The organism is Streptomyces sp. NPDC048270 (assembly GCF_040652335.1).
Lineage (GTDB): Bacteria > Actinomycetota > Actinomycetes > Streptomycetales > Streptomycetaceae > Streptomyces.
The window spans coordinates 1-111,229 of sequence record NZ_JBEZLV010000006.1; the positions used below are offsets into that span (position 1 = coordinate 1).

Sequence of the window (111,229 nt, forward strand, 5' to 3'; positions counted from 1 at the left end):
GGGGGGGGGCGGGCGCCCCCCGGGGGGCCCCTGGGGGGTGGGGGGGGGGGGGGGGGGGGGGGGGGGGGGGGGGGGGGGGCCCGGGGGGCCGGGGGGGGGGGGGGGGGGGAGCGCGGCAGGGTGTCGGCGACGGCGTCGAGGAAGGCGCGCAGCAGTGGCTCGGGGGCCGGCAGCCGGGGCGGGCCGTCCGCGTTCAGGGGGAGGCAGTGGGCCTCGGGGGGCATGGCGGCGGCCAGCTCCCGGACCTCTTCGAGGTCGGCGGCGTCGAGGGGGCCGGTCCGCCAGGCGTCGTGGCCGGCGGGGCTCAGCCCGGGCAGGAGCTGCCCGCGGGCCAGGAACCGCAGGGCGAGGAGGGCTGCGGCGCCCCAGAAGGCGGCGCTCGCGGAGGGGGCACTCGGGGAGTTGGCACCCGGGAAGGGTGCACGTGCTGAGGAGGCACTCGGGGAGTTGGCACCCGGGAAGGGTGCACGTGCTGAGGGGGCACTCGCGGAGGCGGCACCCGGGAAGGGTGCGTTCGCCGCGGCGGCGGCCGCGGCCGGGGCGGCCGCCTGGCCGGCCGCGGCGGTACGGGCGCGGGTGAGCAGCGGCAGGGCCTCGCCGACGGGCAGCACGAGGGCGGTGACGGCGGTCCGCCGCAGGTCGGCGGTGACGACGTGCAGCTGCTCGGAGGAGCCGCCGCCCGGATCGCGGCCGCCCGGATCCCGGCCGTCCGGGTGCCAGAGCGCGATCCGCCCGCTGCGGGCCGGATCGGCGGGAAGGAAGACGGCCGAGCAGTGGATGAGGCCGGAGATCTCGGGGAGCACGCATTCCTCAAACTTGACTACCGGGGGATTCTGGCGGCCGAGGCTACCCCACCGGCAGGGCGGGAAAGCTCCGGCCGGGCCGTGACCCGGGTCACTTTGCGGGCCGACCGGCCGGTGGAGGCAGCCGGGAACGCGGGGTCGCGGTGGCGCGTTGAGGGGGTAGTGGCCGACGACGGCCGACGACGGGTGGAGGTGTCCGCAGATGTCCACGAGCGGAAAGGTGGCGGTTGCCGGGGTCGCGGCAGCCATCGTGTTGTTCTGGGCGGTCGGGTTCTGGGCCGGGCTGCTGGTCCTGATCGGTGTGCCCGCGGCCGCCTATCTCCTGCTGGACCCCTCTCAGCGCCGCCGCCTGCGGGGCGTGTCCAGGAAACAGATCGGCCGCTGACGGCCATCGGGGTGGGCGGCGCTGCCCCGCCGGGCCCGGCCGCCCCGCCGGCAGAGCCCCTGGGCGCACCTCGGTGTGCTCAGGCCACGCCGAGGTCCAAGCCCGGGGTGGGGGCCGGTCCCGGTTCCACCCCCGGGTCGGACGGGAGCGGCATCCGCGCCGCGTGGTCCACGAGCTGCCGGAGTACCGGCAGATGGGCCTCGTCTCCCCCCAGTACGCCCAGGATGCGGTGCGCCTCGGCGCGGTAGCCGTCGATGTCCGCGCGGTACCGGGCCAGGAGGCCGGGCGCCCGCAGCAGGCGCGCGAGTTCCGCTCGCGCGTGCGCGGAACGCCGCCCGGCGGCGCACAGGTCCAGCAGGTGGCGGCGGGATCCGGTCGCCGCGTCCTCGAGGGCGCAGGCGAGCAGGTAGGTCACCGTGCCGTTGCGCAGGTCCTCGTCGCGCCCGGAGAAGATGTCCTCCTGGTCGTTGAACAGCTGCCAGAGGATGCCGAAGACGTAGCCGAACTCCCGCCACAGCCCCACCCTCGCGCGTTCCGTGCCCGAGAGGATCGCGGCCATCGCGGTGATCATGCCGAACGGTGCGCCGGACTTGCCGCGGTAGGTCTCGATCACCGAACCGCGCGTGGCGTCGGCCGCGGCTGCGCGGATGTCCTCGAGCTGGCCGTCGGCGGCCACGACCCAGCTGTTCACGATCTCGGTGAGCAGTTCGTCGCGCACGGACTCCGGAATCCGCTGCGACCCGGATGATCTGGACGGGACGCACGTTCCCCGCGATGACCGACGCGACGAGCGCCGCGCTCTCGGTCAGCCCGGCCGCGGTCGCCGCCCCGTCCGCGTCGGCCAGATCGTCGACGTAGCAGGCGGAGGTCCACCAGAGCACGTGCACGGCGGAAATCGGCACGGCCGGGCCGGGTAAGCCCGTCTCGACGGCGTGCACGAGCAGAGGCAGCACCGAGAGAGGATGTTTCAGTCCGCGCTGCTCCAGCAGCGTGGCGACGGCGGTCCGGGCCGTGGCCGACGGCGGGCCGAGCCGCTCCAGCGAAGCCGCCACCGCCGCGTCGATCTCCGGGGAGAGCTCCCGGTGCAAGTCCAGGAACGCCAGGGAATTCACGGATGCCCTCCATCGCGAGAACGAGTCGAAGGGCGACGTGTGCGCCCCATGTGTCGCGTTACGTCACTGATTCGACCATTCTGTGCGGAGGGGATCCAGAGCCAATTCCCGCCTCGGCCCTACGCCTTTCGGCCATCGGGGCGCTCGGCGCCCGGTGGGCCGCTCAGTAGTAGTCGCGCATCAGGGCCGTCGCCCACTGCGGCTGCCGCAGCTCGCCGCGCGGGCCGAACTCGGCCATGTACGGCTTCAGATCGAGCACGGGGGTGCCGTCCACCGCGTCGAGGCCCGCCACGTGGACATCGAGGCCGTCCACCTTCAGCACCCGGCACCGTGAGACACCGAGCCGGTTCGGCCGGTTCTTGCCGCGCTGGGCGAAGATGCCGACCAGCGGCCAGTCCGGGTTCCCCCGGGGGCGGCGCGCGCCCGACTCGACCTCCTCCGCCGGCACCCGGTCGAAGTGGTAGACGACCTCGACGTGCGAGAAGTCCTCCAGCCCGTACAGCGCTTCCGGGCCGAACCGGCCGCCGTCCAGGCGGATCACCGCCGTCTCGCGCCCCCAGTCGTCGTCGGCCACCTCCGCGCGGCCCCCCACGACCACGCCCACCGGCTCGCATTCCACCGTCACCGCCGCCCCGCTCCCCTCCGCCGTCCCGTACGTGTTCACGCCGGGCGCACGGCGACGCGGTCCAGCGCCGCCAGCAGCTCCGGCAGCTCGCCCTCCCCGTCGCGCGGAACCGCGAGCACCCCGCCGGCCTCCTCGTCGAGCAGGACGAAGGCGGCGTCGCCGGTGCGGGCCACCAGCGACCAGCCGGGACCGTCCGCCCGCAGGGTCCGGGCCTCCTCCCCTGCGAAGGAGGAGCGCACCCGCCCCGGCGGCGGCGGTGCCAGCGTGTAGGCCCGGGCCTCCTCCAGAGCCCGCGCGAGCCCCGGATGCGCGGCGGCCGCGGCCCCGCCGTCCAGCGCCTCGCGCCCGCTCCAGTCGTCCCACTGCCGGGCGATCTGGTCCGCGGCCATCCGTCGCTGCACGGGCCCCCAGGTCTGCGCCGAGGGCGGCGCCAGCGGCACCCGGCCCGTGCCGTCCGCACCTTGTTCCGGATCGTGCGGCTCCGGGATCCCGGAGGCCGCCACCGACAGCTCCAGCGGCCAGCCCGCGAGGGAGACCACGATCGACCGCTCGTCGGGGGACAGGTCGTAGTCCATCCCGCAGTCCCAGGAGGCGATGGCCGCGGCCACGAGCGAGACGTCGTCCACCACCACCGTCCAGCGCGCGCCCTCCTCGTCCTGGCCGAGCACCAGCCCGTACCCCTCCCGGTTCGGCGCCACGCCCAGCAGGGAGCAGGCCTCGGGGAAGTCGTCGCCCAGGATGCTGGGGAACTGCGCGGGGGTCAGCAGCACGGCGGTCAGCACGTACAGCGAGCCGCCACCCTCGTCGTCGGACACCTGGCCTCCCGGTAGCTCTCTCGTCGGCGCACCTTAACCAGCGGGTAACCCGCCCGTCGAGGGCCTGCGGCCGATGATTTCCAAGGCCGCTACCTGCACGTAGAGTTGGCGGCCCGCCACAGAAAGGGACATCCGGTGCAGCGTTACGACCGGCTGAGGGAGATCCTCCGTCTCGATCCCGACAAGGACTTCCTCGCCATCTACCGGCTCACCGCCACCTACGAGTTCCCCTGGGACCTCGGCCGGGCCCTGGAGCTCGCCCTGTTCCGCACCTTCGCCGTCCCCTCCATCGGCGGCCTGCTGGCCGAGACCGCCGAGTTCACGGACCGCACCCAGAGGCGCTACGACGACACCGCGCTGCTCCTCGACGCCATCGTGGAGCACGGTTTCGAGAGCGACGCCGGGCGCACCGCGATCCGCCGCGTCAACCAGATGCACCGCAGCTACGACATCTCCAACGAGGACATGCGCTACGTCCTGTGCACGTTCGTGGTGGTTCCTGCGCGCTGGCTGGACGCGTACGGCTGGCGTCCGCTGACCCACCACGAGCGCCGGGCCTCCGCGCACTACTACGCCGCCCTGGGCGGCCGTCTGGGCATCACGGACATTCCCGGCTCCTTCGAGGAGTTCGAGTCCACCCTCGACGCCTACGAGGAGGCCCGGTTCGGCTGGGACGAGGGGGCCCGCAAGGTCGCGGACTCCACGCTCGACCTGATGGCCTCCTGGTACCCGGCCCCGCTCGCCCCCGCGGTCCGCGGGGCGAGCCTCGCCCTCATGGACGAGCCGCTGCTGGACGCCTTCCGCTTCCCCCGCCCGCACCCCCAGGTGCGGCGGCTGGTCCGGGGCGCCCTGCGGCTGCGCGGCCGCGCGGTACGGCTGCTGCCCCCGCGCAAGGGCCCGCACTACGGCCGGCAGAACCCGGAGATCAAGAGCTACCCCGGCGGCTATGACGTGGGCGGGCTCGGCACGTTTCCCGTGCCCGGTTCGGGCGGCTGCCCCGTTCCGCATCCCCGCCGGCCCGCCGGAGCCGAGGCTCAGCCTCCGGCGTGATCCGGGCACGTCCGCGGATCCCGGGCGAGGGGCCGACGTACGGGGAACGTGTCAGCCGTGGCGCACGGCGAGCGCCAGGAAGCGGGCGTCCTCGTCGGCGTACGAGGTCATCTCCCAGCCCGAACGGGCCAGCAGCGGGCCGAGGTTGTGCTCGGCCCGCAGGTCCTGCGGGGTCAGTTCGCGGCCCTGGCGCGCGGCGAGGGCCGCCCGCCCGATCGGGTGGAACAGCGCGAGCCGGCCGCCGGGGCGGACCACCCGGGCGAGTTCGCGCAGGTTCGCGTCCGGGTCGGGCAGGTGCGCGACCAGTCCGGCGGCGAAGACCGCGTCCAGCGCCCCGTCGCGCAGCGGCAGCCGGGCCACGTCCGCGAGCAGCAGCGCGCCCTGTGCCCCGCGCCCCGCCCGCTGCGCGGCGGCCAGCATCTGCGGGGTGAGGTCGGCCCCGAGGACGGTTCCGGAGGTTCCGACGGCGGCGCGCAGCGGGGTCATGGCCCGCCCGGTGCCGCAGCCCGCGTCGAGCACGCGGTCCCCGGGCCGCAGTCCGAACTCGGCGACGGCGGTCGCGAAGGCGGGCGCGTCATCTGGGAATTTGCGGTCCCAGTCGGCGGCGCGCGCTCCGAAGAACTCCTGCACGTGTGTGTGGTCTTCGCTCATACGCCCATGATCCCCCAACGGCGGGCGCGCAGGGGCCTGCGGACCGTGTGCAAGGTGGTACGCGGTGTGATCGGAGATGAACGTATCTCTGTCATATTCCAGCAGTTACAGCGGCTTTCGAAATGCGCCCCCTGTTCGCGCCCTCACCCGGACTAGCGTCCGGTGGCCATGGGACACCTGGGACATCTGGACCACGCCGCCTACGGCTGGCTGACACCCGTGCTGTCATACGTGATGGCATCCATCGGCGCCGCCCTCGGGCTGCGCTGCACCGTCCGCGCGCTCGCCGCGACGGGCGCCTCCCGGCGCAACTGGCTGCTCACCGCCGCCTCCGCGATCGGCACCGGCATCTGGACGATGCACTTCGTCGCGATGCTCGGCTTCGACGTCATCGGCACCGAGATCCACTACAACGTGCCGCTCACCATCCTCAGCCTGGTCGTCGCCATGCTGGTGGTCGGCGCCGGGGTGTTCGCCGTCGGCTACGGCAAGGAGCGCGGCCGGGCCCTGATCCTGGGCGGCCTCACCACCGGGCTCGGCGTCGCCAGCATGCACTACCTGGGCATGGCGGCCCTGCGCCTGCACGGCCGCGTCAGCTACGACCCGCTCACCGTCGGGCTCTCCGTCGCCATCGCCGTCGCCGCGGCCACGGCGGCCCTGTGGGCCGCGCTCAACATCAAGTCGCCGGTGGCCGTGGCCGTCGCCTCGCTCGTCATGGGCGCCGCCGTCAGCAGCATGCACTACACCGGCATGACGGCCGTGGCCGTCAGCGTCACCCCGTCGGACGCCGCCCTGCCCGGCGCCACGGCCATGCAGTTCATCTTCCCGCTCGCCGTCGGGCTGGGCTCGTACCTGTTCATCACCGCAGCCTTCGTCGCGCTGTCGCCGACCGCCGACGAGCGAGCCGCCTCCGACTCCGTGCGGCGCCTGGGGGAGCGGGCGGCGGCCGCCCACTGAACGCACTCCGCCGACGGACGCCCGTACGCACCAGCACTCCGCCGCACCAGCACCCGCCGCACCAGCACCCGCCGCACCAGCACCCGCCGCACCAGCACCCGCCGCACCAGCACCCGCCGCACCAGCACCCACCGCACCGCCACCCGCCGCACCAGCACCGCACGCACGCCGGACGACCCGCACCCGCACCAGCACCCGCACCACACCGCCCCGCCCCGCTCGCCGAACCACCCGCACCTGTCGGTACCGCCCCGGAACGAGGAGCCCATGCGCACATCCCGCAGACAACCGGAAGCAGCGGCGCCGCGGCTCCCCGCGCCGGCGGGCGGCCACGGCCACGGCGCGGGAACGGGCCGCCGCGCCCACGCCGGGCCGCCGGCCGACGAACACCCCGACCAGGTGCCCCACCAGCCCGCCCCGGCAGCCCCGCCACCGCACGACCGGGGCCCGCGGCTGCGGCTGCGCCCCGCCACCGTCCGCGCGAAGATCGTCTCGCTGCTGATGGTCCCCGTCGTCTCGCTGCTCGCCCTCTGGGCCTTCGCCACCGTCAGCACCGCCCAGGACATCGCCAGGCTCACCCGCGTCCATCAGGTCGACGCCGAGATACGCACCCCCGTCGCCGCCGCCGTCACCGAGCTCCAGGCCGAACGGCGGGCCGCCGTCCGGCTCCTCGCCGACCCCGCCGCCGACCCGGCCGCCCTGGACCAGCAGGCCCGGCGCACCGACGACGCCGTCCGGCGGCTGCGCCTCGGAGACCGCAACACCGCGGCCGACTCCGGTGACTACGGCTCGGACATCGTGGTCCGCCTCGGGGCCTTCGTCACCGAGGCCGAAGCGCTGGAATCCGCCCGCAAGGACGTCACCGGGCGGCGCGCCACACCCGAAGCCGCCTACGAGATCTACACCCGCGTGGTCGACTCGGCCCTCGCCGTGGGCGGCGCCCTGACCGGAGGGGAGGACGCCGAACTCGGCCCCGCCTCCCGGGTCCTGCTGGAATTCGCCCGGGCCGGAGAGCTCCTCTCCCGGGAGGACGCGCTGCTCGCCGTACCGGGCCCGCGCAGCGCGGAAACGCTTCGGCAGCTGACCGGCACCGTCGAGACCCGCCGCGCCCTCACCGCCGCCACGGCCCGCGACCTGCCACCCGCACAGCAGGCCGCCTGGCAGTCCGTCGCCAAGAGCGCCGCCTACGCCGACCTCACCGCGGCCGAGGACCGGGCGCTGGCCGCCGGCGCGGCCAAGGAGGTGCGGGGGGTGCCCGCCGGATGGGAGGCGGCCCACACCGGCATCGCCGCCTCGATGCGCGAGATCGAGGGAGCCGCGCACGCCGCGGCCGCCGACCGGAGCGACCCGTTCGCCGAAGGCGCGCTCAGCCCGGCCGGAGCCGCCGTGCTGCTGGGCCTGGCCGCCGTCGCCGCCTCGCTGGTGATCTCCGTCCGCATCGGCCGGGTCCTCGTGGTGGAGCTGGTCTCGCTGCGCAACACGGCGCTGGAGATCGCCCACCGCAAACTCCCCTACGCCATGGAGCGGCTCAGAGCGGGCCGGGCCGACGAGATCGACGTCGCCGCCGAGACCCCGGCCGGGCCGCCCGCCGACGACGAGATCGCGCAGGTCGGCGAGGCGCTCGGCACCGTGCACCGGGCCGCGCTCAGCGCCGCGGTCGAACGGGCGGAGCTGGCCAGCGGGGTCTCCGGGGTGTTCGTCAACCTCGCCCGCCGCAGCCAGGTCCTCGTGCACAAACAGCTCACCCTGCTCGACTCGATGGAACGCCGCGCGGACGACCCGAACGAGCTCGGCGACCTCTTCCGCCTCGACCACCTCACCACCCGGATGCGCCGGCACGCGGAGAGCCTGATCATCCTTTCGGGTGCCGCCCCCGGCCGCGCCTGGCGGATGCCGGTCCCGCTCACCAACGTCGTGCGCGCCGCCGTCTCCGAGATCGAGGACTACCCCCGCGTGGAGGTGCGCCAGCTCGCCGAGGCCGCCGTGGTCGGGGGAGCCGTCGCCGACCTCACCCACCTGCTGGCCGAACTCATCGAGAACGCCGCCCAGTTCTCCCCGCCGCACACCAAGGTCCGCGTCAGCGGCGAGCCGGTCGGCGCAGGGTACGTCCTGGAGGTCGAGGACCGCGGCCTCGGCATGGGCCGCGAGACCCTCAGCGACGCCAACCGCCGCATCGAGCAGTCCGAGGCGCTCGACCTCTTCGACAGCGACCGGCTCGGGCTCTTCGTCGTCAGCCGCCTCTCGTCCCGGCACGGGGTGAAGGTCCACCTGCGGACCTCGCCCTACGGGGGCACCACCGCCGTGGTGCTGCTGCCGAACTCCATGCTCCAGAGCGCGCTCCCGGCCGGCTCCCCGGAGCAGCAGCCCCGGGCCGGGGCCGCCGCCGAAGCACGGGCCGCCGCATCGGCGCCCGTACCGCCGGCCGCAGCGGTCCCGGCGCAGGCACCGCAGGCGGCCGAGAGGGCGCAGCAGCCGCCCGCGATGAGCGTCGTACGCGAGGACGCGCGCGGGCTCGGCGACCCGGGCCCGACCGCCGGCCTGCCGGACGCCCCCGGCCGGCCGGAGCCCCGGCCCGCCCCGGTGGCCGCACTGCGGCCGCGCACCGCGGGCGGGGCGCTCACGGGCGCGCCGCAGCCCGCCGCACCCCCCTCCGCCTCGGTGACGGAACTGCCGCGCCGGGTCCGCCAGGCCAGCCTGGTGCCGCAGCTGCGCGAGACCCCCGCCCCCAAGGCCCCGGCGGGCGCGCCCCTCGCCGCGGATCCGCCGGGGCGCAGCCCGGAGCAGGCCCGGGACCGGATGGCCGCCTACCGGGACGGCTGGGTCCGCGGCGCCCAGGAGAACTCCCCGCACGCGGGCCGCGGGGGCCGTGAAGGTCGCGAGGGCCGTGAACGCCGTGAACGCCGTGAAGGCAGCGCAGGCAGCAAAGGAGAAGTGTGATGATCGAACACCAGAGAATCGGACTCGACGGGGGCGTCCGCAGGTCGGGCGAACTGGACTGGCTGCTGGACGACATGGTGGTCCGGGTCCGGGAGGTGCGGCACACCGTGGTCCTCTCCAACGACGGCCTGCCGGTGGGCGCCTCCAGCGGGCTCAGCCGGGAGGACGCCGAGCACCTGGCCGCCGTGGCCTCCGGCTTCCACAGCCTGGCCAAGGGCGCGGGCCGGCATTTCCACGCCGGGGGCGTGCGCCAGACGATGGTCGAGATGGACGAGGGCTTCCTCTTCGTCGCGGCCGCCGGGGACGGATCATGCCTGGCCGTGCTCAGCGGCGCCGGGGCCGACATCGGGCTGATCGCCTATGAGATGGCCCGCCTGGTGAAGCGGGTCGGCGAGCACCTGTACACCCCGCCCCGGTTCGCGGCGCGGCCGCCGGCCGCCGGCTGAGGGCGGCGGTCCGGCACATGAACGGCCAGTGGTACGACGCCGACGCGGGCCCGCTCGTCCGTCCGTACGCGATGACCGGCGGGCGTACGAAGCCGGGGCCCCACGGGGTCCGCTTCGACCTGATCGCCCTGGTCGTCGTGGATCCGGAGGGCACCGACGCGGCTGCCGAGTCGCTGCTCGGCCCGGAACACCGGGCCCTGCTCGGTCTTTGCCGGTCCGAGACCCAGTCGGTGGCGGAGCTCGCTGCCGACGCCGACCTGCCCGTGGGGGTGGTCCGGGTGCTGCTCGGCGACCTGCTGGAGGGCGGGCACGTCAAGGTCAGCAGGCCGGTACCGCCCGCACAACTGCCGGACGAGCGGATTCTGCGGGAAGTCATCGAGGGATTGCGAGCGCTGTGATGGGACTGCATGACGACGGACCGGCGGATCCCGGTCCCGGGGACGACACCGAACTGGCGGCGCTCGCGCTGAAGATCCTGGTGGCCGGCGGCTTCGGGGTCGGCAAGACCACGCTGGTCGGCGCGGTGAGCGAGATCAGGCCGTTGCGGACCGAGGAGCTGCTGAGCGAGGCGGGCGAACTCGTCGACGACACGGGCGGGGTGGACCAGAAGAGGACCACGACCGTGGCCATGGACTTCGGCCGGATCACGATCCGCTCCGGGCTGTCGCTCTACCTGTTCGGCACACCGGGCCAGGACCGGTTCTGGTTCCTGTGGGACGAGCTGTCCCAGGGGGCGCTGGGCGCGGTGGTGCTCGCGGACACGCGGCGGCTGGAGGACTGCTTCCCGGCGGTGGACTACTTCGAGCACCGCCGTATTCCGTTCGTGGTGGCCGTCAACTGCTTCACCGACGCCCGGCGTTACGGCGCGCACGACGTGTCGCGGGCACTGGACCTGGACCAGGGGACGCCGGTGGTGCTGTGCGACGCGCGGGACAAGGACTCGGGGAAGGAAGTGCTGATCAGGCTCGTCGAGTACGCCGGGCGGGTGCACACCGCCCGGCTGCTCGACTCGGTGGAGCCGCAAGCCGATTCGGTGTGAACCGGCCGCTGCCCGGGCGGGAGGGCCGGCGAGGGTCAGTCCGCGATCCCGGCGAGGGCGATCACCTTGTCGACGGGGACGCGGACCAGGAGTTCGCTCGGGACGGCATTGCGGCGGCCGAAGGCCTCCGCACGCTCCTCGCCCATGTACCGGGCGCCGATCCGGGTCGCCCAGTGGAGGATCTCGTCCGGGTCGTCGGCGTGCTCGCTGATCTCGGCGCGGCCCTGGAGCACGACGTAGGAGAACGGCGGACGGTCGTCGTCGACGCACAGCGCGACCCGGCCGTCGCGGGCCAGGTTGCGTCCCTTCACCGTGTCCTTGCCGGTGTTGAACACGAAGGAGTCGCCGTCGAGTACGAACCAGATCGGGGCGATGTGGGGACTGCCGTCCTCGCGGACGGTGGAGAGCTTTCCGGTGCGGGTGGAGTGGGAGACGAACGCCCGCCATTCCTCTTGAGTCATCTTCTTCGCCATGAGGACATCCTCCTTGCCGGAAAGGCACTGGTGGGGAAGGCTTGCGGGACGACTAGGCGGGGCGCGGCGCGGCCGGTGGGCGCGTCGACGGGGAGGGGCTCGGTATGGCACTGGACAAGCAGCTCGACTGGCTGCTGGACGATCTGACGCGCAGGGTCCAGCAGGTGCGGCATGCGGTGGTGCTGTCCAACGACGGCCTGGTCACGGGCGCGAGCGCCGGGCTGGCGCGGGAGGACGCGGAGCACCTGGCGGCCGTCGCGGCCGGCCTGCAGAGCCTGGCCAAGGGGTCGGGGCGGCACTTCCGGGCCGGGGAGGTCCGCCAGACGATGGTCGAGTACGACGAGGGGGTGCTCTTCGTCATGGCCGCGGGCGCGGGCAGCTCCCTGTGCGTGCTGAGCGCGGCGGAGTCGGACATCGGGCAGGTCGCGTACGAGATGACGCTGCTGGTCAACCGGGTGGGTGAGCACCTGGGGGTGGCGGAGCGGCGGGTCACCGGCGGGTGAGTGCGGCGGGGCCGGAGGTTGTCCACAGGGCTCTCGCGATGTCGTCGCTCTGAGTTACGGTCTTCACACAGAGTAATCGACGCTCGTGGGGAGACCGTGATGATGACGACAATGACGAAGACGACGGCGCCGGCAACGGCGGCTGCGACTGCAATGGCGATGGCGATGGCGATGGCGACGCAGCTGGGGGCCGCGCTCCGGGAGGACGTCCCGGCCGCCGGCCGAGGCGGTCCGCGTGCCGATGCCCGTGCCGATGCCCCGGGTGAAGTGCGCGCGGGCCTGCCGGGCGAGGTGCTGGTGGGCGGGGCGCAGGCCGCCGGGGAACTGGGGCTGACCCGGGGGGAGTTCGCCCGGGCCGTCCAGCTGGGGATCGTACGGGCCGGGCCGTCGGCGCCCGGCCGGGCCGCCCGCTACCCGCGGGCCGAGCTGGACCGGGTCCGGGCCGCCGAAGCCCGGCCGGGCGAGGACGGGCCGCAGGCGCTGCGCGAACGGGTGGCGACCGTGGCCGGCGCGGAGGCGGCGGCCGGGGTGCTGGGGGTCGGACCGAGCCGGTTCACCCGGCTCGCCCGCTGCGGGCACCTGACCCCCGTCGGCTACCGGATCAACCGGTACCGGGCGGTGGTGTGGCTCTACCTGGCCGCGGAGCTGCGGGAGTTCGCGGCGCGGGAGCCGGCGCGGCTGCGCGGGGCCGCGCCGCCGGCCGACCGGAAACTGCTGGAGGCCAGGGGGGACCTGCGTCCCAGGAAGTGGCGCGGCCGGCATGTCGGGCTGCTGCTGAGACGGACCGCCGACCCCTGGGAGCGGGCCGCGGTCCTGGCATCCGTACTCCCGGAGGAAGAGCTGCTGCGGGCCGTGCCCGAGCCGGCGGAGCGGATCGTGCTGGCCGCCCTCGCCCCGCCCCCGCCGTACGGGCACCCGCAGGCGCCGGCGGCCGCGGCCGTGGCGCTGCGGCTGCTGAAGGCCGAGCCGCCGGAGGAGATCCACTGGTACCGCACCAGCCTGGACTTCGCCCTGACCGGAGCGCGCGGTCAGTCGAAGTCGACGGGGGACAGCGGGCCCACGTAGACCCAGGCCCCGCCCTCGCGGGAGAAGGCGCTGTGCTCGTGCAGCGAGCCCGAGTGCCCGCCCTCGCGGTAGTGCGCCCGGAACTCCACCGCGCCCTCCGTCTCGAACATCCCGCCGCGCTCGGTGGCGAGGATCTCCAGGCGCTCCCAGCGCTGCCCGGGATCCAGGTCGAGCCGGGCCGGGCGGGTCGTGGAGTGCCAGGAGCGCAGCAGGTAGGCGGTGTCGCCGACGGCGAAGGCGCTGAACCGGGAGCGCATCAGGCGCTCGGCGGTGGGTGCCTGCTGGGCGCCGGAGTGGAAGCGGCCGCAGCACTCCGGGTAGGCGGCGGGCAGCCCGCAGGGACAGGGGAGGGCCGGGGTGGGCATGGGCGGGTTCGGTTCCTCGTTCGTGGAGGGCGGGGAGGCGGGGACTTGGCCGGCTAGCGCGCCGGCCGGGGCGGCTGGGCGGGGTACGGGCGGAAGAGGCCCTCCTGGACCACGGAGACCAGCAGCCTGCCCTCCAGGTCGTAGATGCGGCCCCGGGCCAGGCCCCGGCCGCCGTGCGCGATGGGGGACTCCTGGTCGTACAGGAACCACTCGTCCGCCCGGAACGGCCGGTGGAACCACATGGCGTGGTCGAGGCTGGCCATGTCGAACCCGCGCATCCCCCACAGGGGCTCCACCGGGATGCGCACGGCATCGAGGAGGGTCATGTCACTGGCGTAGGTGAGGGCGCAGGTGTGCACGAGCGGGTCGTCGCCCAGCGGGCCGACCGCCCGCATCCACACCGCGCTGCGGGGATCGGCGTCCTTGAGCTCCTCGGGAGTCCAGCGGAGCCGGTTCACATAGCGGATGTCGAAGGGCTGGCGGCGGGCCATCCGCTCCAGCGACTCCGGCAGGGCGCCGAGGTGCTCGCGGATCTCGTCCGCGACCTTGGGGAGCGTGTCCGGATGGGGGACGTGGTGAGGGGGCAGCTGGTGCTCGATGCTGCCCTCCTCCGGATGGTGGAAGGAGGCGGTGAGATTGAAGATCGTCTTGCCTTGCTGGACCGCGGTGACGCGGCGCGTGGTGAAGGACCGCCCGTCGCGCACCCGTTCCACCTGGTACACGATCGGCACCCCGGGGATGCCGGGGCGCAGGAAGTACGCGTGCAGCGAGTGGACGGGGCGGTCGCTCTCCACGGTGCGGCCCGCGGCGACCAGGGCCTGGCCGGCGACCTGGCCGCCGAAGACGCGCTGGAGGGACTCCTGCGGGCTGGCGCCGCGGAAGATGTTGACCTCGATCTGCTCCAGATCGAGCAGGTCGACGAGTCTCTCGGCGGGGTTCGTCATCAGAGGTTCTCCACTGTCAGGTCCGGGCGGAGCCGGCGGGAAGCGGGAGCCGGCGGGTCGCCGGGGGTGGGCGGTGTGCTCAGAGCGCCCCGAGCTCGCCGACCGAGGTGACCCGGATGACGGCCCGGCCCTCCTCGTCGGAGGCAGCGAGGTCGACCTCGGCGCTGATGCCCCAGCCATGGTCCCCGTTCGGGTCGGCGAAGGTCTGGCGGACGCGCCACAGGCCGTGCACCGGGTCCTCCTCGATCTGGAGCAGCTTCGGGCCGCGGGCGTCAGGGCCGGTGCCGAGGTCGTCGTACTCGTCCCAGTAGCCGTCCAGGGCCTCGCCCCAGGCGTCCGCGTCCCAGCCGGACTCGGCGTCCAGCTCGCCCAGCACGTTGACGTGGTCGAGGGCGGCCAGCTCCACCCGGCGGAACATCGCGTTGCGGACCAGGACGCGGAAGGCGCGCGCGTTCGCCGTGACCGGCTTGACCTGGTCGGCCTTCTCCTGGGCCTGCTCCGCCGTCTCCACCTCCGGGTTCGCCAGCTGCTCCCATTCGTCGAGCAGGCTGGAGTCGACCTGGCGGACCAGCTCGCCGAGCCATTCGATCAGGTCCTGGAGGTCCTCGGACTTGAGGTCGTCGGGGATGGTGTGGTCGAGGGCCTTGAACGCGCTCGCCAGGTAGCGCAGCACGATGCCCTCGGTGCGGGCCAGCTCGTAGAAGGAGGTGAACTCGGTGAAGGTCATCGCGCGTTCGTACATGTCGCGGATGATCGACTTGGGGGAGACCGGGTGGTCGCGCACCCAGGGGTGGCTCTTGGCGTACACGTCGTAGGCGTGGAACAGGAGCTCTTCGAGCGGCTTGGGATAGGTGACGTCCTGGAGCCGCTCCATCCGCTCCTCGTACTCGATCCCGTCGGCCTTCATCTGGCCGACCTGGATGCCGCGCTCCTTGTTCTGCTGGGCGGCCAGGATCTGGCGCGGGTCGTCCAGCGTGGACTCCACGACGGAGACCATGTCCAGCGCGTAGGAAGGGGACTCCGGGTCCAGCAGGTCGAAGGAGGCCAGCGCGAAGGTGGACAGCGGCTGGTTGAGCGCGAAGTCCTGCTGGAGGTCGACGGTGAGCCGGATGGTGCGGCCCTCGGCGTCCGGGGTGTCGAGCTTCTCGACCACGCCGCCGTCCAGCAGCGAACGGTAGATCGCGATGGCCCGGCGGATGTGCCGCAGCTGCGCCTTGCGCGGTTCGTGGTTGTCCTCGAGGAGGTGGCGCATCGCCTGGAAGGCATCGCCCGGCCGGGCGATGACCGACAGCAGCATGATGTTGGTGACCTTGAAGCGCGAGGTCAGCGCCTCCGGGTCGGCGGCGATGAGCTTCTCGAAGGTGGTGTCCGACCAGGCTACGAAGCCCTCGGGAGCCTTCTTGCGCACCACCTTGCGGCGCTTCTTCGGGTCGTCGCCCGCCTTGGCGAGCGCCTTCTCGTTCTCGATGACGTGCTCGGGCGCCTGGGCGACGACATAGCCCGCCGTGTCGAAGCCGGCCCGGCCGGCGCGGCCGGCGATCTGGTGGAACTCGCGGGCGCGCAGCGTGCGCACCCGGTTGCCGTCGTACTTGGTGAGAGCGGTGAACAGCACCGTGCGGATCGGGACGTTGACCCCGACGCCGAGGGTGTCGGTTCCGCAGATCACCTTCAGCAGGCCGGCCTGGGCCAGCTTTTCGACCAGGCGCCGGTATTTGGGCAGCATGCCCGCGTGGTGCACGCCGATGCCGTGGCGGACGTAGCGGGAGAGGTTCTGGCCGAACTTGGTGGTGAAGCGGAAGTTGCCGATCAGGTCCTGGATCTTGTCCTTCTCCTCGCGGGTGCACATGTTGATGCTCATGAGCGACTGCGCCCGCTCGACCGCCTGGGCCTGCGTGAAGTGCACGATGTACACCGGGGCCTGCCGGGTCTCCAGCAGCTCGGTGATCGTGTCGGTGATCGGGGTGGTCACGTACTCGTACGACAGCGGGACGGGCCGCGTCGCGGAGCGGACCACGGAGGTGGGCCGGCCGGTGCGGCGGGTCAGGTCCTCCTCGAACCGCTTCATGTCGCCGAGGGTCGCCGACATCAGGATGAACTGGGCCTGCGGCAGCTCCAGCAGCGGGATCTGCCAGGCCCAGCCGCGGTCCGGCTCGGCATAGAAGTGGAACTCGTCCATCACGACCTGGCCGATGTCGGCGTGCTTGCCGTCGCGCAGGGCGATGGAGGCCAGTACCTCGGCGGTGCAGCAGATCACCGGTGCGTCGGCGTTCACGGAGGCGTCGCCGGTCAGCATGCCGACGTTCTCGGTGCCGAAGAGCTTGCACAGGTCGAAGAACTTCTCCGACACCAGGGCCTTGATCGGGGCGGTGTAGAAGGTGACCTTGTCCTGTGCCAGGGCGGTGAAGTGCGCGCCCGCCGCGACCAGGCTCTTGCCGGAGCCGGTCGGGGTGGACAGGATCACGTTCGCCCCGGAGACGACCTCGATCAGCGCCTCCTCCTGAGCCGGGTACAGGGTGATGCCCTGGCCCTCCGCCCACGAGGAGAAAGCCTCGAAGAGGGCATCGGGGTCGGCGTTCGGCGGGAGCTGATCAATGAGGGTCACGCCCCCCATCTTGCCTGGCTTCCCCCCGGATGAGGGAACCGGCGGACGGGAGGAAGATCATCGACGGTACGCTGTGCCGTCGAAACGGCCCGAGCGAAACCGTCGACGGGGCCCGAGTACGAGATCACACACCACACCACCGGGGCGGGGAACGACCATGATGGGTCCGGCGCATTCACTCTCGGGGGCAGCGGCCTGGCTGGGGGTGGGCGCGGCGACCGCGGCGGCCGGGCATCCCATGCCGTGGCCGGTGCTCGTGGTCGGCGCCCTGATCTGCGCCGGGGCGGCCCTCGCCCCCGACCTCGACCACAAGTCGGCGACGATCTCGCGCGCCTTCGGGCCCCTGTCCCGAGGGCTGTGCGAGGTGGTCGACAAGATCTCCTACGCCGTCTACAAGGCCACCCGCTCGCCCAGGGACGCCCGCCGGACCGGGGGCCACCGCACCCTCACCCACACCTGGCTCTGGGCCGTCCTGATCGGCGCCGGCGCCTCCGCGCTCGCCGTGACCGCCGACCGCTGGGGCGTGCTCGCGCTGCTCTTCGTCCATCTGGTGCTCGCGGTGGAAGGCCTGCTCTGGCGGGCCGCCCGGATGTCCAGCGACGTCCTGGTCTGGCTGCTCGGCGCCACCAGCGCGTGGATCCTGGCCGGCGTGCTCGACCAGCCCGGCAACGGCGCGGGCTGGCTGTTCACCGGGCCGGGCCAGGAGTACCTGTGGCTCGGCCTGCCGATCGTGCTCGGGGCGCTCGTCCACGACATCGGCGACGCCCTGACCGTCTCCGGCTGCCCGGTCCTGTGGCCCCTGCCGATCGCGGGCAAGCGCTGGTACCCGATCGGCCCGCCGAAGATGATGCGCTTCAGGGCCGGCAGCTGGGTGGAGCTCAAGGTCCTCATGCCGGTGTTCATCCTGCTGGGCGGCTACGGCGGAGCCTCGGCCCTCGGGTTCCTCTAGGCCGTCTCTTTCGGATCTTGCCTGACCCGCGCCGCCCGGCACCGCACCTCGCCGCGTTGGCGGAGCACCCGAGTACGTCCAGTACGAGGGAGCCCCGCCAACGCGGCGATGCACGGCACCGGACGACGCGGGCTTAACCGGCAAGATCCGAAAGAGACGGCCTAGTCCTGCGGTCCTGCGGTCCACCCCGGCGGCCGGACCAGCAGGTCCGGCCGCCCCGCACGGCGCGGGTCACCCGTGCCAAGAGCGCCACAGCGCCGCGTACGCCCCGTCGGCCGCGACCAGTTCGTCGTGCGAGCCGAGCTCGCTGATCCGGCCGCCCTCGACCACCGCGATCACGTCCGCGTCGTGCGCGGTGTGCAGCCGGTGGGCGATCGCGATGACCGTGCGGCCGTCCAGCACCCGGGCCAGCGACCGCTCCAGGTGCCGTGCGGCCCGCGGGTCCAGCAGCGAGGTCGCCTCGTCCAGCACCAGCGTGTGCGGGTCCGCCAGCACCAGCCGGGCCAGCGCGATCTGCTGCGCCTGCGCCGGGGTCAGCGCCGTCCCGCCGGAACCGACCTCGGTGTCCAGGCCGGCCTCCAGGGCACGCGCCCAGCCGTCCGCGTCCACCGCGCCCAGCGCCGCCCACAGCTCCGCGTCCCCGGCTCCCGCCCTGGCCAGCCGCAGGTTGTCCCGCAGCGAGCCCACGAACACGTGGTGCTCCTGGTTGACCAGCGCCACGTGCTCGCGCACCCGCTCCGCCGGCATCTGCGACAGGCGGGCCCCGCCGAGGGTGATCTCACCGGCCCGCGGCGCGTAGATGCCCGCGAGCAGCCGGCCCAGCGTGGACTTGCCGGCGCCCGAGGGGCCGACGAGCGCCATCCGGGTGCCCGGCGGCACGGACATGGACACCCGGTGCAGTACGTCCACGCCCTCCCGGTAGCCGAAGTGGACCTCGTCCGCCCGGACGTCCCGGCCCTCGGGGCCCACCTCCGGGTCCCCGGCGTCCGGCTCGATCTCCCGCACGCCCACCAGCCGGGCCAGCGACACCTGGGCGATCTGCAGCTCGTCGTACCAGCGCAGGATCAGGCCGATCGGATCGACCATCATCTGGGCCAGCAGCGCACCGGTGGTCAGCTGCCCCACCGACATCCAGCCCCGCAGCACGCAGTAGCCGCCGATCATCAGCACGGAGCCGAGGATCGTCACGTAGGTGACGTTGACGACCGGGAACAGCACCGTCCGCAGGAACAGCGTGTACCGCTCCCACGCCGTCCACTCCTTGATCCGCCGCTCCGACAGCGCGATCCGGCCCGGCCCGAGGCGGTGCGCCTCGACCGTGCGGCCCGCGTCCACCGTCTCGGTCAGGGCGGCCGCGACCGCCGCGTAGCCGGCCGCCTCCGAGCGGTACGCCGACGGCGCCCGCCGGAAGTACCAGCGGCAGCCGATCACCAGCACCGGGAGCGCCACCAGCGCGGCCAGCGCCAGCGGCGGCGCGGTCACGGCCAGCGCTCCGTAGAGCAGCCCCGCCCACACCACGCCGATCGCCAGCTGGGGCACGGCCTCGCGCATCGCGTTGGCCAGCCGGTCGATGTCGGTGGTGATCCGTGACAGCAGGTCGCCGGTACCGGCGCGCTCCAGCACGCCCGGCGGCAGCCCCACCGACCGCACCAGGAAGTCCTCGCGCAGGTCGGCGAGCATCTCCTCGCCGAGCATCGCCCCGCGCAGCCGGACCAGCCGGACGAAGAAGGTCTGGACGGCCAGCGCCAGCGCGAACAGCAGCGCCACCTGCCCCAGATGGAGCTCGCGCACGCCCGACGCGAGGTCGTCCACGACCCGGCCCAGCAGGTACGGGCCGACCATGGAGGCGATCACCGCGACCGCGTTGACCGTCACGAGCACCACGAAGGCCCGCCGGTGGCGCCGGAACAGGCCGCGCACATAGCCCCGTACGGTCACCGACGTGCCCACGGGCAGCGTCGCGGCCGATTCGGGGGCCGCCGGATCGTAATCCGGCGGCGCCACGCCGATCATGCGGACTCCTCGATTTCCGTGAGTGCTTCCAGCTGTGCCAGTTCCACGCGGTCGAGCCGCTGCTCGTCCTCCGTCTCACGGGTGACCACCGCCCGGTAGAGCGGTTCGCGGTGCAGCAGTTCGCGGTGCGTACCGGCCGCCGCCACCGTGCCCTCGTGGACGAGGACGACCCGGTCGGCGCGGTCCAGCAGCAGCGGCGACGACGCCAGGACCACCGTGGTGCGCCCGGCGCGCAGCGCCGCGATCCCGTCCGCGATCCGCGCCTCGGTGTGCGAGTCGACCGCCGAGGTCGGCTCGTCCAGGACCAGCACCTCCGGGTCCGTGACCAGGGACCGCGCCAGGGCGAGCCGCTGGCGCTGCCCGCCGGACAGCGAGCGGCCGCGCTCGGTGATCCGCGCGTCCATCGGGTCCTCCACCCCGTCCGGCGCCGACTGCAGCAGTGCGTCCAGGACGTCCGCGCACTGGGCCGCGGCCAGTGCGGCACCGGCCCCGACCGCCCCGGAGGCCGGGACGGCGAACAGCTCGCGCAGGGTTCCGGAGAGCAGCACCGGGTCCTTGTCCTGTACGAGGACCAGCGTGCGCGAGGTGTCCAGTGCGAGCTCGTCCAGCGCGACCCCGCCGAGGAGCACCGAGGGCCCGTCGGCGGCCGTGTCCGTGGGATGGCCGCCGAGCCGCTCCGCGAGCCGTCCCGCCAGGTCCGGGTCCCCGCACACGACGGCGGTGAACCGGCCCGCGGCGGCCAGCAGCCCGGTCTCCGGGTCGTACAGGTCCCCGCCGGGGGCCGGAGCCTCGGCCGCGGCGGCCGGCGGACGCTCGGCGGCGTCCGTACGGGTCAGCGACAGCACCCGGGCGGCCCGCTTGGCGGAGGGCCGGGAGAAGGAGTACGCCATGGCGATCTCCTCGAAGTGCCGCAGCGGGTAGAGCAGCGTCGCCACCGCGCTGAACGCCGCGACGAGTTCACCCACCGCGATGCGCCCGTCGGCCACGAGCCCGGCGCCGTACCAGACCACCGTGATCATCAGCGCGCCCGGCAGCAGCACCTGGATCGCGGAGATCAGCGCCCACATCCGGGCGCTGCGCACGGCCGCCTCGCGGACCTCCTGCGAGGCCTCGCGGTAGCGGCCGAGGAACAGTTCCTCGCCGCCGATGCCCCGCAGCACCCGCAGGCCCGCGACCGTGTCGGAGGCCAGCTCGGTCGCCTTGCCCGCCTTCTCCCGCTGGATGTCGGCACGCTGGGTGGCGCGGGGCAGCAGCGGCAGCGCCGCCAGGGCGACCAGCGGCACGCCGATCCCCACGACCACGCCCAGCTCGGGTGCGTAGAACAGCAGGCCGACGCAGACGAGGACGACGGAGAAGAGCGCGGCCAGGAAGCGCGAGACGGCCTCGACGAACCAGCCGATCTTCTCCACGTCCCCGGTGGAGACCGCGACGACCTCGCCCGCGGCCACGCGGCGGGTCAGCGCGGAGCCCAACTCGGCGGTCTTGCGCGCCAGCAGCTGCTGCACGCGCGCCGCGGCGGTGATCCAGTTGGTGACGGCGGTGCGGTGCAGCATGGCGTCGCCGACCGAGATGGCGACGCCGAGCAGCGCGAGCAGCCCGCCGACGAGCAGCAGCCGCGTGGAGTCGCGGTCGACCACCGCGTCGATGCCCATGCCCACCGTGTACGGGAGCCCGGCGACTCCGGAGAAGTGCAGCAGTCCCCAGCACAGGCTCTTGAACTGTCCGCCCAGCTGGCCCCGGCCCAGCCACACCAGGAAGCGGGGGCCGGAACGGGCGTCGGGTACCCCGGGATCCCGATACGGAAGATCGCTGATCTGCATGACGCCCCATGACTGGTCGAGTGGTCCAAACCGTGCAAGGTTCGCCTTCCGGGCCGGGGCCGGGCAATCGGTTTTCCGTCGGCGCAGCCCCGCCGCAGGGCGGACCGCGTCCGGAGCGGATGACGTAGCGCCTGGTCAGGAGGGTCGCGCACACCGGCGCTCACGGGCGGGTGGCGCGCTCCAGTTCGAGCAGGACCGAGGCGTAGGAGCGGCCGGTCGCCCGGTCCATGCCCACCTCGCACATCCGGTTCGCCGAGAGGTGGGCGTCGAAGTGCCGGGCCGTCACCTCGGCGGCCTCGCGCGCCGTCGCCGAGGCCGTCAGCTCGGGGTGCAGCATGCCCCGGTCGCCCGCGAAGGCGCAGCACCCCAGGTCGTCCGGGACCACCACCTCGTCGGCGCACGCCTCGGCGACGGCGCGCAGCTGCGCCTCGTCGCCCAAGTGCCGCATCGAGCAGGTGGGGTGCAGGACGGCGGAGCCCACCGTGCGGCGGATCTCCAGGTGCGGCAGCAGCTCCTCGGCAGCCCAGACGACCGAGTCGACGATGCGCAGCTCCCTGTGCAGGGCGAGGTTCTGCTCGGTCAGGTAGGGGACCACCTCCTGCGCGATGCCCAGGGTGCACGAGGAGGCGTCGACGACCAGCGGCAGCCGCCCGCCCGCGGTCCAGCCCCAGGCCGACTCGACGATGCGGTTGGCCATCACCCGGTTCCCGGCCTCGTAGCCCTTGGAGTGCCAGATCGTCGCGCAGCAGGTGCCGGTCACGTCCCGGGGGATCCACACGGGCTGTCCGGCCCGCTGCGAAACGGCCACCACGGCCTCCGGCAGGGAGGGGCCGGACCGGGCCCCCGGACCGCCGAAGATCCGGTTGACGCAGGCCGGGTAGTACACGGCCGCCGCGCCCGTCCGCCGGGTCATGGGCGGTTTGCGCGCGGCGGCGCCCGGGATCTGCGGCAGCCAGCGCGGCACCAGCTCCGGGCTCAGGGCCTTGCGCGCGGCTCCGGTGGCCGCCGCGAGCAGCGCGTCCCCGACCCGGTCCGGCAGCCGGTCGGCGGCGGCCACGGCCAGCCGGGCGGCGGACTCCACCGTCCTGAAGCGCTCCGCGGCCAGCGCGGCGGCCCGTTCCTCGCGGGCGCTGTGCCGGCGGTGGCGGAAGTCCTTCATCAGCGCGCCGGTGTCGATGCCGACGGGGCAGGCGAGCCTGCAGGTGGAGTCGCCCGCGCAGGTGTCGACGGCGTCGTAGCCGTACGAGCCGAGCAGGCCGTCCAGCACCCGGGAGCCGGGCTGCTGGCGCATCATCTCGCGGCGCAGCACGATCCGCTGGCGCGGAGTGGTCGTCAGGTCCTCGCTGGGACAGGTCGGTTCGCAGAACCCGCACTCGATGCACGGGTCGGCCACCGCCTCCACCCGGGGAATGGTCTTCAGGCCCCGCAGGTGGGCCCGCGGGTCGCGGTCGAGGAGGATGCGCGGGGCGAGCACCCCGTCGGGGTCGATGACGCGTTTGGTGCGCCACATCAGCTCGGTGGCCCGGGGGCCCCACTCCAGTTCCAGGAACGGCGCCATGTTGCGGCCGGTGGAGTGCTCGGCCTTCAGGGAGCCGTCGAAGCGCTCGACGGTGAGCCGGCAGAACGCCTCCATGAACGCCGCGTACCGCTCGACGTCGGCCGGGTTCGCGGCGTCGAAGGCGAGCAGGAAGTGCAGGTTGCCGTGGGCGGCGTGCCCGGCGACGGCTGCGTCGAAGCCGTGCCGGGCCTGGAGGGCGAGGAGCGCCTCGCAGGCTTCGGCCAGGCGCGAGGGCGGGACCGCGAAGTCCTCGGTGATCAGGGTGGTGCCGGGGGCGCGGGCGCCGCCCACGGCGGTGACGAAGGCCTTGCGGGCCTTCCAGTAGCCGTTGACGGTGCGCGCGTCCCGGGTGAAGGCGTTGCTGACCGAGGCCACCGGCGCCACCAGGTCGAGCCCGCTCAGCAGCTGGGCCGCGCGGCTCTCGTACGCCGCGCGGCCGGCCTCGTCGGGCGCGCGGAACTCCACGAGCAGGGCGGTGGTGTCCTTGGGCAGGTCCGCCCAGTCGGCGGGCACTCCCGCGACGCTGACCGAGGCGCGCAGGGTGTTGCCGTCCATCAGCTCCACGGCGAGGGCGCCCGCCTCGTTGAAGAGGGGCACGGCGGCGGCCGCCGCGGGCAGGGAGGGGAAGAACAGCAGGGCGGAGCAGAGCTCCCGGTCCAGCGGCAGGGTGTCGAAGACGACCTCGGAGATGAACCCGAGGGTGCCCTCCGAGCCGACCATCAGCCCGCGCAGGATCTCCACGGGGGTGGCGCCGTCCAGGTAGGCGTCCAGCCGGTAGCCGGTGGTGTTCTTGATCTCGTACTTGGCGCGGATGCGGGACACCAGGGCCGGGTCGGCCTCGATCTCCCGTTTGATCTCCATCAGCCCGCGGCACAGGGCGGGTTCGGCGCGGGCCAGCTCCTCGTCGGCCAGCGGGTCGGCGGTGTCGACGACCGTGCCGCCCGGCAGGACGAGGGTGAGCGAGGAGAGCGTGCGGTAGGAGTTCCTCGTGGTGCCCGCGGTCATCCCCGAGGCGTTGTTGGCGACGACGCCGCCGAGGGTGCAGGCGAGGGCGCTGGCCGGGTCGGGGCCGAGGACGCGGCCGTGCCGGGCGAGGGCGGCGTTGGCCCGCAGGACGGTGGTGCCGGGCCGGATCCGGGCGCGCCGCCCGCCGTCCAGCACCTCGACGCCGGCCCAGTGGCGGCGTACGTCGACCAGGATGTCCTCGCCCTGGGCCTGGCCGTTGAGCGAGGTCCCGGCGGCGCGGAAGACGACCTCGCGCTGCCGGCCGTGGGCGTAGGAGAGGACGGCCGAGACGTCGTCGATGTCCTCGGCGACCACCACGACCTGGGGGACGAAGCGGTAGGGCGAGGCGTCGGAGGCGTAGCGGACCAGGTCGGAGACCTTCCACAGCACCTTCTCGGCGCCCAGCAGCTCGGTCAGCTCGGTGCGCAGCGGCTCCGGGGTGCCGGCGGCCCGGTGGTCCGGGAGCCGGTCGTGGGCGGGGCCGCCGGCGCCGCGCGGGCGCAGGGCCCCCGGTTTCGGTTCCAGCAGCGGCATGCGCGACCCCTCGCCTCGGGGCGGCCCGCGCGCGGCCCCGTCAGCAGCGGCGTTCCACCGGGGCGTCCGCCGGGGCGTCCGACAGGGCGTTGAGCAGGCCGCCGAGGACCTCGCGCTGGTCGCCGGTCAATGGAGCCAGGATCTCCTCTGCCGCGTCGGTTCGCGCGTTGCGCAGCCGGCGCAGCGTGGCGCGGCCGGTGTCGGTGAGCTCGATCCTGATGACCCGGCGGTTGGCGGGGTCGGGCGCGCGGCGCACGCACCCGGCCGCCTCCAGGCCGTCCACCAGGGTGGTCACGGCGCGGGGGACGACCTCCAGCCGGGCGGCGAGATCCGCCATTCGGGGTGCCTGGTCGCCCTCGTAGTGCGAGACGAGGCGCAGCAGCCGACTCTGGGCGGGAGTGATCCCGAGCGGTTCCATGTGGCGCTTCTGGATCCGGTGGAGCCTGCGCGTCAGGCGGAGCAGCTGTTCGGCGAGGAGGCGATCGGTGTCGGAGGCGGAGCTCATGCCGGGAACAATAACAGGATGCCGTTCATTGTGAGTATGGGTAACAATGACCTATGCTCCAATGGACCTGACTTCCGACCCCGAGAGGGTGCCCATGCGCGACGACGAACCGAAGTGGACCCCATCGAAGGAGTCGCTCGACCCGAGCCGCCCCGCCCCGGCCGACCAGCCGCGCGAGCTCGGCCGGATCGTGAGCCTCTTCCGGCCCTACCGCGGCCGTCTCGCCGTCGTCGGCCTGCTGGTCGGCGCGTCCTCGCTGGTGGGAGTCGCCTCGCCGTTCCTGCTCAAGGAGATCCTCGACGTCGCGATCCCGCAGGGCCGCACCGGGCTGCTCAGCCTGCTCGCGCTCGGCATGATCCTGACCGCCGTCGTCACCAGCGTCTTCGGCGTGCTCCAGACCCTGATCTCCACCACGGTGGGCCAGCGCGTCATGCACGACCTGCGCACCGCCGTGTACGCGCAGCTCCAGCGGATGCCGCTGGCCTTCTTCACCCGGACCCGCACCGGCGAGGTGCAGTCCCGCATAGCCAACGACATCGGCGGCATGCAGGCCACCGTCACCTCGACGGCGACCTCCCTCGTCTCCAACCTGACGGCGGTCATCGCCTCCGTGGTCGCCATGCTCGCGCTCGACTGGCGGCTCACCGTGGTCTCCCTGCTCCTGCTCCCGCTGTTCGTGTGGATCAGCCGGCGGGTCGGCCGCGAGCGCAAGAGGATCACCACCCAGCGGCAGAAGCAGATGGCGGCCATGGCCGCGACGGTCACCGAGTCGCTGTCGGTCAGCGGGATCCTGCTGGGCCGCACCATGGGCCGTTCCGAGTCCCTCACCGCCGCGTTCTCCGCGGAGTCGGAGAAGCTGGTCGGCCTCGAAGTGCGCTCCAGCATGGCCGGGCGCTGGCGGATGTCCACCATCGGCATCGTCATGGCCGCCATGCCCGCGCTCATCTACTGGGCCGCCGGCATCGCCCTCCAGACGGGCTCCCCCTCGCTCTCCGTCGGCACCCTCGTCGCCTTCGTGACCCTCCAGCAGGGCCTGTTCCGGCCCACCGTCAGCCTGCTGTCGACCGGCGTGCAGATCCAGACCTCGCTCGCTCTGTTCGCCCGCATCTTCGAGTACCTCGACCTGCCGGTGGACATCACCGAGCGCAGGGACCCGGTCCGCCTGGAGCGGGCCGGCGGCGAGGTCCGGCTGGAGGACGTGCACTTCGCGTACGACGCCAAGAGCGGCCCGACCCTCACCGGAATCGACATCACCGTCCCGGCCGGCGGCTCGCTCGCCGTGGTCGGTCCGACCGGCTCCGGCAAGAGCACGCTCAGCTACCTCGTGCCCCGGCTCTACGACGTCACCGGCGGCCGGGTCGCCCTCGACGGGGTGGACGTGCGGGACCTCGACTTCGACTCGCTGGCCCGCTCCATCGGCGTGGTCTCCCAGGAGACCTACCTCTTCCACGCCTCGGTCGCGGACAACCTGCGCTTCGCCAAGCCGGACGCGACGTACGAGGAGATCACCGAGGCGGCCCGGGCCGCACAGATACACGAGCACATCGAGTCCCTGCCCGACGGGTACGAGACCCTGGTGGGCGAGCGCGGCTACCGGTTCTCCGGCGGTGAGAAGCAGCGCCTCGCCATCGCCCGCACCATCCTGCGCGACCCGCCGGTGCTGATCCTGGACGAGGCCACCAGCGCCCTCGACACCCGGACCGAGCACGCCGTCCAGCGGGCCATCGACAACCTCTCCCAGGGCCGTACCACCATCACCATCGCCCACCGGCTGTCCACCGTCCGCGATGCCGACCAGATCGTGGTCCTGGACGCGGGGCGGATAGCCGAGCGCGGCACCCACGAGGAACTGCTGGAGGCGGACGGCCGGTACGCCGCCCTGGTCCGCCGGGACCGCGATGCGGCGCTGCCCGTGGAACCGGCTCCGGAAGCCGCGCTGGCTCCGGTGAATGTGTGATCGTATGACCGCCGCACGGGCTGGATGCCGGACTTAGGGCGATATGCGGGTTAGCGTTCCCCCATGCGTCATGAGTACCGGCCGCCACAGCGCCGTTCCCGGCTCACCCGCCGGGGCCGGCTGGCGCTCCTCCTCGGCACGCTGCTCGCGATCGGGGCGGTCGTCCTGATCCCGCTGCTGAGGGGTGGCGAAGCCCCCGAGATACCACGCCAGTTGCTGATCCCGGAAGGCTGGCGCGCCTCCCAGGTGTACGCCGCGATCGACCGCGAGCTGAAGCTCCCGGCCGGTTCGGCCAAGGCGGCCGTGGCCACCGCGGACCTGGCACTGCCCGCCGAGGCGAAGGGCAATCCGGAGGGCTACCTCTTCCCGGCCACCTACCCGGTGACCTCGCGGACCACGCCGGGCCCGCTGCTCGCCTACATGGTGCGGACGGCGAACGAGAAGCTCGCCACCCGGGCCGTCGCGGACGGCGGCAAGGCCCACGGGATGACCCCGTACCAGACCGCCACCCTGGCCAGCATCATCGAGGCGGAGGCCGACAGCCGCGCCGACATGGGCAAGGTCGCGCGGGTGGTGCACAACCGGCTGGCGAAGTCGATGCCGCTCCAGATGGACTCCACCATCAACTACGCGCTGAACCGCAGCACCGTGGACACCACACTGAGCGACACGCGGATCGACAGCCCCTTCAACAGTTACGAACGCCAGGGACTGCCGCCGACGCCGATCGACAGCCCCGGACTGGCGGCCATGACGGCCGCGGTCGCGCCGACTCCCGGCGACTGGCTGTTCTTCGTCACCGTGAAGCCGGGGGACACCCGCTTCTCGGCGACCTACGACGAGCACCGCAAGCACGTCGCGGAGTTCAACCGGCTCCGCCGGCACGCCGGTTCCGGACCGGGTCAGGGGGCTTCCCCCGGGAAATGAGGGGCGCCGGCCCCGGGGACGGCTCTACGATCGGCGGCCTGCCGGACGCGAGGACCCAGGGGGGCGGGCGAACCGTGAAGTGGCCGTGGAGAGCGAAGACGAGGGCCGGGGCGCAGGACGGGACCGCGTTCGACACGGAGGCGATGGCAGAGCGCATCCGGCAGCGCCGGGACGCGGCCGACGAGGCCGCCGCGGCCGCCGAGCGGGCAGCGCCCGGCAAGGTGGCCGCACGATGGGGCTCCGGCACGGCCGAGTGGCACGGCTGGCTGGCCCGGTCCCCTGCCGGCGTGGACCTGATCCACTGGTGGTTCGACGAAGCCGACCTGCTGGCCCTGGTCGGCGAGGACCGGTACGTGGAGCGGCTGGGAGAACTGCTCTCGCGGGCCGCGCCGCGCGACATCGCGGCGATGGGGCTGGGGTGCACCCGGCGCGTCGACCGGGCCTGCCGCTTCGCCGAGGTCTGCGGTCAGGATCCCGTCGTACCGCCGGGGGGAAGGATCGCGAGCCATCGGCACGGGGAGGCGCCCGGGGCGTGCAGCAGTTTTATCGACTGCTGGTCCCGGCACCAGATCGACGTGACGTTCACCGCCGGCGACAGCCACCGGTCGGTGCTCCTGTTCCGCGACAGCCCTGCCGAGGCCCGGCTCTGGGTGGACGGCGTGCGCCTCGGGGAGGGCCAGTTGCTGGACAAGGGCGGTTTCTGGGAGGACGAGCGCTTCTTCACCATCCGGGTCGGCGGCCCGGAGGACCACCCGCGGCAGGGGCTCGGTGACATCGGCGACCAGCTCTACAGGATCGTCTCGCTGCTGATCCACGACGCGGAGCGGGGCACCACGCGCATCCTCGTCCCCGAGGACACCGAGAACTGGACCGACCCCGTCCTGGACGTGCGGGACGGGATGGGCCGCGTGTACCCGACTCACGAGGCCCTCGCGGGCGGCGGAGCCCCGGACCGGACCTTCCCGATCGGCGAACCGGAGGCGGGCTGAGGGCTCAGGCCGCGAGAGCTCCGACCGGATCCCCGGCCGGCGCCCCGACCCCCTCGCCGGCCCGGTCGCGGGCCAGCAGCCGGCGGATCTCGCGGACCGCTGCGCCGCCCGCGCGGTTGGCGCCGACGGTCGATGCCGACGGGCCGTAGCCGATGAGGTGGACCCGCTCGTCGCGTGCGGCCCTGGTCCCCTCCACCCGGATGCCGCCGCCCGGCTCGCGCAGGCGCAGCGGGGCCAGGTGGTCGACGGCCGCGCGGAACCCGGTGGCCCACAGGACGACGTCCGCCTCCACCCGGCTGCCGTCCGCCCAGACGGCGCCGAAGGGGGTGATCCGGTCGAACACGGGCCGGCGGTCCAGCACCCCCGAGGCGAGTCCGGCCCGCACGGCCTCGTTCAGCGGGAGGCCCGTCACGCTGACCACGCTCTGCGGCGGCAGCCCCCGGCGGACGCGCTCGTCCACCAGGGCGACCGCCGCCCGGCCCTCGGCCTCGCCGAAGCTCCCGTCGCGGAAGACCGGGGGCCGCCGGGTCACCCAGGTGGTCTCCGCGGCCACTTCCGCAACCTCCAGCAGGTGCTGCACCGCCGAGGTGCCGCCGCCGACGACGATCACCCGCGCCCCGGCGAACTCCCCGGGCCCCGGGTAGTTCGCGGTGTGCAGCTGCCTGCCGCGGAAGGTCTCCTGGCCCGGATAGCGCGGCCAGAACGGCCGGTCCCAGGTCCCGGTGGCGTTGACCAGGGCCCGGGCGGACCAGGTGCCGGCCGAGGATTCCACCAGCAGCCGCCCGTCGGCGCCCGCGCGGACCGCCGAGACGTCCACGGGCCGCCGTACGCGCAGGCCGAAGCGCTCCTCGTAGGCGGCGAAGTACTCCCCGATCACCTCGGAGGAGGGGCGCAGCGGGTCGGCGCCGGTCAGTTCCATGCCGGGCAGGGCGTGCATGCCGTGGACCCGGCCGTAGGTCAGCGAAGGCCAGCGGAACTGCCAGGCCCCGCCGGGGCGTGGCGCGTGGTCCAGGACCACGTGGTCGATCCCCGCCCGGGCCAGGTGGTAGGCGCCGGACAGGCCCGCCTGCCCGGCGCCTACCACCACCACGTCCACGTCCACGGCCGCGTCGAGGCCCGAACCCGCGCCCGTGCCGGCATCCCGCATCAGATCGTTCACGGTTCTACCAACCGCGCGGCGCGGCCGGATCTTCCCCGCCTGCCGGGCGCAGCGTCGCCCGGACCGGTCCGGCCGGCTGCAAGGTGAGCCCCGGGAAGGTCCCGGCCCGCTCGGCCCCGCTGTCCAGGTGGAACCGCTGCCCCAGTACGGCCAGCACGAGCGCCGCCTCCACCAGCGCGAACCGCGCGCCCAGGCACGCCCGCGGGCCGCCGCCGAAGGGTATCCAGGCGTGTTCGGGCACCGGATGCGGGGCGTCCGCGTCCCACCGCTCCGGTCGGAAGGCCTCCGGATCCGGGAACCAGCGCGCGTCCCGGTGCATCGACCAGGGGCTGATCCACACCCCCGTCCCCGCGGGCACCCGGCGCCCGCCGATGCTCGCGCCCTCCCCGGCCACCGCCGAGATCAGCCAGATCGGCGGATAGATCCGCAGCGACTCCTTGATCACCTGCTGGGTCCAGGGCAGCCGCGCGTAGTCGTCGTAGGTCGGCAGCCGCCCGCCGAGCACCCGGTCCAGCTCCTCGGTCAGCCGGGCCCGCGCCCCGGGCGACCCCGACAGCAGCTGCCAAGCCCAGGTCAGGGTGGTCGAGGTGGTCTCGTGGCCGCCGATGTAGAGGGTGATCGACTCGTCCCGCAGCTCCTTGCGGGAGAGCGGCGCGCCGTGCTCGTCGCGGGCCGCGAGCAGCCGGCTCAGCAGGTCGTCCCGCTCGGCCCCGGCCGCCGAGGCCGCCTCGTGCTCCCGTATGACGTGGGCGATCTCCCGGTCCAGGACGGCCACCGCCTCCCGCATCCGACGCCGACCCGGCGTGCGCACCCACGGCGGCAGGAACAGCGTGACGCCCCGGAACTCGGCCCCCAGCTCCCGCTGCGCCGTGGCCATGGCCGCACTGATGGGCGCCTCCCGACCGGCGGCGTCGCTCCCGAACAGCGTGCGCACCGCGATCCGCTGGGTGAGCCCGGCCATCTCCCGGTGCACGTCGATCCGTTCGCCCGCGCGCCAGCTCCGGGCCAGCGCGTCCGCGCACTCCACCATCGTGGCGGCGTACGCGCGCACTTGGCGCGGCCGCACCGCGGGCTGGACCAGGGCCCGTTTGCGCCGCCAGTCGTCCCCGGTGGCCACGACCACCCCGTCGCCCAGCAACTGGTGGAAGGCCCAGCCCAGTTCCATCGGCCTGAAGGTGCCCTCGACGGCCCCGAGGAGCTCGCCGGCGTGCTCGGGCCGCGAGAGGAGGACATTGCGCTGCGGTCCGAGCGCCCACGGCACCCAGTCCCCGTAGTCGTCGCGCAGCGACTCGAAGAAGGCCAGCGGATCACGGGCGAAGGCGGGCAGATTGCCGAGCAGGGGCCACTGGCGCGGCCCGCTCCCGGCGCCCCGGGGCAGCGTGGTGGCGGTCACGCAGGCATCGTGGCACCCGCCGTGCGAGGGCACCAGAGGGCCGCCGGGCCGACGCCGGCCCGGCGGGCGAGACGCGCCCGCCAGGCCCGCGGCCCCCGGCCGCCCGGCCGGGGTCAGGCGGCGGCGCGGGCCGCCAGCCAGTCGTAGGCCGCGTCCGCGGTGAACTCCCGCTGCCCGCCCGGGAAGAGCAGCCCGGCCCGGGTGAAGGCCTCGTCGTGCGCGGTCTGCGCCACGTACGGGATCGCCACGCAGTCCATGCCGGCCGCGCGGGCGGCCAGCGCTCCCGGCGCCGCGTCCTCGACGACCACGCAGTCGGCGGGCTCGGCGCCCAGCCGGCGGGCCGCCTCCAGGAAGACGTCCGGGGCCGGCTTGCCGTGGGCGACCTCCTCGGCGGAGACCACCGTCGTCAGCAGGGCGTCCAGACCGGTCCCGGACAGCACCGCGTCGATCGCCTCGCGCGAGGAACCGGAGGCCACCGCCATCGGCACGCCCTCGGCGCGCAGCCGCTCCACGAACTTGCGCATCTCCGGGAAGACTTCCGTCCCCGTGCGGGCCAGTTCCAGGTAGACGGCGTTCTGTTCGGCGAGCAGCTGCTCCACCGGCGCCCGGAGCGCGTACCGGTCCTTGAGGATCTCCAGCGTCTCCAAGGTGCCGATGCCGATGAACCGGGAGTGCTGCTCCCAGGTGAACTCGGGGACCCCGTGCCGCTCCAGGGTGCGGCGCCCCGACTCGTAGTAGTTCGGCTCGCTGTCCACGAGGGTGCCGTCGAGATCGAATATGACGGAAATCATCCGTTGTGCCCGTCCTGCCGGTCGTGTCCTGTCCATACCATCCTGTCAGGTTTTGCGGGCGGCCCGGCCCACGGCCTCGACCAACGGCAGCAACCGGTGGGCGACCCGCTCGCGCAGGGCGACCTCGGTGCGGGTGCGGACCACCCCCGGCAGCTGGATCAGCCGCTGGATCACGTCCTCCAGGTGCGCGTTGTCCCGGGCTGCCACGCGGGTGAGCAGGTCCCCGCCACCGGTGATCGAGAAGGCCTCGATGATCTCGGGGACGGCCGCCAGCGCCTCGCCCACGTCGTCCAGATGCCCCTGGGTCACCTCGATGTGCACGAAGGCCAGTACGGGATGGCCCAGCGCGGCGGGGGAGAGCGAGGGCCCCGTGCCGGTGATCACCCCGGTGCGCTCGAGCCGGTCCAGCCGTGCCTGGAGCGTGCCGCGGGCGACGCCGAGGATGCGGGCGTACTCGCGGACGCTGGTGCGCGGCTGCTCGATCAGCAGGCGCAGGATCCTCGTGTCCAGCTCGTCCACCGCCATGCCGCGACTGTACCAATGGCCCAGTTCATCCGGTGTGCGGCCGCGGCAGCGTCCGGTGCACGGCGGTCACCGCCACCACCACGGCCGCGGCGGGCAGCAGCAGCTCGCCCACCGTCCAGCCGGCCCGGATCAGGAGCGCCCCGGTCAGCCCGCCGGTGAACATCGCCAGCACCGCCAGGGCCCGGCGCCGCCAGGCCCCCGTCCCGTAGCCGAAGGCAATGTCGTGTCCCAGCGCCGAGCTGCCGATCAGCGCGGTCATGGACCGGGTGACCAGGGTCGTCGGCACGCCGGGCACGTTCAGCCGCATGCTCGTGACCGTGCGGATGCCCATCGCCGTCGCCAGCAGCGCGGTCACCAGCAGATGGGCGGCGGCCGGATGCCCGTACCGCGGGGCCACGCCCCATCCGGCGGCCGCGCCCGCCAGGATCAGTGCGGCCTCGGCGGACAGCCCGAGCTGGACCCAGCGCCACCCCCGGGCCTCCGCGGCCGACTCCAGGCGCGCCCCGCACAGCACCCCGGTGGCGAACGCCGCCAGCGACAGCGCGGACGACAGCGCGGGCAGGTCCCCCGCCCCCGCGACCCCGAACGCCAGGAAGAGCACGTTCCCCGTCTGCATCGCCGTGAACACCGGCCCGAGGGCGAGCAGGCTCACGGCCTCCACCAGCCCCGTGACCGCGGTCAGGACGAGCAGCAGCCCGGTCAGGGACGGACGCACCGCACGCGCACCCACCTTCATGAGGCCCGACAGTGACACGCCCGGCCCGGCCCTCGGCGCCGACATGCCGGTCAGGGCCTAGGGTCCGGAGGATGAGCGACCTGCTGCTGGTGAGGCACGGCGAGACGGCGTGGAGCGCCGACGGGCGGCACACCGGGCGCACCGACGTCCCGCTGACCGCGCGCGGGGTCGAGGAGGCCATCTCCCTGGCCCCCTACTTCCGGGACCGCCGTCCCGCGCTGGTCCTGACCAGCCCGCTGCGCCGGGCCGTCGCCACCGCCCGGCTGGCGGGACTCGCCGACGGGATCACCGACCCCGACCTGTACGAGTGGGACTACGGCGGCTACGAGGGGATCACCACCGCGGAGATCCAGCGGACCACCCCCGACTGGTCCCTGTGGACCCACGGGGTGCCGCCCGGCGACGCGGAGCACCCCGGCGAGAGCGCCGCCCAGGTGGGCGCCCGCGCGGACCGGGCCCTGGCCCGGATCGCCCCCGTGCTGCGCGCCGACGCGGGCGACGCGGTCGTCGTCGCCCACGGCCACTTCCTGCGCGTCCTCACCGCCCGCTACCTGCGCCTGGACCCCGAGGAGGGCCGGCTGTTCCTGCTGCGCACCGGCACGGTCAGCATGCTCTCCACCGAGCACGGGCTGCCCGTGATCGCCGGCTGGAACACCCGCCCGTGATCGCCGGCTGGAACACCCGGCCGTGACCGCCGGCCGGAACCCCGGCCCTGGTATACCCGCCCCTCCCGCCCCTCCCGCCTCGCGCGGCGGCCGCGGTCGGGCGACGATGCGTACATGGCCGAAGACAGCGCGGACCGCGGCGGCCCGCAGGCCGCAGCCCCGGAGCCGGGCCTGAAGGCCAACGCGATCGGGTTCCTCGACGCGCTGGTCATCGGCCTGAACTCCACCTCGCCCGCCTACTCCCTGGCCGCCGTGCTCGGCCCGATCGTGGCGCTCGTCGGGATCTACGCGCCGGGCGTGATGCTGGCCTCGTTCGTCCCGATGCTGCTGATCGCCGCCGCCTTCTACTACCTCAACAAGGTCGACCAGGACTGCGGGACCACCTTCTCGTGGGTCACCCGGGCCATGGGCCCCTGGGCGGGCTGGCTCGGCGGCTGGGCCATCGCCATGACCGGCGTGCTCGTCATCGGCTCACTGGCGGACGTGGCGGTCACCTTCGGCCTGCTCGCCGCCGGACTCGACGACTGGGCGGCCAACGACGTGATCCGCCAGAGCCTCACCGTCGCCGTGATCCTGGCCATGACCGCCGTCTGCGTCATCGGCACCGAGCTGTCGGCCCACCTCCAGGACATCCTCATCCTCGCCCAGGTCTTCTTCCTCCTGGCCTTCGCGGTGGTCGCCATCTACCGGATCTACGCCGGCACCAGCACCCTCGACGCGATCGAGCCGTCGATCACCTGGCTCAACCCCTTCGGGGCCGGCGGCGCCGCGCTGACCGGCGGTCTGCTGCTCGGCGTGTTCATCTACTGGGGCTGGGAGTCCGCGGTCAACCTCACCGAGGAGGTCCAGGACTCCGCCACCGCACCCGGCAAGGCCGGCATCTGGTCGACGGTGGTCCTGCTGGTGACCTACCTGTCCGTGGGATTCGCCGTCGTCGGCTACGCGGGCCCCGCCTTCCTCGCCGAGAACGCCGCCGAGGAGGAGGCCGTGTTCGCCGTACTGGCCCAGGAGGTCATGGGCGGCTGGGACTGGGTGGTCCTCCTCGCGGTCTGCACCTCGGCCCTCGCCTCCACCCAGACCACGATCATCCCCGCCTCCCGCACCGCCCTGTCCATGGCCCGCCGCCACGCGCTGCCGCCCGGCCTCGCCCACATCCACCCGCGGTTCAGGACCCCGGACGTCAGCACGTGGTGGGTGGCGGGCATCGCGATCGGCTGGTACCTCGTCGTCAACCAGATCAGCGAGAACGCGCTCCTCGACTCACTGACCGCGCTCTCCCTGCTCATCGCCTTCTACTACGCGCTCACCGGCCTGGCCTGCGCCGTCTACTACCGGCGCCACCTCCTGGAGAACGCGCACAACTTCCTGCTCATCGGCCTCGGCCCGGTTCTCGGTGCGATCCTGCTCGGCTGGCTGCTGGTGGAATCGGTCGGCGACATGTCCAACCCGGAGAACTCGGCGAGCGGCGTCTCCTGGTTCGGGCTCGGCCCGCCCCTGGTCATCGGCATCGCCATCGCCGTCGTCGGCGTGCTGGTCATGTGCTACTGGCGGCTGCGCGACGGCAGGTTCTGGCAGGAGCGCCGCGGCGTGGCCGATCCGGACCTCGTCCACGGCCACAAGAGCTGAGGAGTCCCCGATGTCCGTGGTCCTCGGATACGACGAGTCGCCCGGCGCGGAACGGGCGCTGCGCGTGGCGCTGGAGGTGGCCACCGCCTTCGGCGAGCCCCTCGTCCTCGTCTACGGGGCGGCCGCACCGGGCGCCGCCGGCGAGGAGTACCGGGCGCACCGGGAGGCCGTCCGCCAGGCGGGCCGCAGCGCCCTGGCGCACGCCGTGGAGGCCGCGGACGAGGCGGGGGTGCCCTCGACGGTCGAGGTGGTCGACGACAGGCCCGCGCAGGCCCTGCTCGACGCCGCACGGCGGTACGGCGCCCGGGTCATCATCGTCGGCACGTGGGGCGACAGCCCGATCCGCGGCGCCCTGCTGGGCTCCACCCCGCACAAGCTCCTGCACCTCTCTCCGGTCCCGGTGCTGTGCGTACCGACGGAGCACGGCGGCCAAGTGATCTGAACTGCCGTTCCAGTCAACCAACTTGGCCGGAAAACGCGCCATTTGGTGTGTGACTATGCTCAATGCCTGAGTGATCAAAGCGTTTTGTCGATCACAGATGGGCAGAGTGGGGCGGCCGATCAACACCCCCACGTGACCGCAAGACCGGAGAACCGATGGACAGCAACCTCGTCATCCAGCCCCACGCTGGTGGCCAGGCGTTCGACGAGAGCCAAGTGCCGCTCTACTACAGCCGGAAGACGGCTGACATCCTCCACAAATACGGTCCCGGACCGCGGGTCCACTTCCACATGGGCCTCTTCGGTCCCGGCGAGACGCCGAACACCACGGTCTCCCAGCGCGTTCTCAAGCGCCGCATCATCGAGGCCCAGGAGGCGATCGTCGACCACGCCGCCCGGACCTGGGGCGCCTACGCCACCCCGCCCGCCAGCCTCCTCGACATAGGCTGCGGCGTCGGCGGCGGCTCGCTCTACTGGGCGCAGGAGCACGGGGCCAGCGTCACCGGCCTCACCGTCGCCGCGGAACACGTGCCCCTCATCCGGCAGCTGGCACGGCAGGCCGGGGTGGGCGACCGGGTGACCCCCCTGCTCGCGGACGTCCACGAGTACAGCGCGCCGCGAGGTTTCGACGCCGCCTACGCCTGCGAGAGCTCCGGCTACCTGGACCGCGAACGGCTCTTCGAGGTGGTCGCCAAGTCCCTGAAGCCGGGCGGCTGGTTCGGGATCCAGGAGCACTTCATCCGTCGTCCCGAGTGGACCGGTTTCATCGACGGCTACTACAAGACCCGCTTAGGCACCCTCACCGAGTACATCACCGCCGCCGGGGCCGCCGGGTTCGAGCTGGAGCAGGACGAGGACCTCACCGACCGGGTCGCCGAGTTCTGGGTCCAGTCCATGGCCTGGAACACCGCAGAATTGGACCGGATCGAGCACACCGGCGCCCCCTCCGCCTGGTCCCGCGAGCGACTCAGGGAGTCCACCATCACGCACGGCAAACTGTTCCGCATCTGGCGCGACCACGCGCTGGAAACCCGACTGCTGCTCTTCCGGCTGGGCGGGGGGAGCTGACGATGCCGCCCGTGTACGCCGCAGGCTCCCACGCCTCCCGCATCGGCTGGCAACTGCCGCCCTTCTACTGCCCGTTCGAAACAGGCCTCATCCATCCCGCCGCGGCGGAGATCGAGAAGCGGGCCATCGCCTGGATCGACACGTACGGGTTCTACCCGGACGCCGTCGAGCGCGCCTGGGGGCTGGCCACCCGCGCCGCCGACTTCACCAGCCGGATCATCCCGTACGGCGACGTCGAAGCGATGCTGCTCTTCACCCAGTGGAACTACTGGGCCTTCGCCACCGACGACTGGCAGGACTCCAACACCGGCGCGTCCAGCACCGCGTCCGTCGCGGACCACGGCGCCCGGCTGGTGCGCACCGTCGAGGCCCCCGGCTCCGGCCTCCTGCCCCCCGGGCCGCACACGGCCGCTCTGGAGGACCTCGCGGCCCGCACCCGGGAGATGCTCGCCCCCGTCCAGCTGCGCCGCTTCACCGAGGGTGTCAGGGACTGGGTGGCCGGCGCCTCCTGGCAGACCGCCAACGCCGAGCGGGGCATCATGCCGAGCCTGAACGACTTCGTGGCGGCCCGGATCTCGAGCAACGGCACCCGCTTCACCCTGACGTGGTGCGACGTGGCGAACGGGATCGCCGTACCGGGTGACGAGCTGTACTCCGCGCCCGTCCAGGCCCTGACCGACGCCGCCGGGTTCATCGTCAGCTGCGACAACGACCTGTTCTCGTACAACAAGGACGACCACCACGTCCCGTGGGAGCAGAACCTGGTCAACGTGCTGGCCGCGCGGAACGGGTGCATCCCGGCCGAGGCGCTGCCCGCCGCGTACGCCCTGCGGGACCGCGCGGTGACCCTGTTCGTCCGGCTGCGCGAGCAGCTGGGCCGCGACGCGGGCGAGCAGCTGGGCCGCTACCTCGGCTCGCTGGAGCACTGGATCGCGGGCGACCTGGAGTACCACTGCCGGGCGCCGCGCTACGCCAGCCCGCGCAACCGCAACGAACTGCCCGTGGACGGGGCCCGGTTCGATGTCACGTGGAGCGACACCCCGAGCGACCCGGCGGCCGAGCCGCCGCCGGTACCGGCCCTCGCCTGGTGGTGGCAGCAGCTCGACGCCTGACGCGTCGGTCAGCGGCGGCGGCCCAGCAGCCGGGCCCACCACCGCACCCGCACCGCCGGCCGCTCCCCGGGCAGGGGAGCGGCCGGCGCGGCGGCGGCCGCCGCGGCCGGTGCCCGCGTGGTGCCCGTGACGGAGGTACCGCGCGGGGTGAACCGCACCGGGAGGGCGACCAGGTGGCGGGACATGAGGGACGCGGTCCAGCGCAGGCCGTCCTCGGGGACGGCCAGTTCCACATCGGGCAGCCGGGTCAGCAGGGAGTCGATCCCGGTGTCCGCGATGGCGCGGCCGATGTCCTGGCCGGGGCACTCGTGCGGGCCGCTGCTGAAGGACAGGTGGGAGCGGTTGCCGTGGACGGGCGCCGTCAGGTCGGGACGGATCTCCGGATCGACGTTCCCGGGCGCGAGCCCCAGCAGCAGCATGTCGCCGGCCTTGATCTGCGCCCCGCCCAGCTCGGTGTCGCCGGTGGCCCAGCGCCCCAGGATCGTGGTGAACGGGGGCTCGTCCCACAGGACCTGCTCCAGCGCGTCGGGCAGGGTCATGTGGCCGCCCGAGAGGTTCGCGCGGAACCGCCGGTCGGTGAGCACGACGCGCAGGGTGTTCGCGATCAGGTTGGCGGTCGACTCGAACGCGGCGATCATCACCAGGCGCAGGTGCTCCACGATCTCCTCGTCGGTCAGCGAGGTCGGGTGCTCCGCCATCCACGTGGTGAAGTCCCGGCCGGGCACCGCCCGCTTGCGCATCACGAGTTCGCGCAGGGTGGCCGTCACGTACGCGTTGCTGGCGACGGCCGTCTCGGTGCCCTGGAGCATGTCGCGGGCGGCCTCGACGAGGCGCGGACCGTACGAGTCCGGCGCCCCGACCAGCTGGGTCATCACCAGCATCGGCAGCGGCTCGGCGAAGTCCGCCACGAGGTCGCCCTGTCCGGCCTCGACGAACTGGTCGATCAGCTGATCGGCGAAGCGCTTGACGTACCGCCTGACGCCGCGCCGGTCGAAGCGCTCCAGCGACTCGGTGACCGCACCGCGCAGCCGCTCGTGCTCCGGCCCCTCGACCAGGTGGCACACGGGCTGCCAGGCGGTCATCGGCGTGAGCGGGTGGTCGGCCGGAACCCGGCCCTCCTGCTGGTCCCGCCAGCGTCGCGGGTCCCGGGAGAACCGCGACGGAGTGCGGGCCACGTCCAGGTTCTCGCGGTGGCCTAGCACCAGCCAGGCCGGCAGGTCGCCCTGGACGAGCACGGGGGCCACCGCGCCGTGCTCGGCGCGGAGCTTCTCGTACAGGCCCATCGGGTCCGCCTCGGCCTCGGGGCCGTAGAGCCGGTGCGCGGGGCAGCCGGGCGGCGGAGTCGAAGCGGCGGGGGAGGGGGAAGTGCTCACGATGCCTCCGGGGTCACGGCGAGGGAGTGCAGATAGCGCATCAGCGTCATCAGGACGTCACGGCTGGAGTCGCGCCGCCGGGCGTCGCAGAGCACCAGCGGGACGGCCGCGGGCAGGTCGAGGGCGCTGCGCAGCTCCTCGACGGGGTACTGGGGGGCGTCGGGGAAGGAGTTGACGGCGACCACGAAGGGCACCCCGCGCTCCTCCAGCCGGCCGATCACGTCGAAGCTGACCTCCAGCCGGCGGGTGTCGACCAGGACCACCGCGCCCAGCGCGCCCTCGAACAGGCCGCGCCAGAGGAACCAGAACCGCTGCTGGCCGGGGGTGCCGAAGAGGTACAGCACCAGTTCCTCGTTGATGCTGATGCGGCCGAAGTCCATGGCGACGGTGGTGGAGGTCTTGCGCTCCACGCCGGCCGTGTCGTCGACGCCGACCCCTGCCTGGGTCATCGTCTCCTCGGTGGTCAGCGGCCGGATCTCGCTCACCGCGCCGACCAGGGTCGTCTTGCCGACCCCGAAGCCGCCCACGATCACCACCTTGACCGCGGCGGCGGCCGTGGCCGGCAGTACGTCCTCGCGCCGCGGCCCGGCGGGCGACGCCTCAGAGCTTTCGAAGTCCATCGATCACTGCCTCAATCAATGCCAGGTCGGGGAGTTGGGCGCGGGCGACGGGTGCGCGGGAGAGCACCTGGCCCGACGTGAGGAGATCGTCGATCAGGACGGTGACCACGCTCACCGGCAGACCGAGGTACGCGGAGATCTCGGCGACGGACAGGGGCGCCTGGCATAACCGCACGATCGCCGCGTGCTCCGGCTGCATGCCGGGCCGGGGCCCCGACGTGGCGACGATCAGGGTGACCAGGTCGAGGCCGCTGGGGACCGACGACCCGCTGCGACCGCCCGTGATGACGTAGAGCCGCTCGGGGCTGCCGTCCTCCCAGGTGGTGCCCGGCTCCCTCACGCGGTCTGCCTGTCGCTGCGCGGCGGGCTGCTGAGGTGCTCTCCGATCCGCGCCACGAGATCGCGCATCCGCTGGCCCATCAGGCCCGCGTCGACGCCCTCGTCGGCCAGGACCGCGAGGTAGGCCCCGGCTCCCGCCGCCATCAGGTAGAAGAACCCGCCGTCCATCTCGATCACGACCAGCCTCATCCGGCCGTTGCTGTTCGGGAGTTCGGAGGCGACCGCGCCGGCCAGGCTCTGCAGTCCGGCGCAGGCGGCGGCGAGCCGGTCGGCCGTGTCGGTCTCCGCGCCGTACTGGGCCATGCGCAGGCCGTCGGCCGAGAGCACGATGACGTGCCGGGTCTGCGGAACGCTCTCGGCCAGGTCCTTGAGCATCCAGTCCATGTTGGTCTGCTGCTGACTCATGGCTGTTCCCCCTTGCTCGCCGAGGCCGGCGAGGCGTCTGTGGTCTGGCTTTCCGCGGTGTGGCTCCCCGCGGTCCGGCTGTCCCCGGACAGACCGCTCTGGAAGGCGGCCAGCCACATCCCGGGCTGTGCCTCGGTCCGGTCCGGGACCTCGGCGGTGGTCCGCTCGGCGGCGGCGGTGGTGGCCTCCTCGGAGGCCGTGGCACGCTCCTTGCGGCGGCGCTGCGGCAGCCCGTTCAGGGTCCGTTCGGTCACCAGGGGCACCTCGTCCGCCTCCGCAGGGCCCTGCGGGCCGGTGGCCGGCCGGGGCGGCTGGGCGGGCGCGGCCGCCGGTTCGAGGGCCGCACGGGGCCCCGAGGAGGTGCCGATGCCGTGGGCGACGCCGGTCGCGGTCGAGACGGTGGTGATCAGCCCCTGCGGGACGACGAGGACGGCCCGTACGCCGCCGTACGCGGAGGAGCGCAGCGAGACGCGGAAGTCGTACGCCTGGGAGAGCCGGCCGACCACGGCGAGGCCCAGTCGCGGAGTCTCTCCCAGGTCCGTCAGGTCGATGCCCTCCTGCGCCTGGCGCAGCATGCGCTCGGCCCGCTTGCGGGCCTCCTCGCTCATGCTCAGGCCGCCGTCCTCGATCTCGATCGCGATGCCCGAGTTCACGTCGACCGCGGTCAGGTGGACCTTGGTCTGCGGCGGGGAGTAGCGGGTGGCGTTGTCCAGCAGCTCCGCCAGCGCGTGGATGAGAGGCTCGACGGCCGGGCCCACGACGGCGACCTGCGAGACGGAGTGCAGCTCCACGCGCTGGTAGTCGATGATCCTGGACATGGCCCCGCGCAGCACGCTGTACAGCGGCACGGCCTTGTTCCACTGGCGGCCGGGCCGGGCCCCGCCGAGCACGGCGATGGAGTCGGCGAGCCGGCCGATCAGCGCGGTGCCGTGGTCCAGCCGGAGCAGATCGCCGAAGACGGCCGGGTCCTGGCCGTGCCGGTCCTCCATCTCCCGCAGCTCCTGGGCCTGTTGGTGCACGATGGCCTGGACGCGGCGGGCGATGTTCACGAAGGCGCGCTGCGCCGAGTCGCGCAGGTCCTCCTCCGCGACCACGGCGTCGAGCACCGAGCGCAGCACCGCGTGGTGGGCGGCGCGGAAGGCGGGGGTCAGACCGGGCTGGTAGGTGCTGGCATCCTCCAGGGAGGCGAGGACGTCCTCCGGGAACTCGCCCTTGCGCAGGCGCGTCACCACATCGGGCAGCAGTGCCTCGGCCAGCCGTACGGTCTCGGTCTGCTGCCGGGACAGGGCCGCCTCCTGCACGGCCACCGTGGCCCGGAGCGCCGCCAGCGCCTTGCCGCGCCGGGCCGCCTCGCCGCACGCGAGGGCGACGGCCACGAAGGCCGCCGCCCCGACCCACGCCACGGGGGTGCGGGCGGGCGCCGAGACCAGGGTCACGGTGACCGCCGCCAGCGCGGCGGTCAGCAGCGCGGGCAGTGCCCAGACGACGGGTGAGGTGGGCCCTGGACTGCCGGGCGACGATCCCTCTCGAACCATCAGAACCCTCAAACGATCGGATGCGAAAGATCATTGGACAACAGCCCGGGATCTTATCCGTTCAGCGCACGACACTTGACAACAGGTCATGATGTGGGCCCCGCAGTTGAGTTGGGGTCGAGAGCCCTGTCCTGAAATGGTTCCAGGCCCGACCGGCCGCTCCCGGGCGGCCGCACCGCCGTCCGCGCCGCCAGGCCCCGTGCGATGCCTGCCCGCCGCCCGTGCGCGACCCCGTGCGGGGGCGGTTCACCCTTCCCGCGATTCGGCTGGATTCCATCGGGTGGCCGGACGGCGGCGGGGGCTCATCCGCCGGCACGCGGCGACGGCCGAGGACGCAGGCGCGCGGCCAGGACGGCGACGTCGTCCTCGGCGTGCTGCGCGTCGAGCCCCTCGCAGACCGCCGTCACGATGTCCCCGACCGGCGCCCCCGGCGCCATGCGCAGGCCCGCGAGCCGGGCCAGTGAGGTGTCGATGTCCTCTCCCCGCCGTTCCACCAGGCCGTCCGTGTACAGCAGCAGGGTCTGCTCGGCGGTGACCGGCCGGGCGAGGGACTCGTAGCCGCCGATGCCCGTACCCAGCGGCGGGCCCACGGGCACGTCGAGCAGCTCGCCCGCGCCGTCGCCGCCGAACACGGCGGGCGGCAGGTGCCCCGCACTCGCGTACAGCGCGATGCCGCGCGCCGGGTCGATCCGTACCAGCAGGCAGGTCGCCGGCCGCCGCGTGTCGTCGGAGGCGGACAGGGTGTCCAGCCGGCGCAGCACCCGGTGCGGGGCGAGTTCGGTGGAGGCCACCTCGCGCAGGACGGAGCGGTAGGCGTTCATGTCGACGGCGGCGTCCAGACCGTGCCCCATGACGTCACCGACCACCAGCAGGGTGCGCCCGAAGTGCAGCCGGACCGTCTCGAACCAGTCGCCGCCGACCAGCGCGCGCGGACCGACCGGAAGGTAGCGGCTGGCGATCTCCAGGTTCGGGTGCGGCCGCCCCGGCTCGGAGACGAGGGCCCGCTGGAGGTCGAGCGCCGTCTTCTCGGTGGCCGCCAGGCGCCGGGCGTAGCCGATGTGGACACTCGCGAGCCGCGCCGCGAAGCGCAGCGTGGCGATCTCGTGGTCGCCGAACCCCGCGCCGGCCCGTGCCACCAGCAGCCTGCCGTAGGCCTCGCCCCCGCCCGGCCCGGCCAGCGCTACCGAGGCGAGGTGCAGGGGCCGGCTCCCCGCCCGCCCGGTCCAGGTCTCCACCCGATGGCCGTGGCCCGGTGCCAGGGCCGCGGGCGGGGCCCCGGGGGAGGGGGCGTCCAGCAGGTCCGTCGCACCGGCCTGCGCCACCCGGCTCCGCGCGGCGCCCCGGCCGGCCAGGTCCACGGCGGCGGCATCGCACAGCGTCCGGAACAGGAATCCGGCGAGCTCCCGGCAGGTCCCCCGCTCGTCACCGGACGCCCCGATCCGTTCCAGAGCCTCTTCCGCGGCGCGCAGCCGCGCCGCCAGGCCGTCGTGCTCCGACACCATGCCAGCGTCACCCGTTCCCGTCCGCGCCGCCCGTCGAGGGAGGCGTTCCCGCACCGTTCGGCCCCGGAGGTCCTGCCGCCGGGAGGCACCGCCCCCACGGAGCGGACGCGGCCCCGCCCGCCGGGCCGGTCCGTTGGCACCCCCATGGCCGAAGATCGCGACCCGATACTGGGCCAATGGCCCACTCCAGGGGGGCCCTGTTGAGCCAGTGTGCCCCCAGGTGCTTATCTGTGTCGTATCCATGTACTTACGGCGCCGCGCAGCGCCGGGCGGCAACGAGGCCGGATCCGGAGCGCGGCGCCTTCGCCGTGCCCGTGTGCCGCCCACCACCCCCGGGCGGCGGCCGGGCCGGCGCGCACCACTGCAAGGGGGGCGGCACACCGCCGTGAAGAGGATGTTCGTGGCTCCGGACCCGGGGCGCCTGAGACTGCGCAACTCGGCCCGTGCGGTGATCGGCGTCGGCGCCGCCGTGGCTCTCGCGGAGCTCTGCGGCCTCTCCCTGACCGCCTCCATCACCGGGGGACTGGCCGCCCTGCTCGCGCTGTTCACCGTGGTCGACGCGAGCGTGCGCGCCCAGCGCGTCACCACCGCCCTGCTGCCCGTCGCCGGCTTCCCCGTCCTCGCGCTGGCCACCACCCTGCACGGGGTGCCACTCGCCCGGGACGCCGCCTTCCTCGCCGTCGTCTTCGCCGGGGTCTACGCCCGCCGCTGGGGCCCGCGCGGCCACGCCCTCGGGATCTTCGGCTTCATGATGTTCTTCGTCACCCAGTTCCTGCACGCCGTCCCCGGACAGCTGCCCGAGCTGTACGCCGCCGTCGGACTGGCCCTGTTCGCCGCCGGAGCGGTGCGCTTCGTGCTGTGGCCCATCGAGCGCCGCACCCCGCCCGCGCCCGCCCCGCCCGGGCTTCCGGGCACGGGCCTCGCCAGGCCCACCACCCGCCAGGCATTCCAGGCCACCGCCGCCTGCGCCTTCGCCCTCGCCATCGGCCAGGCGCTCTCCGAGGACCGCTGGTACTGGGCCGTCGGCACCGCCTGGTGGATCTTCGTGAACACCGCCTCCCGCGGCGAGACCCTCGTACGGGGCTTCCGCCGGGTCCTCGGCACCGTGCTCGGCATCGCAGCCGGGCTGCTCATCGCCGTCCCGCTGCACGGCGCGCCCGCGCCGACCGCCGCACTCGTCGCCGTGTGCGTCTTCGGGATCTTCTACACCGCGGCCCCCTCCTACTCCTGGATGATGTTCTTCGTCACCGTCATGGCCGGGCTGCTCTACGGGCTCCTCGGGGTCCTGCACCCCGGACTGCTGCTCCTGCGCTTCCAGGAGACGGCGATCGGCGCCCTCGGCGCGGCCCTCGCCGTCGTGATCATCCTCCCGGTGACCACCCACGCCGCCAACGACGCCTGGATCCAGCGCGCTCTGCACTGCGTCCGCGCCTCCACCGCGGCCGCCCTGGACCGGCTCGCGGGCAGCCCCGCCGCCGACCCCGCCCCGCACGCCGCCGAGCTGGAACTGCTGCTGGGCCGGGTACGGATGGCCCTCGCGCCCCTCGTCCACCCGCTGAGCCCGCTGCGCGCCCGCAAGGCCCGGGCCCGCCAGGTCCTGGCGCTGCTCGACGAATGCGCCCGGGAGGTGCGCGGGCTGGTCGCCGTCGCCGCCGACCCGCAGGCCTCGCACGACGCCCGGCTTGCCGCCGCCTGCTGGCGGGTGGAGGCCGCCGTCGAGGCGCTCACCGCGCCCGACAGCACCCCGGAGCTCGCCGCACCGGCCCGGCCCCGGCCCGCCGCGCCCCCGGAACCGGCCCTCGCCCATCTGCACGGCCTCGAGCACGCCCTCGTCGCGCTCGCCGCCCCGCTGCGCACCGACCCGCGGGCCCCCCTGGTCATCAGCGCCTGAGCAGCCCCTCCCCGGCCGCCTCCAGCCCCGCCGGCAGCCGGCCGGGGGTGTGCACCACCCCCAGGGCCTGCGTGGCCCGGGTCAGCGCCACGTACAGGTCGCTCGGCTGGAGATCGGCCGGCTCCACCACGACCACCGTGTCGAACTCCAGCCCCTTGGCCTGGCGCGGGTCCAGCAGGACCACCTCCCGGGTCAGGTCCGGCTGCGCCCCGGCCCGTACCCCCGGCAGCCCCGCGGCCAGCGGGACGTGCAGCTCCCGGGGCGCGATCACCGCGAGCCGCCCCTGCGCGGGCAGCTCCCGGCGCACCGCCTGCGCCACGGCCCCGGCCAGGTCCTGAGCGGCCAGGGCCCACGGGCGGACCCCGGTGGCCCGTACCGAGCTCGGCGGGGCGAAGCCGGGGTCGCGCTCCCTCAGCACGGCGGCCGCCACCTCCATGATCTCGGCGGGCGTGCGGTAGTTGACCCCCAGCCGGACCAGCTCCCAGCGCTCGCCCACGTACGGGCGCAGGATGCGCTCCCACGATCCGCAGCCCGCCTCCTCGGCGGTCTGGGCCGGATCGCCGACCAGCGTCATCGAGCGGGTCGGGCAGCGCCGCATCAGCAGCCGCCACGCCATCTCCGACAGCTCCTGCGCCTCGTCCACGATGACGTGCCCGAAGGCCCAGGTCCGGTCCGCGGCGGCCCGCTCGGCCGCGCTGCGGTGGTCGGCCTCCTCGTGGCGCTCGGCCATCCGCTCGGCGTCGATGATGTCGTGCGCCGCGAGGTACTCGTTCTCCTCGTCCTCGAACTCGTAGGACCGGGAGCCCTCCGAGAGGTCCAGCACCCCCTGCGCGTACGCGATGCGCCGCTGCCGCTCGCGCTCCTCGGCGGCGCGCCGCGCGCTGTCGTCCTCCCCGAGCAGCTCCGCCGCCTCGTCCAGCAGCGGCACGTCGGCCGGGGTCCAGTCCGGCCGCGCCGACGGCTCGCGCCGGATCAGCTCCGCCTCGCGGGCCGGCAGGTGCGTGGGCTCCGCGAGGAAGTCGCGGACCAGCCGCTCGGGGGTCAGGGAGGGCCACAGGGAGTCGATCGCCGCGTGCACCGCCGGGCTCATCGCGATCTCCTTGCCCAGCTGGGCCACGTCGTCCGGGCCCAGCAGGTTCGGGCCGCCGTACGGATCCGCTCCCAGCCGGTCGGCGAGCTGCGCGGTGAGCGCGTCGATGATCCGGAAGGCGAAGGAGGGCCGTGCCTCGTTGTGCGGCAGCCCGGTGGCCCGGGCCCGGTCCCGCGCCTCGTAGGCCATCGTGCGGTCCAGCAGCAGCGTGCCGTAGTCGTCGTGGTCGATCTCCAGCGCGGGCTCGGGCACGGTGTCGTAGTCCTCGCCGGTGCCCGCCGGCACGCTCTCCGGGAGGCACTGCCGGTCCTCGACCACCCGCGCCAGGACCCGTGCCATCGAGGCCCGGCCCTTCACCGCTGCCGCGCCGGGCCGGTCGGTCCCCGTCGCGTGGACACCCGGATAGAGCTCGCCCGGCGTGGCGAGCAGGACGCCCGTTTCGCCGAGCGCCGGCAGCACCCCGCCGATGTAGCCCAGGAACGCCGGGCCGGGCCCGACGATCAGCACCCCGCGCTTGGCGAGCAGCTCGCGGTGCGCGTACAGCAGGTAGGCGGCCCGGTGCAGGGCGACCGCCGTCTTGCCGGTGCCGGGCCCGCCCTCGACGACCAGCACCCCGCGGTGCGTGGAGCGGATGACCCGGTCCTGCTCGGCCTGGATGGTGCGCACGATGTCGTGCATCCGGCCCGTCCGGGCGGCGTCCAGGGCGGCGAGCAGCACGGCGTCCGCGTCGGCGCCCTCGTACCCGGTGCGCTCCGCGTCGGCCAGGTCGAGGATCTCGTCGTGCAGGGCGGTCACCACCCGGCCGCGGCTGCTGATGTGCCGGCGGCGGCGCAGGCCCATGGGGGTGTGGCCGGTGGCGAGGTAGAAGGGCCGGGCCACCTCGGCCCGCCAGTCCAGGACCAGCGGCGTGCGCTCCGCGTCGTCCGCGCGGATTCCGATGCGGCCGATGTGGTGGTCACGGCCGTCGGAGAACTCCAGACGGCCGAAACACAGGCCGTTCTCCCCCGCATTCAGCGCGGAAAGCAGGCCGGACTGCTCGGCGACCAGGACATCGCGCTCCAGACGTGCCTGGGCACCGTTCCCGACCTCGCGCAATGCTCCCTCGACAGCGCGTTCGGCCTGGTCACGCAGGTGGTCGAGGCGCACATAGAGGTCCGTGACGAATTGCTGCTCTTTACGGAATTCCTCGGTTGACAATTGCACTCCTGCCGCGATACAGTGCCCTCGAAAGCTTCCTCATGTCGTCGTTCCCGACGAAGTCATGAACCATTGAATATACGCTCTCTCCTCCCTCGGCAGCGAATTCCGCCGGGGGATTTTTTGCGTACCGTGGATCTCATGACCACCGCACCCGGCTCCGCCGCCGGCATCGTCTACCGCCTGGCCCGTCCCGAGGACGCGGGGGCCATCGAGGCCCTCGACGGCTCCTTCACCACGGACACCGTCTTCGAGGTGGTCCCGCCGGACGGTGCTTCCTTCGGCTTCCTGCTCCGCGAGGTTCCCGCGGAGCCGCCCCTGTACAAGGCGTTCCCGCCGGAGGAGCACGACGAGCAGGGGTCCGGCGGAGGCGCCGGCGCCGGCGGGGACGCGCGGACCTTCGTGGCCCTCGACGGCGGTCTGGTGTGCGGCTTCGCCGCCGTTGGCTACGCGGTGTGGAACCGGCGGCTGACCATCGAGGACATCGAGGTGGCTCCCGGCCACCGGGGCCGCGGCATCGGCCGGGCGCTGATGGAGTGCGCGGCGGACTTCGCCCGCGAGCGGGGGGCCGAGCACCTCTGGCTGGAGGTGAGCTCCGTCAACGCCCCCGCCGTGCACGCCTACCGGCGGATGGGGTTCAGCCTCTGCGGTCTCGACACCACCCTGTACGACGGCACGCCCGCGGCCGGGGAGCAGGCGCTCTTCATGAGCCGGCCCTGTCTCTGAGGCGTCGGCGAGAACCTGACCGCAGGCCTCCGAGAAGGGTCAACTCCCGCGCTGCGGCGGATCGTACGCCCCTTCGAGCCCGGTCCGCAGGCCTATCTGCGAAGATCACTCGGAGGAGTGTTCCGGACGGCCCTTGCCCGCGGTCCTGACCTGCGGCATGTACAACGGGTGATTGTTTACTGCACATTCATCCGGCATGTACAGGGTGGATCTGCTCGGACAGGGGGTAACGGCCCGGAATGGAAATACTTCAACAGCGCTCCACCACCGCTCAGGTGTGGGAAGCGGCCGAGGAGTTCATCCGACTCTTCCACAGGGAGAACAGCGATGCCGGTGATCCGCGCAACCGGCTCGCCGCCGTACGGTCCGAACTGGCGGAGACCGGCACCTACCGGCACACACCCGAGGAGCTGGTCCACGGGGCCCGGGTGGCCTGGCGCAACAGCAACCGCTGCATAGGCAGGCTCTACTGGAACTCCCTGCGGGTCCGCGACCGCCGGGAGAGCACCGATGCCGAGGACATCGCCGCCGAATGCTTCGAGCACCTGCGCGAGGCGACCAACGGCGGCCGGGTCAGGCCCACGATCACGGTCTTCGCCCCCGACGCCCCGGGCCGCCCCGGCCCGCTGATCTGGAGCGAACAGCTCGTCCGCTACGCCGGCTACGGGGACCACCACTCCGTCACCGTGGGAGACGCCCGCAACGCCCCGCTGACCGAGGCCCTGCTGCGGCTCGGCTGGCGCGGCGGCGCCGGCACCCCCTTCGACCTGCTGCCCCTCGTGGTGCAGGGCGTCGACGACAAGCCGCGCTGGTTCGACACCCCCGCGGACGCCGTCCTGGAGGTCCCGATCGGGCACCCCGAAGACGAGGGCTGGGCGCAGTGGGGGCTGCGCTGGCACGCCGTGCCCGCCATCTCCAACATGTGCCTGGAGATCGGCGGCATCCACTATCCGGCCGCGCCGTTCAACGGCTGGTACATGGGCACCGAGATCGGCGCCCGCAACCTCGCCGACACCGACCGGTACAACCTGCTGCCCGCCGTGGCCCGCCGACTGGGCCTGGACACCTCGAGCGACCGCTCCCTGTGGAAGGACCGCGCGCTCGTCGAGCTCAACCGGGCGGTCCTGCACTCCTTCGACCGCGCCGGGGTCACCATCGCCGACCACCACACCGAGTCCCGGCGCTTCCTGTCCCACATGGAGCGGGAGGAGCGCAAGGGCCGGGACGTGGGCGCGGACTGGTCCTGGATCGTGCCGCCGATCTCCGGCTCGGCGACCCCGGTCTTCCACCGCACGTACGAGGACCGGCCGAGCAGCACCGCGTACGTCCACCACCTGGGCGCCCAGGACCGGGCCCAAGGGCGGGATTTGGTATAGACCTTCTGTTACCGTCGGCTCCGGACGGATCCGGAACGGCGGAGAGGGGCAGCCCGTGTACGGCGCGCAGAACTCGGACCAGGGCGGCGGACACCGGGCCTACATCGGCTCGTTCACCTCGGGGGGCGGCCGCGGTGTCACCACCGCGGCCGTGGATCCGGCCACCGGGGCCCTGACCCCGCTCGGGTCCACCGGCGCCGCCGTCGCGGACCCCTCGTACCTCGCCCTCGCCCCCGGTACGGGCGTGCTCTACGCCGTGAGCGAGACCGGAGAGGGAGCGGTGGCCGCCTTCACGCCCACCGCCGAGGGCCTCGCCCCGCTCGGCCCGGCCGTCCCCGTCGGCGGCTCCGGGCCCACCCACCTCAGCCTGGCCGGAGACCGGCTGCTCACCGCCAACTACACCTCGGGCAGCGTCAGCAGCCTGCCGCTCGGGGCCGACGGCAGCCCGGGCGGCCCCGCGGCCGTCCTCGCGCACGAGGGATCGGGCCCCGACCCCGACCGCCAGGAGCGGCCGCACGCGCACCAGGTGCTGCCCGATCCGAGCGGCCGCTGGGTGCTCAGCGTGGACCTCGGCACCGACTCGGTACGGGTCTGCGCGCTCGACCCGGCCACCGGCGGGCTGCGGCCCCACACCGAGACCGTCCTGCGCGCCGGAACCGGACCCCGGCACCTCACCTTCCACCCGGACGGCGCGGTCGCCTACGTCCTGCACGAGCTGGAGCCGCAGCTGACCGTCTGCCGCTGGAACGCGGCCGCCGGGCAACTGGAACCGGTCGCAGAGGTTCCGATCGCCTCCGCGGGCCCCTCAGAGGCCGTGCGGGCCTACCCCTCGGCGGTGGTCGCCTCGCCCGACGGACGGTTCGTCTGGGCGGCCGTCCGCGGGGCCGACACCATCGCCACCCTCTCGCTGGCCGCGGGCGCCGAGAAGCCGGAGCTCACCGGCGTCGTCCGGTGCGGCGGCAGTTGGCCCCGGGACCTCGCCGCCGACCCCGCCGGGCGCCGCCTGTACGCGGCCAACGAGCGCTCGGGGGACGTCACCTGGTTCGACGTCGACCCCGTGACCGGGCAGCCGCACCGGGCCGGTTCGGTGGCCGTGCCCGCCGCCACCTGCGTGGTCTTCGGCTGACACCCGCAAGCGCGAGGGCCCCCGCCGGTGACGGCGGGGGCCCTCGCGCTCGCGGGTGCGTGAGCGGGATCAGTGCGCAGAGGCGCCCTGGGTGAGCCCGAGAGCCGCCGCGTACTGCGAGACGGCGAGCTTGCCGAGCGCGCCGTAGGCGCCCAGCACCTCGGAGGCGGCGCAGTCGGCTTCCTTGCAGGCGGTGTCCAGCAGCCCGTCGGCGGCCTCCGGGCCGATCAGGTACGGGGCCAGCGCGAGCTGCGTGGAGCCCTCGCGGCGCAGCTGCTCGGCGACGGCGGCCACCGAGCCCTCCTGGTCGAGCGCGGCGGCCTTGACCGGCACGGCGAGCCGGGCGGCGAGCAGCATCCCGGTGATCCCGGCGGCCTGTACGGCCTCCTCGCCACCGGTCGTGGCCAGCACGATGCCGTCGGCGGCGGTGGTCACGGTGAACAGCCGGGCGCGGTCGGCGCGGGCCAGGCCCGCCTCGGACAGGCGCACGTGCAGGCCCTCGGCGAGCAGCGGGTGCGGACCGAGCACGTCGGCCAGCTCGGCCGCGGCCGAGGAGTCCATCAGCGCCTGGCGGACCCGGCGGAGCAGGTCGCCGTCGGGTCCGGCCAGCAGCGGGACCACCACGGCGTCCGGGCCGGTCGGCGCGGGCACCTCGTGGCCGGCCGCGCGGGCGAACTCCGCACGCGCGGCGCGCTCGCCCGCGACGGCGGTCAGCACGCCGGACAGGGACGGGAACTCGGAGGCGTCGTCACCCTCGAGGAAGCCGATGCGGGCATCGAGCCCCGGCAGCTCGGAACGGCCGATGCTGATGATCTCTTCCGCCAGCCCGCGCGAGGAGGGCGAAGGGACCCCGGGCACGGCGAGCACCAGCGCGGGCGCGCCCTCGGGCGCCGCCGCGGGCTCGGGCCGGCGGTGCCGTCCGGTCTGGCGGGGTCGCGGCATTCGTACGGGCAGGCCATTTGCGGGCCCAGTGGGGGAGCTCATGGCGCCGCATGCTACTGGCTTATCGGAACGGGGTGTTCGGGCAGGGCCATCTCCGGTGGCATCTGTCCGTATTTATCCGGTGAAGGGCAGACAGGGTCAACTCACGGACGGCAAGCGCCAGTCCACAGGCTGTGATCCTTGTTCCGCCAGCAGCTGGTTGGTCCTGCTGAACGGCCTGGACCCGAAGAACCCGAAGTCGGCCGACTTGGGGGAGGGGTGGGAGGACTCCACCACCGGCAGTTCGCCGAGGAGCGGCCGCAGGTTGCGGGCCGCCCGGCCCCATAGGACGGACACCAGCGGCTTGCCGCGCGCGGCGAGCGCCCGGATGGCCTGGTCGGTGACGGCCTCCCAGCCCTTGCCCTGGTGGGCGTTGGACCTGCGGGGCGCGGTGGTCAGCGAGCGGTTGAGCAGCAGCACGCCCTGCCGGGTCCACGGGGTGAGGTCGCCGTTCACGGGGCGGCCGGTGCCGAGGTCCCGGTGCAGCTCCAGGAAGATGTTGTCGAGGCTCGGCGGCACCGGCCGCACCTCGGGCGCGACCGAGAAGGACAGGCCCACCGCGTGCCCCGGCGTGGGGTACGGGTCCTGGCCCACGATCAGCACCTTCACCTCGTCGAAGGGCTGCTGGAAGGCGCGCAGGACGTTCGCCCCGGCCGGGACGTAGGTCCGGCCCGCCGCGATCTCGGCGCGCAGGAAGTCGCCCATCGCGGCGATCTGCCCCGCCACCGGCTCCAGAGCCCGGGCCCAGCCCGGCTCGACGATCTCGTTCAACGGTCGTGCTGCCACGGTGGATCACTCTACTGGCCGATCGTCGCCGCCCGCACACAGAGCACGTCCGGCAGGTGCTCGGCCAGCAGCTGCCAGGTCTCGCCGTCGTCGTGGCTGGCGTACAGCTCGCCGTTGCGGTTGCCGAAGTAGATCCCCGCGGGGTCGGCGTCGTCCGTGCACAGCGCGTCGCGCAGCACCGTGCCGTAGTGGTCCCCGTCCGGCAGGCCCTTCGTGAGCGGCTCCCAGCTGGCGCCCGCGTCCCGGGTGCGGAAGACCCGGCAGCGGTGCTCGGCCGGCACCCGGTCGGAGTCCGCGTTGAGCGGGAAGACGTAGGCGGTGTCCGGGCGGTGGGGGTGGGCGGCCACCGCGAAGCCGAAGTCGGAGGGCAGCCCGCCGCCGATGTCGGTCCACCGGGTCCCCGCGTCGTCGCTGCGGTAGACGCCCCAGTGGTTCTGCAGGTACAGCCGGTCCGTGTTCCCGGCGTCCTGGGCGATCTTGTGGACGCACTGGCCGAACTCGGGGTTCGGATCGGGCAGGAACACCGCGGACACCCCGTCGTTGGAGGGCTCCCAGCTGGCCCCGCCGTCCCTCGTCCGGAACACCCCGGCGGTGGAGACGGCCACGGTCACCGCGTCCCGGTCGCGCGGATCGGTGATCACCGTGTGCAGGCCCTCGCCGCCGCCGCCCGGCTGCCAGCTGCCGCGGCTCGGGTGCTCCCACAGCGGGCGGACCAGCTCGAAGGACTCGCCGCGGTCCACCGAGCGGAACAGGGCGGCGGGCTCGGTGCCCGCGTACACCACGTCGGGGGCCTCCGGTCCGGCGGGCTGGAGCTGCCAGACCCGCTCCAGGGAGGCTCCGGTGTCCTTGGGGAACCGCACCGCGGCCGCGGCGGGCTCCTGCCACGTCGCCCCGAGGTCGTCGGAGCTGAAGACGGACGGTCCCCAGTGCGAACTGTCCCCGCCGACCAGCAGCCGGGGCGCCGGCCCCCGCCGGTCGACGGCGACCGCGTACACGGCCTGGGCGTTGAAGTGGGGACCGTCGAACTCCCACGGCGCCGCGCCCCGGCGGCGGCCGATGAAGAGCCCCTTGCGGGTACCCACGAGCAGCAGTACGTCGGCCATGGCCGGTACCTCCGGACTTCGTCGTCCATGCATTCGGAGCTTTTCGGCCAGTCTGCACCCGTCCACTGACAGCGGCCCGGCGGGCGGCGCTGCGTTCCGAGCCGCTGGTTGATACCGATCATTTACGACTCATTTACGATCGGGAAATCGTTGTTACTTGCATGCGGGTGTTCGGAATGGATTGACTTCAGGCCATCACAGCAGCACGCGAGAGGACGTACGTGGCAACCGAGCACCTGTCCCCGCTCGACCTGGCCTTTTGGCGGATCGAATCCGCCGCCCACCCCATGCACCTCGGTGCCCTCGCCGTATTCGCGGCTCCCGGCCGCGGACCCGCCGCCGCCGAGCACGCCGCCGAACTGCTCGCCGCCCGCTGCGCCGCCGTGCCGGGCCTGCGCCGCCGGATCCGGGACGTCCTGTTGCCGGTCGGCGCGGCCGCCTGGTCGCCCGACCCCCGTTTCGACCCGGCCCGGCACGTGTTCCTCGTCCGCACGGACGAGCCCCTCGCGCACACCGCCGCGGGCCCGCTGATGGCCCGGCCCCTGGACCGGGGTCTGCCGCCCTGGGAGGCGCACGTCATGGCCGGGCCCGACCCGGACTCCTTCGCCGTCCTGTTCAAGTTCCACCACGCCCTCGCCGACGGCCTGGGCGCGCTCGCCCTGGCCGCGGCGCTGTTCGACGAGGGCCCGGACCTGCGGCCGTCCGCCCGGCCCGGCCCCGCGCGCCGGCCCCTCCCCGAGCAGCGGGCCGGATCCGCCCTGCGGCGGCTGCCCGGAGTCCTCGCGGCCCGGGTCCAGGAGGTCGGCCAGGCCCTGGAGATCGGCGCCGCCGTGGCCCGCGCCGGCCTGCCGCTCGGGGTCCCCGGGGTGCTCACCGCGGGAGCCTCCGGCAAGGGATCCCGCACGGTCGCGGGGCTCGCCCTCGACCTCGACGAGGTCGCCCTCGTCCGCAAGGCCGCCGGGGGCACCGTCAACGACGTGCTGATCTCCGTGGTCGCGGGCGGGCTGCGGCGCTGGCTGGAGGGCCGGGGCGACCCCGCGCCCTGCGGGCCGGGCCCGCGGGCCCTGATCCCGGTCTCCCGCCGCGGCCGGCCCGGAGGCGGCGGGGGCAACCGGCTCTCCGGATACCTGCTGAGGCTTCCGCTCGCCGAGCGCGACCCGCTGCTGCGCCTGGACCGCGTACGGGCGGCGATGGACCGCAACAAGGACGCGGGACCCGCCCGCGGCGCGGGGGCCGTCGCCCTGCTCGCCGACCACGTCCACCCGCTCGGCCACCGGCTCGGCGGCCCCTTCGTCGCCCAGGCCGCCCGGCTGCTCTTCGACATCCTCGTGACCAGCGTCCCGCTGCCCGGCCTGACCCTCTCCCTCGGCGGAAGCCGGGTCCGGGAGGTCTACCCGCTCGCCCCCCTGGCCCACGGGCAGTCGCTGGCCGTCGCGGTCTCCACCTACAAGGGCACCGCCCATTACGGCCTCGTCGCCGACGCGGCCGCCGTCCCGGACCTGCCGGCCCTGGCGCACGCACTGCGCGCGGAGCTCGACGCGCTTGTACGAGAGGTCTCGTAGTACGAGAGATTTCGTAGTACGGTGACTCTCGTACTTAGCCCCCGATCCCCGGTCCGCCCGGTGACGTCTGGAGAGCCCTGATGAGTGCTGCCCCCGCTGCCTTCGCAGCCCTGTTCGCGCCCTACACCCTCCGCTCGGTCACGGCCGCGAACCGCGTGTGGATGGCCGCGATGTGCCAGTACAGCGCCGAACCCTCCGGCCCGAACGCGGGCGTGGCCGACGACTGGCACTTCGCCCACTACGCGGCCCGCGCCGCCGGCGGCACCGGCCTGATCATCCAGGAGGCCACCGCTGTCTCCCCGGAGGGCCGGATCTCCCCCTACGACCTCGGCATCTGGAACGACACCCAGGTCGAGGCGCTGCGCCGGATCACCGGCTTCCTGAAGTCCCAGGGCGCCGTCCCCGGCATCCAGATCGCCCACGCCGGACGCAAGGCCTCCACCGACCGCACCTGGAAGGGCGGCGGCCCCGTCGGCCCCGAGGAGCACGGCTGGCAGGCGGTCGCGCCCAGCGCCGTGCCCTTCTCCGAGGCCCACCCGGTTCCCCACGAGCTGACGGCCGATGAGATCCGCGAGATCGTCGGGCAGTTCGCGGCCGCGGCCGAGCGCGCGCTCGCGGCGGGCTACGAGGTCGTGGAGATCCACGGCGCGCACGGCTACCTGATCGGCGAGTTCCTCTCCCCGCACAGCAACAGGCGCACCGACGCGTACGGCGGCTCCTTCGGCAACCGCACCCGCTTCGCCCTCGAAGTCGTCGACGCCGTACGGTCGGTGTGGCCCGAGGAGCTCCCGCTGTTCTTCCGGATCTCCGCCACCGACTGGCTGGAGGCGGACGGCTGGACCGCCGACGAGACGGTCCGGCTGGCCCGGCTGCTCCAGGAGCACGGGGTGGACCTCCTCGACGTCTCCACGGGCGGCCTCGCCCCCGGCGCGACGATCCCGGTCGGCCCCGGCTACCAGGTGCCCTTCGCGGCCCGGGTCAAGGCCGAGACGGGCCTGCCCACGGCCGCCGTCGGCCTGATCACCGAACCGGAGCAGGCCGAGAAGATCCTGGCCAACGGCGAGGCCGACGCGGTCCTGCTGGGCCGGGAGCTGCTGCGCGACCCGTACTGGGCCCGCCGCGCGGCCGCCGAACTGGGCGCGGAGATCCGTACGCCGGCCCCGTACCACCGCTCCTGGTGACGTGGCGGTCCTGTTGACGCGCCAGTCGTGGCGACGCACCGGCCGTGGCGACGCACCGGCCGTGGTGACGCACCGGTCGTGGTGACGCGCCGGCCGTGGTGACGCGCTGGTCCGGCGACGCGCCGGCCGTGGTGACGCACCGGTCGTGGTGACGCGCCGGCCGTGGTGACGCGCTGGTCCGGCGACGCACCGGTCCCGGCGGGGCCGGGCCGCACCCGGCCCGGCTCATACGATGACTCTCGTACGATGGGGGACCGACCACCCGGGCGAGCGAGCGGAGCAGGCACATGACGGAACGTGACGCGGCCCGCGCCCTGGCCCACCCCGAGGCGGACGGCATCCGCCTGGAGGGAGTGCTGCACGCGCTCTCCGACCCGGTCCGGCTCTCCATCGTCCGGGACCTCGACGGCTCGGCCTCGGCGCTGGCCTGCTCCTCCTTCGACCTGCCGGTCACCAAGTCCACGACCACCCACCACTTCCGCGTCCTGCGGGAGAACGGTGTCGTACGCCAGACCTACCGCGGCACCACCAAGCTCAACGCCCTGCGCCGCGAGGAGCTGGAGGGCCTCTTCCCCGGCCTCCTCGACAGCGTCCTCACGGCGGCCGCCGCCGAGGAAGCCCGCCTGGGCAAGGCCTGAGACGGCCCCTTACGCCAGCCCGGCCGCGCCCAACAGGCCCTGCCAGTCGGGGATCTTCACCGAACGGCGGCCCAGCGAGCGGCCCAGGTCGGCCTCGGCGGTCTCCACGGCCAGCCAGCCCGGCCACTCCACCGGCCGCAGCCCCGCCGCGCGCAGCGCGTCCAGCGGGTCGCCCGGCAGCTCGCGCCGGGCCAGCGCCCCCGCGTCCTGGAGCAGCGAGGAGGCGGTCTCCTTGGCGCAGGGCCGGTTCGTGCCGATCACCCCGGTCGGGCCGCGCTTAATCCAGCCCGCCACGTACTCGCCGACCGAGGCCCGGCCCGCGCGCACCACCCGGCCCGCCGCGTGCGGGACCGTGCCCGTCGCCGGGTCGAAGGGCAGGCCCGCCAGCGGGACGCCCTTGTACCCCACCGAGCGCAGCACCAGCTGCGCCCCGAGGTCCTCGTACACCCCCGTCCCGCTCACCCCGCCCCGGCCGTCGGGGGCCGTCCGTTCGAAGCGCACGCCGCTCACCCGGCCCCCGGGCCCGCCCAGGATCTCCACCGGGCGCAGGTAGAACCGCAGGTCGATGCGGCGCCCCGCCCCGCCCGGGCCCCGCTCCGCCCAGCCGCGCAGCACCTCGAGGTTGCGCCGGGCCACCGCGGGCAGCGCCGCGGCCGCGGCCGGGTCTCCGTAGACCGGGTCGAGGGCCGCCTCGGCGGGATCCACCACGGCGTCGACGCCGGGCAGCGTGCCCAGCTCCCGCAGCTCCTTGGTGGTGAACTTGCCCTGCGAGGGGCCGCGCCGGGCCACCATCGCCACCCGCCGCACCCCGCTCTCGGCGAGCGCGCCGAGCGCCGGCTGCGGCATGTCCGTCGGCGCCAGCTCCGCCTCGCCCCGGGCCAGGATCCGCGTCACGTCCACGGCGACGTTGCCCGCGCCGACCACGACCGCCGAGTCCACCCCGGCCAGCCCGAACGCCTCGGCGACGGCGTCGGGGTGTCCGCTGTACCAGGACACGAAGGCCGTCGCGGAATGCACCCCGGCCAGCTCCTCGCCGGGGATCCCCAGCATGCGGTCGCGCGCCGCGCCCACGCAGTACACCACCGCGTGGTACAGCTCCAGCAGCCGCTGGGTCGACAGCTGCTCCCCGCCGACCTCGACGTTCCCGAGGAAGCGGATCCGCTCGTCCTCCAGCACGGTGCGCAGGCTGCCCTGCAGCGACTTGATCTTCTCGTGGTCGGGGGCCACCCCGTACCGCACGAGCCCGTACGGGGCCGGCAGCCGGTCCAGTACGTCGACCCGCACGCCCGGCACCTCGCGCTGCTGCACCAGGGTCTGGGCCGCGTAGACCCCGCTGGGGCCCGATCCGACGACGGCGATACGAAGCACGGCGGAGCTCCTCCCGCAGGTGGTCCCAGCATGACACCGGGTGCTCCGGCCGTCAGCCCATCGCGCGCATCCGGTGGACCTCGGCGCTCTGCGTGGCCACCACCTCGGTGGCCATCTCCTCGACCGCGACGTTGTTGCCCCCGGCCAGCGCCTGGCCCGCCATCTTCAGCGCGCCCTCGTGGTGTGCGGTCATCAGCTTCAGGAACAGCCGGTCGAAGTCGGCGCCGGCGGCCCCGGTCAGCTCCCGCAGCTGCTGCTCCGTGGCCATGCCGGGCATCGCGCCGTGGTCGTGTCCGCCCGTGCCCGCCGGCGGCGCGGGGTGGAGGGCCAGCCACCGCTCCATCGCCCCGATCTCGGGCTGCTGGGCGGCGGCGATGCGCTCCGCCAGGCGCTTGACCCCGTCCGCCGAGGCCCGCTGCGGCGCCAGCGCGCTCATGGCCAGCGCCTGCCGGTGGTGCTCGATCATGCCCTGCACGTAGGCGTGGTCGGCGGCGTTCGGGCTGTCGTCGGGCTTTTCCCCGGCGGCCTGTTCGGGGGTGAGGGTGCGCGCCTTCTCGCCCGGCTTGCCCGGTGCGACGACCACGGGCCGGCCGTCCTCGGCCCCCGGGGCCCCGCCGGCCCGGTCCTCGTCCTGGCAGCCGGCGAGTACCAGCAGGAGGCCCGCGGCCACGACCGCGGCGGAGCACCGGCCCCGGCGGGTTCCCCGTGCCTCGCGCCCCCGGGGGTCTTTTGCCATGTCCATGGAAAGGAAGATACTGCCGGGGTCCGGGTTCCGTTCCCCCATCGAGCGGAACCGACCGGACTCCCATGGGAGGGCACAGTGAGCTCGTTCCACAGCACGAGAGCAGGCAGGGGGAGAGTGGCGGCGGCCGTCGCGGCGGCCGGACTCCTCGCCACGCTCCTGACCGCCGGGCCGGCGGCCGCCACCCCCGACCCGGGCGACCTCGCACCGGGCGGCGGCAGCCGGCAGGACGCGGGCATCGTCGAGGGCAGGGAGATCGCCCCCGGCGAGATCCCCGGCCAGGACGAGATCGTGCACAGCAAGAACATCAAGCACCTGGCGAACGTTCCCCTCGCCGAGAGCGCGACGATCAACACCGACCTGGCGTTCCAGGGCAAGTACGCCTACGCGGGCAACTACAACGGCTTCACGATCTACGACATCGCCAACCCCAGGGCCCCGAAGACCGTCAGCCAGGTGCTGTGCCCCGGCGGCCAGAACGACATCTCCGTCCACGGGGACCTGCTCTTCCTCTCCACCGACTCCTCGCGCAGCGACGACTCCTGCACCAGCGTCACGCAGCCCGCGACGGAGAAGTCCTCCTGGGAGGGCATCAAGATCTTCGACATCAAGGACAAGAAGAACCCCAAGTACATCAAGTCCGTCGAGACCAACTGCGGTTCGCACACCCACACCCTGGTGCCGGACGGCCGCGACATCTACGTGTACGTCGCCTCCTACTCCCCGAACGAGGCCTTCCCCGACTGCAAGCCGCCGCACGACGGCATCTCGGTGGTGAAGGTCCCGAAGAAGGCGCCGACCAAGGCCGCCGTGGTCGCCTTCCCGGTCCTGTTCCCGGACGGCGGCAACCCGGGCGGGCCCACCAACCCCGGCGTCTCCAAGACCACCGGCTGCCACGACATCACCGTGCTGCCGTCGAAGAACCTGGCCGCCGGCGCCTGCATGGGCGACGGCATCCTCTTCGACATCAGCCGGCCCGAGCAGCCGAGGGTCATCGACCGGGTGCAGGACAACGTGAACTTCGCGTTCTGGCACTCGGCCACCTTCAACGAGCGGGCGGACAAGGTGGTGTTCACCGACGAGCTCGGCGGCGGAGGCGGCGCCACCTGCAACGAGGCCACCGGCCCCGACCGGGGCGCCGACGGGATCTACGACATCACCGGCCGCGGGGACCAGCGCAAGCTCGCCTTCCGCAGCTACTTCAAGATCCCGCGCCACCAGGCCGACACCGAGAACTGCGTGGCCCACAACGGCTCGCTGGTCCCGGTCGGCGGCGGCCGCGACATCATGGTGCAGGCCTGGTACCAGGGCGGGGTCTCGGTGTGGGACTTCACCGACTCCGCCCGGCCCAAGGAGATCGGGTACTTCGAGCGAGGCCCGCTGACCACCGATGCGCTCGGACTCGGCGGTTCCTGGTCGGCGTACTACTACAACGGCCACATCTACTCGAACGACATCGCCAAGGGCTTCGACGTGCTCCGGCTCGACGACTGGCGCACCGAGAGCGCCAAGTGGGTGTGGATGGACCGGCTCAACGTCCAGACCCAGCCCGAGTACCGCTGACCGCCGGTCGCCGGAACACCGGCGACCGGTGCCCGGCGACCTCAGTGAATCGTTCCGCCGGGCGGCCCGCCGGCCGGCGGAACACCGAGCTCCCAGTCCAGCCCGTAGCGCTGGAACAGCTCGGCCCGCAGCCGGGCCGGCGGCATCGGCGCACCGGGCAGCAGGACCGCCACCACGGCGCCCATCAGCAGCGCCCGCAGCAGCGGATAGTCCGCGTCCACGTCCGGCGAGCCGTACCGGGCGACGGTGTCCCGCAGCAGCTCCGCGAGCCGCTGCTGCTCCGGGCACTGCACGAAGCCCTCGGCCGTGAGGATGCCCGCCATGTGCGTCCGCATCAGCAGCGGCTGGTCCCGGGCCAGCCCGAGGACGGCGTCGATCGCGCGCGCCAGCCGCTCCCGTCCGTCGTCGCTGCGCGGCTCGCGCTCCAGGGCCGCGTCCAGGGTGAGGTGCATCAGCCGGTGCACCGCCGACTGCAGCAACTGCCGTTTGCCCGGGAAGTAGTACGAGACCAGGCCGCGGGCCGCGCCCGCCCGGTCGGCGATGTCGCCGAGGGTCGTGGCCTCGTAGCCCCGCTCGGCGACGAGCTCGACCGTGGCCTGGAGCAGCCGCTCCCGGGAACGTCTGCGCAATTCTTCATTGACCGATGCGCTGCGCGGGGACATGCTTACTCCTGCGTTGACTGGCTCGGAGCCAATATACTCAGCGCGCGGGGCCGCCTGCTCTGGGTGACACGGGGGATCGCCCAGGGCAGGCACACTCCCGGCGAGGGCCCGCGGTCGCCGCGACGACTGCCACCAGGGCCACGCCCAGCAGCCATCCGCCCAGTACGTCCGACGGCCAGTGCACCCCGAGGTAGATCCGGGTGAAGCCCACCCCGAGCACCGAGACCACGGCGGCGGCCCACGCCGCGGCCGCCGCCCACCGCGGGGTCCGGCGGGGGAGCAGCCACAGCAGCAGCCCGCACACCACCGTCGCCGTCATCGCGTGGCCGGAGGGATAGGCCGCGAACTCCGCCCGGTCGACCGGATCGGGCCACTGCGGACGCTCCCGCCCCACCAGTGCCTTCAGGCCCTGCTGCACCGCGGTCGCCCCGACCACCGCCACCGCCAGCCGCACCGTGAGCTCCCGCCGGCCCCGCAGCCACAGCAGCACGCCGGCGGCGGCGGCCAGGGCCCGCATGGCCCACGGGTCCCACACCCAGTCGCTGAGGATCCGCATGGCCTGCGTGACCCCGGGGTGGGCGACCGCGTGGCGGTGGAGGTCCCGGACCACCTGCTCGTCGAACGAGAGCAGCGGCCGCCACCCCGCCACCACCAGGGCCGTCACGACGGCCGCGAGCAGGGCGCAGCCGATGCCCGCCCAACGCAAGTGATCGCTCCGCATGGGGCGATCCTCGCACCACGCGCCCCGGGAGCGGGACGGCGCGCGGGCCCCTACCCCAGGGCGCTCAGCCCGGGCACGAAGGCCACCAGCAGCGGTACCGCCGGGACCAGGGCCGCCAGCGCCGTCAGCCGGAGCCTGCTCAGCGCGGACAGCCGGGGCGCGGCCGACAGCAGCCGCCGCACCCGTTCCTGTACGTGCGCCTGCGGGGCCGCGGAGGGGCCGAACACCCCGCGGTCCTCGTTCAGCCCGACCAGGGCCAGCGCGATGGTGAGCCGGCCGTACCGCCGCGAGGCCACGTCGTCGGCGGCCAGTTCGACCAGGCGGTGCATCTGCGCCTCGAAGGCCGCGAAGACCGGCACCTGCGGGAAGCCCCCGGCCAGGGCCCGCGAACAGTGCAGCAGCCAGTCGTGCCGGGCGGCCGCGTGCCCCTGCTCGTGGGCCAGGACCGCGTCGAGCTGGCTCCCCTTCAGCCGGCCCAGCGCCGCCGTCGTGACCACCAGCTGCGGGGCGGTCCCGGGCAGCCACCAGGCGTCCGGCCGCGGGCCCTCCAGGACGACGAGCCGCGCGCCCGTGGGCTCCTCCCCGGGCAGCAGCGGGGCCCGCACCAGCAGTTCGCTTCCCCGCGCACGCCGCCGGGCCCGCGCCCCGAGCACCTCCCGGGCCAGCATCGCCGCGGTCCACAGCGCCCCGCCCGCCAGCACGAGGGCGGTGCCGGCGGCCCAGGGGCCGCCGGAAGCCCCCAGGGCGTAGGCGTCCACGACCCCGTGCGGGGCGGCGGCGAAGAGCCGCCCCCGCACCGCGTGCCAGGCGGCGGCCGAGCTCAGCAGCATCGACAGCCCGAAGCACAGGAGCACCGCGGCCACCACGCACTGCCACACCCACAGGGCCACGACGGGTTCGCGCTCGGGCCAGCGGGCGCGGGCCAGCAGCCGGGGTGCGAGCACCGCGGTCAGGGCACCGAGCAGCAGGAGAGCGACGGGGACCATCATGGCCGCCAGCCTATGAGCGCGGGGCTACCTGCGGGTACGGTCGCGGGGCATTGGTGACGCAGGACACGTGCGCCCGCGCCCTCACATCATGAGCAGCATCGCTAACATCCCCATCCCCATGGCCAGTCGGCAGGCCCGGGACAGCTCGGCCGACGCCACCGGGTAGCTGCCCTGCGCGCCGCCGCCCGCCGCGACCAGACGGGCCCCGCCCAGCAGCACGTACCCGGCGAAGTAGAGCAGCAGCAGCCCGGTGACCAGGGACGGCCCGCCGCCGTGCCCGTAGCCCGCCGCCGTCAGCGCCATGTAGGCCATGGCCAGCGAACCCACCAGGTGGTGCGCGTGGTGCGCCCCGCCGCGCAGCAGCCACACCCCGTGCAGGGCGGCGGCGCAGAACACCGCGCCGAGGGCGAGCGCCTGCCACCCGTCACGGTCCCCGAGGGGAACCGCCATCAGCGCCATGCCGAACGCCATGACCGCCTCCCCGGCCGCGGCGCCGCCCGATCTGCGCACCTGCCGCAGGCAGTACGCCCCGCTCACCGCGCACAGGACGACGAGCAGCCAGGCGGAGGCGAGGTCGGATGAGGACATGGCGGAACCGTGCACGGCGGAACCTCCCGGTTCGTCGGCGTCAGGGGAAGGGATGCCCCTCTCACCGCGCCTTCACGCGGCCCCGGGATAGGCTCTGCCTGCCGAATTCGGCATGTCACATGCCACCGCGCAGAACGGAGCCACCGATGTCGACCGCCAACCCCGCCGCTCTCAGCTTCCGCAGTGCCGCCCCGGCGGACGTGAGCGAGCTGGTGGCCCTCGTGGAGTCGGCGTACCGGGGTGACGCCAGCCGCGGCGGCTGGACCACGGAGGCCGACTACCTGGAGGGGCAGCGCACCGACGCGGACGGGGTCCGCCAGATCATCGACGCGGCCGACAGCACCCTCGTCGTCGTCGAGCGGGCGGGCGGGATCGTCGCCTGCTGCCAGCTCGAACACCGCGGCGACCACGTCTACTTCGGCATGTTCGCCGTCCGCCCCGGGCTCCAGGGTGCGGGCCTCGGCAAGGAGATCCTGGCCGAGGCCGAGCGCCGCGCCCGTGACACGTGGGGCGCCAAGGAGATGCGGATGACGGTGGTGAACGTACGGGAGGAGCTCATCGCCTACTACGTGCGCCGCGGCTACCGGCGCACCGGCGAGCTGAGCCCCTTCCCCTACGGTGACGAGCGCTTCGGCGTCCCGCTCCGCGACGACCTGGCCTTCGAGCTGCTGGTCAAGTCGCTGTAGCCGCAGGGTCCTACGCGGTGAAGCGGCCCGTGCTGCGGATCTCCGGGAAGTCGGTTTCGGCGCCGTCCAGTTCGAGCGCCCGCGCGAGCCGCAGCAGGTCGAGGGTGTTGACGTCCCGGCCGGTCACCCGCAGCCCGGACGCGTGCGCCGCCTCGACGGCCGCCAGGCTCAGCCGCCGGATGTCCAGGGCGATCGCCGCCGCACCCGCGGCCGCCGCCCGGCCCACGACCTCCTCGGCACCGTCGTCGGGAGCGGCCGCGTGCAGCACCGTCCGGACCCCCGGCACCAGCCGCGCGACCTCGGCGAGCAGCGTGTCGTCGAAGGAGGCCACCTCCACCCGCGCGGTCAGGTCGCGCCGCAGCAGCAGTTCCGCCAGCGCCCCGGCGGCGGCCCGGTCCCGTACCGACACCTGGAGCGGGGTGCGGACCGCGTCCAGTACGTCCTCCAGCACCGGCACGCGCTCGCCCTGACCGGCGTCCAGCCCGCGCAGTTCGGCCAGGGTCAGGTCGGCGACGGCGCCCGAGCCGTCGGTGGTCCGGTCCACCTCGGGGTCGTGCAGGGCGACGAGGGCGCCGTCCTTGCTCAGCTGGACGTCCAGAGCGATGACGTCCATGCCGGAACGTTCCGCTCGAAGATACGACCGCAGGGTGTTCTCCGGTTCGACACCCATGACCCCGCGGTGACCGATGGTGAGGAAAGTCAAGGTTCTCTCGCTTCCGTCGACGGCGGCTCCCCGCGCGGACGCGGTGTCCCGACCGGCCGCGCGCGATGAGGTCGCATGCTAGTGCGCCGGGGGTGCGAAGGGACCGCCCGTGCAAGGCCCCGCGGAAGCACACCGGCCGCTTCCCGTCGGGGTTGTGAGCCCCCGGGCGGCCGGTGGCGGGGGCGTCGCCGTCACCCGGGGGTGGGCGCGTCCCCATCGGCTTGACGGGCCATCCCGCCGGCGCCGGCCAGGGCCGCCAGATCGGTCCGGAGGGCTTCGCCGAGCTCCAGTTCCGCCAGGTGCTGCCGCTCGCTCCAGCGCAGTGCGAGCGCGGGGAAGGCCCACTCCGGGACCTCGCCCGCCTCCGCCAGGGCCTCCCGTACGGCGGCCAGCTCGCCCCGGGTGCGCTCCAGGTGCTCGTCCACCATCGCGCGCAGCCGCTCGGGCTCGGCCAGGTGCCCGAGCCACACCCGCAGCAGCAGCCCGTGCTTGAGCACCGGGGGCCCGGCGTCCGCCGTGCCGCAGGCCCAGCCGGCCAGCGCCTCGCGGCCCGCGTCGGTGATGGCGTAGCGCCGCTTGGCCCGCACCTCCTCGGGCCCCGAGCGCGCGGAAGCCGCGTAACCCAGCTCCTCCAGGCGGCGCAGCTCGGCGTAGATCTGGCTGATGGCGGGCGACCAGTAGAAGAAGCGCAGGGAGGAGTCCGCCCACTTCTTCAGCTCGTAGCCGGTGCGCTCCCCCGGGAAGGAAAGAAGGCCGAGAACCGCCCACGCGGTCGGCGGCAGCTCCTGCTTCCCGGACTCTTGCTTCTTTGGCTTCTGACTATTAGTCATATGGCTCATTGAAGTAAGACCGGGCACGGGAAGCAACCCTGGAGGCACCGTGAAATTCTCCGTGATCTTCGAAGCCCAGCTCGCCGACCCCACCGTGGAGCGGGAGCACCAGGTGATCCGCGACTGCGTGGAGCAGGCCGTGCTCGCCGAGCGGATGGGCTTCGACCGGATCTGGGCGGTCGAACACCACTCGCTGAAGTGGTACGCGCACATGTCCGCCCCGGAGATCTTCCTGACCTGGGTCGCGGCCAGGACCAGCACCATACGCATCGGGCACGGGGTGGTGTGCATGCCCTTCAACTTCAACCACCCGGTGCGGGTGGCCGAACGGGCGGCCATGCTCGACCTGCTCTCCGGCGGGCGGCTCGACCTCGGCGCCGGGCGCGGGGGCACCGCGCAGGAGACCTCGCTGTGCGGGGTGGACCGGGAGCGCACCACCGCGGAGGTGGAGGAGGCCCTGCGGATCATCGGCAGGGCCTGGCAGGAGGAGGAGTTGGAGTACCACGGCCCGCTGATCGACATCGACCCCCACCCGATCCTGCCGAGGCCCGCGCAGACCCCGCATCCTCCGCTGTTCCTGGCCTGCAGCCGCGGCGAGACCCTGGTGCAGGCCGCCGAGCTGGGGATCGGGGCCCTGGTGATGGGCTTCGCCGGACCGGAGTCGATCGCGGGGATGCGGGCCGCCTACGACGCGGCGGTCGCCGGGCGGGACGGCAGCCGGTTCGTGTCCACCGCCGTCAACGACCACTTCTCGGTGCTGTGCCCGACCATCGTGCTCGACGACCGGGAGGAGGCGCGCCGGATCGGCATCCGCGGCCAGCGGTTCTTCGCCCAGTCCATCGGCCACTGGTACGGAGGCGCGGGCGTCCCCGACGAGGCCGTGGTGGCGGGCGCGGACGAGGCCGCGCGGATGCGCGAGGCGGCCGAGCAGGTGGTGGCCCGGCTGCACGAACAGGACATTCCGGTGCGCCCCACCTCCACCGCCACCTTCAACGCCGACCACGCCTACGGCAGCGCCGACGACGCCATCGCGTACGTGGAACGGCTCAGGGAGGCGGGGGCCGACGAGATCATGTGCCTGATCCAGATGGGCACCGTGGAGCAGGAGGCCTGTCTGGAGACCCTGCGCCAGTGGGGCGAGAAGGTCATCCCCCACTTCCGGGGCCGGCGATGACGGCCCCCCGGCCCGGCGCGGGCACCGGCCCCGATCCCGACCCGGGCCCTGCCCCTGGCCCGGACACTGCCCTCGACCCCGCCGCCCTGCCCTACCTCGACGCGCTCACCGCCTCCTTCCCCGACCTCGGCGGGAGCGTCACCGACGCCCACGAGGCCCGGCGCATCCTGGCGGCCGCGCCCCGGCCGGCCGCCGACCCGCCCCGCGTCGGCGCGGTCGAGGACCTGGCGGTGCCCGGCCCGCCCGGAGCCCCGCCGGTCCCCGTACGGATCTACCTGCCCGACCCGGAGGAGCGGCCCGGCCCGCGCCCCACCGTGCTCTTCCTCCACGGCGGCGGCTTCGTCCTGTGCGACCTGGACACCCATGACGCCACCGCCCGCGCCCTGTCCCGGGCGGCCGGCGCGGCCGTGGTCTCCGTGGACTACCGGCGGGCTCCCGAGCACCGCTTCCCGGCCGCCGCGGAAGACGCGTACGCCGCCCTGCGCTGGGTCGGCGCGCACCTCGTCGAGCTGGGCGGCGACCCCCGCGCCCTGGTCGTCGCCGGGGACAGCGCCGGGGGCAACCTGGCCGCCGCCGCACTGCTGCTGGCCCGTGAGCGCGGGGGACCGGCCGTCGCCCTCCAGGTGCTGGTCTATCCCGTGCTCGACGCCGCACAGGACTCGGCGTCCTACCGGACATACGCCGAGGGCTGCTTCCTGACCGCCGCGCACCTGCGCTGGTTCTGGGAGCAGTACCTGGGGCCCGGCGGCGACGGCGGGCATCCGCTGGCCTCCCCGCTCCGGGCGGACCTCACCGGGCTGCCGCCCGCGCACCTGGTGCTCGCCGGGTGCGATCCGCTGCGGGACGAGGGCCGGGCCTACCGCCGCAGGCTGGCCGAGTGCGGCGTCCCCGCCGTTCTGGACGAGCATCCCGGGATGTTCCACGGGTTCCTGGCCCTCGCCGGGGTGCTGCCGCAGGCCCGGGAGGCCATGGCGCGACTGGGCGGAGCCATCAATTCCACCCTGAAGGACGGGAAGACTTCCGGTGAAGCAGGGGGTTACGCAGGATAATTTCCCGAGATCCCTCTTGAACGGGAGAGCCTGCGCCGTTTACCCTGCCTTGACGTGAGGTTCTCCTGTGGAGGAAGTGACATGACGGAAACTCTTGTGCCGGGTGCCGGCGGTGCCGTGATAACCGCCGGGACGCGGGTGGTCGACCACCCCGCATGGCCCGCGCTCAAGGCCGCCGTGGAGGAGATCCGCCCCTGGCAGGCCAAGGACGGCTCCATCGACTTCGAGGCCGTCGCGGCCCCCACCCGGTCCGAGGCCGCGGCCGCGGTCGAGTGCGTGATCGAGGGCGTCGAGGCGCTCTCGCCGCTGCTCCCGCACGCCGCCGCCTACCACCGGGCGCTCGTCGCGGACCTGCGCAAGTGGGTCGCCGACGACTTCCGGGTGCCCGACTTCCTCGACTCGCTGATGGCCTTCCAGCCGGCCGCCGAGCGCACCGACGGGCTCCAGCACCTCGTGGTGTTCCCCATGTACACGCAGAACGGCAACCCGGACCGCAACCTGGAGGCCGTCGCCCTGCGCATGGTGTGGCCCGAGTGGCTCGCCGAGCTCGAGCGCACCCGGTACGACAACCCGCTCTTCCTCGGCATCACCTTCGAGGACTTCACCCCGGGCTACGACACCAACTCCGCCGTGCTCTTCCCGGAGACCATCGCCGTGCGCGAGGCCCCGGAGCGCTTCACCTGGGGCGGCATCTTCTGCGACCGCGAGGCCGCCCGCTACCGCAAGGTCACCGAGGCCGCGGTGGACATCCTGGGCATCGAGCTGCCCGAGGACATCGCCGCCATGGTGCAGGACCAGGAGCGTTGCGAGAAGGCGTTCGTCCTGTGGGACATGGTCCACGACCGCACCCACAGCCACGGCGACCTGCCGTTCGACCCCTTCATGATCAAGCAGCGCCAGCCGTTCTGGATGTACGGCCTGGAGGAGCTGCGCTGCGACCTCACCGCCTTCAAGGAGGCCGTGAAGCTGGAGTCCGAGGGCAACGAGCACGGCCGCGACGTCCAGTACGCCGTCCTCTTCGACCGGATGTTCCGCTTCCCGGTCTCCGGCGACCGCAACCGCAACTACGACGGTCTCGGCGGCCAGCTGCTCTTCGCCTACCTCCACAAGCACGACGTCGTGCGCTGGACGGACAACAAGCTGAAGATCGACTGGATGCGCGCCCCGCAGGTCACCAACCAGCTGTGCGCCGAGATCGAGGACCTCTACCGGGCCGGCATCGACCGCCCGAAGCTGGTCCACTGGTTCAAGGCCTACGAGCTGGTCTCGACGTACCTCGCCCCGCACCCGGGCTCCAAGTGGGCCAAGGGCCCCGACGCCCTCGACATGACGCAGCCTCCGCGCAAGCTCGTGGACGACGTGCTTCCGGACGAGTTTCCGCTCAGCATGTTCTATGAGGCGCTCGCCAAGAAGCTCAAGGGCGTGATCGCCTCCACCAAGGGCATCACCGCCCGCAATGCCGAGCAGGCCGAGCGAGTCGCCGCGTGAGCGACCGCCCACAGGAGGCTGTACAGATGAACGGCTCCCCGAACGGCAACGGAAAGCTGCACGGAGCGGTAGTGGCGGTGGCCGGGGCCGGTGGCCCCGCCGGCCGCGCCACCCTGCTCCGCCTCGCCGAGGCGGGCGCCGTGGTCATCGCGTCCGACGCCGATCCGGCGCGGCTCGCCGAGGCGGTGGACGCCGCGCGCTACGCCCATGGCGGCGCCACCATCACCGGCGACACCGTGGACCTGCTCGACCTCGCCGCCACCCAGGCCTGGGCCGAGCAGGTCGAGAAGGAGTTCGGCCGGATCGACGGCCTGGTCCACCTCGTCGGCGGCTGGCGCGGCAGCAAGACCTTCACCGACGTCGACCTCGCGGACTGGGCGTTCCTGGAGAAGCTCCTCATCCGCACGGTCCAGCACACCTCGCTCGCCTTCCACGACGGCCTGCTGCGCAGCGACCGGGGCCGCTACGTCCTGGTCAGCCAGTCCGGCGCGCACAAGCCGGTCGCCAACAACGCCGCGTACAACGCGGGCAAGGCGGCCGCCGAGGCCTGGACCCTGGCCCTCGCGGACTCCTTCCGCAAGGCGGGGGGCGAGGACGGCCCCGGCGCGGCGGCTGCGATCCTGGTCATCAAGGCACTGGTGCACGACGCGATGCGCGCCGAGCGTCCCAATGCGAAGTTCGCGGGCTTCACCGACGTCAAGGAGCTGGCCGAGGCCATCGCCGGCGTATGGGAGCGACCCGCCATCGATGTGAACGGACAGCGTCTGTGGCTCACTCCGCAACCGTGAGAACCGATGCCGGCAAGACCGACGCCCGGCGCCACCACGACCCGGCGGTCCGCGGTTTCGCCAGCGACAACTACGCGGGGGTGCACCCCGAGGTCCTCGCGGCCCTCGCGCTCGCCAACGGCGGCCACCAGGTCGCCTACGGCGAGGACGAGTACACCGAACACCTGCAGAAGATCTTCCGCAGCCACTTCGGACCGTACGCACAGGCCTTCCCGGTCTTCAACGGCACGGGCGCCAACGTCGTCGCCCTGCAGGCCATGACCGACCGGTGGGGTGCGGTGATCTGCGCCAAGAGCGCCCACATCAACGTGGACGAGGGCGGCGCACCGGAGCGGATGGCGGGCCTCAAGCTGCTCGCCGTCCCGACCCCGGACGGCAAGCTCACCCCCGAGCTGATCGACCAGGAGGCCTGGGGCTTCGAGGACGAGCACCGGGCGATGCCCCAGGTCGTCTCGATCACCCAGAACACCGAGCTCGGCACGGTCTACACCCCGGACGAGATCAGGGCCATCTGCGAGCACGCGCACGGCCTGGGCATGAAGGTGCACCTCGACGGAGCCCGGATAGCCAACGCCGCGGCCTCGCTCGACGTGCCGATGCGCTCCTTCACGAACACGGTCGGCGTGGACGTGCTGTCGTACGGCGGCACCAAGAACGGCATGATGTTCGGCGAGGCCGTGGTCGTGCTCAACCCGGACGCGGTCCGGCAGATGAAGCACATCCGCAAGATGTCGATGCAGCTCGCGTCGAAGATGCGGTTCGTCTCGGTCCAGCTCGAGGCGCTGCTCGCCAAGGACCTGTGGCTGCGCAACGCCCGCCACGCCAACGCGATGGCGCAGCGTCTCGCCGCCGGGGTGCGCGAGACCGACGGCGTGGAGATCCTCTACCCGGTGCAGGCGAACGCGGTGTTCGCCCGGCTGCCGCACGAGGTCTCGCGGCGGCTGCAGGAGCGCTACCGCTTCTACTTCTGGGACGAGGCCGCCGGCGATGTCCGCTGGATGTGCGGCTTCGACACCCAGGAAGAGGACGTGGACGGCTTCCTCCAGGCGCTGAAGGAAGAACTGGCGCGCTGAGGCCCCCCGTCCGCCCCGGCGGCGCTGCCCGGCAGCGCGGCCGGGGCGCCGGAAAATCGATAGTTGTGCGGTTTGCCGCATAGGTATGCTCCTGGATCATGGAACTGATCCAGGAGCAGCCCGACCTCGCCGCCTATCTGGCGGCCGACGAAGCCATAGACCACGCGCACCCCCTGGTGCGTGAAACGGCCGACGCCTTCTGGACCGTCACGGACGGCGACGCGTACGCATACGCCGAGGCGGTCTTCGAGTACGTCCGCGACGCCGTCCCGCACTCCGCCGACTCCGGCGACCCGCGCGTCTCCTGGCGCGCCTCCGATGTCCTGGCCACCCGCAACGGCATCTGCTACGCCAAGTCCCACGCCCTCGCCGCCCTGCTGCGCGCCCAGGGCATCCCGGCCGCCCTGTGCTACCAACTCCTCGCCGACGACGACGGATCGAACCCCGTCGTCCACGGACTGGTCGCGCTCCGGCTGCCCGGCACCGAGACGTGGGCCCGGGTGGACCCGCGCGGCAACAAGCCCGGTGTGGACGCCCGGTTCAGCCTCGACGCGGAGCAACTGGCCTTCCCCGTGCGCCCGGAGCTCGGCGAGATCGACTACCCCGAGCTGTACGCCGCCCCGCACCCGGCCGCGCTCAAGGCGCTCCAGGACTCCGCCGACCGGCCGCGGTTGTGGGAGAACCTGCCGACCGGTCTGTGACCGCGGCCTCCGGGGCCGGCGCCCGCGCCGCCGTCAGCACGTGCAGCAGCGCCGCCGCGAGCTGGAGTCCGGCGATCCCGGTCAGCAGCGTCCACGGGGGTGCGTCGGCCGCGAAGCCCACCAGGGCCGCCCCGGCCGACGCCGCCGTCAGCTTGAGGCCGGCGCCCAGGGTGAACACCTGCGTCCGCACCGCGTCCGGGGCGTACTCCGAGCGGATCCGCAGGGTGGCGGTGAGCAGCGGTCCGTCGCACACCCCGGCCACCGCGAACAGGGCCACCGTGGCGGGGAGGGAGGGCGTGAACGCGGCCCCGGCCAGCGCCGCCCCGGTCCCGGCCAGGGCCCACCGCACCAGGCGGCCCGGCTCCACGGCCGTCATCCGGCCCAGCGTCAGCGAGCCCGCCAGGGCGCCCACCGCGAAGGCCGTCATCAGCACGCCCCCGGCGCCCGGGCTGCCGAGCCCCGCCGCCAGCAGGACCGACGTGGTGGTGAGGGAGCCGATGCCCACGAACGCCAGGGTCGTCGCCGAGGTGACGGCCCGCAGCTCCCGGACCCGCCACAGGGCCGCGAGCCCGGCCCCCAGCCCGGCCCGGGGTCCGTCCTGGGGCGCGGCCGCGCCCCCGGGCCCGTACGGGAGGGTCGCGGCGAGCGCGGCCGCCAGCGCGCCGGACACCGCCAGGACCGCCATCGCCGGAGCCGCCGAACCCAGGGCCGTCACCAGGCTGACCGCCGCCGGCGCGGTCACCGCGGCCGCGTTGTAGGTGGAGGCGTCCCAGCCGTAGGCGCGGTCCCGCCCGGCGCCCGCCGGGACCAGCCCGGTGACCAGGCTGGACAGTCCGCCCGTCACCATCGGCCCGCAGCTGCCGCCGAGCACCGCCACCACGAGCACCAGCGGCAGCGGGGCCCGGCCCAGCAGCAGGGCCAGCGCCGCCACGGCCGCGGTGAAGCCGGCCAGGGTGCCGAGGTGGAAGAGGCGGGGCCGGCCGGTGCGGCTCGCGGCGGTGCCCGCGAGCGGGGCCGCCAGGACGTGCGGCGCGAGCCAGGCCGTCAGGACGAACGCCCCGTACGAGGCGCTCTCGGTGCGTTCCAGGGCGAGCAGGACCACGGCCATGCCCATGCCCTCGGAGGCGAACCGCGCGGCCAGCGCCGCCGCCAGGTACCGCCCGAACCCGCTCATCCCGACCCCTCCCCGCTGCGGTAACGTGATAGCAGCACAAGACGTTACGTCATTCGGGTGTACGAGGAAAGGATCCGGGCATGACGGACCCGCGAGGGGGATTCTCGGCGGCCCGGCGGCTGATCGACCTCGCCGAGGCGGTCCGCGCGGACCCCGAACTGCCGCGCACCGAGCTCGCGTTGCTGCTCGCCGGGCACGGGGAGCGCCCGGCGGACCTCACCGCGGAGGCCTTCCCCGAGGCGGCCGCCGCCGAACTGCGGGCCGCCGCCCGGCGGATGGCGGGGGTGCTCCGCGAGGGCGACGAGGACCGGGCCGCCGACGCCCTCAACGCGCTGCTGGAGGAGTGCGCCACCCGTCCCCGGCTGACCCGGCACGACGGGCATCCCTGGCACCTGCACGTGGACCGCGGCGAGGACGCGGGCTGGGGCGACTGGTTCCTGGCCTCGGGCGCCCTCGCACTGGCCCAGCTGCTCACCGAATACGGGCGGATCGCCTGGGGAGCCTGCGCCGCCGAGGGCTGCGGGCGGTTCTTCCTCGCCACCGGTCCGGGCAGCGTGCGCCGCTACTGCTCCACCCCGTGCGCGGGACGCTCACGGGTGGCGGCCCACCGCCGCCGCAAGCGCGAAGCCTGACGGGGGGCGGGGCCGCGCTCCGGATTCGGCTCAGCCGGCTTCCTTGACCTGGGCCGCCGTCGGGGCGGTGCCGCCCAGGTGGGCGGGCAGCCACCAGGAGTCGGCGGCGTCCTTGGGCTTGTCCGGGTAGGCGCGCTGCGCCGCGTCCAGCAGCTCCTGCACGCGCTCCCGCACGCGGCGGGTGATGGCCCCGGCGTACTGGTCCGTCGGCGCCTCGATCGGCTCGCCGACCCGCATCGTCACCGGGACGTGGCTGCGCTTCAGGTTCTTCGGACGGCCCTTGGTCCACAGCCGCTGGGTGCCCCACAGCGCCACCGGGATCAGCGGGACCCCGGCCTCCTGGGCCATGCGCGCCGCACCCGACTTGAAGCTCTTGAGGGTGAAGGACTGGGAGATCGTCGCCTCGGGGAACACCCCGATGATCTCGCCGGCCCGCAGCGAGTCCAGAGCGTGCTGGTATGCCGTCTCACCCTGCTTGCGGTCCACCGGGATGTGCTTCATCGCGCGCATCAGCGGGCCGGACACCTTGTGCCGGAACACCGACTCCTTGGCCATGAAGCGCACCAGGCGCTTCTGCGGCCGCGCGGTCAGGCCGGCGAAGATGAAGTCGAGGTAGCCGATGTGGTTCGACACCAGGACCGCCCCGCCCTTGCGGGGGATGTTCTCGGTGCCCTTCATGTCGATCCGGATGTCCAGCGCGCGGAACAGTCCGTGCGCCGCGCCGATCACGGGAGGGTAGACGAGCTCAGCCATCGTGGGGAGACCCCGCTTTCTGCCTGGGGAGGTGCTCCCGGCCGGAAGTTACGGAAGCGTAGGTACGCGACCCATGGGGGATCGTGCCCCAAACGCGGGCTGCTGGCCAGCCCAGACGACTGTGCCCGGGGAGATTCTCGTCACGCCGGGAATGCGGTTCCTCCGCAAGGCGCTCCGATCAGAGTACGAGCGTACGAGCATGGGGCGCGTAAGCGAAGACGGCGAGGGGAGCGCGGGTGCGCGGGCAGGACGACGAGCGGCACGGCGGCGGGGACGGCGGCCGGGTCTCCCTGGGCGCCGCGGAGCTGGGCGCGGAGCCCGGACGGCGGGCCAGCCTGGTGCAGTTCTCCAGCGCCTTCTGCCAGCCCTGCCGGGCCACGCGGCGGATCCTCGCCGAGGTCGCGGGGATGATCGAGGGGGTCGCGCACATCGAGATCGACGCCGAAGACCGGCTCGAGCTGGTGCGGTCGCTGGGCATCGAGAAGACCCCGACCGTGCTGGTCCTGGACGCGGCCGGCCGGATCGTGCGGCGGGCGGCCGGGATGCCGCGCAAGGCGGATGTGATCGCGGCCCTGGGCGCCGCGGTATGAAGCGGGCGCCGGTGCACGCGCCGTCCCGCGGGCCCGTACGCGGCGTGACGCGCCTGACATCTGACGGATCCCGCTTGACTGTGTACACGGGAGATCGCCAGGCTGGCCGTATGCCGTTTGAACTCCTGCTCTACGGGCGGGTCCATGTGGACCTCGTCCGGTACGCGAGCGCGCGCTGTCAGGGTCGCTGAACATTCCGGTCCCCGATCCCCGACAGCGCCCGCGTGCTCCGCGGCAGAAGGAAGTACCCCGATGACCGCTCCCGCGGCCCCGACCGCCACTTCGTCCCCCCGGTACGCCGGACACCCCGGCTCGCCCGACCTCCTGCGCTCCGTGTTCCGCCGGCACGCCGCCGGGGTCGCGGTGATCACCGCCGAGACCGGCGGGCGCCCGGCGGGCTTCACCGCCACCTCGCTCAACTCCGTCTCCGCGGACCCGCCGTTGCTGTCCTTCACCATCGGCACCGGGTCCTCCAGCTGGCCCGCGGTGCGCGACAGCGACCACCTCGGGGTCCACATACTCGGCGAGCACCAGCGCGAGCTGGCGGGCCTCTTCGCCCGGACCGGGGCGGACCGTTTCGCCGCCGCCACCGGCTGGAGCGCGGGCCCGCACGGGGTCCCCGTACTGGACGGGGTGCTGGCGTGGCTGGTCTGCCGGGTGGTGGCGAGGGTGCCCGCGGGCGAGCACCGTGTGATCATCGCTGAGGCGGTGGCGGGGGATCCGGCCGGAGAGGGTCGCCCCCTGCTGTACCACCAAGGTCGCTTCAACGCGCTGCGCGACTGAATCGTCCCTGTTGGGGCGGGTAGGGCGGCGTTGGACAGATCACAGTTCACCGAGCTTGCGCCTGCGCGGGAGCCACGGTGTACTGACGAGTAACATTCCCTTCGGAGCGCGGGCCGCCCCGACCGGGATCCGCCCGACAAGGCGCCTATGCTGCCTGCACAAGGCGGTACCAGAAAAGACGATGCGGTAGGAGAGCCGGCGTGAGCCTGAGGATCGTTGTCTGTGTGAAGTACGTGCCCGACGCCACCGGCGACCGGCAGTTCACCGAGGACTTGACCGTCAACCGTGACGACGTCGACGGCCTGCTGTCGGAGCTCGACGAGTACGCCGTCGAGCAGGCGCTGCAGATCGCCGACGAGGCCGACGACGCGGAGATCACCGTTCTGACGGTGGGCCCCGAGGACGCCAAGGACGCGCTGCGCAAGGCGCTGTCGATGGGTGCCGACAAGGCCATCCACGTCGAGGACGACGACCTGCACGGCACCGACGTCATGGGCACCTCGCTGGTGCTCGCCAAGGCCATCGAGAAGGCCGGCTACGACCTGGTCATCACGGGCATGGCCTCGACGGACGGCACCATGGGCGTGCTCCCGGCGATCCTGGCCGAGCGCCTGGGCGTCCCGCAGGTCACCCTGCTCTCCGAGGTCAAGGTCGAGGACGGCACCGTGACCGGCCGCCGCGACGGCGACACCGCGAGCGAGCAGCTGGAGGCCTCCCTCCCGGCGCTCGTCTCGGTGACGGACCAGTCGGGCGAGGCCCGCTACCCGTCCTTCAAGGGCATCATGGCCGCCAAGAAGAAGCCGGTGGAGTCCTGGGACCTGGAGGAGCTGGAGATCGAGGCCGACGAGGTCGGCCTGGAAGGCTCCTGGACCAAGGTCGACTCCGCGGCCCAGCGCCCGGCCCGCACCGCCGGCACGATCGTCAAGGACGAGGGCGAGGGCGGCAAGCAGCTGGCCGAGTTCCTGGCCGGCCAGAAGTTCATCTGAGAACTTCGGTCACCCCGCTTAGCCCCCAGACACTTCGCAATAGCAGGAGAGCAGTCCCATGGCTGAAGTTCTCGTCTACGTCGACCACGTGGACGGCGCCGTCCGCAAGCCCACCCTCGAGCTGCTGACGCTGGCCCGCCGCATCGGCGAGCCCGTCGCCGTCGCCCTGGGCGCCGGTGCCGACGCCACCGCCGCGGTGCTCGCCGAGCACGGTGCGGTCAAGGTCCTCACCGCCGACGCCCCCGAGTTCACCGAGTACCTCGTCGTACCGAAGGTCGACGCGCTCCAGGCCGCGTACGAGGCCGTCTCCCCGGCCGCCGTGCTCGTCCCGTCCTCCGCCGAGGGCAAGGAGATCGCCGCGCGCCTCGCGGTCCGCATCGGCTCCGGCATCATCACCGACGCCATCGACCTGGAGGCCGGTGACGAGGGTCCGGTCGCGACGCAGTCCGCCTTCGCCGCGTCCTTCACCACCAAGTCCCGCGTCTCCAAGGGCACCCCGGTCATCACCGTGAAGCCGAACTCGGCCCCGGTCGAGGCCGCTCCGGCCGCCGGCGCCGTCGAGGCGCTCGCCGTCACCTTCGGCGCCCTGGCCACCGGCACCAAGGTCACCGGCCGCACCCCGCGCGAGTCGACCGGCCGCCCCGAGCTGACCGAGGCCGCGATCGTGGTCTCCGGCGGCCGCGGCGTCAACGGCGCCGAGAACTTCCACATCATCGAGGACCTCGCGGACTCCCTCGGTGCGGCCGTCGGCGCCTCGCGCGCCGCCGTCGACGCCGGCTGGTACCCGCACTCCAACCAGGTCGGCCAGACCGGCAAGTCGGTCTCCCCGCAGCTGTACATCGCCTCGGGCATCTCCGGCGCGATCCAGCACCGGGCCGGCATGCAGACCTCGAAGACCATCGTGGCCATCAACAAGGACGCCGAGGCCCCGATCTTCGACCTGGTCGACTACGGCGTGGTCGGCGACCTCTTCACGGTCGTCCCGCAGCTGACCGGCGAGATCAAGGCGCGCAAGGGCTAGTCCCTGACCTGCGTATCTCTCCGACCCGGGGCCGTGTGGTGATTCTCACCGCACGGCCCCGGGTCGTTTCCCCGGGACGGCCGGGGGACCATTGACTGAGCGGAACCCCGTGACTAAATTCTGCTATGCGGATCTAAGCTTCCGTGAAGCGGAAAAGAGGAGAGTGCACGATGGGTCAGCAGGAGAAGGTGGCGACGAGCCTCGCAGGCGCGGTCAGCGAGGGCATCAGCGCCTCCCTCGCCCCGGTGGACGCGGAGCTCGCGCGCCACTACCCGGGCGACCCCGGCACCCGCCAGCCCATCCACACCGTCTACGTACCCGGCGACGTGTTCGCCGCGGACACCATCCGCTCCTGGGGCGACCAGGCCCTCGCGGCTCTGGACGAGCACGCCCCGGACGCCGCCACCTTCGCCAAGGTGCTGGGCATCTCCGACGAGCTGGCCGTACCGGTCTACGACCGCGTCCGCGCCAAGCTCGCCTCCGAGCCGATCGAGGACCTGCGCGTCGACTTCGAGGACGGCTTCGGCGTCCGCTCCGACCAGGAGGAGGACCAGGCCGCGGCCCGCGCCGCCCGCCTCGTCTCCGAAGCCTTCTCCAACGGCACGAACGCCCCGTACATGGGCATCCGCATGAAGTGCATGGAGTCCAACGTCCGCGACCGCGGCATCCGCACCACCGACATCTTCCTCTCCGGCCTGCTGGAGCACGGCGGCCTGCCCGAGGGCCTCGTCCTGACCCTCCCCAAGGTCACCTACGCCGAGCAGGTCAGCGCGTTCGTCAAGCTGCTGGAGGCCTTCGAGAGCACCCGCGGCCTGCGGCCGGGCCGGATCGGCTTCGAGATCCAGATCGAGACCAGCCAGTCCATCCTGGCCTCCGACGGCACCGCCACCGTCGCCCGGATGATCGAGGCGTCCAAGGGCCGCGCCACCGGCCTGCACTACGGCACCTTCGACTACAGCGCCTGCGTCGGCGTCTCCGCCGCCTACCAGGCCAGCGACCACCCCGCCGCCGACCACGCGAAGGCGATCATGCAGGTCGCGGCCGCCGGCACCGGCGTACGCGTCTCCGACGGCTCCACCAACGTGCTGCCGATCGGCACCACCGAGAAGGTCCACGAGGGCTGGAAGCTGCACTACGGCCTGACCCGCCGGGCCCTGGCCCGCGCCTACTACCAGGGCTGGGACATGCACCCGGCGCACCTGCCGACCCGCTACGCGGCCGTGTTCACCTTCTACCGCGAGGGCCTCGAAGCCGCCGCCGCGCGCCTGAAGGCGTACGTCGCCAAGATCGAGGGCGACGTGATGGACGAGCCCGCCACCGCCAAGGCCCTGGCCGGCTACCTGGTCCGCGGTCTGGACTGCGGAGCGGTCGGCGCCGACGAGGTCACCGCCCTCACCGGCCTGACCCGCGCGGAACTCGACGCCTTCGCGATCCCGCGCCGCTCGGCGACGCTCACGGCGACCGCGTAGCCGCCCGCCCGCCCCGAACCGGCTGCCCCGCGGCGCGGACCCGTCCTGCGACGGGTCCGGGCCGCGGCCCGTTGCCGGGGCCGCTCCGGCGCGCCCCTATCCGCCGGCCGGCGGGAGTTCGCCCGAGCCGCGGGGGATGAGGCGGGTCGGGAGCTCGATGCGGGCCGGCGGGAGGTCGGCTCCCGCCAGGCGCTGGAAGAGGCGGTCCGTGGCCACCCGGCCCATGGCCGCCGGGTCCTGGGCGACCACCGTCACGCCGGGGCGGAGCAGATCGGCCAGTTCGAAGTCGTCGAAGCCCACCAGGGCCACCGGGTGCTCCTCCTGCCGCTCCCGCCCCCGCGCGCGCTCCCGTTCCGCGAGGACCCGTACGAGCGTGACCGTCACGCGGTTGTTGCCGGCGAAGACGGCCGACACCGCGTCCGGGCCCGTGAGCATCGACCGGGCCGCCGCCGCGACCCGCCCGGGGGCCGTGGAGCCGAGCGAGACCCAGGATCCGGCCACCGGCAGCCCGGCGTCCGCCATCGCCGCGCGGTAGCCGCGCAGCCGCTCCGTCGCCGTGTGGATGCGGGGGTGGTCACCGATGAACCCGATCCGGCGGTGGCCGCCCGCGATCAGGTGGGCCACCCCGTCCCGGGCTCCGCCGAAGCTGTCCGAGAGGACCACGTCGGCCTCGATCCGGCCCGCGGGGCGGTCCGCGAACACCGTGGCCACACCCGCCCTGATCTCCGGTTCCAGGTAGCGGTGGTCGTCGCCCGCCGGGATCACGATCAGCCCGTCCACCCGGCGCGCGCACAGCGCGAGCGCCAACTCCCGCTCCCGGTCCGGGTCCTCGGCGCTGGAGCCGTTGATCAGCAGTGCGCCGTGCGCGCGGGCCACCTCCTCCACCGCCCGGTTCAGCGGGCCGTAGAAGGGGTCGGCGAGGTCCTCCAGGACCAGACCCACCGTCGCGGTACGGCCCTTGCGCAGCACGCGGGCGCTGTCGTTGCGGCGGAAGCCCAGGGCGTCGATGGCCTCCTGGACCCGCCGCTCGGTGTCGGGGGTGACCCCGGCCTCCCCGTTGACCACGCGCGACACCGTTTTCAGGCCCACACCCGCCCGGGCCGCCACGTCCTTCATGGTCGGCCGGTTTCCGTAACGGGGGTCGGACGGGCGGCGGCTGTGGGGCACGGCGGGGAAACCTCCGGAGATATCGGACGGGGCGCTGACCTTGAGGATAAGCACTCGGCCGATAGTGAGGTTTCCGTGCCAGGGTGGGACGGGCAAGCCACTGGGGGCTCCGGACGAGCCATGGGGAGAGGGGTAGACGTGATTGTCTGGATCAACGGCACATTCGGCGCCGGGAAGACCAGCACGGCCCGCGAACTGACCGGGATCCTGCCGGACAGCACCCTGTTCGACCCGGAGTTGATCGGCGACGCGCTGCGGGCGCTGTTGCCGCGCAAACGCCTGGCGGAGGTCTGCGACTACCAGGACCTGCCGAGCTGGCGCCGGCTGGTGGTGGACACGGCGGCGGCGATGCTCACGGAACTGGGCGGGGTCCTCGTCGTACCGATGACGCTGCTCAGGCAGGAGTACCGGGACGAGATCTTCGGCGCGCTGGCGGCCCGGCGGATTCCGGTGCGCCATGTGCTCCTGGCCCCAGCGGAAACGATCCTGCGCGCGCGGATCGCGACGCGCGAGGAGCCGGGGGAGCCGCAGGACGTCGACCTGCGCGTCCGCCAGTGGGCCTACGACCACATCCCCGCCTACCAGCAGGCGCTCGGCTGGCTCACCACCGACGCGCACGTCATCGACAACGGCGCCCTGAGCGTGCGCGAGACCGCGGAGCGGATCGCCGAAGCCGTGCGCACCGAGGCGGCGCCCGTCTGCGACATCGTGCAGACCCCGGAGCCCACACGGGAGACGGTGGCGTCCGGGGTCCTGCTCTTCGACGACCAGGACCGGGTGCTGCTGGTGGATCCGACGTACAAGGCGGGCTGGGAGTTCCCCGGCGGCGTCGTCGAAGCCGGCGAGGCACCGGCGTGCGCGGGCGTACGGGAGGTCGCCGAGGAACTGGGCCTCGTACTGGACCGGGCCCCCGGGCTGCTGGTCGTCGACTGGGAGCGCCCGCAGCCGCCCGGCTTCGGGGGCCTGCGCCTGCTCTTCGACGGAGGCCGCCTCCCGGACGGCGCGGCGGCCGGCCTCCGGCTGCCCGGCCCCGAACTGCGGGCCTGGCGGTTCGTCACCGAGACCGAGGCCGCCGGACTGCTCCCGCAGCACCGCTACGAGCGCTTGCGCTGGGCCCTGCGCGCCCGGGAACGCGGCCGTCCGCTGTACCTGGAGGCGGGCGTCCCGGTCGGCTGACCGGACGCCCGGCACCCGGGGCCGGCCGCCGCCTTCGCGAGGCGGCGGCCGCGTCCCCCGCCGGCCCGCGAAGCGGCCGGTGTCAGCCGCGCTTGGATTCCGCGTAGTTGACGAGGAAGAGGGCCTCCGCCACCGACAGCCGCTCCAGCTCCTGCGGCGAGACGCTCTCGTTCACCGCGTGGATCTGCGCCTCCGGCTCGCTCAGCCCGATCAGCAGCATCTCCGCGTCCGGGTAGAGCTGCGTCAGCGTGTTGCACAGCGGGATCGAGCCGCCCATGCCGGCGACCTGCATCTCCTGGCCCGGGTACGCCGCCTGCAGGGCCGCCGCCATCGACGCGTACGCCGGGCTGCTGGTGTCCGCCTGGAACGGCTGGCCCTGGCCCACCACCTCGAGCTCCAGCTTCGCCTGCCACGGCGTGTGCGCCGTCAGATGGGCCTCCAGCAGCTTGATGGCCTCCGCGGTGTCCACGCCCGGCGGCACCCGCAGGCTGATCAGCGCGCCGGCGCTCGCGTGCACCGACGGCGTCGCGCCGACCACCGACGGGCAGTCGATGCCCAGCACCGTCACGGCGGGACGGGCCCACAGCCGGTCCGCGATCGTGCCCTCGCCGATCAGCTCGACCCCGTCCAGCACCTTCGCGTCGGCGCGGAAGTCCGCCTCCGGGTACTGCAGGCCCTCCCACACCGCGTCCGAGGCCAGCCCGTCCACGGTCGTCGAACCGTCCGCCGCGCGCAGCGAGTCCAGCAGCCGGATCAGCGCCGCCAGCGCGTCGGGGGCCACGCCGCCGAACATGCCGGAGTGCAGGTTGCCGCCCAGGGTGTCGATCTTGACCTTGATCAGGGTCATGCCGCGCAGGGTGGCGGTCACCGTCGGCAGGCCGAGCCGGAAGTTGCCCGCGTCGCCGATGACGACCGTGTCCGCGGCCAGCAGCCCGGGGTGCGCCTGCGCGTACTGCTGGAGGCCGCCGGTGCCCTGCTCCTCGGAGCCCTCGACGATCACCTTCACGCCCACCGGCACACCGCCGTTGGCCTTCAGGGCGCGCAGCGCCAGCAGGTGCATGATGAACCCGCCCTTGCAGTCGGCGGTGCCGCGCCCGTACCAGCGGCCGTCGCGCTCGGTCAGCTCGAACGCGGGCGATATCCAGGCGGCGTCGTCCAGCGGCGGCTGCACGTCGTAGTGCGCGTAGAGCAGGACGGTCGGGGCGCCCTCGGGGCCGGGCAGGAAGCCGTACACGGACTGGGTGCCGTCCGGGGTGTCGAGCAGCGCCACGTCCTGGAAGCCCTCGGCGCGCAGTGCGTCCGCCACCCAGTTCGCGGCGGCCTCGCTCTCGCTCTTGGGGAACTGCGCCCAGTCCGCCACCGACTGGAAGGCCACCAGCTCGGTCAGCTCCCGCTTGGCGCGGGGCATCAGCGAGGCGACGGTCTCGGCGATCGGATTCTGGGACATGGGCACGCTCCTTTTGGGTGCGACGTTGTGCTCTGTGTACGCCACCCGCATCCGCATGGGTGTGCGTATGCCGGCTACGGCGAAAGACAGTCCCGATCCTCGCACAGCGGAACGGGGCGGTGTCTCGCCGTAGGATTTCCCCGGCATCGGAGCAACGGGTGATCAGGAGCAGCAGCACATCGTGAGCAGCGACAGCGACAGCGACGACGTACGCGACGCAAACGCGGGGAACGCCGCACGGGGGGCGGACGACGAGGTGGCCGGGGGCAGCGGGGAGACCGGCGAAGTGTGGGACGTGGTCGTGGTCGGGGCCGGGCCCGCCGGGTCCTCGGCGGCGTACGCGGCGGCAACGGCGGGGCGGCGCGTGCTCCTGCTGGAGAAGGCCGAGCTGCCCCGGTACAAGACGTGCGGCGGCGGCATCATCGGGCCCTCGCGCGACGCCCTGCCGCCGGGCTTCGTGCTGCCCCTCAAGGACCGGATCCACGCGGTCACCTTCTCCCTGGAAGGGAAGCTGTCCCGGACCCGGCGCTCGAAGCAGATGCTGTTCGGGCTGATCAACCGGCCGGAGTTCGACGCCGGCCTGGTCGCCGAGGCCGAGAAGGTCGGCGCGACCGTGCGCACGGGCACCGCGGTGGCCCGGGTCGAGCAGCACGGGGCGGCCGTGCCCGACCGGCGCACCGTCGCCGTGGTGCTCGCCGACGGCGAGACCGTCCTGGCCCGCGCGGTGGTCGGGGCGGACGGCAGCGCGAGCCGGATCGGCGCGCACGTCGGGGTCGAGATGGAGCAGGTCGACCTGGGCCTGGAGGCGGAGATCCCCGTCCCGGACACGGTCGCGGAGGACTGGAAGGGCCGGGTCCTGATCGACTGGGGTCCGCTGCCCGGCAGTTACGGCTGGGTCTTCCCCAAGGGCGACACCCTCACCGTCGGCGTCATCTCGGCCAAGGGCGAGGGCGCCGCGACCAAGCGCTACCTGGACGACTTCATCGCCAGGCTCGGACTCGCCGGCTTCGAACCGGCGGTCTCCTCCGGGCACCTGACCCGCTGCCGTACGCCCGATTCGCCGCTGTCGCGCGGCCGGGTGCTGGTGGCCGGCGACGCCGCCGGACTGCTGGAGCCGTGGACCCGTGAGGGCATCTCCTTCGCGCTGCGCTCCGGGCGGCTGGCGGGGGAGTGGGCGGTGAAGATCTCCGAAGCGCAGGACGGGGTGGACGCGCGCCGCCAGGCGCTCAACTACGCCTTCGCCGTGAAGGCGGGGCTGGGCGTGGAGATGGGCGTCGGCAGGCGGATGCTGGCCGTCTTCGAGGCCCGGCCGGGGCTGCTGCACGCGGTGATCACCGGCTTCCGGCCGGCGTGGCGGGCCTTCGCCCGCATCACGCGGGGTTCGACGACCCTGGCCGATCTGGTGCGTACGTACCCGCTGGCGCGCCGGGCGCTGCACGCGCTGGACGCCCGGCAGGCGGCCCGCGGCGGCGACCGCGGCCAGGCGTAGGCCCTGGCCGGCGGGCTGGCCAGCCGGCTACCTCACTGGCTGGCCGGCCGGCTGGCAGGCGGGCGGCCGGCGGGGACGGGCAGGGGACGGGCAGGGGACGGGCAGGGGAGCTAGGAGGGCGGTGCGGGCTGTCGGCTGGACTCCACGGCTCCGCCTCACCGCCGCCGGCGGCCTTCCCGCGCCCGGGGTCGGTCGGACTTCGCGGCCCCGCCTCACGCCGTCGGCGGCCTCCCCGCGCCGGGGGTCGGTCGGACTTCGCGGCTCCGCCTCACCGCCGCCGGCGGCCTTCCGGCGTGAGCCGGGCGGTCGGCCAGGCGGGCGGTCAGGTGGAGACCGTGATGCGGAAGACGGGGTGGTCGCCCGCGGCCGCCCGGAGTTCCGCGTCGGAAGACGCGGCCGTGACCCCCTGGAAGAAGCGGTTGACCTCCCAGCCCCACTTCTCCAGGTAGGCGCGCAGGATGGCCGCCTGCTCGACGGGGTCCGTGATCTCGGTGGCGGTGAAGGTGCGCACCTTGCGGCCCACGCGCAGTTCACCGCCGCCGGCGACCCGCATGTTGCGGACCCACTGGGAGTGGCCGCGGGCCGAGACCAGGTACTGCGCGCCCCGGTACGTGTGCGGGTTGACCGGGATCCGCTGCATCGCGCCGGACGTGCGGCCGCGGACCGACAGCTCGGCCGTACCGGCGAGGCTGATGCCGATCCTGGCCAGCTTGCCGAACAGCGCGTTGAAGCGGACGGCGAGCGGGCCGGCCTGGGCGTAGTACGGGCGGGACGCGTTCATGGTGGCCTCCGGTGCGGCGATCCAAATGGAGAGCACTGCTCTCGTCTGAGATCAGTGTGCACGGATCGGCGCACCAAATCAAGAGCAGTGCTCTCGAAAGGGAGCGGAGCTCTGATTTTTGGGCAGTGCTCTGTCCGCGTGGCACACTGGCGCGCATGAACACCGTGCGAGGGGCCAGGGAACGGGCCCGCATCGAGGTCACCGCCGCCATCAAGGACGAGGCGCGCCGCATGCTCGCAGCCGAAGGCGCCGCCAAGCTCTCGCTGCGCGCCGTCGCCCGCGAGCTGGGCATGGTCTCCTCCGCCCTCTACCGCTACTTCCCCAGCCGCGACGAGCTGCTCACCGCCCTCATCGTCGACGCGTACGACAGCGTCGGCGCGGCGGCCGAGGAGGCCGACGCCCGCTCCCTCGCCGCCGGGGGCGCGCCCCGCGCCCGCTGGGTCGCCGTCTGCGAGGCCGTGCGCGCCTGGGCGCTGGAGCACCCCCACGAGTACGCCCTCATCTACGGCTCCCCGGTCCCCGGCTACAGCGCTCCCGCCGACACCATCGGCCCGGCCTCCCGGGTCGGGAACGCGTTCATCGCCATCGCCCGCGACGCCTACGAGGGCCGCGGTCTGGCCCTGCCGCCGCTCCCCGCGCCGCTGCGCCCCGAAGCCGTCCGGATGACCGCCGACTTCGCCGACGGGCTGCCCCCGGAGGTCACCGCCGCGCTGGTCGCCGCCTGGGCCCAACTGGTCGGCCTGGTCTCCTTCGAGCTGTTCGGCCAGTTCAACCGGGTGGTCGAGGACCGGGCCGGCTTCTTCGCGCACGCCGCCGGCCAGCTCGCGCACGGGGTGGGGCTGCCGGCCGTATGAGGTGAAGGCGGCGGACCCCGGGGCGGATTCACGCGAAGCGGGGACGACTCGCTCTTCTGTTTGTCTGACGAATGCGGGCGGTTCAGCCTTGAAGCACCGGCCGCCCGTCTAGTGTTCCTCGGGTCGAACACCCCCCTGCCGCCGCCGGAGGAACGTTCATGCGCCGCGCCGTGAAGGCCCTGTACGCCGTACTGGTCACCGCGTTACTCGCCGCTCCGTCCCCCGCCGTCACGGCGGGCGGCCCGGTGCGCGGCGCGGACCCGGTGCGCGGCGGGGACCCGTCGCGGGCGGACCGGGCGCCCTCGCTCGCGCCCGCCCCCAGCCCCACCGCACCTCCCGTACCCCGGATGCCGGGCGTGCGGGGCCTGGAGATCGGCGTCCCGGCGTACGTCTGGGCGAACGACCGCATGCTGGCCGATCTCACCGCCACCGGCCCGGCCGCCTCCGTGGTGGTTCTCAACCCCGGCAACGGCGACGCCCCGTTCGACGCCGCCTGGCGGGCCCGCGCCGATGTCCTGCGCGGCGGCACCACCGCCACCGGCGAGAGGACCAAGGTGCTCGGCTACGTCCACACCGACCACGGCAACCGGGACGCCGCCGCCGTCAAGGCGTCCGTCGACAACTACCTGAAGTCCCCGGACGGCCGACTCCACGTCGACGGCATCTTCTTCGACGTCGTCAGCCGCGACTGCGGTCCGGGCAACGCCACCCGCGACCACTACGCGGAGCTCCGCAGCTACGTCGAGGACGCCATGGACACCGTCGACCCCGCCGTCCCCGGCCTCGTCGTCAACAACCCCGGCACGGCGATAGCCGACTGCTACCTGGAACCCGGCCACCGGACCGCGGACGTCTTCGTCACCTACGAGGACACCTACGCCGCGTACACGGGCGGCGGCTGGCTCGGCGGCAACGTCTTCGACGCCCGCGACGGCTACCGCGCCGGCAGCGAACTCGACCCGACCGGAACCGCGTTCTGGCACCTGGTCCACGAGGTGCCGGACGCCGACGCGATGCGCTCGACCCTGCGCACGGCCTTCGACCGCGGAGCGGGCTACGCGTACGCGACCAGCGCGGCCATGCCCAACCCCTGGAACACCGGCCCGGCATGGGAGTTCCGCAGCCAGACCGACCACGCCGCCACCCTCGGTTGAGGGCCGCCCCTGGCGCCCCACGGTCGACGGCTCCGGCGCTCGGTCCACCCCGCTGCCCGTCCACCCGTCCGGAGCGGGTCGGCGGTCAGCCGTCAGCGGTAGTCGTCCGGGTGGCCCTGCATCCACGTGTTGATCTTGTCCCGGGTGCCGATCAGCGACTTCTGGTGCTCCTTCAGGTTCTCGAAGGACCGGTCGCCGCCCAGTTCCGCGTCGAGCTTCGCGATCAGCGCGATCGGCTCGGGGAAGTGGCCGGGCCCCTTGGGGTCCGCCTTCATCGCGCGGTCCATGCGGTGGAGTTCGTCGTAGACGCGGTTGAGGAAGTAGGAGCACTGGGCCGGGGTGCAGGTGTCGTCCAGCGTCGCCTGGAGCCCCGCGAAGGCGTCCCGGACCTTCTCGGGCGGCACGGAGGCGTCGGCCGGGACCGAGGACGAGGGTCTCGGCGAGGACGCCGGCGCGGGTGCCGACGCCGAGCCGGACGCGGCAGCGGGGGCCGACGAGGACGGCGCGGCCGCGCCGGCGGGCGCAGCCGCCGGGTCCGCGCCGCAGGAGACCGCGAACGCCGCCAGCGCGACGGCCAGCACGGCGGTGGCCCGCGCGGTGGAAAGGAACATCTGCTACCCCCAAGATCGTTGGAGCAGCAGACCCTACAGAACACCGGGAGGCCGGCCCGCCGCGCCCCCGGGCCGCCGGCCCCGCCCCCGTACCCCCTCGGCTCCCGCCCGGTCGGCCTCCCGCCCCGGTCGGCCTCAGATCCCCGCGGCCTCGCTCCACAGCCGCGCCAGCCCCAAGTCGCCGGTCACTCCGGGCCCCGCCAGCGGCAGCCGGTTCCACAGGGCCGCGTACAGCCAGCCCGCCTCGCCCGACACCTCGCAGTCGACCGGGTCGTCCGCCCCGCCCAGCACCGTACGGGCCGGCTCCGGCGAAAGGTGCACCGTCCACACCGCACCCGTGTCGAAGGCCCTGATCCGCAGCACCCGGGGCTCCGGGGTCCGTACTCGGCTGCGCGGGCGCGCGTGGAAGCCGGTCAGCAGCTCGTCCACCCCGTCCTCCGCGAACTCCGGGTCGACCGGCGAGAACACGACACCGAGCGCCGCTTCCGCGTCCATCCGGTGCACGGCCGTCTCATGGGCCTGCCGCCGCGCCCAGAAGGCCAGCGGCGAGGGCGCGGCCGTCGGGAGGAAGGTCCAGCACTGCACGTCGGCCGGCGCCTCGGCCAGGGTCCGCACCAGGTCCGCGTGGCCCTCGCCGAACCAGGCCAGCAGCTCCCCGCCGGTCAGCTCGGGCGCGTCCGGGAACGGCACCGGGTCCAGCAGGCCCTCCCCGACGAAACCGGCCGCCCAGCGGTGCACCGCCCCGGTGTGCCGGAGCAGGTCGGCGACGCGCCACTGCGGGCAGGTGGGCACGAGGGCGTCCGTACCGGCCCGCTCCGCCAGCTCGGCGAGCAGCTCGCCCTCCCGCTCGAGGGCCTTGACGTATGAGGTGATCTCCATACGGGAAGTCTGTCAGCCGGTCCGCGACAATCAAGGTATGGACCGGGAACTCTTCCCGCGCGAGCGGACCGTGATCGCGCCGGGCGCCGTGCACGTTCCCGACTGGATCGCAGCCGCGCGGCAGCGGGAGCTGCTGGCCGCCTGCCGCGCGTGGGCGCGCCCGCCCGCGGGCCTGCGTACGGTACGGACCCCGGGCGGCGGGACGATGACCGCCCGGCAGGTGTGCCTCGGGCTGCACTGGTACCCGTACGGCTACGCCCGCACCGCCGTCGACGGCGACGGGACCCCGGTCAAGCCGATGCCCCGCTGGCTCGCCGACCTCGGGCGGGAGGCGGTGGCCGCGGCCTACGGGACGCCGCCTGGGCCCGAGGTCGTCTACGACATCGCCCTGGTCAACTTCTACGACGGCGACTCCCGCATGGGCATGCACCGCGACGCCGAGGAGCGGTCCGGGGCGCCCGTGGTCTCGCTCAGCCTGGGCGACACCTGCGTGTTCCGCTTCGGGAACACCGCCTCGCGCGGCCGGCCCTACCAGGACGTGCGGCTGTGCAGCGGCGACCTGTTCGTCTTCGGGAACTCGAGCCGACTGGCCTATCACGGGGTGCCGAAGGTCCTGCCGGGCACGGGGCCGCAAGGGCTCGGGCTCACCGGTCGGCTGAACATCACGCTGCGGGTCGGCGGGCTCGGCTAGCGGGCGGCGTCCGGCGCCCTCCGATCATGCGAGGATCGGGTGCATGAACGGCAACGGGGCCCCGCGGCGGGTGGGGGATGTGACCACGGTGTCCGCGGCTTCCGCGAGGACCAAACTGGAGCGGGGCCGCGGCGCCCTCGGCCCTGCGCTGGAGCTCGTCCACACCGGCCGGGCGCCGACCCGGGCCGTCCTGACGGCGGAGCTCGGGGTCACCCGCGCGACCGCCGGTGCGGTCGCCGCCGAGCTGGAGGCCCTCGGGCTGATCCGCGTCGACTCGCGCCCCGGTGGCGCGGGCGGCACCCAGGGCCGCCCCTCGCACCGGCTCTCCGTGGACGAGAACGGCCCCGTGGCGCTGGCCGCCCAGGTGCACCCCGACGGGTTCCGGGCCGCGCTGGTCGGCCTCGGAGGCCGGATCGTGGCCACCGCTCCCGGCAAGGTCACGGTGTCCGCCGACCCGGCGCAGGTGCTCGGCGCGGTGGTGGAAGCCGGAGCCGAGCTGCTCGCGCGGACCGGCCGCCGCTGCGTCGGCGCGGGCCTCGCGGTCCCCTCGGCCGTCGCCGAGCCGGAGGGCACGGCGCTGAACCCGCTGCACGTGGCCTGGCCGGCCGGCTCTCCGGTACGGGCCGTCTTCGCGCAGTGCGTGAAGGCCGCCGGGATCGACGGCCCGGCCCTGACCGGGAACGACGTCAACCTCGCCGCCCTGGCCGAGCACCGGCACGGTGCGGGGCGCAGTGCGCAGCACCTGCTGTGCGTGGCCACCGGGCACCGCGGGGTCGGCGGGGCGCTGGTGCTGGACGGCCGCCTGCACAGCGGGAGTTCGGGGCTGGCCCTGGAGGTCGGCCACCTCACCGTGAACCCCGAGGGGCGGGCCTGCCACTGCGGCAGCCGCGGCTGCCTGGACGTGGAGGCGGACCCGCTGGCCTTCCTCACCGCGGCGGGACGCAGCCCCGGCCCCGAGGTCTCGCTGCTCCAGCAGGCACGGGACCTGCTGCGGAGCGAGTACGCGCAGCCGGCGGTACGGGCGGCCGCCGAGGAGCTCATCGACCGGCTCGGCCTCGGCCTCGCGGGGCTGGTGAACATCCTGAACCCGGACCGGATCATCCTCGGCGGACTGCACCGGGAGCTGCTCCACGCCGACCCGGAGCGGCTGCGCGCGGTGGTCGCGGACCGCAGCCTGTGGGGGCGCAGCGGCAGCGTGCCGATCCTGCCGTGCACCCTGGACCACAACAGCCTCGTGGGCGCGGCGGAGCTGGCGTGGCAGCCGGTGCTCGACGACCCGCTGGGAGCCCTGGGCGCGGCGGCCTAGCCTGCTGCGGCCGGGCACCGGGGGCCGGGCACCGGGGGCCGCGGCCGCGTGGTCCGGGGCGCGTGGTCCGGGCCGTGCGGCGTGCGCGGCGCGGCCCGGCGCCTCCCGGGTCGGCCTCCGGCGGCCGGGGCGGCCGTGCGCTACCCGGGCCTGGCGCCGACCGACGCCGCCACCGACAGGCCCGCCGAGATGGCGCCCGGGTCCACGGCGACGAGTGCGGTCCGGGCGGGTTCCCGTACCGGCTTGCTCGAGATCCTCACCGGACGCGGCGCGGCCACCGTCGCGGGGGCCGCCGTGAGCGAGAACCAGACGACCTTGCCCGGTCCGTCCGCCTGGTGCCGGGCGCCCCAGGCCTCGCTGAGCGCCTCCACGAGCGCCAGCCCGCGCCCGCAGGTCTCCAGCGCGTCCATCGCCGCCTCCCGGAGCACCGGAAGGCGCGGATCGCTGTCGATGACCGAGACCGTGAGCCGCCCCAGGCGGAACTCGATCTCGACGGTGCAGGTCTTGTCCGGTTGCGCATGGCGGTGCACGTTGCTGAGCAGCTCCGTCACGCCGAGCGCCGCCCGGTCGATGAGCGGATCGAGCTGCCAGTGGCGCAACTGCGCGGAAACGATCCGGCGGATCTGGCCTATACGCGCCGGCAAGGCCTGCAGTTCGACGACGCAGTGCCTTCTGGAATGACTGATCACGGCTGCGACTCCCCGACATGAGTGTTACGGGTGCTGCACCCTCGGTAATGCTCCACCAGGGTCACCCACGGTGCCCCGCAGTGCAACCGAACGCGATCGAAAGCGATCCGCATGGAAACCCAAAGTGACTATTTGTGCAGGTGAGGGAGGTACATTGCGAAAGCAGGGGGCGAATACACGCACGAAGGAGCACGGCGCATGAGCACCACCGGCACCAGCGGAACGACGGGGACCACCCGCACCACCGGCACGACGGCCACGACCATCGACGTCGACCGCAGCGACGCGCACTACCGCGCCTGGCTGAAAGAAGCCGTCCGCAAGGTCCAGGCCGACGCCAACCGCTCCGCGGACACCCACCTCCTGCGCTTCCCCCTCCCCGAGGACTGGGGCATCGACCTCTACCTCAAGGACGAGTCCACGCACCCCACGGGCTCCCTCAAGCACCGCCTCGCCCGCTCGCTCTTCCTCTACGCGCTCTGCAACGGGTGGATCCGCCCCGGCCGCCCGGTGATCGAGGCCTCGTCCGGCTCCACCGCCGTCTCCGAGGCGTACTTCGCCAAGCTCATCGGCGTCCCGTTCATCGCCGTCATGCCGCGCACCACCAGCCCGGAGAAGTGCCGCCTCATCGAATTCCACGGCGGGGAGTGCCACTTCGTGGACGACTCGATGAAGATGTACGAGGAGTCGGCGGAGCTCGCCGCCCGCACCGGCGGCCACTACATGGACCAGTTCACCTACGCCGAACGGGCCACCGACTGGCGCGGCAACAACAACATCGCCGAATCGATGTACCAGCAGCTGCGCCTGGAGCGGTACCCCGAGCCCGCCTGGATCGTGGCCACGGCCGGCACCGGCGGCACCTCCGCGACGATCGCGCGCTACGTGCACTACATGCAGCACGACACCCGCGTATGCGTCCCGGACCCGGAGAACTCCTGCTTCTTCGACGGCTGGACCAACAACGATCCGCACGCGAGCAGCGACTGCGGCTCGCGCATCGAGGGCATCGGACGGCCGCGCATGGAGCCGAGCTTCGTGCCGGGCGCCGTCGACCGCATGATGAAGGTCCCGGACGCGGCGAGCGTCGCGGCCTGCCGGGCGCTGGAGACGGCCATAGGGCGAAAGGCGGGCGGGTCCACCGGAACCGGCCTGTGGAGCGCCCTGAAGATCGTCTCGGAGATGGTGGCCGACGGCCGCAAGGGCAGCGTCGTCACGCTGCTGTGCGACCCGGGCGACCGCTACCTGGACAAGTACTACTCCGACAGCTGGCTGGCGGAGCAGGGCCTCGACATCGCCCCGTACACGAAGACCCTCGAGACGCTGCTGGCGACGGGAGTCTGGCGCGAACCCTCGGCCGCCTGACCGTCCGCCGCCCCTTCGGGTCAACCCGCCGTCGTGGAGGCGGGGTCGGCCGGGCGGACGGCTACTGGCCGGCCGCGCGGCGGCCGGTGAGCCGGCCGTCCAGGGCGCGGACCGCCGTGCGGAAGGAGTGGCCCAGACCCGGACGGACGGCCGTCAGGGCCAGCCGGAAGGGCGTCGGGCCGTCCGCGGCGAAGGTCCACCGGACGTGCGTGCCCGAACCGGCGGGCGTCAGCCGCCACTCCTCCAACAGGGCCCGCACCCCAGGGGCGTTGGTCTCGTCCACCCGGTACGCGTAGCGCTGCTCGGGATCCGCCGCCATGATGGTCTCCCGGAACCTCACCCCGCCCCTCAGCCGGACCTCCCGGCCCGCGCCGCCGTGCGTGGGGCGGGCCAGCGTGACCGCCCCGAACCAGCGCGGCCAGGCCTCGACCTCCTCGGCCAGCGCCTGGTACACCGCCTCGGGCGGCGCCGCGGCCTCGGCGGCGAAGACGAGCCGGACCGGCGCGGTCTCGATGAAGTCCATCCCCACCGGGCGGAGTCGGCGAGCCATGGCGGTACCTCCCGTTGGTGCGTATGACGGCTGATGCGGCGGCTGATGCGGCGGCTGATGCGACGGCGGGGGCGACGGCGGGGCGACGGCGGGGGCGGACGCCGAACGGTTGCGCGCGCCACCATAGCTGGCTGTTCGTCAGATGTCCGCTCCGGAGCGGTTTTCCGCTGCCTGCGGGCGCGTGGCCCTGGCCACGGGCCCCCGCCGCGGGGGATGCTGGAACCGCGCCGATCCCGCCCCGCGAGCGGAGCCAGCCGTGCCGCAGCCCCCGGAGATGCCCGTACCACCGCCCGTCCCCGACCCGAGCCCGAAACCGGCCGCGATTCCGGGCCCGGGCCCCAGCGGACGTCCGGAACCGCCCCTGGTCCGGAGTGGAAGCCCGGAACCGCCCCCGGGCCCGGGCGGAAGCCCGCAGCCGCCCCAGGTCCCGCCCCCGCCGCTCGCCCTCGAGCTGCTGGTCCACGGAGTGGCCGGCGCCGCCCCCGCCGATCTGCTGGGCGATCCGCGCACCGTCCGCGTCACCGGGGACTCCACCGCCGCCGTCTTCCGCCGCACCGAGGACGCCGACGCCGAAGCCCGCCCCGAGCGGTACGCCGGACGGCCCGTCCCCGAGGCCTACTGCTGGTCCCGGCTCACCTCCGGCAACGGCGCCCGCGCCCTGTGGCTGCTGCTCCTGCCCTTCATGGTGGCCAACCTCGCCCACTGGGCCCGGCCGGCCACGCCCGACGCCGACCCCGCGCCCCGCGCGGTCCGCACGTACGGGGTCCTCGTACGGATCCTCGCGCTCAGCCTGACCGTGCTGCTCATCGCGGCCGCCTGCGAGGTCGCGCTCGACCTGTTCGCCTGGCAGTGCGCGGGATCCGGCACCTGCACCGCCGACCGCTCCTGGCTGGGATTCCTCGCCGACGGCGGCTGGTGGGCCCAGCCCGGGCGCCGGCTCGCCCTCGGAGCGCTGGTCCCCGCCGCGTTGACGGGGCTGCTCTGGTACCTGTCGAACCGCACCTGGAGCGCCTACGAGTCCCAGCCGCCGCCCGCCGGCGCCCCCGACCCGGACACGGCCCCGGACACCGCGCCCGCCCTCGGCCGCCCCGGATTCTGGTACGGGCGACGGATCGTGGCCCGGCTGCGCGCCGCCCACACCGCGGCCGGGCTGCTCACGGTGGCCGCGGCCGTCGCCCTGCCCACCGCCCGCCACGACCGGGCCGCCGGAGCCCCCGTGCTCGAAGCCGCCGGCTGGGCGCTGGAGGCGCTGCTCGCCGCCGGGGGGCTCAGCGTGGCCTGGGTGGTCGGCCGGCGCGGCCGCAGCGAGGCCCGGCCCGACCGCCGGATCGACCATGCCGCCGTCACCCTGCTGCCCGGCGCCGCCCTCGCCCTCCTCGCCGCCGTCCTCCTGTACGCCTGCTGGTCGCGCCCCGGCTGGACCTCAGCCGGGCGCCTCCCCGGCGACTTCGCCTTCGGGGCGCTCATGCTCGGCCAGGGCCTGTGCGTGCTCGCCCTCGCCGTGGTCGCCGCCGCTCTGCACCGCCGGGCCCCCGATCCGGCCGCCGCCCTGCACGGCCTGGGCGGGCCCGCCATCGCCATGCTGGGCTGCGCGCTCGGCGGGGTGATGTCCGGCGGGGTCGCCCAGCGGGTCGCCGACTGGCTGGACGGCGGCGCCACCCCCGGGATGGCCGGGGCGCCGCTGCCCGGGCCGCCCGTGCTGCTGTCCTGGCAGGCCGCGGTCCTGCCCCCGCTGCTGCTCGTACTGGCTCTGGTCGCCGCCTGGTTCGCGGTGCGCGGAGCCCGGGCCGGGCGCAGGCTCGCCTGGACCGTCGCCGCCGAGTACCCGGGGGAGGTGCCCGACCGGACGCGGAGCCGTCGGATCGCGGGGGCCCGGACCGCCGCCGCGCTCACCGACTCCGCGCCGTGGTTCGTGGCGGCCGTCTCCGGGATCACCCTGCTGCTCGGCGCGGGGGCCCTCGCCGGAGCCTGGATCGGGGGGCGGGTGCCGGGCGAAGCGGCCCGCGGGAGCGGCCCGTTCCTGGAGACCGCCGCCCGGGCGGCCCAGGACACCGGGTCCTGGCTCATCGGCCTCGGTTTCGTCCTGTTCGTCACCTGGGGCCGGCGCGCCTACCGGGATCCCGCAGCCCGCCGCACCATCGGGATCCTGTGGGACGTCGGCACCTTCTGGCCGCGTGCCGCCCACCCCTTCGCCCCGCCCTGCTACGCCGAGCGCGCCGTCCCCGACCTGACCTGGCGGATGACCGGCTGGACCGCGCGCACGGCCGGACGCCTGGTGATCTCCGGCCACTCCCAGGGCAGCGTGCTCGCCGCCGCGGCCGTCTGGCAGCTGCCGCCGCCCGTCCGCCGCCGGGTCGCCCTGCTCACCTACGGGTCCCCGCTCGGCCGGCTCTACGGCCGCTGGTTCCCGGCCTACTTCGGCCCCGGACCGCTCACCTCGCTCCACCGCGAGGTGGACTGCTGGCGCAACCTGTGGCGGGCCACCGACCCCATCGGCGGGCCGGTGCTCCCCGGCACCCCGCGGGCCGTCGACCGCGGCCCGCTCGCCGACCCCGTGGCCTACGGCCGCAGCCCGCGCCACCCGCTGCCCGCGCCGATCCTCGGCCACTCCGACTACCAGGCCGACCCCGCCTTCGCCGCCGAGCGCGACGCCCTGCTCGCGCGGCTGGACCCGGCGGCGCGGGCCCCGGGGCCCCGCCCGGCAGCCGCTGGGGGCGTACCCGGTCCTGACCTGCCAGACCCTGACCTGCCAGAGCCTGACCTGCCAGAGCCTGACCTACCCGGCCCTGACGTCCCCGGTCAGCGGCTCAGCAGGGCGCCGGCTGGGCCGGCCGGGCCGGCAGGTCCGCCGGGAACAGCAGGGTGAGCTCGTCCGTACTCGGCTCCCGCAGCTGGGCCACCCGCCCCGCGTGCCGTTCGACCATGGACTCGAAGGTCTGGCGCGCGGTGCGGCCGTTGCCGAAGGCCGGGCCCTTGGGCAGCTCCGTGAAGTAGTCCAGCAGGGCCTCGGCCGTGCCCTCCCCGAGCCGGTACTCGTGTTCCTCCGCCTGCTGCTCCACGATCCGCAGCAGCTCCTCGGGGCCGTAGTCGCCGAAGGTGATGGTCCGGGAGAAGCGGGAGGCCACGCCCGGGTTCACGGTCAGGAACCGGTCCATCTCCGCCGTGTACCCGGCGACGATCACCACCACCGCGTCCCGGTGGTCCTCCATCAGCTTCACCAGGGTGTCGATCGCCTCGCGCCCGAAGTCCCGGCCCGAGTCCTCCGGCGCCAGCGCGTACGCCTCGTCGATGAACAGGACCCCGCCGCGCGCCCGGTCGAAGGCCTCCTGCGTACGGATCGCCGTGGACCCGATGTGCTCGCCGACCAGGTCCACCCGGGACACCTCCACCAGGTGCCCGCGCTCCAGCACGCCCAGGGAGGCGAGGATCTCCCCGTAGAGCCGGGCGACGGTGGTCTTGCCCGTGCCCGGTGAGCCGGTGAAGACGAGGTGCCGGCGCACCGAAGCCGCCTTGAGGCCCGCCTGCTGCCGTCGCCGGCCCACCTCGATCATGTCGGTGAGCGCCCGCACCTCGCGCTTGACGCTGTCCAGGCCGACCAGCGCGTCGAGCTGGCCCAGCACCTCGCCGGAGCCGCGGGCCGCGGCCGGGCCGCCGTCCTGACCGTCCGCCGCGTCCGCCGACCGCGCCACCGGGACCTCCGCCGCCTGCGGTACGGGGCTGTGCGCCGGGCCCGCCGGACGCGACTGCGCCCGCGCCCCGGCGAAGACCGCCCCGTCCGCGGCCGCCTGGGCGCGCAGGCCGGACCCGTCGCCCGTGCAGCCCTCGGCGACCGGCCCGTCCTCCGGGAACTCGTACCCGCCGCGCGCACAGCGCTCGGTGTGGCAGCGGGCGAGGGTGGTGCGGCAGCCGTCGAGGATGTGGAACCCGAAGCCGGCACTGCCCGTCACCCGGCAGGCCGTGAAGCTGCCGCGGCCGCCCGCCGACACGTAGAAGCCGGATTCGGCGGGCGAGGTGACCGTGCACCGCTCCACGGTGGGATCGGCGCCCTTGGTGACGATCACCCCGGTCTGCACGGCGTCGATGGTGCAGTTGGCGAGCGTGCCGCCGCTGCCGTGGTCGCGGAACCACGCCCCGGTGGCGGCCTCCCGGATCCGGCAGTCGTCGAGCTGCGCGGTGGCCCCGTCGCTCACCGACACCGCGGTGTTGCGCACCTGGGACAGGTCGCTGTCGACCACGTCGACCCGCGAACCCCGGTCCAGCACGAACAGCGCGTCCGGCACGTCGTGGACCCGGCAGGAGTCGAGGGAGGCGGTGGCCCCGTCGCTGATCCACACCGCCGGATAGTCGCCCGTGCTGTCGTGGATCTCGCAGGACTGCGCGTCGACCCTCGTCCCCGGGTCCCACACCGACAGTCCGTTGCGCCCGAAGCGGCGCACCGTCGTGCGGCTCAGCGTGAGCACCGAACGGGACCGCAGGTCGACCGCGTTCTCGGGGATGTCGTGGATGTCGCAGCCGGCCAGGGTGAGGGTCGCGTCGGTGTCGAGCGTGACCCCGTCGGCGGAGGTGCGGTGCACCGAGCAGTCCGTGAGCCGGGCCGTGGCGCGTGCGGCGACCTGCACCCCGCTGCCCTTGATCTCGTACACCTCGCAGCCCAGCGCCTCCAGGCCCGAGCCCTCGCCGGTCACCCCGATGCCCGCGCCCGTGGCGTGGTGGATCCGGCAGCGCTCCAGGCGCGGGCGGCCGCCGCCGCGCACCGAGATCCCGGTCTGCCCGGCGGCAACGACCTCGCACTCCTCGAACACCCCGCCGCCGCCGTCCAGTACGGCGATGCCGACCCCGGTCGGGTTCTCCACGGTGCACCGCCGCACGAGGGGCCGGGCCCCGCTGCCGCGCACCTCGATGCCGGCCGCCGAGCGGGTGCTCACGCGCAGGTCGGTGAGTTCGGGGGCGCCGTCCTCCACCAGCAGCGCGGGAGCCGCCCGGTCTTGTCCCTCCAGGTGCAGGTCCTGGACCACGGCCGAGGCGCGCACGGTCAGCGCGACCCCGTCGGGCGGGGCGATGCGCACCGAACCCAGCCCGCCCTCCGGCCCGCGCAGGGTCACGGCGTGGTTCAGCACCAGGTTCTCGCGGTAGGTGCCGGGGGAGAGGGACAGGACGTCCCCGTCGCCCGCGACGGCCAGGGCCGCGGCCAGCGTCGGATACTCACCGGAGCGGCGCCGCCAGCGCGAGGCCCCGCCGTGCGTCACCTGGACCGTGCCCTGAGCCATGGTGCTGTCGTGCCCCCACCCTCGTACTCGCCGGGCCGCCGATGCGGCCGGTCTGGTCTGGCCGGTCCACCGTAGCGCGCGCGGGGCCCGTGAGTTGCCAGGTCAACTGCCCGCGCCCGCCCGGCCCCAGTCCGGCCCCGCCGCCGCCCACGCGCGGTCCAGGCGTATGTACCGCCGATGCACCAGCCTTCGTACGACCAGGCGGCGGACCGTCTCCGCCAGCGCGGCCGCCGCGAGCGCGGCGGCCAGGCCCGCGACCGCCGCGTGCAGGGCGGCCACGGACGGATCGAGCGGCTGTCCGACCAGCCGGCCGCGGGCATCGGTCCATATCCGGAACTGCTCGCCGGCGCGCGGAGGTTCCTCGGCGGCCGGCACCGTCCCCTGATGGCTGCTGCCGTCGGGCGCCGTCCACGCGGCGACCACCTGGGTCCGGGTCGGGGCCGTCCGCTGCGCCGAGGGATCGGCGGACGCGTCCGCCGCCGACTCCGCCGCCGGCCGGACCACGACCGCGGGGACGAGGTGCCGCTCCTGCCGCTGTGCGAGGGCGGCCTGCTGCAGCGTCCCGTCCACCTGTATGCCCGCGACGCAGCCGATGGCCGGCGCCACCAGCAGGACGCACAGCAGCGCCGCGAACGCCACCCACGCCTCGAAGAGATCGGTCGGCCGGCGCAGCGGATTGCGCCGCCAGCGCCACACTCCCATTGCTGTCCACACGGTCCGGCTCCCCCTACGTACGCCAGCCACCCGTCCTGTCCTGACTGATCCAACGGTGTGGTCGCACCGGTGGTTCCAGTCGAGGGGCAGAGCCCCTCGAAGGTGTCATTCCAGGACGCGGACCTCGTCGCCGACGCGTACCGTGCCCAGCCGCACCGGCACCAGGTGCCGGCCGAAGGCCAGGGACTTGCCGATCCGCCGGTGCGCGGCCAGGGTCTTCAGCGGCTCCTTGCCCCGCTGCGCCGTGCGCTGGTCGGTGGTGGTGACGACGCACCGCCCGCACTCCCGGACCCCGCGGAACTCGGCGTCGCCGATCGCGATGCGCCGCCAGCCGTCCTCCGCCCACGCCCCGGCCCCGGCCACCACCACATTGGGCCGGAAACGGTCCATGGGCAGCGGCCCCTCCGCGGGGTGGTCCCCTCCCGCGATCAGGGCGTTGAGCGCGTCCAGCGAGGCCAGGGTCGTGAGCAGCAGGGGGTAGGCGTCGGCCAGGCTCACCGTCTCGCCCGGCAGGGCGTATTCCGGGTCCACGGGCCGCCGTACGGCCGGATCGTCCAGGTGCACCAGCCGTACCGGCACCCCGAGGTACGCGCTGAACCAGTCGGCCGCCGTGCCCGCCGCGACCGCGGTCTCGACCTTCTTCCCGAACAGCAGGACCGGTTCCAACGGACCCGGTCCCGGCACCTCCACGAACAGCTCCGGCATTCCGGGCGCCGACAGCGCGATCGCGCCCCCGGCCGCCGGACGTGCCGCGGCCAGGGCCAGTCGCGGCTGCTGGCGCTGGGTGATGACCGTGCCCCATGCGTCGACCAGCGCCCACCGGCGGTCCCCGGACAGGCCCCAGGGCTCCACGGCCACCTCGTCGGGAGCGGTCCCCGCTACCGATTTGACGGGATGGACGTGAAGCGCCTGGACGTGCAAGTTCGACATGAGGGCATCCTGCCAGTCGCCCCCTCCGCGGCCCCAGCGGATATCCGCGGGTCGGTCAGTAGCCGCGCCCCTGGTACGGACGGCCGTACGGATCCTCGTACCCGGCGGCCGGCACCGGCGCGGGAGCCGGCATCGGGCGCGGCGCGGCCGGGCGCATGGCCTCGTACCCGGTGGCCATGGCGGCCGGGCGGGGCTGCTGCGGCTGGTGCTGCGGCACGAACGCGCCGCGGGGCGGCTGTTGCTGCTGCTGGGGGATGTACGGCGCGGGCGCGTGCTGCAGCGGCATCGGCTGCTGCGCGGCCTGCTGCTGGTAGGGGTACCCGTACGCCGGAGCCTGCTGCTGCGGCATCGCCGGGGGCAGCGCCGGCAGGGACGACGCGAGGGCCGGCAGGTACCCACCGCTCGAATACCCGGCGCTGGGGGACTCGTAGGCAGCCGGGACGCGGATCGGGGCGATCTGCGGAGTGCCGCGTTCGGCGACGAGCGAGTCGTAGATGGGGGTGTCCGGGAAGGAGGGCGCGGAGTAGTAACCGCCGCCATAAGTGGAGCGGGGGGAGGTCATGGGACCTAAGTTAAGCCCACGGCTTCACCGGGTCCATAGCGAGGTGTCGTCAACACCGTCCTGACCTGCATATTCCCAGGTCAGGACCTCACCTTTCATTTGACGTTCACGTGCACGATTCGCCACTTCCACCCCGTCTTGTGCGCACTCGTACCCACCGGTTGTGCAGTGCACCGACTTGGTGCTGACGCAGCGTCACAAGCCGGTGACCTCGGATGACGTTGTTTCGGGCAGCAGTTCGCCGTTTCAGGCGTCGCTGGGGCGGGCATAGGTACGGCCCTTCCACGCCGCACCGCGCCCCCGGTAGTGCTGCACGGCCGAATCGACGGTCATCAACAGGTACAGCAGGGCCGTGAGCGGAAGCAGCGGAGCGAGTGCCGGGGACTGCCGGTAGTACCGCAGCATCGGCAGGTACGTGCCCGCCATCAGCAGCCAGGCCAGGCCCCCGGCCCACGCGGTGGCCGGCCGCCCGGACGCGAGCCCGGACAGGAGGGCGGCCGGCGGCACGAGGTAGACGAGCACCAGGCCGGCGACCGTCCCGGCGAGCAGGAGCGGCTGATGGCGCAGCTGCGCGTAGGCGCTGCGCGAGACCATCCGCCACAGGTCCCCGAGCGCGGGGTACGGGCGCACGCTGTCCACCCGCTCCGCCAGGCCCAGCCAGATCCGGCCGCCGGAGCGCCGGACGGCGCGCGCCAGGGACACGTCGTCGATCACGGCCTGCCGGATGGCGTCGGGCACGCCCGCGCGGACGGCGGCCTCGGTGCGCAGCAGGACACAGCCGCCGGCGGCCGCCGTGGTGCGGGCGCCGGGGCGGTTGATCCGGCGGAAGGGGTAGAGCTGGGCGAAGAAGTACACGAAGGCGGGTACGACGAGCCGCTCCCACACGCCGACGACGCGCAGCCGGGCCATCTGGGAGACGAGGTCGAGGTCGGCGGAGGTGGCGGCGGAGACCAGCTCGCGCAAACTGTCGGGTTCGTGCGCGATGTCGGCGTCGGTGAGGAGCAGGTAGTCGGGCTCGGCGGGGTGCGCGGTGCGGGCGAGCGCGATGCCGTGGCGCAGGGCCCAGAGCTTGCCGGTCCAGCCGGGGGCCGGGTCGCCGGGGGAGGTCACGGTGAGCGGGAGCCCGGGCTGCTCGCCGGCGAGGCGCCGGGCGAGGGCGCCGGTCCCGTCGGTACTGCCGTCGTCGACCAGGATCACCTCGGCTTCGCCGGGATAGTCCTGGGCGAGGAGCGAGGGCAGGCTCCGGGGCAGCACCTTGGCCTCGTCCCGGGCCGGGACGACCACGGCGACGGAGGGCCAGCGGGCGGGGGCGGTGCGCGGCGGGAGCCGGACGTCGGTGCGCCAGAACATGCCCTGGGCGAGCGTGAGCCAGAGCCAGGCGGCGAGTGAGGCGTAGGCCGCACAGGCGGCGATGAGGGTGCCCATGGCGGCAGTGTGCCGGGCCCTGCGGGGCGTGTCGCGCACCCGGACGCGCGGCGCGCGTGGCGCCCGGTCCGCCGGCGCGGGGCCGGTCCGCTCGCGCGGGGGGCGGTACCGGGCCGGGGTCGGCGGGCGGGGGCGGCCGGGGGCCGGCGGGCCAGGACGGGCCGGGGCGGGCGGGCCGGGACGGGGCGGGGCGGGGCGGGCCGGGACGGGCGGGCTGGGGCGGCGGGGTTGGTGGAGCGGCCCTCGCTGGGGGGTTCTCGGGGGCGGGTCGGGGGCCGGTCCCTGGCGTGTGGGCCGGGGAGGCCGGGTTCGCGCGGGGTGGGGCCGTGGTGCGGTGCCCCAGGTGGCCCCGGGCGGCGGGGGCGTGTTTTCCGTGGCCGCGCGATGCCGGGTGGCGCATGGCTGCGGCGGGTGGTGGTGGGGGTTTCGGTTCGGCGGGGGCGTGGGTCTTCGGGGGGTGCGGTGGGTGGTGGTCGGGGGTTTCGGTCCGTGCGGTGGCGGTCGCGCGGTATGGGGTCTGGCGGGCGGGTGGGCGCGGGTCTTCAGGGCGGTGCGGTGACCGGTGTCGGGGGTTTCGGTCGGGGTGGTGGGGGTCGCGTGGTGGTGGTGTGGCGGGCGGGCGGGCGCGGGCCTTCGGGGAGGTGCGGTGGGGGTGTCGACTAAGGTGGGCGCGTGAAGATCGCGCTCATGGACTCCGGAATCGGCCTTCTCGCGGCGGCCGCGATGGTGCGGCGGCTGCGGCCCGACGCGGAGTTGGTCCTGTCCTCCGACCCCGACGGCATGCCCTGGGGTCCGCGGACGCCCGCCGACCTCACCGGACGCGCGCTCGACGTCGCCCGTGCCGCCGCCGCGCACCGCCCCGACGCGCTGATCGTCGCCTGCAACACCGCCTCCGTGCACAGCCTGCCGGCTCTCCGGGCGGAGCTGGAGCCCGGGATCCCGGTCATCGGGACCGTCCCCGCGATCAAGCCGGCCGCGGCCGCCGGCGGGCGCGTGGCCATCTGGGCCACCCCGGCCACCACCGGCAGCCCGTACCAGCGGGGGCTGATCGGCGAGTTCGCCGCCGGAGCCCGGGTCACCGAGGTGCCGTGCCCCGGTCTGGCCGACGCGGTGGAGACCGCCGACGACGAGGCCGTGACGGCCGCCGTGGCCGCGGCTGCGGCGCTGACCCCGGCCGACGTCACCGACGTGGTGCTCGGCTGCACGCACTACGAGCTGGTCGAGACCGCCATCCGGGCCGCGCTGGCCGAGCGGACGCGGGGGGCCGAGCTGGTCTTCCACGGATCCGCCGAGCCGGTGGCCGTCCAGGCGCTGCGCCGCATCGGCGCCCGGCCCGAGCCCGGCCTGCCGGCCACCGGCGGCCTGACCGTCCTGCGCAGCGGCCGCCTCGGCACGCTCCCGGCCGCCGCCCTCGGCTACGCGGAGGGCCGCCTGCTCGCGGGCCGGGACGCCGTCGTCGGCTGACGCCGCCCCCCGCCCCGGGCTGATCGGCACGGCTCCGCCGGACAGGAGCTCCGGCGATGGCCGACGCCGCAGCCGGCCTGGGCGGACCGGCGTGCCGGGCGGCGCCGGTCCCAGCTCCGCCCCCCGGTTTCGCCCACGCCGCAGCCGGGCTGGGCGGGTCGGTCTGCCGACAGACGCGGGTCCCCGGCTGTTCCGACCGGCTTCGCCGCTGGCTGCGGCGTTGGGGAAGCCGGGGGCCGCCCCCGATCCGGGCTGATCGGTATGGCTCCGCCGGACAGGGGCTCCGGCGATGGCCGACGCCGCAGTCGGCCTGGGCGGACCGGAGTGCCGACCGACGCGGGGCCCCGGTTTTGTCCACCGGCTGCGCGCCCCCGGCTTCCCCCACGCCGCAGCCTGCCTCTGCGGACCAGTCTGCCGGCTGGCGCCGGTCCCGCCCCCCGGCTTCGCCGACGCCGCAGCCGGGCTGGGCGGATCGGTCTGCCGGTCGGCGCCGGTCCCCGCTGCGCCCCGGCTTCCCCGACGCCGCAGCAGGCCTCGGCGGACCGGTCTGCCGGCTGGCGCCGCCCCCGATGTGCGGGCTGATCGCTACGGCTTCGCCGGACAGGAGTTCCGGCGATGGCCGACGCCGCAGCCGGCCTGGGCGGACCGGCGTGCCGGGCGGCGCCGGTCCCAGCTCCGCCCCCCGGCTTCGCCCACGCCGCAGCCGGGCTGGGCGGGTCGGTCTGCCGGGCGGCGCCGGTTCCCGCTGCGCGCCACGGCTTCGCCGACGCTGCTGCTGGGGCTGGAGCGTTGCGGCCGGGGGATGGGGTGTGGCTGCGACGCGCGTCCCGGTCTGGCCCCGCCGTTGTCGCGTCGCGGTCGCCCGTTCCGGGCTACCCGGCACGGCTCCGCCTGGCGGGGCTCCGCAGTTCCCCCGGCCTTGGCCGCTGAACCGTGCCCCGGGGGGTGGCGGATCTGCCTCGGCCTCGGTCGGCGCTTTGCCGTGGCCGGCCGGTTCGCGGGGTTTTGGCCGGCGCGGGTGGCCGCCCGGCCCTGGTCGACGCCGTTGCGCTGGCCGGGCGGCTCCGCCGGAGGGGCCGGGGCCGGTGTTCGGTTCGGGCTACGCGGCGGCCGACGCCAGGCGGCGGGCCAGGGCGCGGAGGGCGTCCGCGCGGAGGACCCGGTCGCCGAAGCCGGGGAGCGGGACGTGGAGCGGCTTCGTCCAGTGGTCGGGGACGGCCCGTTCCCCGTAGCGGGCCCCGGCCAGGGCGCCGGTCACCGCGGCCACCGTGTCGGTGTCGCCGCCCAGGTCCACGGCCGCCCGTACCGCCTCCGCGAAGCCGGAGGTCGTGCGCAGGGCCCACACCGCCGAGCCCAGGCAGGGCCACACTGCCCCGTTGAACTCGGTGGCCAGGCCCGGGTGCCAGGCCGGATCCAGCACCACGGCGTAGCGCTCGCGGTGGCCGGGGTGCACCGCGTCGAGCGTCGCGGGGAGCGCGGCCAGCGGATCGGCGCCCTCCAGGGCCACCCGGACCAGCTCGTGCAGGACGGCCGTGCCCTCCCAGGCGGCCCGGTCGCCGTGGGTCAGTGCCGCGATCCGCCGCGCGGCGTCCATGGTTCCCTCGCGCCCGGCGCCCGCGAAGTACACGGCCGAGGTGGCCGCGCGCATCAGGGAACCGTTGCCCGCCGCCCGGGCGTTGATCTGGAAGTGCAGTGCGGCGGCGCGGTCCCAGGGCTCGCCGTTGGTCAGGACGTCCTCGGTCTGGAGCCCGATGTCCTTGGGTCGCCCGGCGGCCCACCGCTGGAACCGGCCGAAGATGTCCGGCAGTTCGAGCCCGCCGTGCTCCAGCAGGGACTCGCCGACCAGGATCGCCATCTGCGTGTCGTCCGTGGCCTCGCCCGGGTCCCAGCCGCCGCCCCCGAGCATCTCCTCGCCGCGCTCGGTGAACTGCCCCGGCGGGCCGAACTCGTACGGCGCTCCCAGTGCGTCGCCGGCCGCCGAGCCCAGTACGGCGCCCACGGCCCGGTCGGTCCGGGTGGTCGGCATGGTCGGCGTGGTCATCGGGTCGTCTCCCCGGGGTCGATGGCGGCCAGGAGGTCGCGGGTGAAGGAGTCCAGGTCGTCCAGCCCGGCCGCCGCCAGGGTGGCGGTCGCGCCGGCCAGCAGGTGGGGGAGGGCCCCGTGCAGGGCGAGGGTGAGCGCGCGGACCTGCTCCGGACCGGCCGGCACTCCGGCGCCGCTCAGCAGGTGCGTGTACGCCGCGAAGTCCGAGGCGGCGATCGGGTCCAGCAGCCCGGCCAGCCACGGCCGCCGGGTCGCCTCGGTCTGGAGCTCCAGGTAGGCCAGCGTCCGGGCCCGGCCCGGTCCGGCCACGTCCCGCAGCAGTCCCGCGAGCAGGGCCGCGAGCTCCCGGGCGTCGGACGGTCCGGGGCCGGCCCCCGCCAGGGCGGCGGCCACCGCCCGGTACTGCTCCAGGCTCCGCTCGGCCACCGCCCGCAGCAGCGCGTCACGGGTCGGGAAGTAGTTCTTGGCCGTGCCCGTCGGCACGCCGGCCTCCGCGTCGACCGCCCGGTGCGTCAGTCCGCGCCCGCCCGCGCCCGCCAGTACGCGGACGGCCGCGTCCCGCAGCCGGTCCCGCCGTTCCTGGTTCGCCCTGCTCGCGTTCACGTGCCCCGCGCCCACTTCACCCGCATTCACGTTGCCAGCATAACCACATCCGTGGTACCACAGATGTAGTACCACGGCCGTGGTGGTCGTGGCGGTGAAGGGGGCCGGTCATGAAGAGCGGGAGCAGGGCCGTCGTGGTGGGCGCCGGCGTCGGCGGACTGGCCACGGCCATCGGGCTGCGGCGCGCGGGCTGGGAGGTGACCGTGCTGGAGGGCCGGACGGCGCCCGAACGCTACGGAACCGCCTTCGGCATCCACCCCACCGCACAGACCGCGCTCGAGCGGCTCGGCCTCGGCGAGGCATTGAGGGCGCACGCCGTCCCCTACCGCGAGGCCAGGATCCGGCGCCCCGACGGCACGGTGCTGGCCGCGCTCCCGCTCGAGCGGATCGAGCGCAAGGCGGGCCGGCCCGAACTGCTCATCTCCCGGCCGCGCCTGATCGACGCCCTGCTCGCCGCGCTCGACCGGACCGGCGGTGCGGAGATCGCCTACGGGCACCGCCTCACCGACCCGGCGGACCTGGAGGCCGACCTCGTCGTCGGCGCCGACGGCATCAACAGCGCCGTCCGCACCGCGTACTTCGGCCGCACCAGCAGCCCCCGCGCTGTCGGCTCCACCGCCTGGATCGGCATCGCCGGGTTCGAGACCGGCGTGTACGGAGAGACCTGGGGCGAGGGCCGCTTCTTCGGGATGACCCCCGTCGAGCCCGGCCGCACCAACTGGTACGCCACCGTCCCGGAGGCCACCACCGCCGAGGCGCTGCGGGACGCCTTCGCCGACTGGCACGACCCGATCCCGCGGGTCCTGGCGGAGACCGACCCCGCGACCTGGATCCGCTACGAGATGCGCCACCTGTACCCGGCGCTGCCCGCCTTCGTCGCGGCCGGCCGGGTGGCCCTCGTCGGGGACGCCGCCCACGCCATGACCCCCAACCTCGGCCAGGGGGCCTGCACCGCCCTGCTCGACGCCGAAGCGCTGACCCGCGCCGTCGCGGAGGGCACCGCGCACGGGCCGGCGGAGGGCGCCGCGCACGGGCCGGGCGGGCTCCCCGCCGCCCTGCTCGCCTACGACGCCGAGCGGCGCCGCAGCGCCCAGCGGGTCGCCTTCGGCTCCCGGACCCTGCACCGCTTCATGACCGCCCGCCGCCCGGCCCTGCGCGACGCGCTGGTGGGCCTCCTCCCCGGCCCGGCCTGACCCGGGAGGCGTCCCCCGGCGCTGCCGAGACCCGGCCGGCCATCGCGTCGGCCCGTCCCCGGACCCGCCGTGCGGTCGTGCGCGGGAGCGTCGGACCTCAAGTTTGGTTGAGGTCAACCGCGGGCAGGCGCGCCATGCACCGACCGACCGGGCGAGAGGCGGTGGCGCACATGCGGAACGTGAGTACGCTGCTAGTCATGACCGGTCACCCCCCGGGTCCGCTCTGGACGGGCCGGGCCTCCAACCGCGCCCAGTGGCTGCTCGCAGCGGCCGGTGCCGCCTGTCTGGCGCTCGGCATCCAGCTGGCCGTCGACAACGCCTGGACCAACGGGATCGTCCCGCTGCTCATGTCCGTGGTCGGCTGCCTCGCCGCCGGGCTGCTCATCCTCTACGGCACCCTCGCCTTCGTGCACGTGGCCGTCACCGTCGACTCGGAAGCCCTCGTGGTCCGCTGCGGCCACATCGGGCTGCCGCGCCGCACCATCCGCCTCGCGGAGGTGGCCTCCGCCGAGTTCGTCCCCCGGATCACCCCGACGCACTGGGGCGGCTGGGGCTACCGCTGGCGCCCCGAGAAGGGCACCGCGGTCATCGTCCGCCGCGGTGAGGGCGTGGAACTGCGGCTCGACGACGGCAAGCTCTTCACGGTCACCGTCGACGACGCGGAGAACGCCGTCCGGGTCATCCGCGCCCACCTGCGGGCCCTTGCCCGCTGACGCGGACGCACACGACGTACACTCCGCCAGATGAGCAGCAGTGTCACCCGCGCGGCCGGGAACGAGCCCGCGGACCCCTCCGCCGCAGTCCGGCCGGCAGCCGCCTCGGAGCCCGCGGCCCTCCCCCCTGCCGGCCCCGCCGGAACCGCGCAGCGGAAGGGCGGCCGGCTGGTGCGCCCGCTGCTCGCCGCGCTCGCCGGAGTGCTGCTCTACCTCAGCTTCCCGCCCCGCCCCCTGTGGTGGCTGGCCCCCCTCGCCCTCGCCCTGCTCGCCGGCTGCCTGCGCGGCCGCCGTGCCCGGGCGGGCTTCGGACTCGGGCTCCTCGCCGGCCTCGGCTACCTGCTGCCGCTCCTCGTGTGGACCGGCGAGGAGGTCGGCCCCGTGCCCTGGCTGGCGCTGGCCGCCGTCGAAGCCGTCTTCATCGGCCTCACCGGACTGGGGATCGCCCTCGTCAGCAGGCTTCCGGCCTGGCCGCTGTTCGCCGCCGCCGTCTGGGTCGCCGGCGAGGCACTGCGCGCCCGCGTGCCCTTCGGCGGGTTCCCCTGGGGCAAGCTCGCCTTCGGCCAGGCCGACGGCGTCTTCACCCCGCTCGCCGCGGTCGGCGGCACCCCGCTGCTGTCCTTCGCCGTCGCCCTCTGCGGATTCGGGCTGTACGAAGCCCTGCGCACCGCCCTCGACCACCCCCGCCGGGCCACCGCCGCACTGGCCGCGCTCACCGTCGTCGCCCCCGTCGGCGCCGGCCTCGCCGCCCGGCCGCTGGTCTCCGACGCCGCCGAGGACGGCACCGCCGTGGCAGCCGTGATCCAGGGCAACGTGCCGCGCCTGGGGCTCGACTTCAACGCCCAGCGCCGCCAGGTCCTGGACAACCACGCCAAGCGCACCGAACAGCTCGCCGAGGACGTCAAGGCGGGCCGCGCCCCCAAGCCCGACTTCGTGGTCTGGCCGGAGAACTCCTCCGACCTCGACCCGTACTCCCAGCCCGACGCCTACGAGGTCATCGACCACGCGGTCAAGGCGATCGGCGTGCCCGTGGCCATCGGCGCCGTCGTGTCCCCGCAGACCGGCCCGCTGCGCAACACGATGATCCTCTGGGACCCGGTGAGCGGCCCCACCGCGACCTACGACAAGCGCAAGATCCAGCCCTTCGGAGAGCGCATCCCGATGCGCTCCTTCGTCCGGATCTTCAACTCCGACGTGGACCGGGTCCGCCGCGACTTCGGCCCCGGCAAGGACCCCGGCGTGTTCGACATGGCCGGCAGCGGCGTCGGCATGGTCACCTGCTTCGAGGCCGCCTTCGACGACGCCGTCCGCTCCACCGTCCGGGCCGGCGCCCAGGTGATCGCCGTACCCAGCAACAACGCCACCTTCGGCCGCAGCCAGATGACCTACCAGCAGCTCGCCATGGACCGGATCCGCGCCGTCGAGCACAGCCGGACCGTCCTCGTCCCGGTCACCAGCGGGGTGAGCGCGGTGATCCGCCCCGACGGGACCATCGAGCGGCAGACGGAGATGTTCACGGCGGACGCGCTGGTCACCGAGATCCCGCTGCGCTCCACCGAGACCCCCGCGACCCGGCTCGGACCGCTGCCCGAGTACGCGCTGCTGCTCCTCGCCGCCGCCGGTTTCGGCTGGACCCTGACCCGCCGG

102 protein-coding genes and 1 pseudogene (1 of these 103 cut by a window edge) are annotated in these 111,229 nt (G+C 74.2%); 51 read left to right on the forward strand and 52 right to left on the reverse strand.

What is annotated here, in order from left to right; genetic code table 11:
* Nucleotides 1-803, reverse strand: a pseudogene (locus AB0D66_RS07920) (hypothetical protein); the annotation flags it as partial.
* 202 nt (nt 804-1,005) lie between these two features.
* Here AB0D66_RS07920 and AB0D66_RS07925 point away from each other — a divergent pair.
* Nucleotides 1,006-1,188, forward strand: coding sequence for a hypothetical protein (locus tag AB0D66_RS07925; protein WP_362298314.1), 183 nt, complete (start codon nt 1,006-1,008; stop codon nt 1,186-1,188).
* 79 nt (nt 1,189-1,267) lie between these two features.
* On the opposite strand, the gene AB0D66_RS07930 is transcribed toward AB0D66_RS07925, so the two are convergent.
* The 3 genes from AB0D66_RS07930 to AB0D66_RS07940 all read right to left on the reverse strand — a co-directional run bounded on the left by AB0D66_RS07930 (nt 1,268) and on the right by AB0D66_RS07940 (nt 3,740).
* Complete coding sequence (locus AB0D66_RS07930; protein ID WP_362298317.1) at nt 1,268-1,906, reverse strand: polyprenyl synthetase family protein; 639 nt, start codon at nt 1,904-1,906, stop codon at nt 1,268-1,270.
* A gap of 557 nt (nt 1,907-2,463) precedes the next feature.
* A complete protein-coding gene (locus AB0D66_RS07935) occupies nt 2,464-2,919 on the reverse strand; it encodes an SAM-dependent methyltransferase (RefSeq protein ID WP_362298843.1) in 456 nt (151 codons plus the stop codon).
* 41 nt (nt 2,920-2,960) lie between these two features.
* Nucleotides 2,961-3,740, reverse strand: coding sequence for a hypothetical protein (locus AB0D66_RS07940; protein ID WP_362298320.1), 780 nt, complete (start codon nt 3,738-3,740; stop codon nt 2,961-2,963).
* Nucleotides 3,741-3,875: 135 nt separating this feature from the next.
* Between AB0D66_RS07940 and AB0D66_RS07945 the strand changes: the two genes are divergently transcribed.
* Complete coding sequence (locus AB0D66_RS07945) at nt 3,876-4,790, forward strand: oxygenase MpaB family protein (RefSeq protein ID WP_362298323.1); 915 nt, start codon at nt 3,876-3,878, stop codon at nt 4,788-4,790.
* A 51-nt stretch (nt 4,791-4,841) separates the two neighbouring features.
* Here AB0D66_RS07945 and AB0D66_RS07950 read toward each other — a convergent pair whose 3' ends face one another.
* Nucleotides 4,842-5,441: a class I SAM-dependent methyltransferase gene (locus AB0D66_RS07950; RefSeq protein ID WP_362298326.1), complete on the reverse strand. Its 600-nt coding sequence runs from the start codon at nt 5,439-5,441 to the stop codon at nt 4,842-4,844.
* A gap of 177 nt (nt 5,442-5,618) precedes the next feature.
* On the opposite strand from AB0D66_RS07950, the gene AB0D66_RS07955 reads away from it, so the two are divergent.
* The 5 genes from AB0D66_RS07955 (at nt 5,619) to AB0D66_RS07975 (ending at nt 10,820) form a co-directional block, all read left to right on the forward strand.
* Nucleotides 5,619-6,398, forward strand: a complete 780-nt coding sequence (locus tag AB0D66_RS07955; protein ID WP_362298846.1) for an MHYT domain-containing protein — start codon at nt 5,619-5,621, stop codon at nt 6,396-6,398.
* A gap of 267 nt (nt 6,399-6,665) precedes the next feature.
* A complete protein-coding gene (locus tag AB0D66_RS07960; protein WP_362298329.1) occupies nt 6,666-9,335 on the forward strand; it encodes a nitrate- and nitrite sensing domain-containing protein in 2,670 nt (889 codons plus the stop codon).
* Nucleotides 9,335-9,781, forward strand: coding sequence for a roadblock/LC7 domain-containing protein (locus AB0D66_RS07965; protein ID WP_362298331.1), 447 nt, complete (start codon nt 9,335-9,337; stop codon nt 9,779-9,781). Before AB0D66_RS07960 ends, AB0D66_RS07965 begins: the two co-directional genes overlap by 1 nt.
* 17 nt (nt 9,782-9,798) lie before the next feature.
* The gene (locus AB0D66_RS07970) at nt 9,799-10,179 is read left to right on the forward strand and encodes a DUF742 domain-containing protein (protein WP_069919003.1); all 381 of its coding nucleotides are present in this window, start codon (nt 9,799-9,801) and stop codon (nt 10,177-10,179) included.
* Nucleotides 10,179-10,820: an ATP/GTP-binding protein gene (locus AB0D66_RS07975; RefSeq protein ID WP_362298335.1), complete on the forward strand. Its 642-nt coding sequence runs from the start codon at nt 10,179-10,181 to the stop codon at nt 10,818-10,820. The genes AB0D66_RS07970 and AB0D66_RS07975 overlap by 1 nt, the downstream gene beginning before the upstream one ends.
* A gap of 35 nt (nt 10,821-10,855) precedes the next feature.
* Here the strand turns inward: AB0D66_RS07975 and AB0D66_RS07980 are convergent, their stop codons facing one another.
* Nucleotides 10,856-11,293, reverse strand: a complete 438-nt coding sequence (locus AB0D66_RS07980) for a PPOX class F420-dependent oxidoreductase (protein WP_362298338.1) — start codon at nt 11,291-11,293, stop codon at nt 10,856-10,858.
* Nucleotides 11,294-11,397: 104 nt separating this feature from the next.
* Between AB0D66_RS07980 and AB0D66_RS07985 the strand changes: the two genes are divergently transcribed.
* On the forward strand, nt 11,398-11,796 hold the full coding sequence (locus tag AB0D66_RS07985) for a roadblock/LC7 domain-containing protein (RefSeq protein ID WP_362298341.1): 399 nt from the start codon (nt 11,398-11,400) through the stop codon (nt 11,794-11,796).
* A 111-nt stretch (nt 11,797-11,907) separates the two neighbouring features.
* Nucleotides 11,908-12,861: a DUF6397 family protein gene (locus AB0D66_RS07990; protein ID WP_362298344.1), complete on the forward strand. Its 954-nt coding sequence runs from the start codon at nt 11,908-11,910 to the stop codon at nt 12,859-12,861.
* On the opposite strand, the gene AB0D66_RS07995 is transcribed toward AB0D66_RS07990, so the two are convergent.
* The 3 genes from AB0D66_RS07995 to AB0D66_RS08005 all read right to left on the reverse strand — a co-directional run bounded on the left by AB0D66_RS07995 (nt 12,825) and on the right by AB0D66_RS08005 (nt 16,772).
* Nucleotides 12,825-13,226: a YchJ family metal-binding protein gene (locus tag AB0D66_RS07995; RefSeq protein ID WP_362298347.1), complete on the reverse strand. Its 402-nt coding sequence runs from the start codon at nt 13,224-13,226 to the stop codon at nt 12,825-12,827. The two genes, AB0D66_RS07990 and AB0D66_RS07995, sit on opposite strands and share 37 nt — an antisense overlap.
* A gap of 53 nt (nt 13,227-13,279) precedes the next feature.
* Nucleotides 13,280-14,170: an acyl-CoA thioesterase II gene (locus AB0D66_RS08000; RefSeq protein ID WP_362298350.1), complete on the reverse strand. Its 891-nt coding sequence runs from the start codon at nt 14,168-14,170 to the stop codon at nt 13,280-13,282.
* Between the two features lie 79 nt (nt 14,171-14,249).
* On the reverse strand, nt 14,250-16,772 hold the full coding sequence (locus tag AB0D66_RS08005) for a DUF3516 domain-containing protein (RefSeq protein ID WP_362298353.1): 2,523 nt from the start codon (nt 16,770-16,772) through the stop codon (nt 14,250-14,252).
* Nucleotides 16,773-16,929: 157 nt separating this feature from the next.
* Here AB0D66_RS08005 and AB0D66_RS08010 point away from each other — a divergent pair, with 157 nt between their 5' ends.
* Nucleotides 16,930-17,721 (forward strand): metal-dependent hydrolase, encoded by a 792-nt coding sequence (locus AB0D66_RS08010; RefSeq protein ID WP_362298356.1) that lies wholly within the window; start codon nt 16,930-16,932, stop codon nt 17,719-17,721.
* A gap of 231 nt (nt 17,722-17,952) precedes the next feature.
* Here AB0D66_RS08010 and AB0D66_RS08015 read toward each other — a convergent pair whose 3' ends face one another.
* From AB0D66_RS08015 to AB0D66_RS08030, 4 genes are all read right to left on the reverse strand, one after another.
* Nucleotides 17,953-19,734: an ABC transporter ATP-binding protein gene (locus AB0D66_RS08015; RefSeq protein ID WP_362298359.1), complete on the reverse strand. Its 1,782-nt coding sequence runs from the start codon at nt 19,732-19,734 to the stop codon at nt 17,953-17,955.
* Nucleotides 19,731-21,554 (reverse strand): ABC transporter ATP-binding protein, encoded by a 1,824-nt coding sequence (locus tag AB0D66_RS08020; protein WP_362298363.1) that lies wholly within the window; start codon nt 21,552-21,554, stop codon nt 19,731-19,733. The genes AB0D66_RS08015 and AB0D66_RS08020 overlap by 4 nt, the downstream gene beginning before the upstream one ends.
* Nucleotides 21,555-21,714: 160 nt before the next feature.
* A complete protein-coding gene (locus tag AB0D66_RS08025; RefSeq protein ID WP_362298366.1) occupies nt 21,715-24,651 on the reverse strand; it encodes an FAD-binding and (Fe-S)-binding domain-containing protein in 2,937 nt (978 codons plus the stop codon).
* Nucleotides 24,652-24,691: 40 nt separating this feature from the next.
* Complete coding sequence (locus AB0D66_RS08030) at nt 24,692-25,156, reverse strand: MarR family transcriptional regulator (RefSeq protein ID WP_362298368.1); 465 nt, start codon at nt 25,154-25,156, stop codon at nt 24,692-24,694.
* Between the two features lie 94 nt (nt 25,157-25,250).
* Here AB0D66_RS08030 and AB0D66_RS08035 point away from each other — a divergent pair, with 94 nt between their 5' ends.
* The 3 genes from AB0D66_RS08035 to AB0D66_RS08045 all read left to right on the forward strand — a co-directional run bounded on the left by AB0D66_RS08035 (nt 25,251) and on the right by AB0D66_RS08045 (nt 29,029).
* Nucleotides 25,251-27,113, forward strand: a complete 1,863-nt coding sequence (locus AB0D66_RS08035; RefSeq protein ID WP_362298848.1) for an ABC transporter ATP-binding protein — start codon at nt 25,251-25,253, stop codon at nt 27,111-27,113.
* A gap of 63 nt (nt 27,114-27,176) precedes the next feature.
* Nucleotides 27,177-28,040 (forward strand): endolytic transglycosylase MltG, encoded by an 864-nt coding sequence (gene mltG / locus AB0D66_RS08040; RefSeq protein WP_362298371.1) that lies wholly within the window; start codon nt 27,177-27,179, stop codon nt 28,038-28,040.
* Between the two features lie 143 nt (nt 28,041-28,183).
* On the forward strand, nt 28,184-29,029 hold the full coding sequence (locus AB0D66_RS08045; RefSeq protein ID WP_362298374.1) for a hypothetical protein: 846 nt from the start codon (nt 28,184-28,186) through the stop codon (nt 29,027-29,029).
* A 4-nt stretch (nt 29,030-29,033) separates the two neighbouring features.
* On the opposite strand, the gene AB0D66_RS08050 is transcribed toward AB0D66_RS08045, so the two are convergent.
* The 5 genes from AB0D66_RS08050 to AB0D66_RS08070 all read right to left on the reverse strand — a co-directional run bounded on the left by AB0D66_RS08050 (nt 29,034) and on the right by AB0D66_RS08070 (nt 33,612).
* The gene (locus tag AB0D66_RS08050; protein WP_362298851.1) at nt 29,034-30,176 is read right to left on the reverse strand and encodes an FAD-dependent oxidoreductase; all 1,143 of its coding nucleotides are present in this window, start codon (nt 30,174-30,176) and stop codon (nt 29,034-29,036) included.
* A 16-nt stretch (nt 30,177-30,192) separates the two neighbouring features.
* Nucleotides 30,193-31,581, reverse strand: a complete 1,389-nt coding sequence (locus AB0D66_RS08055; protein WP_362298376.1) for a cytochrome P450 — start codon at nt 31,579-31,581, stop codon at nt 30,193-30,195.
* Between the two features lie 113 nt (nt 31,582-31,694).
* Nucleotides 31,695-32,372, reverse strand: coding sequence for an HAD family phosphatase (locus AB0D66_RS08060; RefSeq protein WP_362298379.1), 678 nt, complete (start codon nt 32,370-32,372; stop codon nt 31,695-31,697).
* 45 nt (nt 32,373-32,417) lie between these two features.
* Nucleotides 32,418-32,897 carry an Lrp/AsnC family transcriptional regulator gene (locus AB0D66_RS08065; protein ID WP_215146913.1) on the reverse strand — a complete coding sequence of 160 codons (480 nt, stop codon included), beginning with the start codon at nt 32,895-32,897 and terminating at the stop codon, nt 32,418-32,420.
* A 25-nt stretch (nt 32,898-32,922) separates the two neighbouring features.
* Nucleotides 32,923-33,612 carry a YoaK family protein gene (locus AB0D66_RS08070; protein WP_362298382.1) on the reverse strand — a complete coding sequence of 230 codons (690 nt, stop codon included), beginning with the start codon at nt 33,610-33,612 and terminating at the stop codon, nt 32,923-32,925.
* A gap of 92 nt (nt 33,613-33,704) precedes the next feature.
* On the opposite strand from AB0D66_RS08070, the gene AB0D66_RS08075 reads away from it, so the two are divergent.
* The 5 genes from AB0D66_RS08075 (at nt 33,705) to AB0D66_RS08095 (ending at nt 38,545) form a co-directional block, all read left to right on the forward strand.
* Nucleotides 33,705-34,298 carry a histidine phosphatase family protein gene (locus AB0D66_RS08075; protein ID WP_362298385.1) on the forward strand — a complete coding sequence of 198 codons (594 nt, stop codon included), beginning with the start codon at nt 33,705-33,707 and terminating at the stop codon, nt 34,296-34,298.
* Between the two features lie 114 nt (nt 34,299-34,412).
* Complete coding sequence (locus AB0D66_RS08080) at nt 34,413-35,924, forward strand: APC family permease (RefSeq protein ID WP_362298388.1); 1,512 nt, start codon at nt 34,413-34,415, stop codon at nt 35,922-35,924.
* Between the two features lie 10 nt (nt 35,925-35,934).
* Nucleotides 35,935-36,366, forward strand: a complete 432-nt coding sequence (locus tag AB0D66_RS08085) for a universal stress protein (RefSeq protein ID WP_362298391.1) — start codon at nt 35,935-35,937, stop codon at nt 36,364-36,366.
* Nucleotides 36,367-36,521: 155 nt separating this feature from the next.
* Nucleotides 36,522-37,433, forward strand: a complete 912-nt coding sequence (locus AB0D66_RS08090) for a methyltransferase domain-containing protein (protein WP_362298394.1) — start codon at nt 36,522-36,524, stop codon at nt 37,431-37,433.
* Between the two features lie 2 nt (nt 37,434-37,435).
* Nucleotides 37,436-38,545, forward strand: coding sequence for a hypothetical protein (locus AB0D66_RS08095; protein WP_362298397.1), 1,110 nt, complete (start codon nt 37,436-37,438; stop codon nt 38,543-38,545).
* 8 nt (nt 38,546-38,553) lie between these two features.
* Here the strand turns inward: AB0D66_RS08095 and AB0D66_RS08100 are convergent, their stop codons facing one another.
* From AB0D66_RS08100 to AB0D66_RS08125, 6 genes are all read right to left on the reverse strand, one after another.
* Complete coding sequence (locus AB0D66_RS08100; RefSeq protein ID WP_362298400.1) at nt 38,554-39,918, reverse strand: cytochrome P450; 1,365 nt, start codon at nt 39,916-39,918, stop codon at nt 38,554-38,556.
* Entirely contained in the window at nt 39,915-40,538 is a 624-nt protein-coding gene (locus AB0D66_RS08105; protein ID WP_362298403.1) for an ATP/GTP-binding protein, read from the reverse strand. The genes AB0D66_RS08100 and AB0D66_RS08105 overlap by 4 nt, the downstream gene beginning before the upstream one ends.
* On the reverse strand, nt 40,519-40,878 hold the full coding sequence (locus AB0D66_RS08110; RefSeq protein ID WP_362298406.1) for a DUF742 domain-containing protein: 360 nt from the start codon (nt 40,876-40,878) through the stop codon (nt 40,519-40,521). Before AB0D66_RS08110 ends, AB0D66_RS08105 begins: the two co-directional genes overlap by 20 nt.
* Nucleotides 40,875-41,282 carry a roadblock/LC7 domain-containing protein gene (locus AB0D66_RS08115; protein WP_362298409.1) on the reverse strand — a complete coding sequence of 136 codons (408 nt, stop codon included), beginning with the start codon at nt 41,280-41,282 and terminating at the stop codon, nt 40,875-40,877. The genes AB0D66_RS08110 and AB0D66_RS08115 overlap by 4 nt, the downstream gene beginning before the upstream one ends.
* A complete protein-coding gene (locus AB0D66_RS08120) occupies nt 41,279-42,817 on the reverse strand; it encodes an ATP-binding protein (RefSeq protein ID WP_362298412.1) in 1,539 nt (512 codons plus the stop codon). Before AB0D66_RS08120 ends, AB0D66_RS08115 begins: the two co-directional genes overlap by 4 nt.
* Nucleotides 42,818-43,119: 302 nt before the next feature.
* The gene (locus AB0D66_RS08125) at nt 43,120-44,319 is read right to left on the reverse strand and encodes a PP2C family protein-serine/threonine phosphatase (RefSeq protein ID WP_362298415.1); all 1,200 of its coding nucleotides are present in this window, start codon (nt 44,317-44,319) and stop codon (nt 43,120-43,122) included.
* A gap of 394 nt (nt 44,320-44,713) precedes the next feature.
* Between AB0D66_RS08125 and AB0D66_RS08130 the strand changes: the two genes are divergently transcribed.
* Nucleotides 44,714-46,210: an FUSC family protein gene (locus AB0D66_RS08130; protein ID WP_362298853.1), complete on the forward strand. Its 1,497-nt coding sequence runs from the start codon at nt 44,714-44,716 to the stop codon at nt 46,208-46,210.
* On the opposite strand, the gene AB0D66_RS08135 is transcribed toward AB0D66_RS08130, so the two are convergent.
* Nucleotides 46,200-48,497 carry an ATP-binding domain-containing protein gene (locus AB0D66_RS08135; RefSeq protein ID WP_362298418.1) on the reverse strand — a complete coding sequence of 766 codons (2,298 nt, stop codon included), beginning with the start codon at nt 48,495-48,497 and terminating at the stop codon, nt 46,200-46,202. The two genes, AB0D66_RS08130 and AB0D66_RS08135, sit on opposite strands and share 11 nt — an antisense overlap.
* 141 nt (nt 48,498-48,638) lie before the next feature.
* Between AB0D66_RS08135 and AB0D66_RS08140 the strand changes: the two genes are divergently transcribed.
* The 3 genes from AB0D66_RS08140 to AB0D66_RS08150 all read left to right on the forward strand — a co-directional run bounded on the left by AB0D66_RS08140 (nt 48,639) and on the right by AB0D66_RS08150 (nt 51,725).
* Entirely contained in the window at nt 48,639-49,223 is a 585-nt protein-coding gene (locus AB0D66_RS08140; RefSeq protein WP_362298421.1) for a GNAT family N-acetyltransferase, read from the forward strand.
* Between the two features lie 239 nt (nt 49,224-49,462).
* The gene (locus AB0D66_RS08145) at nt 49,463-50,599 is read left to right on the forward strand and encodes a nitric oxide synthase oxygenase (protein WP_362298424.1); all 1,137 of its coding nucleotides are present in this window, start codon (nt 49,463-49,465) and stop codon (nt 50,597-50,599) included.
* Nucleotides 50,600-50,654: 55 nt separating this feature from the next.
* Nucleotides 50,655-51,725 (forward strand): lactonase family protein, encoded by a 1,071-nt coding sequence (locus AB0D66_RS08150; protein ID WP_362298427.1) that lies wholly within the window; start codon nt 50,655-50,657, stop codon nt 51,723-51,725.
* Nucleotides 51,726-51,794: 69 nt separating this feature from the next.
* Here AB0D66_RS08150 and AB0D66_RS08155 read toward each other — a convergent pair whose 3' ends face one another.
* The 3 genes from AB0D66_RS08155 to AB0D66_RS08165 all read right to left on the reverse strand — a co-directional run bounded on the left by AB0D66_RS08155 (nt 51,795) and on the right by AB0D66_RS08165 (nt 54,595).
* The gene (locus tag AB0D66_RS08155; protein WP_362298430.1) at nt 51,795-52,709 is read right to left on the reverse strand and encodes a hypothetical protein; all 915 of its coding nucleotides are present in this window, start codon (nt 52,707-52,709) and stop codon (nt 51,795-51,797) included.
* Nucleotides 52,710-52,805: 96 nt separating this feature from the next.
* Nucleotides 52,806-53,492: a uracil-DNA glycosylase gene (locus AB0D66_RS08160; RefSeq protein WP_362298432.1), complete on the reverse strand. Its 687-nt coding sequence runs from the start codon at nt 53,490-53,492 to the stop codon at nt 52,806-52,808.
* Between the two features lie 11 nt (nt 53,493-53,503).
* Nucleotides 53,504-54,595: an exo-alpha-sialidase gene (locus AB0D66_RS08165; RefSeq protein WP_362298434.1), complete on the reverse strand. Its 1,092-nt coding sequence runs from the start codon at nt 54,593-54,595 to the stop codon at nt 53,504-53,506.
* A gap of 221 nt (nt 54,596-54,816) precedes the next feature.
* Here AB0D66_RS08165 and AB0D66_RS08170 point away from each other — a divergent pair, with 221 nt between their 5' ends.
* The 3 genes from AB0D66_RS08170 (at nt 54,817) to AB0D66_RS08180 (ending at nt 57,976) form a co-directional block, all read left to right on the forward strand.
* On the forward strand, nt 54,817-56,157 hold the full coding sequence (locus tag AB0D66_RS08170; RefSeq protein WP_362298437.1) for a wax ester/triacylglycerol synthase family O-acyltransferase: 1,341 nt from the start codon (nt 54,817-54,819) through the stop codon (nt 56,155-56,157).
* An 80-nt stretch (nt 56,158-56,237) separates the two neighbouring features.
* Nucleotides 56,238-57,338: an NADH:flavin oxidoreductase/NADH oxidase gene (locus AB0D66_RS08175; RefSeq protein ID WP_362298440.1), complete on the forward strand. Its 1,101-nt coding sequence runs from the start codon at nt 56,238-56,240 to the stop codon at nt 57,336-57,338.
* 287 nt (nt 57,339-57,625) lie between these two features.
* On the forward strand, nt 57,626-57,976 hold the full coding sequence (locus AB0D66_RS08180; protein WP_362298442.1) for a helix-turn-helix transcriptional regulator: 351 nt from the start codon (nt 57,626-57,628) through the stop codon (nt 57,974-57,976).
* A gap of 9 nt (nt 57,977-57,985) precedes the next feature.
* On the opposite strand, the gene AB0D66_RS08185 is transcribed toward AB0D66_RS08180, so the two are convergent.
* Nucleotides 57,986-59,344 (reverse strand): FAD-dependent oxidoreductase, encoded by a 1,359-nt coding sequence (locus tag AB0D66_RS08185; RefSeq protein WP_362298445.1) that lies wholly within the window; start codon nt 59,342-59,344, stop codon nt 57,986-57,988.
* A gap of 52 nt (nt 59,345-59,396) precedes the next feature.
* Entirely contained in the window at nt 59,397-60,080 is a 684-nt protein-coding gene (locus tag AB0D66_RS08190; protein ID WP_362298855.1) for a DUF305 domain-containing protein, read from the reverse strand.
* An 84-nt stretch (nt 60,081-60,164) separates the two neighbouring features.
* Here AB0D66_RS08190 and AB0D66_RS08195 point away from each other — a divergent pair, with 84 nt between their 5' ends.
* Nucleotides 60,165-61,649 carry a hypothetical protein gene (locus AB0D66_RS08195; RefSeq protein ID WP_362298447.1) on the forward strand — a complete coding sequence of 495 codons (1,485 nt, stop codon included), beginning with the start codon at nt 60,165-60,167 and terminating at the stop codon, nt 61,647-61,649.
* 41 nt (nt 61,650-61,690) lie between these two features.
* Here the strand turns inward: AB0D66_RS08195 and AB0D66_RS08200 are convergent, their stop codons facing one another.
* From AB0D66_RS08200 to AB0D66_RS08215, 4 genes are all read right to left on the reverse strand, one after another.
* Nucleotides 61,691-62,311: a helix-turn-helix domain-containing protein gene (locus AB0D66_RS08200; protein ID WP_362298450.1), complete on the reverse strand. Its 621-nt coding sequence runs from the start codon at nt 62,309-62,311 to the stop codon at nt 61,691-61,693.
* A 37-nt stretch (nt 62,312-62,348) separates the two neighbouring features.
* On the reverse strand, nt 62,349-63,032 hold the full coding sequence (locus tag AB0D66_RS08205; protein WP_362298453.1) for a phosphatase PAP2 family protein: 684 nt from the start codon (nt 63,030-63,032) through the stop codon (nt 62,349-62,351).
* Between the two features lie 50 nt (nt 63,033-63,082).
* Complete coding sequence (locus tag AB0D66_RS08210; protein ID WP_362298456.1) at nt 63,083-64,021, reverse strand: M48 family metalloprotease; 939 nt, start codon at nt 64,019-64,021, stop codon at nt 63,083-63,085.
* An 81-nt stretch (nt 64,022-64,102) separates the two neighbouring features.
* Nucleotides 64,103-64,609 (reverse strand): DUF5134 domain-containing protein, encoded by a 507-nt coding sequence (locus AB0D66_RS08215; protein WP_362298459.1) that lies wholly within the window; start codon nt 64,607-64,609, stop codon nt 64,103-64,105.
* A gap of 146 nt (nt 64,610-64,755) precedes the next feature.
* Here AB0D66_RS08215 and AB0D66_RS08220 point away from each other — a divergent pair, with 146 nt between their 5' ends.
* Nucleotides 64,756-65,295 (forward strand): GNAT family N-acetyltransferase, encoded by a 540-nt coding sequence (locus tag AB0D66_RS08220; RefSeq protein WP_362298461.1) that lies wholly within the window; start codon nt 64,756-64,758, stop codon nt 65,293-65,295.
* 10 nt (nt 65,296-65,305) lie between these two features.
* On the opposite strand, the gene AB0D66_RS08225 is transcribed toward AB0D66_RS08220, so the two are convergent.
* Both AB0D66_RS08225 and AB0D66_RS08230 read right to left on the reverse strand, forming a co-directional pair.
* Nucleotides 65,306-65,998: a glycerophosphodiester phosphodiesterase family protein gene (locus AB0D66_RS08225; protein ID WP_362298464.1), complete on the reverse strand. Its 693-nt coding sequence runs from the start codon at nt 65,996-65,998 to the stop codon at nt 65,306-65,308.
* Between the two features lie 191 nt (nt 65,999-66,189).
* Nucleotides 66,190-66,828, reverse strand: coding sequence for a PadR family transcriptional regulator (locus AB0D66_RS08230; RefSeq protein WP_362298467.1), 639 nt, complete (start codon nt 66,826-66,828; stop codon nt 66,190-66,192).
* Between the two features lie 49 nt (nt 66,829-66,877).
* Here AB0D66_RS08230 and AB0D66_RS08235 point away from each other — a divergent pair, with 49 nt between their 5' ends.
* From AB0D66_RS08235 to AB0D66_RS08260, 6 genes are all read left to right on the forward strand, one after another.
* Entirely contained in the window at nt 66,878-68,002 is a 1,125-nt protein-coding gene (locus AB0D66_RS08235) for an LLM class flavin-dependent oxidoreductase (RefSeq protein ID WP_362298470.1), read from the forward strand.
* The gene (locus tag AB0D66_RS08240; RefSeq protein ID WP_362298473.1) at nt 67,999-69,051 is read left to right on the forward strand and encodes an alpha/beta hydrolase; all 1,053 of its coding nucleotides are present in this window, start codon (nt 67,999-68,001) and stop codon (nt 69,049-69,051) included. The genes AB0D66_RS08235 and AB0D66_RS08240 overlap by 4 nt, the downstream gene beginning before the upstream one ends.
* An 81-nt stretch (nt 69,052-69,132) precedes the next feature.
* A complete protein-coding gene (locus tag AB0D66_RS08245) occupies nt 69,133-70,539 on the forward strand; it encodes a DUF6421 family protein (RefSeq protein ID WP_362298477.1) in 1,407 nt (468 codons plus the stop codon).
* A gap of 26 nt (nt 70,540-70,565) precedes the next feature.
* Nucleotides 70,566-71,327: an SDR family NAD(P)-dependent oxidoreductase gene (locus tag AB0D66_RS08250; protein ID WP_362298480.1), complete on the forward strand. Its 762-nt coding sequence runs from the start codon at nt 70,566-70,568 to the stop codon at nt 71,325-71,327.
* Nucleotides 71,324-72,400, forward strand: a complete 1,077-nt coding sequence (locus AB0D66_RS08255; RefSeq protein WP_362298483.1) for a low specificity L-threonine aldolase — start codon at nt 71,324-71,326, stop codon at nt 72,398-72,400. The genes AB0D66_RS08250 and AB0D66_RS08255 overlap by 4 nt, the downstream gene beginning before the upstream one ends.
* Nucleotides 72,401-72,498: 98 nt before the next feature.
* Nucleotides 72,499-73,101 (forward strand): transglutaminase family protein, encoded by a 603-nt coding sequence (locus AB0D66_RS08260; protein WP_362298487.1) that lies wholly within the window; start codon nt 72,499-72,501, stop codon nt 73,099-73,101.
* On the opposite strand, the gene AB0D66_RS08265 is transcribed toward AB0D66_RS08260, so the two are convergent.
* Nucleotides 73,037-74,275, reverse strand: a complete 1,239-nt coding sequence (locus AB0D66_RS08265) for an MFS transporter (protein WP_362298491.1) — start codon at nt 74,273-74,275, stop codon at nt 73,037-73,039. The two genes, AB0D66_RS08260 and AB0D66_RS08265, sit on opposite strands and share 65 nt — an antisense overlap.
* A gap of 80 nt (nt 74,276-74,355) precedes the next feature.
* On the opposite strand from AB0D66_RS08265, the gene AB0D66_RS08270 reads away from it, so the two are divergent.
* The gene (locus AB0D66_RS08270; protein WP_362298494.1) at nt 74,356-74,907 is read left to right on the forward strand and encodes a CGNR zinc finger domain-containing protein; all 552 of its coding nucleotides are present in this window, start codon (nt 74,356-74,358) and stop codon (nt 74,905-74,907) included.
* A gap of 30 nt (nt 74,908-74,937) precedes the next feature.
* Here AB0D66_RS08270 and AB0D66_RS08275 read toward each other — a convergent pair whose 3' ends face one another.
* Nucleotides 74,938-75,660, reverse strand: coding sequence for a lysophospholipid acyltransferase family protein (locus AB0D66_RS08275; RefSeq protein ID WP_362298497.1), 723 nt, complete (start codon nt 75,658-75,660; stop codon nt 74,938-74,940).
* A gap of 236 nt (nt 75,661-75,896) precedes the next feature.
* On the opposite strand from AB0D66_RS08275, the gene AB0D66_RS08280 reads away from it, so the two are divergent.
* The 5 genes from AB0D66_RS08280 to AB0D66_RS08300 all read left to right on the forward strand — a co-directional run bounded on the left by AB0D66_RS08280 (nt 75,897) and on the right by AB0D66_RS08300 (nt 80,509).
* The gene (locus AB0D66_RS08280; RefSeq protein WP_362298500.1) at nt 75,897-76,250 is read left to right on the forward strand and encodes a thioredoxin family protein; all 354 of its coding nucleotides are present in this window, start codon (nt 75,897-75,899) and stop codon (nt 76,248-76,250) included.
* A gap of 252 nt (nt 76,251-76,502) precedes the next feature.
* The gene (locus tag AB0D66_RS08285; RefSeq protein WP_362298502.1) at nt 76,503-77,033 is read left to right on the forward strand and encodes a flavin reductase family protein; all 531 of its coding nucleotides are present in this window, start codon (nt 76,503-76,505) and stop codon (nt 77,031-77,033) included.
* 200 nt (nt 77,034-77,233) lie between these two features.
* Complete coding sequence (locus tag AB0D66_RS08290) at nt 77,234-78,019, forward strand: electron transfer flavoprotein subunit beta/FixA family protein (protein ID WP_361763707.1); 786 nt, start codon at nt 77,234-77,236, stop codon at nt 78,017-78,019.
* A 58-nt stretch (nt 78,020-78,077) separates the two neighbouring features.
* The gene (locus AB0D66_RS08295) at nt 78,078-79,040 is read left to right on the forward strand and encodes an electron transfer flavoprotein subunit alpha/FixB family protein (protein ID WP_362298506.1); all 963 of its coding nucleotides are present in this window, start codon (nt 78,078-78,080) and stop codon (nt 79,038-79,040) included.
* A 170-nt stretch (nt 79,041-79,210) separates the two neighbouring features.
* Nucleotides 79,211-80,509 carry an aldolase gene (locus tag AB0D66_RS08300; RefSeq protein ID WP_362298509.1) on the forward strand — a complete coding sequence of 433 codons (1,299 nt, stop codon included), beginning with the start codon at nt 79,211-79,213 and terminating at the stop codon, nt 80,507-80,509.
* A gap of 96 nt (nt 80,510-80,605) precedes the next feature.
* Here AB0D66_RS08300 and AB0D66_RS08305 read toward each other — a convergent pair whose 3' ends face one another.
* Nucleotides 80,606-81,625, reverse strand: coding sequence for a LacI family DNA-binding transcriptional regulator (locus tag AB0D66_RS08305; protein ID WP_362298858.1), 1,020 nt, complete (start codon nt 81,623-81,625; stop codon nt 80,606-80,608).
* A gap of 189 nt (nt 81,626-81,814) precedes the next feature.
* Between AB0D66_RS08305 and AB0D66_RS08310 the strand changes: the two genes are divergently transcribed.
* A complete protein-coding gene (locus AB0D66_RS08310; RefSeq protein ID WP_362298511.1) occupies nt 81,815-82,852 on the forward strand; it encodes an NUDIX domain-containing protein in 1,038 nt (345 codons plus the stop codon).
* A gap of 82 nt (nt 82,853-82,934) precedes the next feature.
* Here the strand turns inward: AB0D66_RS08310 and AB0D66_RS08315 are convergent, their stop codons facing one another.
* Nucleotides 82,935-84,299 (reverse strand): dipeptidase, encoded by a 1,365-nt coding sequence (locus tag AB0D66_RS08315; protein WP_362298514.1) that lies wholly within the window; start codon nt 84,297-84,299, stop codon nt 82,935-82,937.
* Between the two features lie 256 nt (nt 84,300-84,555).
* Between AB0D66_RS08315 and AB0D66_RS08320 the strand changes: the two genes are divergently transcribed.
* On the forward strand, nt 84,556-85,788 hold the full coding sequence (locus AB0D66_RS08320; RefSeq protein WP_362298861.1) for a geranylgeranyl reductase family protein: 1,233 nt from the start codon (nt 84,556-84,558) through the stop codon (nt 85,786-85,788).
* Between the two features lie 322 nt (nt 85,789-86,110).
* Here the strand turns inward: AB0D66_RS08320 and AB0D66_RS08325 are convergent, their stop codons facing one another.
* Nucleotides 86,111-86,569 carry a nitroreductase/quinone reductase family protein gene (locus AB0D66_RS08325; protein ID WP_362298517.1) on the reverse strand — a complete coding sequence of 153 codons (459 nt, stop codon included), beginning with the start codon at nt 86,567-86,569 and terminating at the stop codon, nt 86,111-86,113.
* Between the two features lie 155 nt (nt 86,570-86,724).
* On the opposite strand from AB0D66_RS08325, the gene AB0D66_RS08330 reads away from it, so the two are divergent.
* Both AB0D66_RS08330 and AB0D66_RS08335 read left to right on the forward strand, forming a co-directional pair.
* Complete coding sequence (locus AB0D66_RS08330; RefSeq protein ID WP_362298520.1) at nt 86,725-87,423, forward strand: TetR/AcrR family transcriptional regulator; 699 nt, start codon at nt 86,725-86,727, stop codon at nt 87,421-87,423.
* 158 nt (nt 87,424-87,581) lie between these two features.
* On the forward strand, nt 87,582-88,577 hold the full coding sequence (locus tag AB0D66_RS08335) for a spherulation-specific family 4 protein (protein ID WP_362298523.1): 996 nt from the start codon (nt 87,582-87,584) through the stop codon (nt 88,575-88,577).
* A gap of 92 nt (nt 88,578-88,669) precedes the next feature.
* Here AB0D66_RS08335 and AB0D66_RS08340 read toward each other — a convergent pair whose 3' ends face one another.
* Nucleotides 88,670-89,188 (reverse strand): hypothetical protein, encoded by a 519-nt coding sequence (locus tag AB0D66_RS08340; protein WP_362298526.1) that lies wholly within the window; start codon nt 89,186-89,188, stop codon nt 88,670-88,672.
* A gap of 135 nt (nt 89,189-89,323) precedes the next feature.
* The gene (locus AB0D66_RS08345; protein WP_362298529.1) at nt 89,324-90,067 is read right to left on the reverse strand and encodes a maleylpyruvate isomerase family mycothiol-dependent enzyme; all 744 of its coding nucleotides are present in this window, start codon (nt 90,065-90,067) and stop codon (nt 89,324-89,326) included.
* Between the two features lie 37 nt (nt 90,068-90,104).
* Here AB0D66_RS08345 and AB0D66_RS08350 point away from each other — a divergent pair, with 37 nt between their 5' ends.
* Nucleotides 90,105-90,758 carry an alpha-ketoglutarate-dependent dioxygenase AlkB gene (locus tag AB0D66_RS08350; RefSeq protein WP_362298532.1) on the forward strand — a complete coding sequence of 218 codons (654 nt, stop codon included), beginning with the start codon at nt 90,105-90,107 and terminating at the stop codon, nt 90,756-90,758.
* A gap of 43 nt (nt 90,759-90,801) precedes the next feature.
* The gene (locus AB0D66_RS08355) at nt 90,802-92,064 is read left to right on the forward strand and encodes an ROK family protein (protein ID WP_362298535.1); all 1,263 of its coding nucleotides are present in this window, start codon (nt 90,802-90,804) and stop codon (nt 92,062-92,064) included.
* A gap of 140 nt (nt 92,065-92,204) precedes the next feature.
* On the opposite strand, the gene AB0D66_RS08360 is transcribed toward AB0D66_RS08355, so the two are convergent.
* Nucleotides 92,205-92,753, reverse strand: coding sequence for an ATP-binding protein (locus AB0D66_RS08360; RefSeq protein WP_362298538.1), 549 nt, complete (start codon nt 92,751-92,753; stop codon nt 92,205-92,207).
* Between the two features lie 198 nt (nt 92,754-92,951).
* Between AB0D66_RS08360 and AB0D66_RS08365 the strand changes: the two genes are divergently transcribed.
* Nucleotides 92,952-94,118 (forward strand): PLP-dependent cysteine synthase family protein, encoded by a 1,167-nt coding sequence (locus AB0D66_RS08365; protein ID WP_362298541.1) that lies wholly within the window; start codon nt 92,952-92,954, stop codon nt 94,116-94,118.
* A 61-nt stretch (nt 94,119-94,179) separates the two neighbouring features.
* On the opposite strand, the gene AB0D66_RS08370 is transcribed toward AB0D66_RS08365, so the two are convergent.
* Nucleotides 94,180-94,668 (reverse strand): SRPBCC family protein, encoded by a 489-nt coding sequence (locus tag AB0D66_RS08370; RefSeq protein ID WP_362298545.1) that lies wholly within the window; start codon nt 94,666-94,668, stop codon nt 94,180-94,182.
* A gap of 274 nt (nt 94,669-94,942) precedes the next feature.
* Here AB0D66_RS08370 and AB0D66_RS08375 point away from each other — a divergent pair, with 274 nt between their 5' ends.
* On the forward strand, nt 94,943-97,534 hold the full coding sequence (locus tag AB0D66_RS08375; RefSeq protein ID WP_362298864.1) for a hypothetical protein: 2,592 nt from the start codon (nt 94,943-94,945) through the stop codon (nt 97,532-97,534).
* On the opposite strand, the gene AB0D66_RS08380 is transcribed toward AB0D66_RS08375, so the two are convergent.
* From AB0D66_RS08380 to AB0D66_RS08400, 5 genes are all read right to left on the reverse strand, one after another.
* Nucleotides 97,476-99,935 (reverse strand): right-handed parallel beta-helix repeat-containing protein, encoded by a 2,460-nt coding sequence (locus AB0D66_RS08380; protein WP_362298550.1) that lies wholly within the window; start codon nt 99,933-99,935, stop codon nt 97,476-97,478. The genes AB0D66_RS08375 and AB0D66_RS08380 overlap by 59 nt on opposite strands.
* 102 nt (nt 99,936-100,037) lie before the next feature.
* Nucleotides 100,038-100,649: a hypothetical protein gene (locus AB0D66_RS08385; protein ID WP_362298553.1), complete on the reverse strand. Its 612-nt coding sequence runs from the start codon at nt 100,647-100,649 to the stop codon at nt 100,038-100,040.
* Between the two features lie 105 nt (nt 100,650-100,754).
* The gene (locus AB0D66_RS08390; protein ID WP_362298556.1) at nt 100,755-101,579 is read right to left on the reverse strand and encodes an MOSC N-terminal beta barrel domain-containing protein; all 825 of its coding nucleotides are present in this window, start codon (nt 101,577-101,579) and stop codon (nt 100,755-100,757) included.
* A 55-nt stretch (nt 101,580-101,634) separates the two neighbouring features.
* Nucleotides 101,635-102,141 (reverse strand): DUF6643 family protein, encoded by a 507-nt coding sequence (locus tag AB0D66_RS08395; protein WP_362298559.1) that lies wholly within the window; start codon nt 102,139-102,141, stop codon nt 101,635-101,637.
* 246 nt (nt 102,142-102,387) lie between these two features.
* On the reverse strand, nt 102,388-103,566 hold the full coding sequence (locus AB0D66_RS08400; RefSeq protein WP_362298562.1) for a glycosyltransferase: 1,179 nt from the start codon (nt 103,564-103,566) through the stop codon (nt 102,388-102,390).
* 672 nt (nt 103,567-104,238) lie between these two features.
* On the opposite strand from AB0D66_RS08400, the gene AB0D66_RS08405 reads away from it, so the two are divergent.
* Nucleotides 104,239-105,030: an aspartate/glutamate racemase family protein gene (locus AB0D66_RS08405; RefSeq protein WP_362298565.1), complete on the forward strand. Its 792-nt coding sequence runs from the start codon at nt 104,239-104,241 to the stop codon at nt 105,028-105,030.
* A gap of 1,099 nt (nt 105,031-106,129) precedes the next feature.
* Here AB0D66_RS08405 and AB0D66_RS08410 read toward each other — a convergent pair.
* Nucleotides 106,130-107,071 (reverse strand): ADP-ribosylglycohydrolase family protein, encoded by a 942-nt coding sequence (locus AB0D66_RS08410; RefSeq protein WP_362298567.1) that lies wholly within the window; start codon nt 107,069-107,071, stop codon nt 106,130-106,132.
* Entirely contained in the window at nt 107,068-107,706 is a 639-nt protein-coding gene (locus AB0D66_RS08415) for a TetR family transcriptional regulator (protein WP_362298570.1), read from the reverse strand. Before AB0D66_RS08415 ends, AB0D66_RS08410 begins: the two co-directional genes overlap by 4 nt.
* 80 nt (nt 107,707-107,786) lie before the next feature.
* Here AB0D66_RS08415 and AB0D66_RS08420 point away from each other — a divergent pair, with 80 nt between their 5' ends.
* From AB0D66_RS08420 to lnt, 3 genes are all read left to right on the forward strand, one after another.
* Nucleotides 107,787-108,869 (forward strand): NAD(P)/FAD-dependent oxidoreductase, encoded by a 1,083-nt coding sequence (locus AB0D66_RS08420; protein WP_362298573.1) that lies wholly within the window; start codon nt 107,787-107,789, stop codon nt 108,867-108,869.
* A gap of 197 nt (nt 108,870-109,066) precedes the next feature.
* Complete coding sequence (locus AB0D66_RS08425) at nt 109,067-109,582, forward strand: hypothetical protein (RefSeq protein ID WP_362298576.1); 516 nt, start codon at nt 109,067-109,069, stop codon at nt 109,580-109,582.
* 30 nt (nt 109,583-109,612) lie between these two features.
* On the forward strand, nt 109,613-111,229 hold the 5' portion of the coding sequence (gene lnt, locus AB0D66_RS08430; RefSeq protein ID WP_362298579.1) for an apolipoprotein N-acyltransferase. Its footprint extends 27 nt past the window's final position; 1,617 of the gene's 1,644 nt are visible here — the first part of the coding sequence; the start codon lies at nt 109,613-109,615; its stop codon lies off the right edge, out of view.

Excerpts from the sequence above, each read along its gene's own strand:
- AB0D66_RS07925 (WP_362298314.1), top strand. The coding sequence starts at position 1,006 with ATGTCCACGAGCGGAAAGGTGGCGGTTGCCGGGGTCGCGGCAGCCATC.
- AB0D66_RS07950 (WP_362298326.1), bottom strand. The coding sequence starts at position 5,441 with ATGAGCGAAGACCACACACACGTGCAGGAGTTCTTCGGAGCGCGCGCC.
- AB0D66_RS07960 (WP_362298329.1), top strand. The coding sequence starts at position 6,666 with ATGCGCACATCCCGCAGACAACCGGAAGCAGCGGCGCCGCGGCTCCCC.
- AB0D66_RS07965 (WP_362298331.1), top strand. The coding sequence starts at position 9,335 with ATGATCGAACACCAGAGAATCGGACTCGACGGGGGCGTCCGCAGGTCG.
- AB0D66_RS07970 (WP_069919003.1), top strand. The coding sequence starts at position 9,799 with ATGAACGGCCAGTGGTACGACGCCGACGCGGGCCCGCTCGTCCGTCCG.
- AB0D66_RS07975 (WP_362298335.1), top strand. The coding sequence starts at position 10,179 with ATGGGACTGCATGACGACGGACCGGCGGATCCCGGTCCCGGGGACGAC.
- AB0D66_RS07980 (WP_362298338.1), bottom strand. The coding sequence starts at position 11,293 with ATGGCGAAGAAGATGACTCAAGAGGAATGGCGGGCGTTCGTCTCCCAC.
- AB0D66_RS07985 (WP_362298341.1), top strand. The coding sequence starts at position 11,398 with ATGGCACTGGACAAGCAGCTCGACTGGCTGCTGGACGATCTGACGCGC.
- AB0D66_RS07990 (WP_362298344.1), top strand. The coding sequence starts at position 11,908 with ATGACGAAGACGACGGCGCCGGCAACGGCGGCTGCGACTGCAATGGCG.
- AB0D66_RS07995 (WP_362298347.1), bottom strand. The coding sequence starts at position 13,226 with ATGCCCACCCCGGCCCTCCCCTGTCCCTGCGGGCTGCCCGCCGCCTAC.
- AB0D66_RS08000 (WP_362298350.1), bottom strand. The coding sequence starts at position 14,170 with ATGACGAACCCCGCCGAGAGACTCGTCGACCTGCTCGATCTGGAGCAG.
- AB0D66_RS08010 (WP_362298356.1), top strand. The coding sequence starts at position 16,930 with ATGATGGGTCCGGCGCATTCACTCTCGGGGGCAGCGGCCTGGCTGGGG.
- AB0D66_RS08015 (WP_362298359.1), bottom strand. The coding sequence starts at position 19,734 with ATGATCGGCGTGGCGCCGCCGGATTACGATCCGGCGGCCCCCGAATCG.
- AB0D66_RS08020 (WP_362298363.1), bottom strand. The coding sequence starts at position 21,554 with ATGCAGATCAGCGATCTTCCGTATCGGGATCCCGGGGTACCCGACGCC.
- AB0D66_RS08025 (WP_362298366.1), bottom strand. The coding sequence starts at position 24,651 with ATGCCGCTGCTGGAACCGAAACCGGGGGCCCTGCGCCCGCGCGGCGCC.
- AB0D66_RS08030 (WP_362298368.1), bottom strand. The coding sequence starts at position 25,156 with ATGAGCTCCGCCTCCGACACCGATCGCCTCCTCGCCGAACAGCTGCTC.
- AB0D66_RS08035 (WP_362298848.1), top strand. The coding sequence starts at position 25,251 with ATGCGCGACGACGAACCGAAGTGGACCCCATCGAAGGAGTCGCTCGAC.
- mltG (WP_362298371.1), top strand. The coding sequence starts at position 27,177 with ATGCGTCATGAGTACCGGCCGCCACAGCGCCGTTCCCGGCTCACCCGC.
- AB0D66_RS08045 (WP_362298374.1), top strand. The coding sequence starts at position 28,184 with ATGGCAGAGCGCATCCGGCAGCGCCGGGACGCGGCCGACGAGGCCGCC.
- AB0D66_RS08050 (WP_362298851.1), bottom strand. The coding sequence starts at position 30,176 with ATGCGGGATGCCGGCACGGGCGCGGGTTCGGGCCTCGACGCGGCCGTG.
- AB0D66_RS08060 (WP_362298379.1), bottom strand. The coding sequence starts at position 32,372 with ATGATTTCCGTCATATTCGATCTCGACGGCACCCTCGTGGACAGCGAG.
- AB0D66_RS08065 (WP_215146913.1), bottom strand. The coding sequence starts at position 32,897 with ATGGCGGTGGACGAGCTGGACACGAGGATCCTGCGCCTGCTGATCGAG.
- AB0D66_RS08075 (WP_362298385.1), top strand. The coding sequence starts at position 33,705 with ATGAGCGACCTGCTGCTGGTGAGGCACGGCGAGACGGCGTGGAGCGCC.
- AB0D66_RS08080 (WP_362298388.1), top strand. The coding sequence starts at position 34,413 with ATGGCCGAAGACAGCGCGGACCGCGGCGGCCCGCAGGCCGCAGCCCCG.
- AB0D66_RS08085 (WP_362298391.1), top strand. The coding sequence starts at position 35,935 with ATGTCCGTGGTCCTCGGATACGACGAGTCGCCCGGCGCGGAACGGGCG.
- AB0D66_RS08090 (WP_362298394.1), top strand. The coding sequence starts at position 36,522 with ATGGACAGCAACCTCGTCATCCAGCCCCACGCTGGTGGCCAGGCGTTC.
- AB0D66_RS08095 (WP_362298397.1), top strand. The coding sequence starts at position 37,436 with ATGCCGCCCGTGTACGCCGCAGGCTCCCACGCCTCCCGCATCGGCTGG.
- AB0D66_RS08105 (WP_362298403.1), bottom strand. The coding sequence starts at position 40,538 with ATGGACTTCGAAAGCTCTGAGGCGTCGCCCGCCGGGCCGCGGCGCGAG.
- AB0D66_RS08115 (WP_362298409.1), bottom strand. The coding sequence starts at position 41,282 with ATGAGTCAGCAGCAGACCAACATGGACTGGATGCTCAAGGACCTGGCC.
- AB0D66_RS08120 (WP_362298412.1), bottom strand. The coding sequence starts at position 42,817 with ATGGTTCGAGAGGGATCGTCGCCCGGCAGTCCAGGGCCCACCTCACCC.
- AB0D66_RS08125 (WP_362298415.1), bottom strand. The coding sequence starts at position 44,319 with ATGGTGTCGGAGCACGACGGCCTGGCGGCGCGGCTGCGCGCCGCGGAA.
- AB0D66_RS08130 (WP_362298853.1), top strand. The coding sequence starts at position 44,714 with ATGTTCGTGGCTCCGGACCCGGGGCGCCTGAGACTGCGCAACTCGGCC.
- AB0D66_RS08140 (WP_362298421.1), top strand. The coding sequence starts at position 48,639 with ATGACCACCGCACCCGGCTCCGCCGCCGGCATCGTCTACCGCCTGGCC.
- AB0D66_RS08145 (WP_362298424.1), top strand. The coding sequence starts at position 49,463 with ATGGAAATACTTCAACAGCGCTCCACCACCGCTCAGGTGTGGGAAGCG.
- AB0D66_RS08155 (WP_362298430.1), bottom strand. The coding sequence starts at position 52,709 with ATGAGCTCCCCCACTGGGCCCGCAAATGGCCTGCCCGTACGAATGCCG.
- AB0D66_RS08165 (WP_362298434.1), bottom strand. The coding sequence starts at position 54,595 with ATGGCCGACGTACTGCTGCTCGTGGGTACCCGCAAGGGGCTCTTCATC.
- AB0D66_RS08175 (WP_362298440.1), top strand. The coding sequence starts at position 56,238 with ATGAGTGCTGCCCCCGCTGCCTTCGCAGCCCTGTTCGCGCCCTACACC.
- AB0D66_RS08180 (WP_362298442.1), top strand. The coding sequence starts at position 57,626 with ATGACGGAACGTGACGCGGCCCGCGCCCTGGCCCACCCCGAGGCGGAC.
- AB0D66_RS08190 (WP_362298855.1), bottom strand. The coding sequence starts at position 60,080 with ATGGCAAAAGACCCCCGGGGGCGCGAGGCACGGGGAACCCGCCGGGGC.
- AB0D66_RS08200 (WP_362298450.1), bottom strand. The coding sequence starts at position 62,311 with ATGTCCCCGCGCAGCGCATCGGTCAATGAAGAATTGCGCAGACGTTCC.
- AB0D66_RS08205 (WP_362298453.1), bottom strand. The coding sequence starts at position 63,032 with ATGCGGAGCGATCACTTGCGTTGGGCGGGCATCGGCTGCGCCCTGCTC.
- AB0D66_RS08210 (WP_362298456.1), bottom strand. The coding sequence starts at position 64,021 with ATGATGGTCCCCGTCGCTCTCCTGCTGCTCGGTGCCCTGACCGCGGTG.
- AB0D66_RS08215 (WP_362298459.1), bottom strand. The coding sequence starts at position 64,609 with ATGTCCTCATCCGACCTCGCCTCCGCCTGGCTGCTCGTCGTCCTGTGC.
- AB0D66_RS08220 (WP_362298461.1), top strand. The coding sequence starts at position 64,756 with ATGTCGACCGCCAACCCCGCCGCTCTCAGCTTCCGCAGTGCCGCCCCG.
- AB0D66_RS08230 (WP_362298467.1), bottom strand. The coding sequence starts at position 66,828 with ATGACTAATAGTCAGAAGCCAAAGAAGCAAGAGTCCGGGAAGCAGGAG.
- AB0D66_RS08240 (WP_362298473.1), top strand. The coding sequence starts at position 67,999 with ATGACGGCCCCCCGGCCCGGCGCGGGCACCGGCCCCGATCCCGACCCG.
- AB0D66_RS08245 (WP_362298477.1), top strand. The coding sequence starts at position 69,133 with ATGACGGAAACTCTTGTGCCGGGTGCCGGCGGTGCCGTGATAACCGCC.
- AB0D66_RS08250 (WP_362298480.1), top strand. The coding sequence starts at position 70,566 with ATGAACGGCTCCCCGAACGGCAACGGAAAGCTGCACGGAGCGGTAGTG.
- AB0D66_RS08260 (WP_362298487.1), top strand. The coding sequence starts at position 72,499 with ATGGAACTGATCCAGGAGCAGCCCGACCTCGCCGCCTATCTGGCGGCC.
- AB0D66_RS08265 (WP_362298491.1), bottom strand. The coding sequence starts at position 74,275 with ATGAGCGGGTTCGGGCGGTACCTGGCGGCGGCGCTGGCCGCGCGGTTC.
- AB0D66_RS08270 (WP_362298494.1), top strand. The coding sequence starts at position 74,356 with ATGACGGACCCGCGAGGGGGATTCTCGGCGGCCCGGCGGCTGATCGAC.
- AB0D66_RS08275 (WP_362298497.1), bottom strand. The coding sequence starts at position 75,660 with ATGGCTGAGCTCGTCTACCCTCCCGTGATCGGCGCGGCGCACGGACTG.
- AB0D66_RS08285 (WP_362298502.1), top strand. The coding sequence starts at position 76,503 with ATGACCGCTCCCGCGGCCCCGACCGCCACTTCGTCCCCCCGGTACGCC.
- AB0D66_RS08295 (WP_362298506.1), top strand. The coding sequence starts at position 78,078 with ATGGCTGAAGTTCTCGTCTACGTCGACCACGTGGACGGCGCCGTCCGC.
- AB0D66_RS08300 (WP_362298509.1), top strand. The coding sequence starts at position 79,211 with ATGGGTCAGCAGGAGAAGGTGGCGACGAGCCTCGCAGGCGCGGTCAGC.
- AB0D66_RS08305 (WP_362298858.1), bottom strand. The coding sequence starts at position 81,625 with ATGAAGGACGTGGCGGCCCGGGCGGGTGTGGGCCTGAAAACGGTGTCG.
- AB0D66_RS08315 (WP_362298514.1), bottom strand. The coding sequence starts at position 84,299 with ATGTCCCAGAATCCGATCGCCGAGACCGTCGCCTCGCTGATGCCCCGC.
- AB0D66_RS08325 (WP_362298517.1), bottom strand. The coding sequence starts at position 86,569 with ATGAACGCGTCCCGCCCGTACTACGCCCAGGCCGGCCCGCTCGCCGTC.
- AB0D66_RS08330 (WP_362298520.1), top strand. The coding sequence starts at position 86,725 with ATGAACACCGTGCGAGGGGCCAGGGAACGGGCCCGCATCGAGGTCACC.
- AB0D66_RS08335 (WP_362298523.1), top strand. The coding sequence starts at position 87,582 with ATGCGCCGCGCCGTGAAGGCCCTGTACGCCGTACTGGTCACCGCGTTA.
- AB0D66_RS08340 (WP_362298526.1), bottom strand. The coding sequence starts at position 89,188 with ATGTTCCTTTCCACCGCGCGGGCCACCGCCGTGCTGGCCGTCGCGCTG.
- AB0D66_RS08345 (WP_362298529.1), bottom strand. The coding sequence starts at position 90,067 with ATGGAGATCACCTCATACGTCAAGGCCCTCGAGCGGGAGGGCGAGCTG.
- AB0D66_RS08350 (WP_362298532.1), top strand. The coding sequence starts at position 90,105 with ATGGACCGGGAACTCTTCCCGCGCGAGCGGACCGTGATCGCGCCGGGC.
- AB0D66_RS08355 (WP_362298535.1), top strand. The coding sequence starts at position 90,802 with ATGAACGGCAACGGGGCCCCGCGGCGGGTGGGGGATGTGACCACGGTG.
- AB0D66_RS08365 (WP_362298541.1), top strand. The coding sequence starts at position 92,952 with ATGAGCACCACCGGCACCAGCGGAACGACGGGGACCACCCGCACCACC.
- AB0D66_RS08370 (WP_362298545.1), bottom strand. The coding sequence starts at position 94,668 with ATGGCTCGCCGACTCCGCCCGGTGGGGATGGACTTCATCGAGACCGCG.
- AB0D66_RS08375 (WP_362298864.1), top strand. The coding sequence starts at position 94,943 with ATGCCCGTACCACCGCCCGTCCCCGACCCGAGCCCGAAACCGGCCGCG.
- AB0D66_RS08380 (WP_362298550.1), bottom strand. The coding sequence starts at position 99,935 with ATGGCTCAGGGCACGGTCCAGGTGACGCACGGCGGGGCCTCGCGCTGG.
- AB0D66_RS08390 (WP_362298556.1), bottom strand. The coding sequence starts at position 101,579 with ATGTCGAACTTGCACGTCCAGGCGCTTCACGTCCATCCCGTCAAATCG.
- AB0D66_RS08395 (WP_362298559.1), bottom strand. The coding sequence starts at position 102,141 with ATGACCTCCCCCCGCTCCACTTATGGCGGCGGTTACTACTCCGCGCCC.
- AB0D66_RS08400 (WP_362298562.1), bottom strand. The coding sequence starts at position 103,566 with ATGGGCACCCTCATCGCCGCCTGTGCGGCCTACGCCTCACTCGCCGCC.
- AB0D66_RS08410 (WP_362298567.1), bottom strand. The coding sequence starts at position 107,071 with ATGACCACGCCGACCATGCCGACCACCCGGACCGACCGGGCCGTGGGC.
- AB0D66_RS08420 (WP_362298573.1), top strand. The coding sequence starts at position 107,787 with ATGAAGAGCGGGAGCAGGGCCGTCGTGGTGGGCGCCGGCGTCGGCGGA.
- AB0D66_RS08425 (WP_362298576.1), top strand. The coding sequence starts at position 109,067 with ATGACCGGTCACCCCCCGGGTCCGCTCTGGACGGGCCGGGCCTCCAAC.